At 38.6% G+C, this 115,343-nt stretch carries 109 protein-coding genes, 1 tRNA gene and 1 pseudogene (2 of these 111 cut by a window edge); 40 read left to right on the top strand and 71 right to left on the bottom strand.

Features of this window, described 5'->3' with window-relative positions:
* Positions 1-687, top strand: partial view of a hypothetical protein gene (locus AC1M84_RS01605; RefSeq protein ID WP_481594290.1) — the 3' portion only. It extends 75 nt beyond the left edge of the window; only the last 687 of its 762 coding nucleotides appear in the window; the start codon falls outside the window, past its left edge; the stop codon is at positions 685-687.
* On the opposite strand, the gene AC1M84_RS01600 is transcribed toward AC1M84_RS01605, so the two are convergent.
* Positions 619-1,497, bottom strand: a complete 879-nt coding sequence (locus AC1M84_RS01600; protein WP_481594289.1) for a LysO family transporter — start codon at positions 1,495-1,497, stop codon at positions 619-621. The genes AC1M84_RS01605 and AC1M84_RS01600 overlap by 69 nt on opposite strands.
* A 329-nt stretch (positions 1,498-1,826) precedes the next feature.
* Between AC1M84_RS01600 and AC1M84_RS01595 the strand changes: the two genes are divergently transcribed.
* The 3 genes from AC1M84_RS01595 to AC1M84_RS01585 all read left to right on the top strand — a co-directional run bounded on the left by AC1M84_RS01595 (position 1,827) and on the right by AC1M84_RS01585 (position 4,162).
* Positions 1,827-2,381 (top strand): DUF4385 domain-containing protein, encoded by a 555-nt coding sequence (locus AC1M84_RS01595; protein ID WP_481589804.1) that lies wholly within the window; start codon positions 1,827-1,829, stop codon positions 2,379-2,381.
* 152 nt (positions 2,382-2,533) lie between these two features.
* Positions 2,534-3,061, top strand: coding sequence for an Ail/Lom family outer membrane beta-barrel protein (locus AC1M84_RS01590; protein ID WP_481594288.1), 528 nt, complete (start codon positions 2,534-2,536; stop codon positions 3,059-3,061).
* Positions 3,062-3,214: 153 nt separating this feature from the next.
* Positions 3,215-4,162 carry an aldo/keto reductase gene (locus AC1M84_RS01585; protein ID WP_481594287.1) on the top strand — a complete coding sequence of 316 codons (948 nt, stop codon included), beginning with the start codon at positions 3,215-3,217 and terminating at the stop codon, positions 4,160-4,162.
* Positions 4,163-4,209: 47 nt separating this feature from the next.
* Here AC1M84_RS01585 and tsaD read toward each other — a convergent pair whose 3' ends face one another.
* The gene (gene tsaD, locus AC1M84_RS01580) at positions 4,210-5,226 is read right to left on the bottom strand and encodes a tRNA (adenosine(37)-N6)-threonylcarbamoyltransferase complex transferase subunit TsaD (protein WP_481594286.1); all 1,017 of its coding nucleotides are present in this window, start codon (positions 5,224-5,226) and stop codon (positions 4,210-4,212) included.
* Positions 5,227-5,370: 144 nt separating this feature from the next.
* On the opposite strand from tsaD, the gene rpsU reads away from it, so the two are divergent.
* Together rpsU and AC1M84_RS01570 are read left to right on the top strand one after the other, a co-directional pair.
* The gene (rpsU, locus tag AC1M84_RS01575; RefSeq protein ID WP_001136722.1) at positions 5,371-5,586 is read left to right on the top strand and encodes a 30S ribosomal protein S21; all 216 of its coding nucleotides are present in this window, start codon (positions 5,371-5,373) and stop codon (positions 5,584-5,586) included.
* Positions 5,587-5,619: 33 nt separating this feature from the next.
* Positions 5,620-6,066, top strand: coding sequence for a GatB/YqeY domain-containing protein (locus AC1M84_RS01570; protein WP_481594285.1), 447 nt, complete (start codon positions 5,620-5,622; stop codon positions 6,064-6,066).
* A gap of 113 nt (positions 6,067-6,179) precedes the next feature.
* Here AC1M84_RS01570 and AC1M84_RS01565 read toward each other — a convergent pair whose 3' ends face one another.
* The 14 genes from AC1M84_RS01565 to AC1M84_RS01500 all read right to left on the bottom strand — a co-directional run bounded on the left by AC1M84_RS01565 (position 6,180) and on the right by AC1M84_RS01500 (position 19,459).
* Complete coding sequence (locus tag AC1M84_RS01565; RefSeq protein WP_481592962.1) at positions 6,180-6,542, bottom strand: hypothetical protein; 363 nt, start codon at positions 6,540-6,542, stop codon at positions 6,180-6,182.
* 63 nt (positions 6,543-6,605) lie between these two features.
* The gene (locus tag AC1M84_RS01560) at positions 6,606-6,977 is read right to left on the bottom strand and encodes a GFA family protein (protein WP_481594284.1); all 372 of its coding nucleotides are present in this window, start codon (positions 6,975-6,977) and stop codon (positions 6,606-6,608) included.
* A 9-nt stretch (positions 6,978-6,986) separates the two neighbouring features.
* The gene (locus tag AC1M84_RS01555) at positions 6,987-8,426 is read right to left on the bottom strand and encodes a M48 family metalloprotease (RefSeq protein WP_481594283.1); all 1,440 of its coding nucleotides are present in this window, start codon (positions 8,424-8,426) and stop codon (positions 6,987-6,989) included.
* Positions 8,427-8,522: 96 nt separating this feature from the next.
* Positions 8,523-9,482, bottom strand: a complete 960-nt coding sequence (locus AC1M84_RS01550; RefSeq protein WP_481594282.1) for a 2-hydroxyacid dehydrogenase — start codon at positions 9,480-9,482, stop codon at positions 8,523-8,525.
* Between the two features lie 29 nt (positions 9,483-9,511).
* Complete coding sequence (locus tag AC1M84_RS01545) at positions 9,512-10,240, bottom strand: hypothetical protein (protein ID WP_481594281.1); 729 nt, start codon at positions 10,238-10,240, stop codon at positions 9,512-9,514.
* 106 nt (positions 10,241-10,346) lie between these two features.
* On the bottom strand, positions 10,347-12,236 hold the full coding sequence (locus AC1M84_RS01540; protein ID WP_481592957.1) for a M48 family metalloprotease: 1,890 nt from the start codon (positions 12,234-12,236) through the stop codon (positions 10,347-10,349).
* An 84-nt stretch (positions 12,237-12,320) separates the two neighbouring features.
* A complete protein-coding gene (purF, locus tag AC1M84_RS01535; protein WP_481594280.1) occupies positions 12,321-13,859 on the bottom strand; it encodes an amidophosphoribosyltransferase in 1,539 nt (512 codons plus the stop codon).
* A 24-nt stretch (positions 13,860-13,883) separates the two neighbouring features.
* Positions 13,884-14,468: a CvpA family protein gene (locus tag AC1M84_RS01530; protein WP_179998321.1), complete on the bottom strand. Its 585-nt coding sequence runs from the start codon at positions 14,466-14,468 to the stop codon at positions 13,884-13,886.
* A gap of 3 nt (positions 14,469-14,471) precedes the next feature.
* Positions 14,472-15,476, bottom strand: coding sequence for a quinone-dependent dihydroorotate dehydrogenase (locus AC1M84_RS01525; RefSeq protein WP_092766145.1), 1,005 nt, complete (start codon positions 15,474-15,476; stop codon positions 14,472-14,474).
* Between the two features lie 88 nt (positions 15,477-15,564).
* Complete coding sequence (gene gspM, locus AC1M84_RS01520; protein WP_481592954.1) at positions 15,565-16,044, bottom strand: type II secretion system protein GspM; 480 nt, start codon at positions 16,042-16,044, stop codon at positions 15,565-15,567.
* Positions 16,044-17,186 carry a type II secretion system protein GspL gene (gspL, locus tag AC1M84_RS01515; protein ID WP_481594279.1) on the bottom strand — a complete coding sequence of 381 codons (1,143 nt, stop codon included), beginning with the start codon at positions 17,184-17,186 and terminating at the stop codon, positions 16,044-16,046. The genes gspM and gspL overlap by 1 nt, the downstream gene beginning before the upstream one ends.
* 41 nt (positions 17,187-17,227) lie before the next feature.
* Positions 17,228-17,683 (bottom strand): phosphoglycerate mutase family protein, encoded by a 456-nt coding sequence (locus AC1M84_RS01510; protein ID WP_481594278.1) that lies wholly within the window; start codon positions 17,681-17,683, stop codon positions 17,228-17,230.
* 73 nt (positions 17,684-17,756) lie between these two features.
* Complete coding sequence (locus AC1M84_RS01505; RefSeq protein WP_092766141.1) at positions 17,757-18,830, bottom strand: NAD(P)H-dependent glycerol-3-phosphate dehydrogenase; 1,074 nt, start codon at positions 18,828-18,830, stop codon at positions 17,757-17,759.
* A gap of 53 nt (positions 18,831-18,883) precedes the next feature.
* On the bottom strand, positions 18,884-19,459 hold the full coding sequence (locus AC1M84_RS01500) for a nitroreductase family protein (protein WP_481592950.1): 576 nt from the start codon (positions 19,457-19,459) through the stop codon (positions 18,884-18,886).
* A 231-nt stretch (positions 19,460-19,690) separates the two neighbouring features.
* On the opposite strand from AC1M84_RS01500, the gene AC1M84_RS01495 reads away from it, so the two are divergent.
* Positions 19,691-20,074, top strand: a complete 384-nt coding sequence (locus tag AC1M84_RS01495) for a hypothetical protein (RefSeq protein ID WP_481592949.1) — start codon at positions 19,691-19,693, stop codon at positions 20,072-20,074.
* A 48-nt stretch (positions 20,075-20,122) separates the two neighbouring features.
* Here AC1M84_RS01495 and rhlB read toward each other — a convergent pair whose 3' ends face one another.
* Positions 20,123-21,274, bottom strand: coding sequence for an ATP-dependent RNA helicase RhlB (rhlB, locus tag AC1M84_RS01490; protein ID WP_035265921.1), 1,152 nt, complete (start codon positions 21,272-21,274; stop codon positions 20,123-20,125).
* A gap of 106 nt (positions 21,275-21,380) precedes the next feature.
* Entirely contained in the window at positions 21,381-21,593 is a 213-nt protein-coding gene (locus AC1M84_RS01485; RefSeq protein ID WP_004824348.1) for a cold-shock protein, read from the bottom strand.
* A gap of 387 nt (positions 21,594-21,980) precedes the next feature.
* Between AC1M84_RS01485 and AC1M84_RS01480 the strand changes: the two genes are divergently transcribed.
* The 5 genes from AC1M84_RS01480 (at position 21,981) to AC1M84_RS01460 (ending at position 24,708) form a co-directional block, all read left to right on the top strand.
* Positions 21,981-22,202, top strand: a complete 222-nt coding sequence (locus AC1M84_RS01480; protein ID WP_035265917.1) for a sulfurtransferase TusA family protein — start codon at positions 21,981-21,983, stop codon at positions 22,200-22,202.
* Between the two features lie 141 nt (positions 22,203-22,343).
* Positions 22,344-23,213 (top strand): RNA polymerase sigma factor RpoH, encoded by an 870-nt coding sequence (gene rpoH / locus AC1M84_RS01475; RefSeq protein WP_035265916.1) that lies wholly within the window; start codon positions 22,344-22,346, stop codon positions 23,211-23,213.
* Positions 23,214-23,331: 118 nt separating this feature from the next.
* Positions 23,332-23,697 (top strand): DUF423 domain-containing protein, encoded by a 366-nt coding sequence (locus AC1M84_RS01470; protein WP_481593018.1) that lies wholly within the window; start codon positions 23,332-23,334, stop codon positions 23,695-23,697.
* 15 nt (positions 23,698-23,712) lie between these two features.
* A complete protein-coding gene (gene thiS, locus AC1M84_RS01465) occupies positions 23,713-23,910 on the top strand; it encodes a sulfur carrier protein ThiS (RefSeq protein ID WP_035265912.1) in 198 nt (65 codons plus the stop codon).
* Positions 23,911-23,922: 12 nt separating this feature from the next.
* Positions 23,923-24,708, top strand: coding sequence for a thiazole synthase (locus AC1M84_RS01460; RefSeq protein WP_481594277.1), 786 nt, complete (start codon positions 23,923-23,925; stop codon positions 24,706-24,708).
* A 31-nt stretch (positions 24,709-24,739) separates the two neighbouring features.
* Here the strand turns inward: AC1M84_RS01460 and AC1M84_RS01455 are convergent, their stop codons facing one another.
* The 3 genes from AC1M84_RS01455 to AC1M84_RS01445 form a co-directional block, all read right to left on the bottom strand.
* Positions 24,740-25,084: a glutathione binding-like protein gene (locus AC1M84_RS01455; RefSeq protein ID WP_481592948.1), complete on the bottom strand. Its 345-nt coding sequence runs from the start codon at positions 25,082-25,084 to the stop codon at positions 24,740-24,742.
* 46 nt (positions 25,085-25,130) lie between these two features.
* Positions 25,131-25,397, bottom strand: a complete 267-nt coding sequence (locus tag AC1M84_RS01450) for a glutathione S-transferase family protein (protein WP_481592947.1) — start codon at positions 25,395-25,397, stop codon at positions 25,131-25,133.
* 263 nt (positions 25,398-25,660) lie between these two features.
* The gene (locus AC1M84_RS01445) at positions 25,661-26,272 is read right to left on the bottom strand and encodes a glutathione binding-like protein (RefSeq protein ID WP_481592946.1); all 612 of its coding nucleotides are present in this window, start codon (positions 26,270-26,272) and stop codon (positions 25,661-25,663) included.
* A gap of 209 nt (positions 26,273-26,481) precedes the next feature.
* On the opposite strand from AC1M84_RS01445, the gene AC1M84_RS01440 reads away from it, so the two are divergent.
* The gene (locus AC1M84_RS01440) at positions 26,482-27,927 is read left to right on the top strand and encodes a SulP family inorganic anion transporter (protein WP_481594276.1); all 1,446 of its coding nucleotides are present in this window, start codon (positions 26,482-26,484) and stop codon (positions 27,925-27,927) included.
* Positions 27,928-27,963: 36 nt separating this feature from the next.
* On the opposite strand, the gene AC1M84_RS01435 is transcribed toward AC1M84_RS01440, so the two are convergent.
* Positions 27,964-30,426 (bottom strand): ExeM/NucH family extracellular endonuclease, encoded by a 2,463-nt coding sequence (locus tag AC1M84_RS01435; RefSeq protein ID WP_481594275.1) that lies wholly within the window; start codon positions 30,424-30,426, stop codon positions 27,964-27,966.
* Between the two features lie 210 nt (positions 30,427-30,636).
* On the opposite strand from AC1M84_RS01435, the gene trmB reads away from it, so the two are divergent.
* Positions 30,637-31,353: a tRNA (guanosine(46)-N7)-methyltransferase TrmB gene (trmB, locus tag AC1M84_RS01430; RefSeq protein ID WP_481594274.1), complete on the top strand. Its 717-nt coding sequence runs from the start codon at positions 30,637-30,639 to the stop codon at positions 31,351-31,353.
* 27 nt (positions 31,354-31,380) lie between these two features.
* On the opposite strand, the gene AC1M84_RS01425 is transcribed toward trmB, so the two are convergent.
* From AC1M84_RS01425 to AC1M84_RS01395, 7 genes are all read right to left on the bottom strand, one after another.
* On the bottom strand, positions 31,381-32,157 hold the full coding sequence (locus AC1M84_RS01425; protein ID WP_481594273.1) for a Rossmann-like and DUF2520 domain-containing protein: 777 nt from the start codon (positions 32,155-32,157) through the stop codon (positions 31,381-31,383).
* 85 nt (positions 32,158-32,242) lie between these two features.
* Positions 32,243-33,268 carry a lysozyme inhibitor LprI family protein gene (locus tag AC1M84_RS01420; RefSeq protein WP_481594272.1) on the bottom strand — a complete coding sequence of 342 codons (1,026 nt, stop codon included), beginning with the start codon at positions 33,266-33,268 and terminating at the stop codon, positions 32,243-32,245.
* A gap of 128 nt (positions 33,269-33,396) precedes the next feature.
* Positions 33,397-34,296, bottom strand: coding sequence for a lysozyme inhibitor LprI family protein (locus AC1M84_RS01415; protein ID WP_481594271.1), 900 nt, complete (start codon positions 34,294-34,296; stop codon positions 33,397-33,399).
* Positions 34,297-34,482: 186 nt separating this feature from the next.
* Positions 34,483-35,718 carry a dihydroorotase gene (locus tag AC1M84_RS01410; protein WP_179998336.1) on the bottom strand — a complete coding sequence of 412 codons (1,236 nt, stop codon included), beginning with the start codon at positions 35,716-35,718 and terminating at the stop codon, positions 34,483-34,485.
* A gap of 10 nt (positions 35,719-35,728) precedes the next feature.
* Positions 35,729-36,745, bottom strand: coding sequence for an aspartate carbamoyltransferase catalytic subunit (locus AC1M84_RS01405; protein WP_481594270.1), 1,017 nt, complete (start codon positions 36,743-36,745; stop codon positions 35,729-35,731).
* A gap of 306 nt (positions 36,746-37,051) precedes the next feature.
* Entirely contained in the window at positions 37,052-37,324 is a 273-nt protein-coding gene (locus AC1M84_RS01400; protein WP_481594269.1) for a hypothetical protein, read from the bottom strand.
* A gap of 32 nt (positions 37,325-37,356) precedes the next feature.
* Positions 37,357-37,668, bottom strand: coding sequence for a LysE family translocator (locus tag AC1M84_RS01395; RefSeq protein WP_481592937.1), 312 nt, complete (start codon positions 37,666-37,668; stop codon positions 37,357-37,359).
* 170 nt (positions 37,669-37,838) lie between these two features.
* Here AC1M84_RS01395 and rlmKL point away from each other — a divergent pair, with 170 nt between their 5' ends.
* Positions 37,839-40,043, top strand: coding sequence for a bifunctional 23S rRNA (guanine(2069)-N(7))-methyltransferase RlmK/23S rRNA (guanine(2445)-N(2))-methyltransferase RlmL (gene rlmKL / locus AC1M84_RS01390; protein ID WP_481594268.1), 2,205 nt, complete (start codon positions 37,839-37,841; stop codon positions 40,041-40,043).
* Between the two features lie 48 nt (positions 40,044-40,091).
* Here rlmKL and AC1M84_RS01385 read toward each other — a convergent pair whose 3' ends face one another.
* From AC1M84_RS01385 to clpB, 5 genes are all read right to left on the bottom strand, one after another.
* Positions 40,092-40,526 carry a hypothetical protein gene (locus AC1M84_RS01385; protein WP_481594267.1) on the bottom strand — a complete coding sequence of 145 codons (435 nt, stop codon included), beginning with the start codon at positions 40,524-40,526 and terminating at the stop codon, positions 40,092-40,094.
* A 99-nt stretch (positions 40,527-40,625) separates the two neighbouring features.
* Positions 40,626-41,768 carry a GNAT family N-acetyltransferase gene (locus AC1M84_RS01380; RefSeq protein WP_481594266.1) on the bottom strand — a complete coding sequence of 381 codons (1,143 nt, stop codon included), beginning with the start codon at positions 41,766-41,768 and terminating at the stop codon, positions 40,626-40,628.
* Positions 41,769-41,778: 10 nt separating this feature from the next.
* Positions 41,779-43,302 (bottom strand): GH3 family acyl-acid amido synthetase, encoded by a 1,524-nt coding sequence (locus tag AC1M84_RS01375; RefSeq protein WP_481594265.1) that lies wholly within the window; start codon positions 43,300-43,302, stop codon positions 41,779-41,781.
* Positions 43,302-44,138, bottom strand: a complete 837-nt coding sequence (locus tag AC1M84_RS01370; protein ID WP_481594264.1) for a hypothetical protein — start codon at positions 44,136-44,138, stop codon at positions 43,302-43,304. Before AC1M84_RS01370 ends, AC1M84_RS01375 begins: the two co-directional genes overlap by 1 nt.
* Positions 44,139-44,342: 204 nt before the next feature.
* A complete protein-coding gene (clpB, locus tag AC1M84_RS01365; protein ID WP_481594263.1) occupies positions 44,343-46,919 on the bottom strand; it encodes an ATP-dependent chaperone ClpB in 2,577 nt (858 codons plus the stop codon).
* Between the two features lie 442 nt (positions 46,920-47,361).
* On the opposite strand from clpB, the gene AC1M84_RS01360 reads away from it, so the two are divergent.
* Positions 47,362-47,850, top strand: coding sequence for a rhodanese-like domain-containing protein (locus AC1M84_RS01360; RefSeq protein ID WP_481594262.1), 489 nt, complete (start codon positions 47,362-47,364; stop codon positions 47,848-47,850).
* 64 nt (positions 47,851-47,914) lie between these two features.
* Here AC1M84_RS01360 and AC1M84_RS01355 read toward each other — a convergent pair whose 3' ends face one another.
* On the bottom strand, positions 47,915-48,340 hold the full coding sequence (locus AC1M84_RS01355; protein ID WP_481594261.1) for an OsmC family protein: 426 nt from the start codon (positions 48,338-48,340) through the stop codon (positions 47,915-47,917).
* A 149-nt stretch (positions 48,341-48,489) separates the two neighbouring features.
* Here AC1M84_RS01355 and crp point away from each other — a divergent pair, with 149 nt between their 5' ends.
* Positions 48,490-49,203, top strand: coding sequence for a cAMP-activated global transcriptional regulator CRP (gene crp, locus AC1M84_RS01350; protein ID WP_481594260.1), 714 nt, complete (start codon positions 48,490-48,492; stop codon positions 49,201-49,203).
* A 159-nt stretch (positions 49,204-49,362) separates the two neighbouring features.
* Complete coding sequence (locus tag AC1M84_RS01345) at positions 49,363-50,412, top strand: NADP(H)-dependent aldo-keto reductase (protein ID WP_481594259.1); 1,050 nt, start codon at positions 49,363-49,365, stop codon at positions 50,410-50,412.
* Between the two features lie 116 nt (positions 50,413-50,528).
* Here AC1M84_RS01345 and AC1M84_RS01340 read toward each other — a convergent pair whose 3' ends face one another.
* From AC1M84_RS01340 to gap, 5 genes are all read right to left on the bottom strand, one after another.
* Positions 50,529-51,305: a M48 family metallopeptidase gene (locus AC1M84_RS01340; RefSeq protein WP_035265878.1), complete on the bottom strand. Its 777-nt coding sequence runs from the start codon at positions 51,303-51,305 to the stop codon at positions 50,529-50,531.
* A gap of 102 nt (positions 51,306-51,407) precedes the next feature.
* A complete protein-coding gene (locus AC1M84_RS01335; protein WP_481594258.1) occupies positions 51,408-51,716 on the bottom strand; it encodes a hypothetical protein in 309 nt (102 codons plus the stop codon).
* A 137-nt stretch (positions 51,717-51,853) separates the two neighbouring features.
* Entirely contained in the window at positions 51,854-53,173 is a 1,320-nt protein-coding gene (locus AC1M84_RS01330; RefSeq protein ID WP_035265875.1) for an adenylosuccinate synthase, read from the bottom strand.
* A 70-nt stretch (positions 53,174-53,243) separates the two neighbouring features.
* The gene (locus AC1M84_RS01325; protein WP_481594257.1) at positions 53,244-54,410 is read right to left on the bottom strand and encodes an ATP phosphoribosyltransferase regulatory subunit; all 1,167 of its coding nucleotides are present in this window, start codon (positions 54,408-54,410) and stop codon (positions 53,244-53,246) included.
* Positions 54,411-54,637: 227 nt separating this feature from the next.
* On the bottom strand, positions 54,638-55,669 hold the full coding sequence (gene gap, locus AC1M84_RS01320) for a type I glyceraldehyde-3-phosphate dehydrogenase (RefSeq protein WP_481594256.1): 1,032 nt from the start codon (positions 55,667-55,669) through the stop codon (positions 54,638-54,640).
* Between the two features lie 368 nt (positions 55,670-56,037).
* On the opposite strand from gap, the gene alaS reads away from it, so the two are divergent.
* The 3 genes from alaS (at position 56,038) to csrA (ending at position 60,576) form a co-directional block, all read left to right on the top strand.
* Positions 56,038-58,731, top strand: coding sequence for an alanine--tRNA ligase (gene alaS, locus AC1M84_RS01315; protein WP_481594255.1), 2,694 nt, complete (start codon positions 56,038-56,040; stop codon positions 58,729-58,731).
* A 65-nt stretch (positions 58,732-58,796) separates the two neighbouring features.
* Positions 58,797-60,077 carry an aspartate kinase gene (locus AC1M84_RS01310; RefSeq protein ID WP_481592925.1) on the top strand — a complete coding sequence of 427 codons (1,281 nt, stop codon included), beginning with the start codon at positions 58,797-58,799 and terminating at the stop codon, positions 60,075-60,077.
* Between the two features lie 244 nt (positions 60,078-60,321).
* Complete coding sequence (csrA, locus tag AC1M84_RS01305) at positions 60,322-60,576, top strand: carbon storage regulator CsrA (protein ID WP_481594254.1); 255 nt, start codon at positions 60,322-60,324, stop codon at positions 60,574-60,576.
* Positions 60,577-60,642: 66 nt separating this feature from the next.
* Here csrA and rnhB read toward each other — a convergent pair whose 3' ends face one another.
* Positions 60,643-61,209, bottom strand: coding sequence for a ribonuclease HII (gene rnhB, locus AC1M84_RS01300; protein WP_180027870.1), 567 nt, complete (start codon positions 61,207-61,209; stop codon positions 60,643-60,645).
* A 66-nt stretch (positions 61,210-61,275) separates the two neighbouring features.
* Positions 61,276-61,656, bottom strand: coding sequence for a hypothetical protein (locus AC1M84_RS01295; RefSeq protein ID WP_092766111.1), 381 nt, complete (start codon positions 61,654-61,656; stop codon positions 61,276-61,278).
* 203 nt (positions 61,657-61,859) lie between these two features.
* Between AC1M84_RS01295 and AC1M84_RS01290 the strand changes: the two genes are divergently transcribed.
* Positions 61,860-62,417 carry a cytochrome b gene (locus AC1M84_RS01290; protein ID WP_481594253.1) on the top strand — a complete coding sequence of 186 codons (558 nt, stop codon included), beginning with the start codon at positions 61,860-61,862 and terminating at the stop codon, positions 62,415-62,417.
* A gap of 12 nt (positions 62,418-62,429) precedes the next feature.
* Here the strand turns inward: AC1M84_RS01290 and AC1M84_RS01285 are convergent, their stop codons facing one another.
* The 14 genes from AC1M84_RS01285 to efp all read right to left on the bottom strand — a co-directional run bounded on the left by AC1M84_RS01285 (position 62,430) and on the right by efp (position 79,711).
* A complete protein-coding gene (locus AC1M84_RS01285) occupies positions 62,430-62,753 on the bottom strand; it encodes a hypothetical protein (protein ID WP_481594252.1) in 324 nt (107 codons plus the stop codon).
* Between the two features lie 130 nt (positions 62,754-62,883).
* Positions 62,884-63,882, bottom strand: coding sequence for an adenosine deaminase (locus AC1M84_RS01280; protein ID WP_180027578.1), 999 nt, complete (start codon positions 63,880-63,882; stop codon positions 62,884-62,886).
* A 73-nt stretch (positions 63,883-63,955) separates the two neighbouring features.
* A complete protein-coding gene (locus AC1M84_RS01275) occupies positions 63,956-65,275 on the bottom strand; it encodes an NCS2 family permease (protein ID WP_481594251.1) in 1,320 nt (439 codons plus the stop codon).
* 452 nt (positions 65,276-65,727) lie between these two features.
* Entirely contained in the window at positions 65,728-65,844 is a 117-nt protein-coding gene (locus tag AC1M84_RS01270) for a hypothetical protein (protein WP_092766106.1), read from the bottom strand.
* 235 nt (positions 65,845-66,079) lie between these two features.
* Positions 66,080-68,284, bottom strand: a complete 2,205-nt coding sequence (locus AC1M84_RS01265) for an OsmC domain/YcaO domain-containing protein (RefSeq protein ID WP_481594250.1) — start codon at positions 68,282-68,284, stop codon at positions 66,080-66,082.
* Positions 68,285-68,519: 235 nt separating this feature from the next.
* Positions 68,520-70,751: an NADP-dependent isocitrate dehydrogenase gene (locus AC1M84_RS01260; RefSeq protein ID WP_092766105.1), complete on the bottom strand. Its 2,232-nt coding sequence runs from the start codon at positions 70,749-70,751 to the stop codon at positions 68,520-68,522.
* Positions 70,752-71,317: 566 nt separating this feature from the next.
* Positions 71,318-71,394 (bottom strand) — tRNA-Val (locus tag AC1M84_RS01255).
* Between the two features lie 26 nt (positions 71,395-71,420).
* A complete protein-coding gene (locus tag AC1M84_RS01250) occupies positions 71,421-73,433 on the bottom strand; it encodes a transglutaminase TgpA family protein (protein ID WP_481594249.1) in 2,013 nt (670 codons plus the stop codon).
* 29 nt (positions 73,434-73,462) lie between these two features.
* The gene (locus AC1M84_RS01245; protein WP_481589773.1) at positions 73,463-74,368 is read right to left on the bottom strand and encodes a DUF58 domain-containing protein; all 906 of its coding nucleotides are present in this window, start codon (positions 74,366-74,368) and stop codon (positions 73,463-73,465) included.
* 10 nt (positions 74,369-74,378) lie between these two features.
* Positions 74,379-75,338 (bottom strand): AAA family ATPase, encoded by a 960-nt coding sequence (locus AC1M84_RS01240; protein WP_035265922.1) that lies wholly within the window; start codon positions 75,336-75,338, stop codon positions 74,379-74,381.
* A gap of 98 nt (positions 75,339-75,436) precedes the next feature.
* On the bottom strand, positions 75,437-76,453 hold the full coding sequence (locus AC1M84_RS01235; RefSeq protein WP_481594248.1) for a 2-dehydropantoate 2-reductase: 1,017 nt from the start codon (positions 76,451-76,453) through the stop codon (positions 75,437-75,439).
* 125 nt (positions 76,454-76,578) lie between these two features.
* Positions 76,579-76,881 (bottom strand): YbdD/YjiX family protein, encoded by a 303-nt coding sequence (locus AC1M84_RS01230; protein WP_481588442.1) that lies wholly within the window; start codon positions 76,879-76,881, stop codon positions 76,579-76,581.
* Complete coding sequence (locus tag AC1M84_RS01225) at positions 76,878-78,971, bottom strand: carbon starvation CstA family protein (protein ID WP_092766101.1); 2,094 nt, start codon at positions 78,969-78,971, stop codon at positions 76,878-76,880. Before AC1M84_RS01225 ends, AC1M84_RS01230 begins: the two co-directional genes overlap by 4 nt.
* Positions 78,972-79,141: 170 nt before the next feature.
* Positions 79,142-79,711: an elongation factor P gene (efp, locus tag AC1M84_RS01220; protein ID WP_035265851.1), complete on the bottom strand. Its 570-nt coding sequence runs from the start codon at positions 79,709-79,711 to the stop codon at positions 79,142-79,144.
* 347 nt (positions 79,712-80,058) lie between these two features.
* On the opposite strand from efp, the gene epmB reads away from it, so the two are divergent.
* The 3 genes from epmB to AC1M84_RS01205 are packed head-to-tail and all read left to right on the top strand — an operon-like array spanning position 80,059 to position 85,052.
* The gene (gene epmB, locus AC1M84_RS01215) at positions 80,059-81,075 is read left to right on the top strand and encodes an EF-P beta-lysylation protein EpmB (protein ID WP_481586652.1); all 1,017 of its coding nucleotides are present in this window, start codon (positions 80,059-80,061) and stop codon (positions 81,073-81,075) included.
* Between the two features lie 12 nt (positions 81,076-81,087).
* Positions 81,088-82,845, top strand: a complete 1,758-nt coding sequence (locus AC1M84_RS01210; RefSeq protein WP_481588444.1) for a GTPase — start codon at positions 81,088-81,090, stop codon at positions 82,843-82,845.
* Entirely contained in the window at positions 82,842-85,052 is a 2,211-nt protein-coding gene (locus tag AC1M84_RS01205; RefSeq protein WP_481594247.1) for an EAL domain-containing protein, read from the top strand. The genes AC1M84_RS01210 and AC1M84_RS01205 overlap by 4 nt, the downstream gene beginning before the upstream one ends.
* 57 nt (positions 85,053-85,109) lie before the next feature.
* Here the strand turns inward: AC1M84_RS01205 and rpmE are convergent, their stop codons facing one another.
* The 4 genes from rpmE to AC1M84_RS01185 all read right to left on the bottom strand — a co-directional run bounded on the left by rpmE (position 85,110) and on the right by AC1M84_RS01185 (position 89,211).
* Complete coding sequence (rpmE, locus tag AC1M84_RS01200; protein ID WP_004971624.1) at positions 85,110-85,334, bottom strand: 50S ribosomal protein L31; 225 nt, start codon at positions 85,332-85,334, stop codon at positions 85,110-85,112.
* A 216-nt stretch (positions 85,335-85,550) separates the two neighbouring features.
* Positions 85,551-86,522: a bile acid:sodium symporter family protein gene (locus AC1M84_RS01195; RefSeq protein ID WP_481594246.1), complete on the bottom strand. Its 972-nt coding sequence runs from the start codon at positions 86,520-86,522 to the stop codon at positions 85,551-85,553.
* Positions 86,523-86,622: 100 nt separating this feature from the next.
* The gene (gene gloA / locus AC1M84_RS01190) at positions 86,623-87,024 is read right to left on the bottom strand and encodes a lactoylglutathione lyase (protein ID WP_481588447.1); all 402 of its coding nucleotides are present in this window, start codon (positions 87,022-87,024) and stop codon (positions 86,623-86,625) included.
* A gap of 9 nt (positions 87,025-87,033) precedes the next feature.
* Positions 87,034-89,211, bottom strand: coding sequence for an AmpG family muropeptide MFS transporter (locus AC1M84_RS01185; RefSeq protein WP_481594245.1), 2,178 nt, complete (start codon positions 89,209-89,211; stop codon positions 87,034-87,036).
* A 183-nt stretch (positions 89,212-89,394) separates the two neighbouring features.
* Here AC1M84_RS01185 and AC1M84_RS01180 point away from each other — a divergent pair, with 183 nt between their 5' ends.
* Complete coding sequence (locus tag AC1M84_RS01180; protein ID WP_481594244.1) at positions 89,395-92,013, top strand: Lon protease family protein; 2,619 nt, start codon at positions 89,395-89,397, stop codon at positions 92,011-92,013.
* Between the two features lie 57 nt (positions 92,014-92,070).
* Here AC1M84_RS01180 and grxD read toward each other — a convergent pair whose 3' ends face one another.
* The gene (grxD, locus tag AC1M84_RS01175) at positions 92,071-92,412 is read right to left on the bottom strand and encodes a Grx4 family monothiol glutaredoxin (RefSeq protein WP_092766094.1); all 342 of its coding nucleotides are present in this window, start codon (positions 92,410-92,412) and stop codon (positions 92,071-92,073) included.
* 161 nt (positions 92,413-92,573) lie between these two features.
* On the opposite strand from grxD, the gene AC1M84_RS01170 reads away from it, so the two are divergent.
* Positions 92,574-93,785 (top strand): acetylornithine/succinylornithine family transaminase, encoded by a 1,212-nt coding sequence (locus tag AC1M84_RS01170; protein WP_481594243.1) that lies wholly within the window; start codon positions 92,574-92,576, stop codon positions 93,783-93,785.
* Positions 93,786-93,838: 53 nt separating this feature from the next.
* Here AC1M84_RS01170 and AC1M84_RS01165 read toward each other — a convergent pair whose 3' ends face one another.
* The 3 genes and pseudogenes from AC1M84_RS01165 to surE all read right to left on the bottom strand — a co-directional run bounded on the left by AC1M84_RS01165 (position 93,839) and on the right by surE (position 96,582).
* Positions 93,839-94,771, bottom strand: coding sequence for a LysR family transcriptional regulator (locus AC1M84_RS01165; RefSeq protein WP_179998372.1), 933 nt, complete (start codon positions 94,769-94,771; stop codon positions 93,839-93,841).
* A 103-nt stretch (positions 94,772-94,874) separates the two neighbouring features.
* Positions 94,875-95,714 carry a peptidoglycan DD-metalloendopeptidase family protein gene (locus AC1M84_RS01160; protein ID WP_481594242.1) on the bottom strand — a complete coding sequence of 280 codons (840 nt, stop codon included), beginning with the start codon at positions 95,712-95,714 and terminating at the stop codon, positions 94,875-94,877.
* A 128-nt stretch (positions 95,715-95,842) separates the two neighbouring features.
* A pseudogene (gene surE, locus AC1M84_RS01155) lies at positions 95,843-96,582 on the bottom strand (5'/3'-nucleotidase SurE).
* A gap of 320 nt (positions 96,583-96,902) precedes the next feature.
* On the opposite strand from surE, the gene AC1M84_RS01150 reads away from it, so the two are divergent.
* The 3 genes from AC1M84_RS01150 to AC1M84_RS01140 all read left to right on the top strand — a co-directional run bounded on the left by AC1M84_RS01150 (position 96,903) and on the right by AC1M84_RS01140 (position 99,185).
* A complete protein-coding gene (locus AC1M84_RS01150; RefSeq protein WP_092766090.1) occupies positions 96,903-97,301 on the top strand; it encodes an MCR_0457 family protein in 399 nt (132 codons plus the stop codon).
* Positions 97,302-97,420: 119 nt separating this feature from the next.
* A complete protein-coding gene (gene dacC / locus AC1M84_RS01145; protein ID WP_035270478.1) occupies positions 97,421-98,569 on the top strand; it encodes a D-alanyl-D-alanine carboxypeptidase PBP5/6 in 1,149 nt (382 codons plus the stop codon).
* Between the two features lie 85 nt (positions 98,570-98,654).
* Positions 98,655-99,185 (top strand): gamma carbonic anhydrase family protein, encoded by a 531-nt coding sequence (locus AC1M84_RS01140; RefSeq protein WP_092766088.1) that lies wholly within the window; start codon positions 98,655-98,657, stop codon positions 99,183-99,185.
* Positions 99,186-99,222: 37 nt separating this feature from the next.
* On the opposite strand, the gene AC1M84_RS01135 is transcribed toward AC1M84_RS01140, so the two are convergent.
* A complete protein-coding gene (locus AC1M84_RS01135) occupies positions 99,223-99,603 on the bottom strand; it encodes a hypothetical protein (protein WP_092766086.1) in 381 nt (126 codons plus the stop codon).
* Between the two features lie 280 nt (positions 99,604-99,883).
* Between AC1M84_RS01135 and AC1M84_RS01130 the strand changes: the two genes are divergently transcribed.
* Genes AC1M84_RS01130 through purB form a run of 4 tightly spaced genes read left to right on the top strand, consistent with a single transcriptional unit; the run spans position 99,884 to position 103,697 of the window.
* A complete protein-coding gene (locus tag AC1M84_RS01130) occupies positions 99,884-100,369 on the top strand; it encodes an NUDIX hydrolase (protein WP_481594241.1) in 486 nt (161 codons plus the stop codon).
* Between the two features lie 4 nt (positions 100,370-100,373).
* The gene (mnmA, locus tag AC1M84_RS01125) at positions 100,374-101,507 is read left to right on the top strand and encodes a tRNA 2-thiouridine(34) synthase MnmA (RefSeq protein ID WP_481594240.1); all 1,134 of its coding nucleotides are present in this window, start codon (positions 100,374-100,376) and stop codon (positions 101,505-101,507) included.
* Positions 101,508-101,521: 14 nt separating this feature from the next.
* Entirely contained in the window at positions 101,522-102,253 is a 732-nt protein-coding gene (gene hflD / locus AC1M84_RS01120) for a high frequency lysogenization protein HflD (RefSeq protein ID WP_092766084.1), read from the top strand.
* Between the two features lie 55 nt (positions 102,254-102,308).
* On the top strand, positions 102,309-103,697 hold the full coding sequence (purB, locus tag AC1M84_RS01115) for an adenylosuccinate lyase (RefSeq protein ID WP_481594239.1): 1,389 nt from the start codon (positions 102,309-102,311) through the stop codon (positions 103,695-103,697).
* 76 nt (positions 103,698-103,773) lie between these two features.
* Here the strand turns inward: purB and AC1M84_RS01110 are convergent, their stop codons facing one another.
* Positions 103,774-104,013 carry a hypothetical protein gene (locus tag AC1M84_RS01110; protein ID WP_035265735.1) on the bottom strand — a complete coding sequence of 80 codons (240 nt, stop codon included), beginning with the start codon at positions 104,011-104,013 and terminating at the stop codon, positions 103,774-103,776.
* A gap of 162 nt (positions 104,014-104,175) precedes the next feature.
* Between AC1M84_RS01110 and AC1M84_RS01105 the strand changes: the two genes are divergently transcribed.
* A complete protein-coding gene (locus tag AC1M84_RS01105; RefSeq protein ID WP_481594238.1) occupies positions 104,176-104,817 on the top strand; it encodes a DUF2238 domain-containing protein in 642 nt (213 codons plus the stop codon).
* Positions 104,818-104,869: 52 nt separating this feature from the next.
* Here the strand turns inward: AC1M84_RS01105 and sohB are convergent, their stop codons facing one another.
* Positions 104,870-105,832, bottom strand: coding sequence for a protease SohB (sohB, locus tag AC1M84_RS01100; RefSeq protein WP_481594237.1), 963 nt, complete (start codon positions 105,830-105,832; stop codon positions 104,870-104,872).
* 428 nt (positions 105,833-106,260) lie between these two features.
* On the opposite strand from sohB, the gene AC1M84_RS01095 reads away from it, so the two are divergent.
* The 3 genes from AC1M84_RS01095 (at position 106,261) to ruvB (ending at position 109,343) form a co-directional block, all read left to right on the top strand.
* Positions 106,261-107,601 carry a deoxyguanosinetriphosphate triphosphohydrolase gene (locus AC1M84_RS01095; protein ID WP_481592904.1) on the top strand — a complete coding sequence of 447 codons (1,341 nt, stop codon included), beginning with the start codon at positions 106,261-106,263 and terminating at the stop codon, positions 107,599-107,601.
* Positions 107,602-107,721: 120 nt separating this feature from the next.
* The gene (gene ruvA, locus AC1M84_RS01090) at positions 107,722-108,324 is read left to right on the top strand and encodes a Holliday junction branch migration protein RuvA (RefSeq protein ID WP_481594236.1); all 603 of its coding nucleotides are present in this window, start codon (positions 107,722-107,724) and stop codon (positions 108,322-108,324) included.
* Positions 108,325-108,335: 11 nt separating this feature from the next.
* A complete protein-coding gene (gene ruvB, locus AC1M84_RS01085; protein ID WP_035265728.1) occupies positions 108,336-109,343 on the top strand; it encodes a Holliday junction branch migration DNA helicase RuvB in 1,008 nt (335 codons plus the stop codon).
* A gap of 23 nt (positions 109,344-109,366) precedes the next feature.
* Here ruvB and AC1M84_RS01080 read toward each other — a convergent pair whose 3' ends face one another.
* Positions 109,367-110,239, bottom strand: a complete 873-nt coding sequence (locus tag AC1M84_RS01080) for a hypothetical protein (protein WP_481594235.1) — start codon at positions 110,237-110,239, stop codon at positions 109,367-109,369.
* 206 nt (positions 110,240-110,445) lie between these two features.
* Between AC1M84_RS01080 and AC1M84_RS01075 the strand changes: the two genes are divergently transcribed.
* Complete coding sequence (locus AC1M84_RS01075; RefSeq protein ID WP_481594234.1) at positions 110,446-111,798, top strand: amidohydrolase; 1,353 nt, start codon at positions 110,446-110,448, stop codon at positions 111,796-111,798.
* 267 nt (positions 111,799-112,065) lie between these two features.
* A complete protein-coding gene (locus AC1M84_RS01070; RefSeq protein ID WP_481592901.1) occupies positions 112,066-112,671 on the top strand; it encodes an OmpW/AlkL family protein in 606 nt (201 codons plus the stop codon).
* 56 nt (positions 112,672-112,727) lie between these two features.
* Here the strand turns inward: AC1M84_RS01070 and AC1M84_RS01065 are convergent, their stop codons facing one another.
* The 3 genes from AC1M84_RS01065 to AC1M84_RS01055 all read right to left on the bottom strand — a co-directional run.
* Positions 112,728-113,789: a 2Fe-2S iron-sulfur cluster-binding protein gene (locus AC1M84_RS01065; RefSeq protein WP_481588462.1), complete on the bottom strand. Its 1,062-nt coding sequence runs from the start codon at positions 113,787-113,789 to the stop codon at positions 112,728-112,730.
* Between the two features lie 11 nt (positions 113,790-113,800).
* Positions 113,801-114,163, bottom strand: coding sequence for a phenol hydroxylase subunit P4 (locus tag AC1M84_RS01060; RefSeq protein WP_180027549.1), 363 nt, complete (start codon positions 114,161-114,163; stop codon positions 113,801-113,803).
* A 68-nt stretch (positions 114,164-114,231) separates the two neighbouring features.
* Positions 114,232-115,343 carry the 3' portion of an aromatic/alkene/methane monooxygenase hydroxylase/oxygenase subunit alpha gene (locus tag AC1M84_RS01055; protein ID WP_481594233.1) on the bottom strand. Its footprint extends 412 nt past the window's final position, so only the last 1,112 of its 1,524 coding nucleotides appear in the window; its start codon lies off the right edge, out of view; its stop codon occupies positions 114,232-114,234.

The raw sequence follows: 115,343 nt of genomic DNA, 5'->3' as shown, positions 1-115,343 counted from the left end.
CAAGCGATCTTCATGACACCAGAGGGTTGTGATTTGAATGACATTGCTCAAGCCTATGCCCCCGATGATGCTGCAAGCAAACGGGTTTTGATCTATTTTGATGAAGAAAAACCTGTTGGATTTTTATGTATGCAACGTTATGAAGTCAAAAAGTATGACAAGACAATAAATGTTTTTCGTGGTCAAGCAGGTCTTCTTAGCGCCTATCGAAAATCAAATCTATTAAAATTCCAATATATTTACTTCATCATTTCTCAAATGATCCGCCACCCAGCACCATCATATTTTTTTGCTGTGTGTTTACATCCCTCAAGTTATCGTGCAATTACACGTTATGCTTTCAAAAAAAATACATGGCCGACTCGCCTAAACCTCGATAACAATACAGAAATGCAAGACCTTTGCACCCTATTCTCTCAGCAATTTAATTATCAACTTTCAAAATCTGGTCATGTTTTTATTTATAACGATGGTCTTGGAGGAACACGCGGTTGTAAGCACGAACACGATAATATGAATGAGGATGCTGCTTTTTTTTTGAATCACAATGCAGGATATATCAATGGTGATGGTATGTTAGTGATTGCCAAAATCACTGTCTTTGAGGTGTTTTACCGTTTAACTTGTCATACTTTGGGTAAAATGAATCGCAATAAATATATTCAATGGACAAAACAGCGACAATAATAGTCCCGCTTTAAACGCTTCTAGCACATATTGCTCACCACAATGTTGCTTAATCATCGGTAAGAATGCATCACAGGACAGTACACCTGTGGTGCTAATTGCTGCTTGTGGTTGATGTCTTCCAAAAACTTGTAGAAAAATGATGGAAAACATCCCTCGAATCATATCCACAATTAAAGCTTGAACTGCCAATAAGGGATTTAGTTTCTGTGAAATCATTGCAGCAGACAGACTTGCCCAACCGAATCCAGATAGCAATACAGCACTTTCCTTCCAAATTATCAGCATAAAGCAGGCAAATATTGTATTTGCCAATACCATTATGATTGGGAGTTTTAAATCATGCCATTGCAATGTTTTGATGTTAGAGGCTGATATAAGAACTCCGATCAAAAATAGAATAATGTAGATAAGCACGTTTTGAATACTTAAAGCTATTTGCTCATCTATTAAATCCATTCGATAAGTGAAGATCCCTCCCACAAACACCAAAATAAGTAAAAGATACACTGTCAATATTTTAATGATGTCCTTAATTTGGATTGTGCCTCGTTTACTGTTTTCCTGCTGTTTCTTCTTATAAAATAGAGAACTAAACCAGTAAGTAAATACGCATACCCCGAGTGCGAGAATAACTAACTTGCTCAAAACAGCTTTAGGATTTTCTAATGCGAGTAGGTTTGGAGCTGCGTAAACAGTGCAAAAAAATATAAATAAAATCAGGGCTAAAAAAAATACTTGTTCAATGTACTTTTTGGGATGAAATTTACGACCATATAGATAGCCAAAAATGATGATGATAAGATCCAATCAGACTTCCAAAATTATTTTTATACGTATCGCTTAGATTAATTCATAGATATAAAACTTATATGACAAAATGTTTCTTATTGAGCATAGTCATATCTAATCATTTGTGTCTGCTAGATTTTAAGTTTAAAACTTAATTTCGCCCCGATATCGTCCATAATCTAATTCGTTGTTTTGATTTCTCGTATAGTTCAATTTCAATCTTTCGGCGTGTTTAGCGCATCTCTTTAAAACAACTAATCACATTTTTAAAATATCACTCACAATTCTATAATCGTTTTTCATTTGAGATCACCTAATATATTTTTAAAACTACAAAAGAGAATGTGATGGCTTACAATCATAAAGACCTCGATAACATCCCACGTAGAAGCTCTCGTGTTAACTCTCAAAGTTTTGATTACTCTTTGGACTTTAAAAAAATTAATTTCAGAGAGAGACCGGAACTCTATCGAATTGGTCGTGGTGAACAGGGTGTATTACTCGTCGAACCTTACAAATCTGAAATTCTGCCCTTTTGGAAATTTGCAGATGAAGATAAAGCTAGAGAGAGTTCTAATAAGATTTATCAACTCTTTCTTGAATATTTAGCAGTCGATGATTTTGTCGGTGCAGATATGGCTCGTAAATTTTTACAAATGGGTTATACCCGAGCGAGACGTTATGCCAACCATAAAGGTGGAAAAAAATATAAAGGTCCTGTACCTAATGACAAAAAAGGTTTAAGTGGTGCTCACGGGCGTGAAGAACTACCACGCCAACAAGAAGACGCTATTAAGGCTGCAGCAGCACGAATTTTTAAAGTGAAATGGGATGAAGCTAAACAGCATTCTCACTATATTGCATTAAAAGAACGATTTAAAAACTCAATTGCGAGTCAATAAATACATTCACACACCATGTATAATACAAACAAAACTATTTCTTTAATTTTTATTTACAATAGAAAAATAGAAAGTACAATAGCATTTACCAAAAAATGATCACCATTTTTTGCATTTAAAGATAAATACATCACAAATAATGAGCATGCGCCATGATAACTAAATTTTTAAAATTGGGTTTAATCCTCTCGATAACCACTCTAACAACGACAACTTTTGCCCAACAACATACCGTTTCATTGGGTTATGCTCAGTCTGAAATTAAAAATGCGTTTGATATTCGTGGTATTCACGCTCAATATCGCTATGAACTCGAGACTCCTTTAAGCGTTATGGCAACAATGTCGTATCAAACTGGTGATGAAACTTGGATTGAACCAGGGGAACGCCAAGATACAGATGTAAAGCATTTTTCTCTGCTAGCAGGTCCTGCTTATCGTCTCAACGAGAATTTCAGTGTTTATGGTGTTGTCGGGATCGCGCATTCAAAAGTTGAAAGTTCATATCGCGCCTTGAACATATATGAAAACATGGATCTAAGTGAAACAGCGTTTGCATATGGTGTTGGTATTAATATTAACCCTGCTCCGCAATATGCGATTAATATCGGTTATGAAGGTACTAAAGTTGATGGGGCTAAATTTGATGGGTTCAACATCAGCGCAGGTTATCGTTTCTAATTCAGCTTGAATACATAGAGAATTAAAAAAGAGGCTTTTTGCCTCTTTTTTTGTCAAAATCATTGGATAATGTTTATACATTATTTGGATAGCGAGAAATAGACGAATCCTATATAGCTAGAATAAGTCGTATTATTCTATCTAGGATGTTTCATGCAAAAAAGAAAACTTGGACAAACTGATTTATTCATCTCACCCATCGTATTCGGAGGAAATGTATTCGGTTGGACGGTTGATGAAAAAAAAAGTTTCAAAATTTTAGATGCACTGTATGAGCGTGGATTTAACACCATTGATACAGCAGACTTCTATTCCATTTGGGCACCAGGCAATCATGGTGGCGAGTCAGAAACAATCATTGGTAATTGGTTAAAACAAAATCCAAGTAAACGTGAAGACATCGTGCTATTTACTAAAGTCGGTTTAGATATGGGGATCCCCGGCCATCAAGGTTTATCTGAACGATGGATTATGCAAGCAGTTGAAGACTCACTTAGTCGTTTAAAAACAGATTATCTTGATCTTTATTTTGCACACTGGCCTGATGAAAACACACCTCATGAAGAAACATTATCAGTATTTTCAAAGCTCAAAGATCAAGGAAAAATTCGCGCCTATGGCACTTCTAATTTTTCAGCTGATCAATTAGACGCTTCTATTCAAGCTGCACAAAAGATTGGTGTGCAACATTATCAGGTTCTTCAACCTGAATATAATCTTTACGATCGCGATGTATTCGAACAAACACTGCAACCCATTTGTGAACGCCATCAAATTGGTGTCGTAAGTTTTTATAGTCTGGCTAGTGGATTTCTATCTGGGAAATATTCGTCATTAGAAAATATTCAAGGGCGTCAACGTGCAGATACGCTTGTAAAATATTTTGATGATCGAGGCTTAAACCTTTTAGATAAGCTCAGAGAAGTGGCATCGCGCCACAATGCGGCACCTGCTGAGGTAGCTTTGGCTTGGTTACTTGCGCAAAAGCATATTTCAGCACCAATCGCCAGTGCAACAAACCTTGAACAAATTACCCAATTTTCAAATGCAGTGAATCTTCAACTCTCACCAGAAGACATGCAAATTCTTTCAATAATGTAAATATAAAAAAAGAGGCTATAAGCCTCTTTTTTCTCGTGACCAAACATTTATGCTTCAGTAGGTTTTTTGAGTTCCGTCATCGGCCAACGTGGCGTCGTTGTCACGGCTAAGCCATCATGTTGTCCTGCTTTTAAGCGTTGATATCCAGCAAAAGCAATCATGGCGCCATTATCCGTACATAAAGCTGGTTCAGCATAATATACTTGAGCTTTTATTTTAGCTAATTCTGCTTCAAGACGTTCACGAAGACGCTTATTGGCACTCACACCACCAGCAATGACCAAACGCTTAAGACCAGTTTGTTTTAATGCTTTAACTGATTTTTTGACCAATGTATCAACAATAGCCTCTTGAAAACTCGCAGCAATATCAGCGTCTCGGTTTTCTTCACCTAATTTTTTCATTTGGACAGAAACTGCTGTTTTTAAGCCGCTAAATGAAAATTCCAAACCTTGATGCAACATAGGACGTGGAAATTCAAAAGCAGTGGCATCACCTTGCTCAGCAAGTTTAGAGATATTTGGACCGCCTGGATAAGGCAACCCCATCATCTTAGCAACCTTATCGAATGCTTCACCCGCTGCATCATCGATCGACTCACCTAAGATTTCATAATGACCAATATCATATGCCGCCATTAATTGTGTATGCCCACCCGAGACCAACAAAGCGACAAACGGAAATTCCGGTGGAGTGGCTGATAAAAGAGGCGCCAACATATGCCCTTCCATATGATGCACACCAATCGCTGGTTTATTTAACGCAAATGCAAGCGTACGACCAAATAATGCTCCAGTCATGAGTGCACCCATTAGGCCTGGACCACGTGTATAAGCCACCGCATCAATCTCAGATTTTTTGATTTGACTTTCTTCAAGCAATTGATTGATTAAAGGAATTAATTTACGAACATGATCGCGTGATGCCAATTCGGGTACCACTCCACCATATTCAGCATGCAATTTAATCTGACTATATAACACCTGTCCTCTTAAGCCGACTTCGCTGTCATAGAGTGCGAGACCAGTTTCATCACACGACGTTTCTAAGCCTAAAACGATCATTAAATTGCCTTTAACCCATTTCAAAATATTGCTAAAGCTATTATAGACTTGTGATATGAGATGTAAATGAGTAAAATACTGACCTTCACTTGTGACTCAGCGCAATTCGGCGCTTAGTCTTATCCATAAACTAGAGGATTCTTCATGCCACAAGTTAAATTGAAAGAAGGCGAACCAGTAGACGTAGCTATCCGTCGTTTCAAACGTTCATGCGAAAAAGCGGGTGTTTTAGCTGACGTTCGTAAACGTGAATTCTACGAGAAACCAACTCAAGAACGTAAGCGCAAAAAAGCTGCTGCTGTTAAACGCTACCAAAAGAAATTGGCGCGTGAATCAGTACGTACTACTCGCCTTTACTAAGATTAATTTGTGATTGACTGCTCGGATATATAAATGGCTACTTTAAAAAACCAAATTACTGACGTTTTGAAAGCAACAATGCGTGCTAAAGAAATGGATAAGTTAACGGTGATTCGTAGTCTCCAAGCAGCAATTAAGCAAATCGAAGTCGATGAACGCGTAGAACTAGATGATAGTCGAGTTCTCGCGGTCATTGAAAAACAAATCAAGCAACGTAAAGAATCGATTAAAGCTTTTGAAAGCGCTAATCGACAAGACTTAGCTAGTAAGGAACAAGCCGAGGTTGAGGTTTTATCTCAATTTCTACCAGCAGCTATGACTGAGGAAGAACTTGATTCAATTATTGCGCAAACGATTGCTGCGCAACAAGCTACTAGCATGAAAGATATGGGTAAGGTGATGAATTCTCTACGTCCGATCATAGCCGGACGTGCCGATCCTGCACAAGTTTCGAGTAAAATTAAAGCTCAACTTTCTTAAGTTTTCGTATTATGTTTGATTTGGTCTATTTAATAATGGCATTAAATAGTCCAGTCTAAATCACATATCCCCGATTTTATTACAACAATACTTTTTAGTTTTTCACTTTCTGATTATTTAAGCTCACATTGAATATTATATCTTTGTAAAATCTGCATTTCTTTAGATCGCTTCACTTTCTCAACAACATCCTGTTTACTCATTCTAGAGTAGGAAAGTGGTAAATCCTTTCGATATTTATCCACCACTCGATAAAAGCCATCGACATAAGTTCCAACAATGACACAATATCTTTGAGTCTGATCAACGCTAAAATGTGTTGTATTTGGTGCTAGCATTTTTAGAAAATGCCTCATATCGGCATTATATTTTTGTGATACAACTTCAATTTCTTGTGTAAATTTAACAGGAAGTGTTTCCGCATGAGTGAACACACCTACCCCAAACAACATCATAAAAAATAGTGGCAATTTCATTATTAGATTCAATCACATAATTTAAAATATTTATTCATTCATCATTCTAAAACAATCTAACCATTAAGAATGAATAGTTTCAATAAAGTTAGGTTTGTATTCCTGGAAAAACTCTTCATAAGGTGGCGGTATTTTCCCTTCAACCACAGAACCGAGCCTTAAACGTATAATGCCTGGTAAATCAAGCCGATGTGAATATAAAGGACTTCCACATTCACCACAAAATACTCTTGCCTTTAACTCGGTATGAAAATAAGACTTAAGCACATCTTCACCAGAAATTAACTCGAAGTTTTCAAGCGGGAGCGGGCTATTCCATGCAGCAAAACCGCCTTGAGCCAACTGACAGTGCTTGCAATAGCACAAAATACTTTTCTCAAGAACGCCATGATAAATATATTGTATCTTCCCACATAAGCATCGACCTTTTATCATTTAAACCTCTTATAATTTTTGTTGACGTTCATCCTGCATCATCCGCAGTCTTTGATTGATGATTGCACTCATAGAGTTATTTTCCTTAGCTAAACGCTGAGCATGAATGAGTGAGCGTATCGCATTCTCTTCCGCCCCCTTCCAATATTCAACTTCAGCCCGATATCGCAAAACATTTACAGTACGTAAAGGATTATTAATATCTAAATTTGCCGCTTGTTGTCGGATGAACCATGCTTGCGCATCACGATTATTGATTTGGATAAATTTATTCGCCAACCTTTCAGCAGCAACAAAATTTCCCTGTCGAATATAAATTTCAGCTAATTTATAGCTTAGAGCGCGATTTTCAGGCGTTATTCGTTGACGCACCAATATCGTTTCCTGCGCAGAATCAAATTGATTGGTCGCCAAGTAGATATCTGCTTGAATAAGCGCGATAAGCTGATGATTTGGCTGGACTTTCTTAGCAAGCTCAATTTCTTTTTGTGCTAGATCAAAATCACCACGCTTTAAATAAAAAGCAGACAGTGCAATTCTTCCAGCCAATGCATTTGCTCTCACCACTCCCTTTAACTGTTCCTCGTTGGTTTGATTGGTCACAACTGCGGTATACCACTTGATCTGATCAAACTCAGAGAGTGTGTTGCTATATGGAACTTTAGGAAGTTGATCTGCACGTAATCGAGCCTCGCTCATACGCTGAGTAGTCAAAGGATGTGTTAACCAAAAATCAGGAAGATAACTAATTTTTGGAGTCGCACGATTCATGGTTTCAAAAAACTCAGACATACTGTACGGGTTATATCCAGCACGATACATCAATTGCATTCCAATACGGTCTGCTTCACGCTCTTGATTACGACTATAACTTAGCTGTCGATCCACCAATGCAGCTTGAGTTCCCATCATCAGGGCAGCACCTGCATTACCATCAGCTTGTGATGCAATTGCAGCACCCACAATGATACCTGCGAGTGCAAGCAATCCCTGCCCTTTAAAAGCCTCTTGAGAACGACTATAGTGTCTTTGCGAGACGTGTGCCACCTCATGAGCAACCACACCCGCGACTTCATCCATGTTCTTTGCCGACGTAATTAATCCGCTATTCAATGCAAATAAACCGCCAGGTACAGCAAAGGCATTAATTTGCGGATCGTTTACAATCACCAAAGCAATTGGTTGACCCAACTGTGTTTGCGCAATAATTTTTCGGAATACAGCCATAAATTGATCTTCCAACCAAACATTGTTTAACACTGGAAGTTGTTGCTGTACTTGACGATAGACTTTTTCACCGATCATTTTTTCTTTTTGTTGATCGATAAATCCAATACCACTATTAATATCAGGCACTTCAAATTGAATTTTATTGGCATTGTAGAGTTCATCAGCCGCCGCTGAAAAACTCGAACTCGCTATCAATAAAGCCAAAATGATCTTCTTCAAACCTGTATTCCTAAACGTGTACTTCATCGACTATAACATTGAATAATGTGAAGATTAATGATGAACTGTTACGTTTATTATCATGCTCAACAGACTTTACTTATTCACAATATATTGAGGCTCATCCCCATCTAAGGCTTTTACCAGATTATCATAAGCAAGATTTGCCATTTTCATTCTGGTTTCTGCTGTCGCCGAACCTACATGTGGCAATGTCACGACATTTTCCAATTGGAACAACCGTGATTCTTGGAGCGGCTCTTTCTGATAAACATCTAAACCAGCAGCAAAAATTTTGTGATTTTCAAGCGCCTCAATCAAGGCCGACTCATCAACAACTGATCCTCTGGCAATATTCACAAACACAGTATGTTTTTGCATTTTCTCAAATTGAGCTTGACCGATCAGCGCTTTCGATTGCTCATTTAAATCGACTGCAATGACGATAAAATCAGACGTTGAAAGTAAAGTATCAAGATCACAATATTTCGCCTTTAAAGGCTCAGCTCGCTCTATACATGGCTTCCGATTATGGTATTGAATATTCATATTAAAACCGTAAAAACCACGTCTAGCTATCGCAGCACCGATATGACCTAAGCCAATGATGCCGAGCGTTTTCCCATAAATATCTTGACCAAATTGTGCTACACCGGCGGTACGTGTCCAATTCCCCTGCTTTGTCCAAGAATCTAAATGTGTCACTTTACGAGCCGCTGTCATCAATAAGGTAAAAGCCAAATCAGCGGTCGTCTCTGTTAACACATGAGGCGTATTGGTCAACCAAATACCCTGTTGTCTTAAATATTCAACGTCGTAATTATCATAGCCCACACTGACCGAAGAAATAATTTTAAGTTTTTTTGCGGTCTGTAAGTTGTCTTGATTTAAACGACGCCCAGCGCCTATCATCCCATCTGCATCCGCAACTTCTCTTAAAAGTTGCTCATTAATGTCACCCTGTTTTGGATTAATTTGAACGACCTGATATTTCGATTCTAATTGATTTAATATTTTCGGATCTATCTGACTAAATACCACAACCTTTTTTTTCATAAAACTCCCTCTTTAGATCCAGTATCGATTTAATTTTTAATTAAGTTCCACAAGCGACGCTTTAACAATGGCTGCTCAATCATGTCTTGTAAGCTTGCAATCTGCATATGCTGCGTCGTCGATATATGCGGCAAATACCCTAAGCTCAATATTTTTTTATCAACAGATAATGCATCGATAAAACCCTGTATAAATACTTGAGCACCTCTTCCATCTTGGAATTGAGCGAAATTAAATGGCCATTTTAAATCGTAAAACTGTGAACTCACACTACGCTGGATATTCACCCATAAGTTTTCTTGTTCTGTGGTGAGCGCTGTAGCATCTAGCAGAATAGTATGTGTTTTAGTGATCATCGCTTGAATTTCAAAAGCATCGATTACAAGCGGTTGACGCTCAACAGCCTCATCTTGAGACTGTTTGTCATTTTCCACAGACTCTCGAGGAAGCTGCACACCGTCTGGATTACTTTTTAACTGAAGCGAAGAATCATCTTTATTTAGCTGTTCAACTTGTGAAGCTGGTTTTGTGATGAACTGTTCTGATTGAGCTTGCGCAAATTCAGGAAAAGATACATCTATTGGATGATTTTCTTCAACCTGATCGCGATATAAGGAAGGTTTGTAATGACGTGTTTGTGCCGTATTTTGTGGAATCCATATATCGATTCCCATCACAGCTAAGAGGCTTCTTTGATGCTCTAACATATTCACATTCATTACAGATGGACTGGCATGAGGGCTGGGTATTCTACCCACTTTTTTAATCTTTTACTGAACTTTTAATCCGCAAACAATCATAACTTAATTTCATTTCTGACGCATTAACATCCTTGCAGCTTTTAAATTCAGAATGCATTGATAGCTAAACAATAATGACGCTGTTTTTCTTATGCATTTGATCCACAATTTCATCACTTTCAAATCCAAGTCGCCAATATAATAATTCAAGTACATCCAACTCATCTTGTGTAATAATTCGATCATTCCATAAACATAATTCAGCAACACCCAAAATACTCAACCGATCTCTCAACAACAATCCAGCAATATCATTAAGAATTTCACCTAAGTCGATAGGTTCATCTGAAATTTCTTCATAAAACTCAATTTCATCACGAGTTAAAATTCGTTCTAAGATTTGGGTTCTAACTTCAAGCTGATTAGCAGTATTTAACTGCTGAACATGTAATAACGCATCTATTAGCCTAACAATTTGCGGCTTAGCATCCTCAATTGAGGTTGGACGATGTATTGGCAATAAATCCAGTTGAGACTTCACCTTTTCAATCAGTAAAGCATCCAAAAGCCCAATTTCACCATCTTCTTGAATAATTTTAGCCAATTTAGTAATGAACTGACGTGCACTTGTAGCAGGCATATTTCCCAATTGCCTACATGCCTCATGAAAAATTTGAATATGCACTCGTCCATCTATATTTAACAGTGAGTCGACAATTGCACGACTCACAGGTGCATCAGAAGGAATAAATTCACGGTATTGCCGAATCATTAAAATCGCAACCATCACTTCACGCGCACCAGTCGAAGTTTGCAAAGCCCTTTGAATGAGTTCTGGACGTTTCATCTGCTGTCTAACTTCACTATTTAAGGGTTTGATGGCATCCTTAATTGCAAAGCTGATCGGTGATAATCTTAATAATGGAAGTGGCTGTGGTGACATCCATGGATTATATTCTTCAGCAATAGATTCCTCTAAAGAACGCATTAAACTAAATAGTGGTTGATTGCGTAATTTTTGTAAATTTTCTAATTGAATATCCTCAAGTAAATTCGGATTTAATTCATATATACGATCTTGAATACAAGGTTGGATATTCAACCAACTTTGAGGACTAAGTGAGTTAGCAAAGCACATATGAGAAATAGCTTCAGAATATTCACTATGAATCTGTGATCCTGCGTGATGAACATAGATTCTCAATAAGGTTTGAATATTAGCATTACTACTCAATAATCGTCTTGTCATTGCATCGTTATACAATGTTCGACTACCCAAAGTAATATATTTCATCAGACGCGTAATAAAGACGCCTAAACTACCAATTAACCATATGACTCCACCGATCGCCACAAAAGTTGTTTCCAAACTATCTCTCAATTGACCCCGATTACGTCGAAATCCCTGCTTCGCGATTTTACTGCCCCATTGGCTAAAGGTAATTAACCCACTGTATAAAATTTTAAGACGAGTATTTTCTCGAGTTTCACCCGATAAAATTTTATGGAATTCATGACCCAACAATCCATAAAGCTCTAACTCATCAAGATTTTGTAGCGCCCCCCAAGTCAGAATAATCACAGTATCTTTGGGATGAAAACCCGCAGTCAGTGCATTAACCCCTATTTCATCGGGTAAGACATAGAGTGTAGGTGTATCAATTGAGAATCGATGTGCTAATTTTTCAGCAAGCCTAAGCGCTGTACTTTCTTCTGGAGTACTTTCAATAAAAGTGAGTTGTCGTGCTTTCAATTGTTTTGCGAGCGTATGACCACCAGAGCGGAAGACATAAAACTCATAAACGACAGAACCACCAATAATGCTAATCAATAGCACCATCATATATGGACTGAGAAAATGCCACCAAATGGACTCAGAAGGATCAATATAATGAACCAACAATCCGAGCGTCGTGTTTAAAATGATAATTGCGAGCACAATAACAATTAAACATACGCTTAATGACCACAGCATATTTTTGTTTTTAATTAAGTAACCACTCACATCTTTCAATGTAAAATTTCCTCATTACATTGTCTTGTGATCATAAATTAAAAAAGCGGGAAATACCCGCTTTTTCAAATAGAAAACTATAAATTAATTTTCTTTAATACCACTCAGATCAACTGAGGCTGCATCAATATTTAGATCGATATAACCATCTTTGGTTTTCTTGGCAGAGTCATTACGCTTGCGCTCTAAACCATCGAGATACGACTCATCAATGTTACCCGCAACGTAAATACCGTCAAATACTGAGCAGTCAAAGTCAGTTAACTCAGGTACTTTTTTCGTACGAACAGCTTGCTTTAAATCTTCCAAATCTTGGAAAATCAAACGATCAGCACCAATCATTTCACGAATTTCTTCAACATCACGATTTGAAGCAATTAATTCGTTTTTAACTGGCATATCAATACCGTAGACATTCGGGTATTTCACCATTGGTGCAGCAGATGCAAAGAAAACTTTTTTAGCACCAGCATCACGTGCCATTTGAATAATCTCATTACACGTTGTACCACGCACAATCGAGTCATCTACAAGCAAAACGTTCTTATCTTTAAACTCCAATTCAACTGGATTTAGCTTTTGACGTACAGACTTTTTACGCAGCTGCTGACCCGGCATAATGAAGGTACGACCGATATAACGGTTTTTCATGAAACCTTCACGGAACTTCACACCGAGTGTATTGGCAAGTTCTAAAGCAGATGTACGCGAAGTATCTGGAATAGGTATAACAACATCAATGTCATGCTCCTCACTCCATTCACGCAGGATTTTCTGCGCCAACTTCTCACCCATTTTCAAACGTGCTTTGTATACCGAAATTCCGTCAATGATAGCATCTGGACGAGCAAAATAAACATACTCAAAAATACATGGGCTATGGTGTGGGTTAGCCGCACATTGCTTCGTGAATAGATTACCAGCATCATCAATAAAGATTGCTTCACCTGGCATCACATCACGTTCAACTTTAAAACCAAGCGCTGTTAAAGCAACTGATTCGGAAGCAAGGATATATTCAACACCATCCTCGGTATCACGCGATCCCAAAATTAAAGGTCGAATGCCATTTGGATCACGAAAACCAACTAAACCATGACCAGTGATCATTGCAACAACAGCATAACCACCTTTACAACGCTCATGCACACGAGTGACTACATGGAAAATATCATCCGCAGTCGGTGTAAGTTTGCCGCGTTTTTGTAATTCATGTGCAAAAACGTTTAATAACACTTCTGAATCTGAATCAGTATTCATGTGACGTAAATCTGTTTTAAACAGATCATCATGAATCTCGTCAGCATTGGTTAAATTACCATTGTGCGCTAAAGTAATACCATAAGGAGAGTTTACGTAAAATGGTTGTGCTTCAGCGCTACTCGATGAGCCAGCTGTTGGATATCGGACATGACCAATTCCGTAATTACCTAACAATGCACGCATATGACGTGTATGAAATACATCACGCACCATGCCATTGTCTTTTCTCAAAAAGAGACGACCATTATGGCATGTCACAATCCCTGCAGCATCTTGTCCACGATGTTGTAACATCGTTAATGCATCAAACAACATTTGGTTAACAGGTGATTTACCAGCTATACCAACAACTCCACACATAGCAACCTCGCAGACAAGCTAGGATTAATAAAAAGGATTATTCGTTGAATGAGATGACGAATCATCTTGTTCAGAAGATGATTGACGAGAAGAATCTGATGATTGATTCGACTCTTCTGATTTCATATGACTTAAAGCTTTTGACGCTGTCTCTTTGGTGTACTCAGTCGCTAAAGGCGCGTAAGGCAATAAAGTTTGAATAAACTTAGATTGTTTCCAATGTGGAGAGCTCTCTACAAATGAACCAATCCCTTGCATAGTAATGAGGACGATTAAGAGACCTTTCAAGGTGCCAAATGCACCACCTGCCAATCGATTTAATGGACCAAGCTTTAAGCTTTTCAGCAACCGATTTAATATTGCAGTGACGATCCAAGTCAAAACAACAATAATCAGAACAATAAAAGCAAATGCCGCTATTTTTTGAACCACAGGATCTTGACTGAGTGCGGACATTGAAGGCGCAATTTGACCCGCAAATTTTGCACCCATAATGAGTGCAAAAATCCATCCTACCAAGTTCGCAAAGGCTTTAACGAATCCTTGACGCAAACCGTTAAGCCCTCCAATGAGCAGAATAATCAGTATAAAGATATCGATGGTATTCATAGATTAGGTCATAGCTTGTACGCAATCTTTAATCAGTTTTGGCCCTGTATAAATTAGACCACTATAAATTTGAACCAATTGCGCACCCGATTGCTGTTTAGTCGCGGCTTGATCACCACTAAGAATACCACCAACACCAATCAATGGGATTTGACCTTGAAGTAATTTTGAAAATGCAGATAGACATTGTGTACTTTTTTCAAATACAGGCGCACCAGATAAACCACCTGCTTCATCACCATGCGCTAAATTTTCTACACCCTCACGTGACAAAGTCGTATTGGTCACAATCAGACCATCAATTTTAAATTGAATTAATTGAGATGCAATAAATTCAATATCTGACTCAGTTAAATCTGGGGCAACCTTTAATACCAGTGGAACATAATGTTGATATTGTTCAGCAAGTTCAAGTTGACGATTTTTTAAAGTTTCAAGAAGTTCTGTTAATGCATGTCCACTTTGTAAACTACGTAAGTTCTTGGTATTCGGAGATGAAATATTAACAGTAATATAAGATGCGTAATTATAAACTTTTTCTAAACAAATGAGATAATCAGTTACAGCATCTTCAACTGCTGTATCGGCGTTCTTACCGATATTGATGCCTAATACACCTTTATAATTTGCTGCCTTAACATTCTCAATCAGCTGATCTACACCATCATTATTAAAACCCATACGATTAATAATCGCTTGAGCCTCTGGAAGGCGGAATAAACGCGGTTGAGGATTTCCAGATTGAGGTCGAGGGGTAATGGTTCCAATTTCGATAAAACCAAAACCTAAACTCGCAAGTGCATCAATATATGCACCATTTTTATCTAAACCTGCAGCCAAACCAACTGGGTTTGGAAATTGAATACCCATACAAGTCACTGGCTTTGGGTCTATTTTTTGACGCATTATGCCAAACTTATATGTCGATTTAAGCATTGATAATGTCAAATCATGTGCACGCTCAGGCGCCAATGAAAATAGAAATGGACGAGCAAGCGAATATAACATATCTCAAAAACTGCGGTTTTTTAAGTTGCCACATTATAGGCTGAGTATGCCCAAAACGCTATGCCTGTCATAGGTTTATTTTCACCACTTACTGTACTGATGCTGTTAATTTAATCGCAGCTCCAGACTTAATAAGTTCCAATTTTTCAACACTTAAACCCATTTGAACCAATTGGGTAAGAAAATTTGCGAGGATCGCGTAGTTTTCATGCTCAGCACTGATCATCAATTTATTATCGCTTGGTTGTGTGACCACAGATAATCCTGCTTGTTGTGCCACACGCAGAATTTTATCCGAAGGTGTTAGGCTTAAATCTGTTGAAGATTTCATTGTCACCACATTGGATTGCATCCACACCAATGTGTCTTTCAGTTCATTCAATCTTTTTTGCTGATTATCTGCTGCTTCATGCATTTTCCACAAAGCAGAACCAATCAATGCGACGACAACGATAATCGTTGCAGCGATGACAAGTACACGCTCACGTACACTCAATGACGATAAATAGTCATCAATCTTTTCAAATAATTGATCAAATTGATTTTGAAATTTTTCTAAAGTTTTCATTATTGTACTTTCACCAAACCAACGACCATTTTATCCTGAGTTTGCACATTCCCAAGTTCAGCTTTGAAGCCTTGCTGATTCATTTGCTGAATTAGATTTTGTAATTTTTCGGATGAGTCCGCCACCAAATCCATACTTAAACCAGATGCTTCATAAGAAACACGATTTGCGATAATTTGATGTTGCATTAAAATCGGACCTACACGGCTGATTAACTGTAAGACCTCAGTATTTGCAGGTTTACTCATCCGCAAATTACTTTCAAATTGGCTTCGCAAATTTTGCTCATTGAGACGACTATTGGGTCCAAACCAAGATTGATATTGCTCTACCGCAACCAAAGCCGTTTGATCAGATACTTTTTTTAACTTTACCCAACGCACTAAATCATAACTGAATTGCACTACAAGCAAGCCCACAAGCAGTGCTGCACATGCTTTCCAATAGCCTGAGATTCCACCCTCTGTGTTTTTTGCTTTAGGCAAAACATTGAATGGATGATTCTTTAATTTTTTTTCAGCTTTAAATACATAATTAAAGCTTTCCCGCTCATTTTGTTCCGTTGCATGAATCAAACTCATCATCTGATCATCATTTAACCGATCATGCAAAATATGTATAGGCTTTGGCAATAGATCCAAAAACAATGCTAAATCATCAATCGCAAAACCTTGATTTGATCCTGTTCTCGCCAATAAATGCCCATAAATATTGGCTAAAATAGTTTGCCCCTGTTCTGGCACTGGTAAGACCAAAAAATCGGGTAATAGCGCAACCACTTTCACCGGAATCAAGTTCAGAGCATGTTGCATTGTCTGGACTTGGTATTGACTGATCCCCATTACTGACAATTGATCTGGTGCCTCAAATTGAGTAAGCACTTTCATCTGATCAATGGAGTGAATGGTATATTCTTCAAGTAAATATTTAGCGCCTTCGCTTCCAATTTGCTTGAATTGCGCTTTGGGCATATTCTGTTCAATAATTTGCACATCATGGCTTGAAAAGAATACAACAGCTTCTTGTCCATGATACGGTTGAGTATCTTGAATTAACTCTTCTAGCGTTGTTGATGAATTCCAATTTTCACCATTTGACCAGAGCCAAACCCCATTCGACACTGGCATCCATAAATACAACATTAATTTTATTCTGCCGTTTTATTCATTAAAACTTATGGTTATTAAGCTGACGGTACAAAATGTTTTAATTTTGTGGAAAGTCCCGCAGCAATGACTGTCTGATCATAAATCCTCGCTTCAGCAAGTGCAAAAGGATTAAAAAATTCAGACGTAATAATTTCTTCAATATATGCCACAATATTCATATGACATACAACCACAATATTCTCAAAAGGTAGTTGAGATAACCACTCAACTGCAACTTTAGCATCATCGTCAGGTTTAATTTTATCACATATTAAAACTTCAACATTTGGAAAGAATAGCTGTATATGTTTTAAAGTTTCCTGCGCCCTGAGCAAAGTACTCACTACAAATATATCAGGTGCTACTACGTCTTTTAAAAAGTGCGCAGTTTGTTCAGCTTGAATATGACCCCGCTCAGTCAGTGGTCGTTTCGAGTCATTACCATTAATTGGTGGAGCGGCTTCACCATGACGAACTAAAGTGAGTTGCATTTGTTTTCCTTAAACCATGTGTCATCCATCATATCTAAACATTATGACAATGATGATAAACCATTCATTAATCTTAAACTTTATGATGCGGCAATACGAATTCAACATCACTTCGATGACCATTCTTCATCAAAGATAATGCAATATGTAATGGTGGTGCGCCTTCATAAATCACTTCGTAGAGTGCTGTGGTGATTGGCATATAGACATCAAGCTCTTTGGCTCTTGCATTCACTTGCACAATGGTATTAATCCCTTCAGCTGTTTGACCCAGTTCCGTCGTTGCCTGCTCTAAGGTTTTACCTGAACCTAAAGCAAATCCAACTTGATAATTTCGACTTAAAGGACTATTACACGTTGCGAATAAATCGCCAACACCAGACAAACCTAAGAATGTCAGTGGATTTGCGCCTAGCTGTACAGCAAAGCGACTCATTTCCGCCAACGCACGTGTCAAAATCATACTTTTGGTATTTTCGCCAACGTTGTAGGCTGCAGCCATCCCCATTGCGACAGCATAGATATTTTTAAGTGCGCCTCCAAGCTCCACGCCATGTACATCATCGCTTCCAAATACACGAAATAGTGCACTGTGTAATGCTTGCTGCACTGCATATCTCACCAATTCAGAATGGCTGGCAATCACTGTTCCAGCAGGCATTCCTGACATAATTTCTTTCGCTAAATTTGGGCCCGAAAGAACGCCATAAGGTACTTCTGGAAGCTCTTCACGAATAATATCACTCATGAAACTAAAGGTTTTAGCTTCGATCCCTTTTGTGAGTGATACAACCGCCTGAGCAGTGATAAAGGGCTTGATCTGTTTGAGTACATCTCGGAATGAATGGCTCGGAATAGCGACCAAAATAATGTCTCGATCTCGAACAGCCTTTTCAAGATTGGATTCTGCTTTTAATGCTGGCTCAAGGTTATAATCTGGCAAATATCTTGAATTAACATGTGTTCGATTGATTTCATTCGCAATTTCCTCATCACGAATCCAAATCATGGTGTCACAACCATTTCGCACTGCCGTATTCGCCATGGCTGTACCAAAACTACCACCACCAAGAATCGTAACACGCAAGGCTGTTTTATGATCAATTGCAACTGGCTCGACCAAATCTGAAAACTTTAATTCCGACATTCTTTTAAATCCTAAACATTCTTTTTCTAATCGTTAAATTTGCAAAGTTGCAATTACGGCTGCCAAAAACTGACGAATGCATCTGTTTCAATCTCAGTGCGTGGTGCAATCGCCTTAAAAGCAGTCCCTACATAAATGATACCTGAAATTAAATCATGCGTTTGTAGCCCTAACTTTCTTTTAAATAGATCTGACTCCACAACAGCACCACTGCGCCACATGGTATTGAAACCCTGAGCTTGTAAACTGAGCAAAAGATTTTGTATTGCAGCGCCTGAACTTAAAGTTTGCTCAAAATATGGAACTTTCGCATGATCATGAAATCGTGTTACAGCGATAATCAGCATAGGTGCACGCATAGGATGATGACGTACGCGTTCAATTTGAATTGAATCAGTTTCACCAAGGTCTGCTACTGCTTCACTGAGTAAAACACCAAATGCTTCACGTTGATCTCCTTTCACAACAATAAATTGCGTCGGTTTCAGACGATGATGATCGGGTGCGGTTAAAGCGGCTTTAAAAGCTAATTCTAATTGTTCTGCGTTAGGATGAGGTTCTACCAAATGACCAACGGATTGACGCTGATGAATATTGTCATGCACTACTTGAGAAAATTGATCTGACATTTGAAGACTAATCTTTAAACTAACACTATGTACTTAAGCTTAGCATAAACATTGAAAACTACTCTACAGTTATACTTATACACAATGCATCCAGCATGATTACAATCAAACAGAAATCAGGTATTTCACTTCAAAATCGATACAAAACATGCTTAATTCTTTGGAATTTAAGCCCTAGCATACATGACAGAGCTCTAAACTTTATATTGCAAATGCTAAAGGAAAAATAAAATGAAAAAATTAATGACATTGGCTTCATTAGCGACTACGACAATTCTCCTGAGTGCTTGTGCATCAACACCGACTGAAACACTTGCCATTCAAAAACCAAACAATCAATATGAGGTGTCAGGATTAGGCAAAACCCAAGTTCTTGCAAAAAATAATGCAATTTCTGCCGCGAACAAAACTTGCGGTAAGAATTCTGCACCTGTCCTAATTGACGAAAAAACTGAATATAACGGCGCTCTAAAAGGTGTTGTAGATGAACAGACTGGTAAACTCATAACAGCCGCTTCATCAGTACTTGGCTCTGTAATCGGTACTAAAAATACAATCGAAAAAGATACCGACTACCAAACAACAATCACCTTCAGCTGTAATACAGCCCGCTAAATTTTCCTATAAAAAAAGTCCCTTTGAAGGGACTTTTTTATTGAGCAATTAGCAATAACCATCTAAACGTGTTAATGGAATCTTTTGACCAATCGCTTTTTCGATCTCAGGTAAATAAAAAGCATCATCTTCTGACAAGAAACTGATACTCACCCCTCTTGTGCCTGCTCGACCTGTACGCCCTATACGGTGTACATAATCATCAGACTGCTCAGGTAGAGTAAAATTAATCACGTGTGACACACCATCCACATGAATACCTCGACCAGCCACATCTGTTGCGATCATAATGTTGTGTTTGCCATTTTTAAATTGATCCAACATCTTTAAACGTTTATCTTGCGCGATTTCACCAGATAACATCACTACCTTGTAACCATCATGCTTAAGATGATCATACAGCTTACGGACCTGATCACGGCGATTTGCAAATATCATGACTTTTTCAATGGGCTCATCACGCAATATTTCTTGCAGCAATTTGTATTTATCTGATTTCCCAACCACATAAACACGTTGCTCTACGTCAGCATTGGTTTTTTTCTCAGGCTCAATTTCGACAGTAACAGGTTCAAATAACCATTGTTGAGCAAGATTGAGTACATCATAACTAAACGTAGCAGAGAACATTAAGGTTTGACGTTGTTCTTTGCGTGGAGAGAATCGCACAATGCGTTTAACAGAAGGAATAAATCCCATATCCAGTAAACGATCTGCCTCATCAATGACTAAAAATTCAATTTGATCCAACCAAATTTCTTTTTGTTCAGTAAAATCAATCAAACGACCTGGTGTCGCGACAAGAATATCTACGAAATTTTCATCCAGTTGTTTTTTTTGCTTATCGAAGTCTACGCCACCCACCAAAGTCACAACATTTAAGTCGGTAAACTTAGTCAGATCACGTGCATCGTTTTCAATTTGAATCGCAAGCTCACGCGTTGGTGCCATAATTAGAGCTCGGGGTTCACCACGATAACGCTGTGTTTGTATCGGATTGTTCAATAAATCATTAATAACACTAATTAAGAATGCTGCAGTTTTTCCTGTGCCTGTTTGTGCACGTCCAATTGCATCATGCCCTGCCAACGTATATTTCAATACTTTCTGTTGAATGGGGGTCATTTCATTAAACCCTAAAGCATCAATCGCTTGCTTAAGTTGCGGATGTAAATTAAGGGTTTCGAAACCTGATGACATATAAAGGGCTCTACAATCAATATTTGATAATGGTCTATAGTATAAACAAAAAACGCCCCAATTTATCAAAATTGGAGCGCAACCTAATTTTCAGTGAAAAGTAGGATTAGTCTAAAGGCTGAACTTCTTCAGCTTGAAAACCTTTTTGACCTTGTACAACGCTGAATTCTACGCGTTGACCGTCACGAAGTGAACGGTGGCCTTCACCTTGAATAGCACGGAAATGAACGAATACGTCATCACCGCCTGCGCGTTGAATAAAGCCAAAACCTTTAGTATCGTTAAACCACTTAACAACGCCTTGTTCGCGAGCTGTCATAAGTTAATCCTCAGTTGGTAAGAAAAGGGACCACCCGGTGTTGCAAACAGCAGAGCAAACAAATTTTAAAACATTTTTTATTTCAAAGCTTGTAATCATTCTGTAAAACTATTAACAAAATCCCGGTTATATCCATTATAAATAAGGCTTAGAGAACAAATTTCTCTACGCAATCCTTAAGTACGCATTGAGCTTAACATGGGTACAACACAATTAATAGAAAAATTTTAGCTAATTATCTAACTGAAACTTGTATATTAATCACACAAATTTAGTGCAAAAATTGCACTTTATTTGAACAGTTCATCTAAATCATTTAATTTTATTCTTAAGTCACACTTTTGCTAGAATAATGACCCACTTTATTATTCAATCTCGTGTTTTACTATGTCTCAAGTGTTAATCGATGCGATGGGGAAACCTTGCCCTTTACCTTTACTGCTACTTAAGAAATCGATGAAACAAAATAGTGCACCTCAGCAATTTTTATTAAAAGCTTCAGATCCGAACAGTCAAATCGATATTCAACGTTATTGTCAGCTACATAAATTGACATGCGCATTTAAACAAGTTTCGGATTCTGAATTTCATTACGTGATTGAATCTTAGGTATTTTCATCTAAATTAATCATGGATAAATATTGTATTTAAATTTACATTTCACTACCCAAATTCGCTTAATTCTGTATGCTATAAGGATTAAGATGAATGTAATTGGTTTTTTAAACTATTTTCCTATAAGGAGTACTCATGACTGACAGCAGCAATCAATTGATGCCCCTGTCATTGTCTGCGCCCGGGGTCAATTTAGGTGCTTACATTAGTACTGTAAACCAGATCCCTATTTTGACAGCTGAACAAGAAAAAGAGTTAGCTGAACGTTATTTTTATGACCAAGATCTAGACGCAGCTAAAATGCTGGTGATGTCCCACCTTCGTTTTGTTGTGCATATTGCCCGCAGTTACGCAGGTTACGGCTTACCTCAAGGCGATTTAATCCAAGAAGGTAATTTAGGCTTGATGAAAGCTGTAAAACGCTTCGATCCTAATATGGGAGTACGCTTAGTTTCTTTTGCAGTACATTGGATTAAAGCTGAAATCCACGAATATGTGATTCGTAACTGGCGTATTGTTAAAATTGCGACAACTAAAGCTCAACGTAAACTGTTCTTCAACTTAAGAAGCTTAAAAAAATCGAGCAAGAAATTAACGCTCGAGGAAGCGCAATCTATTGCGGCTGATTTAAATGTAACAGCTGAACAAGTTCTTGAAATGGAAGGCCGTTTAACAGCTTATGACGCAGCCTTCGAAGCTCAATCCGATGAAGATGATGAAAGCTCAGTTCATGTCGCTCCTGCGCTTTACTTAGAGGATAATCGTTATGATCCTGCTCGTTTAGCAGAGGAAGAAGATTATGAATCTCAGAGCACCTCTGCTTTACATGAAGCAATGGATCAGCTGGATGATCGTTCACGCAATATTTTACAGCGCCGCTGGTTAGATGATGATAAGTCTACGTTGCATGAACTAGCAGCCGAATATAATGTTTCCGCTGAACGTATTCGCCAGCTTGAAAAAAATGCCATGGACAAGATCAAGATCGCCATGTCATCAAATTAATACGATTACAAAAAAAGAGCTATAAGCTCTTTTTTTGTATTTCACGATATGCAAATTTAAAAAAATCCTACGTCATGTATGCTATCGTATGACGCAATTTTTGATTGGGAATAACCTGATGTGGATCTCAATATCAGCCATTAATTTAGCGCTTGCCGTAATGCTGGGTGCTTTCGGCGCTCATGGCCTTAAAGCTCGTGCAACCGAAGCCCAACTGACATGGTGGCAGACTTCAACTGATTATTTCTTTTATCATGCAATAGGATTATTAATACTCGCACTCATACCGAAAATAATTCCAAACTTTTCAACTCAATTCAGTTTTATCTTCATCCAGTTCGGTATCATTTTATTTTGTGGATCTCTATATCTCATGGCTTTAGGACTCCCACGCGGGTTGGGTGCAATTACACCTCTTGGTGGAGCATTGATGATTATTGGCTGGCTACTTTTAGCATGGCAATCATTCAAAATTCAGCATTAAATTGAAGGTCATCCAATGAATATATTTTTAAATGGCGAGTCGATTCAAACGCAATGCCAAAACTTATTAGAACTGGTTCAAGAATTATCGCTTGAAGGTAAACGATTTGCTGTTGAAAAAAATGAAATGATCATTTCAAAAAGCAAACTGGCAGATACCCCTATTTCAGATGCTGACCGTATAGAAATAATTCATGCTGTTGGCGGTGGTTAACTCGGAGTAAATATGGAAGATAGTCCGTTGATCATAGGATCACGTTCATTTAGTTCACGACTATTAGTGGGCACTGGAAAATATAAGGATATGCAGGAAACTGACTTAGCCATCCAAGCCAGTGGTGCTGAGATCGTTACTGTTGCAATCCGTCGCGTAAACATTGGTCAAAATCCAGATCAACCTAACCTGCTCTCAGTGATTCCACCGGAAAAATACACCATTCTTCCCAATACAGCTGGTTGCTTTGATGCCAATAGTGCCATTCGCACTTGTATGCTCGCACGTGAACTTTTAGATGGTCACAATTTAGTCAAGCTTGAAGTATTAGGTGATGAAAAAACGCTTTATCCTAATATTACTGAAACCTTAAAAGCTGCAAGAACATTGATCGATGATGGTTTTGAAATCATGGTTTATACCTCTGATGATCCTATCGTCGCGCAAGAACTTGAGAATATGGGCTGTGTCGCTATTATGCCTTTGGGGAGTTTAATTGGTTCTGGTTTAGGTATTCTTAATCCACATACCATTTCTATCATCAAAGAAAATGCCAAAGTCCCTGTCTTGGTGGATGCTGGGGTTGGTACAGCTAGTGATGCTGCTATTGCGATGGAATTAGGTTGTGATGGCGTACTCATGAACACTGCGATTGCTGCTGCACAGAATCCGATTCTAATGGCTTCTGCCATGAAAAAAGCCGTTGAAGCTGGACGCGAGGCTTATCTTGCTGGTCGTATGCCACGCAAACGTATGGCAAATGCAAGCTCTCCAGAAACTGGATACTTTTTTAAATAAAAAAAACCCACTTTTTAAAGTGGGTTTTTTCTTAACTCACTCGACGATACAAAGGATCATCCAATCCGTCAATTTTGATAAAGTTAGGTAAAACTTTTATTCTTTCAATCCAAGCGCGTACATTTGGATAAGGCTCTAGAGAAATATCACCCATCGGTGCTAACGCGACATAGACAAACACTGCGATATCCGCAATAGTTGGTCTATTATTCGCTAACCATTCACGGTCTTTGAGCACACCATCTAAAATAGCCAAAGATTTGTGACCACGTATTTTCGCCTCTTTAAATGTTTGCTCGGTACTTTCTAATCCCAAACCATTGTATGGACCTTTGAAAGACAATATCGCGCGTGCCGTGAAAACCCCTAATTGCACCCAACTGGCAGCAAAGGCAAGCCAATCTACAATTTTAGCTTGTTTACTAAATCTTCAGACCACCATGTGTTTTATCTAAATATTTACCTGCTAAATACACCAAAATTGCGGCAGAATCAGTTAAAACAATATCGCCATCTACTAATGCTGGCACTTCGCCTTTAGGATTAATTTTTAAAAATTTCTCACTATGCTGTTCATCACTGAAATAATCTAGTTCTACAATTTCAAGATCCACTTTCAATAATGCTGCTAACAGACGTACTTTATAACTGTTACCTGATTCGTTGTAAGAATATAATTTCAAACTCATTTTTTAGTCCAACAATTTAAATACAAAATATAAATATCAGATTTAAATCAGCAACTTAAATAATGTTTAGTTCAAAAAATATCATGAATAACGATATCTTATTTAATGAATTACCACTGAATCTGAAACGAATGATGATGAAAAATTTGTCTTTTTAATGCTCTCTATTTCTGAAAAATATTTGTGAAATTTCTTTGAAAATTTTAGAGTAAAAAAGAGCCTTTCGGCTCTTTCTCGAAACAAACGGAACGAAACCTTACCTGTTAAGGAATCAATCCTTCATCTCGCATCGCAATCTGTACAGACTGACGCTCTGCAACTTTATTGCGTATATGAATAATATTTTTATAAGGACTCAAGTCATGTTCAATATGATTAGACCAATTGGTGAGTACAAATAAGTACGCATCTGCAGGTCCAAAATTATCATCTACCAAATAATCATTAGTAGATTCACCAATTGTTTTATCAATGAATGTCAGTAAACGATCAACTTCGGCATACGCTTTTTGTTTAGCATCGTCAGTGAGTGGTGCACCAAAAAACACTGCATAAGCATCGTGTAATTCAGAATTTAGATAACCAAGCCACTCCAGTACTTTTGCTCGACCTAATCCAGAAGGTGGAATTAAATCTTGAGCAGGATCATGCTGTGCCAAAAATGGTAAAATTGCGACATTTTCCGTTAAAATTAAGCCAGGATTAATTTCTAGCGCCGGCACATAGCCTTTAGGATTAATTGCGAAGTAATCTTCGCCTTTTTCAGTGGTATGAGTTTTAAGATCAACACGAACCAAATCAAAATCAACATTAATTTCATTTAAAATAATATGCGCTGCGAGTGAACATGCACCTGGCGAATAATACAACTTCATACTTTTTCCTTGTTATCTAACTACTATCATTTTTAAATTGCTTCACGCTTTTTTTCAATAAGAACTGTTTTTTAAATTGCAAGCAAGCGTAAACATCGATGATCTCCTTATGAATATTGTGCAGATTGAATTAATTTTCAAGCTTTTTTCAGCTTTTATTTGTGTGATGTTTTACCATAGCGCTGCTACATCTTTGTGAAAGGCAAATTGTGATTTATTTAAAGAAAGATCAGTGGTTTTCTAACATTCGAACCGACGTACTTGCAGGCTTGGTCGTAGGTTTAGCTTTGATTCCAGAGTCAATCGCATTTTCGGCAATTGCTGGCGTTGATCCTCAGATAGGTCTGTATGCCTCATTCTGTATAGCTGTTACGATCGCCTTCTTTGGTGGTAGGACTGCTATGATTTCGGCTGCTACAGGTGCGATGGCGCTGCTGATGATCATTCTTGTTAAAGAACACGGATTACAATATTTATTGGCAGCTACGATTCTGACAGGTGTAATTCAAATTATCGCTGGATATCTCAAAGTCGCAAAACTCATGCGTTTTGTTTCCCAGTCAGTGGTCTATGGTTTCTTAAATGCTTTAGCGATTCTCATTTTTATCGCTCAATTTCCAGAAATTGCTCAAATGAATAGCTTAGGCTATATATTTTTAGCGATTGGTTTATTGGTCATTTACGCATTTCCCTATTTACCCAAAATCGGAAAAATCATACCATCGCCATTAGTGTGTATTATTGTACTCAGTGTATTGGCACTTCTACTTGGCGCTGACATGAGAACAGTCAATGATTTGGGTACATTTCCAGATACCTTGCCTGTATTTTTAATTCCTGAAATTCCATTCAATCTCGACACTTTACTTATTATTTTACCGTACTCTCTCACGCTCGCCACAGTTGGTTTGCTTGAGACCATGATGACTACGACTGTGATTGATGAAATGACTGAGTCTGAAGGAGATCGTCATCAAGAATGTCGCGGTCAAGGGATCGCGAACATGGTAAGTGGCTTTATGGGGGGTATGGCTGGATGTGCAATGATCGGTCAATCCATCATCAATGTCAGCTCAGGTGCTAGAACAAGATTATCGACATTAGTGGCTGGTGTTTTTTTGCTATGTCTCGTGGTCTTCTTTAAAGATTGGTTGGCTTATATTCCTATGGCTGCTTTAGTCGCCATTATGATCATGGTCGCGTTCACCACATTTAATTGGGATTCAGTAAAAAATTTCCGCAAACATCCCGTGCAAAGTAATGTTGTCATGCTTACTGTCGTGGTGATTGTTCTTGCAACACATAACCTTGCTCTAGGCGTATTGATTGGTGTAATTCTGTCAGCCCTATTTCTCATTAATAAACTCGAGAGTGAAGTAAAAGTTCAATCTGAATTAGAAAATCACGTGCGCTACTATACGGTAAAAGGTCAAATATTTTTCAGTAGCGCAGAAATTTTTTATGCATTTTTTGATTTCAAAGAAGATATCAAGCAAGTAGAAATAGATCTCAGCTATGCTCATATTTGGGACATCACTTCTGTCAATATGTTAGCGAATATCGTGGCTAAATTTGAAGCTCAAGGGACTCAGGTACGTGTGATTGGTTTAAACCAAGCGAGCGTAACATTGATAGAACGTATCTCAAATACTTAAAAAAAGAGCCAAATGGCTCTTTTTTATTACTAAGTTTTAGGAATGGTTTCTGCGTCTCCAACCAATCAAGGCTAACAGGCTTAATCCTAAAATGGATAACCAGTTCAACGAACCACCACCTGACGTAGTGTCACGCTGTGGCTGCTCAGCATTTGTTGAGCTGTTAAGTTCTAAGTCGACAATCACTGGATCATGATCAGAAGATCTAAATGCATGATTTACATAAAAGAGCGACTTCTGCTCTGTAGTCTTAAATTCTTCGTTATAGTCTAGGTTCGTTGGCTCATCAGCGTTAATGTGCCATACAAATGCACGCTTAACCGCAGGAAAGAGCGAAGCATCAGCTAAAGCATGATCCAAATTACCTGCTCCACCAAATCCAGCTTTGTTACTGTCGACACCAAATACATAGGTATACGCCTGTTCGCCGAGCCCTACAACTTTGTCCGCCAGTACATTCGTATAATTAGCACGCTCTAAAGCCAAAATTGGATCTTCTTTTGCATAACTATTTAAATCACCAATCAAGAGCGTATTCGTATGACCTGTAATTTGCGTTGGATTCTTTGCAATCCACTGCATAAGTTGTTGTACCGCTTTAACTCGTGTCGCATTCCAACACCCCTGACCATCACCTTGATCCGCATCAGCAGATTGATCATTTGAAGGACAACTTCCTTTAGACTTCAAATGATTCGGAATAACCGTAAAGATTTTACCGCCACTCACTGGTTGAAAACTTTGAGCAAGGGTCACTCGATTTCTTTGTGACTGGTCATCAAACACTGCAGCAGCGTTAACAGGTTTTACACGCTTACTGTTGTAAATAATCGCAACAGCAATCGCATCATCACCTAATCGATTTGAATTTGGCGGAGTGATATATTTCCACTCCGATCCAAGTGCTCGTGTTAAATATGCAATGGCACTATTTTCACCATAACCATTATTCGCAATTTCCATTAAACCAAATACATCAGCATCGATTTCTTTCATTGCACTGACTATTTTGGCATGTTGCTTCTCAAACTCAGCTTTGCTGCTAGCACCTCGCTCAGTTGGAAAACCATTTAAGCCATTGTCATAGTTCAAAACATTGAAAGCCACGACACGGGTTTGGTTTGAATTTTTCTGAATCATCGGTGGCCGCGGGTTGTTCGCTTTAATTTGGATTTGAGTACGACCTTGTACAGGTTGAATACGCCAAGAATTAAATCGATATTCTAGAATACCCTCAACAGCATTTAACTGATCACCTGCACGTAGGGTATTTAAAGCACTAAACTGACTTGGCAGTGTAGGCGTTAAATTTTGTGCATTATATCCATCATCAAGTTCAATTTTGGACAAAAGATTTTTTTGCGCCAATGCCGTTGCTTCTGCTGATTTAGCTGGATAAATATTGGTCGGCATAAACAAACGTCCTAGACTTAATGACAGTTGTCCGTAGCGACCATAATTGTAATTTTCACTTACCGTTAATGTTTGAGGTATTTTAACCAACATACCTTGATAACGCTTTGGCGCATGCCCTGAAGCGTTAGTTAAACTCTCAAATGGTAACTCGATTGATAATGGCGTTATCCAAGCACTTGCCGCTTGATTACAAGTTAAAATATTTTCGGATAAATTATCAATCTGTAACTGATTTTGATATTCAGTTAATCGACCTTTAAGAACGACTTCTTCTCCGACTTTTCCTCCTTTTATAGGACTTGAAGCAGGAGCATATACAAAAATCGCGTTAGTTAGATCGGGTTTTGCTTTGGCATCAGGGGTTTGGATATAGAAACCTGAGAATCCATTCGCATAACGATAATCCGCAGTAATCACCCCCTTCACAGTATAGTTTTGATTCTTAGCTGCTTGTGAGAGTTCAGCGATAGGTGTATTCGCAGAGTTACAACTTAGAGTCGTCGGAGATGGCTCTATTGGTTCATTTGTACTAATCGCTAAATACTGGTTAAAAGCATTGCGATCCGACCATTTAGCCCACTCTTTTTGAATTTCAAAGGGTGCAGATGGATCTATCGAAACGACATCATGTGTTTTCTTTGTACGTTCAAAGCTTAAACCGGTTGCCCAGTTTTGCTGTGTTCCAATCGCACCAAAACGGTCGACAGCCACATTGTTTTTATAGAGAACAATTGCATCATCGCCATTAAATGAAAGGTTAGCAGTTTGCTGAACAGCTTCACCCAATTCAGTTTTTAAATTTGAATGTCCAATTAAAAAGTGCTGCTGAGCTGTTAAAGTTCCTTGCAGCTTGACCGTCAAATTCGCAGTGGTTTGACCATTCGGAAATATTTTTAATTGATACGCGGATAAATCAACAACGCCTCCATCTGGATTGTATAGTTCAATACCTTTCTTGTTGTTATTACCATCCACATACTGGCTGATCATGAGTTCAGCATACGACGTTGAACTAAATCCGATCAAACATAAAGATAATGTGAGTTTATTGAACACCCATTTGTTTAGCGTTATTTTATTCATTTTAAGTCTTATTCATTGTTCATATTATTTTCCAAGCCTAGTGTACAGGCATGACAAGTTGATGAACAATTCATGACATTTTGAAAAAGTTCATGAATAGATCGACAAATCATTGATAGCTACGTAGCGCTTTCAGGTAGAAAAAGGTTTGACTTAGGAGTCTCAGGTCTTAAAATACCGCATTCGAATTTTTTCTCATTTGCCAAAGTTATGTCGAACGATCAATTAGACCCGCAAGTTGTAGAATTAGACAACTTGAACGAGCATCGCGAAATTGTCACATTTATGCGCCGTTCATCTCCGTTGAATACTTCTCAACGAACTGCGCTTGAACAATATGGTCACTTAATTTTGGAATATCCTGTTGGTGATTTACGTCAGCAATTTGAGCATCCTGAACGTCCATTGACGGTTGAAATCGGTTTCGGTATGGGGCGCTCTCTTGTACTTATGGCAAAAGCCAATCCTGAACGCAATTATGTCGGCATTGAAGTACATGTTCCCGGCATTGCACAATGTGTATATGAAGCGGGTATGGCTGGTTTGACAAACTTACGTTTACTTGATGCGGATGCAATTCAAGTTTTGCGTGAAATGCCAGATAACAGTATCAATGCAATTCAACTTTATTTCCCCGATCCTTGGCAGAAAAAACGTCACCATAAACGTCGCTTCGTCTCACACGATCGTATGCCTTTAGTTGAAGAAAAACTTGAAATGGGTGGAACATTCCATGCTGCGACCGATTGGGAACCCTATGCAGAATGGATGTTAGATGTATTAGATAACCGTCCTCGTTTAGAAAATATGGCGGGTAAAGGTAACAGTTATCCTCGTCCTGACTGGCGTCCTCAAACTAAGTTTGAACGTCGTGGAATTGATGAAGGCCATAAAATTAACGACTTCTTATTTAAAAAGATTCAATAATAAAAAACAGGACTTAAGTCCTGTTTTTTATTCTGATTGTCTTTTATAAATTTGGTCACTCACCACACTATACACTTGGCTTAAATCCGTACGCCCAGCCTGCGCCAGCATCTCTTGATGCATATGGATAATGTTTTGATCACCACGCATCGCTGGACCAGTTTGCACCTGTTTTGGGGGATTTAAAGTCGCTTTTTTCGCAGTTTCCAAAATCAATGGGTACAATAAATTAAAATCGACTTTTTGTGCATCTACGAGCTGCTTAGCGACGTCATAGCAGTAGTTGGTAAAGTTACACGCGAAGACAGCTGCTAAATGCAAACTCAAGCGCTGTTTTGAGTCATATTGATAAACCTTTTGACTGAACTCTTTTGCCATTTGAGTCAAGGATGCTAAATCTTGGTCGCTCATCGCTTCAACGAATATTGGCGTACTCAACCAATCAATTTGACTTTCAAAGCTAAAGGTTTGCAGGGGGTAAAACACACCCGCACGTTCATGATATTGCGTGATTTTAGAGATATGGGTACTGCCAGACGTATGTACAATTAAAGCCTGAGGAAGCTGTTTTGCAACTTTTTCAGCAACTTCTTCAATTGCTTTATCACTCACCACCAATAATGCAATATCAACGGTGTTTTCGAGATCTTCAATTGCATTGCATGGTCTAGCTCTTACTAAAGCCGCCAACAAATTGGCTTTAGATTGCTCTCGACTAAACACTTGGACAATCTCATGATGTTGACTCAATACCTGAGCCAAATGATGAGCTACGCGCCCTGCTCCAATCACACTAATACGCATATCGCTTCCACATATATTCTGTATACCTAAGCATGCCGATAAAAAAAGGGCGAATCAATTCGCCCTTTTGCTATATTGTAATGAATTAATTAAACACATTGTTTAGGTACACAATTCTCTCATTGGTCTTTTGAATGAAACATTTAGAATATTGCATCTCAACATTTATTTGATTCATTTCATTATCCCAATATTGATAATGTTGCTGATAAGTTTCACGTTCTTTTTCTGGGATACTTTCAATTGACTTTTGAGAGACCACTTTACAGTCCACGTCACGACGTTCGAACCATTCAGTTTGATCGCTCTTTAGCCGCTCTTTTTGTTCGCTGCTCAAATTATCCCAAGTTAAATTAAGTCGCTCGACAGCTCGTGCTTGCTCTTTATCTAAATCAGATTTTCTCAATTGCATGGCTTTAAGTGCCAAGGCCTTTTGTTTTTGTTGTACAGCCTCATATTCTTCGTAAGCTTTTGATTCATTCTGATTTGCTTTACGAAATGCTTCAAATTGAACAGCATATCTCGTCATACTTGCAGCAATATCTAACAATGCATTATCAGGTTGTACACTCAGCATTAAACCTTCTTTATCTGTCTTGGTAATCTCATAATTCAAAGTGCCTGTGAGCTTATCTTGCCCATAACTGATATTGCCATGAACATCATTAATCCAATGTTTGAGCGTATAACTACCTTCGTCATGTTCACATTCATATTCGCAAGGTTTTTCAAGGTATGCATTTTCAGCACGACGTTGAAGCCCCTTCGGCAGGTGGATAACCAACTGGCTTGAACAGGTCAGTTTGTTTATTGCATTTGAAGGATCATTCGTTGTTGTAATCGACTTGAGTTCAAATCTAAGCGATGAGTTGATTTGGGAAAGTAATTTTAAATCTGACTCATACTGATCTGTTGCTTTTAAATGACGATCTAAAATGTTGTTATATTCCTGTTGCGCAAAGCGTTCAATTTCTTTGACATTCGTAGGAGAAGTACAACTCCAATCAGCAATTTCTACATTCTGTGAGGTGTCTTTGCTTTTCTTATTCAGATCACAACCTGCAACGAAGATGGTAGAGATAATCAAAGCCAATTTAATCTTATACGTCATTTTTTATACCGCATATTTATAATTTTGACATATTTAATCAAATTAAAAACAACAACTCCATCACATTTTTATTTTTTTAAAATTTGATGCGTAAAAGCTAACGCTCAACAACCCTGTTTAATCAATGCCTAACTTAGAGTGAAAATTTTTTGCTGTAATTCAGATGTTCGACTAATCGCCATATTTGTTTCGCAATTCAATCGAAAAACTTCAGGATTATCGGCGCCTTCACTATTTAGTTTGCATTCTAAATTACGCTTTTTAGCCCACAGTTCTTGCTCATATTGTATTTTTTGGCGTGCTTGAAGTGAAGCTCTATTCCATACAGAATTTAGATCCTCATTGGCTTGATCTAATTTAAGTTGTGCTTCAGCAATAAGAATAGATTGATAATCGTCTGATGTTTTATTTTGATTATTTAAAAGTGCTTGTTTCTTTTGACGATCTAACGCTAAAGCCGTCAAACGTGAAGGTTTTAAATGTGCATCTATTAGAACTTTTTGCATAAAGCTGGTGAAATGTAGTGCATTCACCAATTGTACAGTTACTTCATGCTCTGAAATTCGTACACTATAATTTAACTCAGTAGAGATCTGATTGTTCTCAAAGTTTAATTGAGAAAGTGCAGCTGATTCTAAAACATTTGACTCTCGATTTAATGCGCGCGATACATCAGCATCCGTCAGATAATTTGATGGTAGTTCAGCAATGATTCTTGCTGTACAGATCGTCTGATCAGAGGATCTCATTTTCTTTATTTTATCAATGTTTTCAATTTTAAATTGAACTGGTTTCAAACTACGCTGTAAGAGTTGACCATCTATAATAACTTGATCATTTTCTATAATGCTTTTGAGTTGAGTCGCTGAGATATTCGCGATGTCTTTATGGATGACTTGTTCGAGTTTTAATTGCACTTCAGGTTGATCACAACGATTAAAAGCATACATGATTGAATACACTTGTTGGCATCCTGACAACACACCAACCATGCACAATGTGGTCAATGTTTTCATCTGAAGTTTCATGCTACTCCCCCCAATCAAACTCAAGCTCTTAATACCAAATCTCATTGGTTTTTTTATTCTTCTTGAAGCTCTCAGTTAAATTTTATTAAAAAAAGATCTACATAAAATATACTGAATCATGAATTATTCAATCATCCAAAATAAAAAAGGCCGATATTAATCGACCTTTAAACGATTGAATTCACATTATTTTATGAAAGTACGAATTACCTTACCTTTGACTTTTAGATTAATCAATGGTGTATTTTTACCTTGAGAAATAATAGAAGATTTATCAAGTGTCCATTCCAAATCTGGATCAACTAGCACCCATCCAGCCTGTGCTTTCCATGTCTCAGTCATTTGTGCGACAGCAGCTGGCGCACTCGTTACTTTTTCAACCCACTCTAATGGACTAAATAAACCTTCTTCAATCAATTTGATTCCAAAAGGAACATACGAGTCAAACGCAGTAAAACCTGGCAAAGTCTCTGCAAAAGGTGCCATTTTTGCAGAACTACTGAGTGGTTCATGATGCGTACAAATCGCGTCAATTACCCCAGATTTTACCCCCTGACGAAGTAACTCTTTATCAGATTCTGAACGCAAAGGTGGACGTACATGTGCCAAGGAATTGAATCCATCAATTAAAGATTCCGTAAGATGTAACTGATGCATTGCAACATCACACGTGACTGGCAATCCTTTTTCCTTCGCGATACGTATTAACTCAACCGAAGCACCACAAGACAGTAATCCGAAATGTGCGCGGACTTTTGTCGCCTCTATCATTAATAGATATTTTGCGATCGCGACCGTTTCTGCCAAAGCAGGAATCATTGGTAAACCTTGGCGTGAAGCAATAAAGCCTTCATGCACACAGCCATCTTTCGCAATTTGAGGCTCTTCAGCATAGAATACGACAGTTAAATTCAAACCTGCAGCATATTCAAGCGTACGAAGCACCACATCGTCATTCGCAAAAGGTGCATTTGCATTTGATACAGCAGTACAACCACCCTTTTTTAAACCCGCCATGTTGGCAGGTTGATTTCCTTGAAGCCCTTGTGTTTGTGCACCTATCACCTCTAGGTAAATTCCGCCATCTAACATTGCCTTTTCAACAAGACCATGAATTAAAGCGCCATTGTCCTGAACGATAGGTTTTGAATCTGGTGGGGTAAATACATGTAAAATGCCATTTTCACGTGCTGCTTTACCTTCAGATTTCAACGTTCCATGTTGTTGTTGACCTGGCTCTCGTAAACGTGCACACAAATCAACCATCGTTGGCATCAGCCATTTGCCTTGCCCATCGATGCTTTCATGAACCTCAGAAGTCGCTTCGATACGTTTTCCATCTTGAATAAAAATAGTTTCTATTTGATCAGTTTGAGCAATTGGATCTAGGACGCGTACATTTTCGACTTTAACAATAGACATGACTGATTCCTTATAACGCAACTGCTTCAATTAAACCTTGTTCTTGTAACTGACCCTGCATCGCCAGCGCGAGAACTGCCATACGCACTGCAATACCATTGGTCACCTGATTCAAAATCACTGATTGAGGACCATCTGCAATACTTGAATCAATCTCAACACCACGATTCATCGGTCCTGGATGCATCACGATACAATCAGGTTTGGCCAAAGCCAAACGCTCTTTGTTCAAACCATACATTTTGTAAAATTCAGCTTGTGAAGATAATGCAGGAGAATCGATACGTTCATTTTGAATACGTAAAGTAATGATGACATCACAATCCTTAATCCCAGCTTCCATATTGTTAAATAGGCGAACACCTTCACCATATTCATTGAAGCCATAAGGAAGTAAAGTATTCGGCGCAATCACACGAATATCTTTACAACCTAATGTTTGCAATGCAGCCACATCAGAACGTGCAACTCGTGAATGTTTAATATCCCCAATGATCGCAATGGAAATATCTTCAAATTTTTTATTGGTTTCACGACGAATCGTAAGCATATCCAACATTGCTTGTGTTGGATGCGCATGACGTCCATCACCCGCGTTGATAATCGCAACAGTTGGACAAACATCCTTCGCAATAAAATGTGCAGCACCTGATGAAGAATGTCGAACAACAAAGATATCGGCCGCCATTGCTTCTAAATTCCACAATGTATCTCTCAGTGTTTCGCCTTTAGAAGTACTTGAGCGGGCAATATCAATATTGAGTACGTTGGCAGAAAGACGTTTTGCCGCTGCTTCAAATGTAGTTCGTGTACGTGTCGAATTTTCAAAAAACAGGTTCATTACAGTTTTGCCTTCAAGCATATTATTGGTAATGAGCTGATTTTGGTCATTAAAAAAGGAATGTGCAGTGTCCAATATTTTTGTAAGAGTTTCTTTTGAAAGGCCTTCGATGGTGAGGAAGTGTTTGAGATTCCCATCTTGGTTGAGTTGAATCTGGCTCGGTGTATGCAATGCAGCGAAGTGCATGAGAGATTCCTTATACGTTAAGTCAACGTATTATACAGATTCTAAAATGATTTGGCAGTGACCCACACGGCAGCTGATCAATAACTAACTTAATCACGACTTATGGTGTTTCATAAAAATTTTCAAAAACTTAATTTAACCAAAAGCATTCCATTGAAATCGTCTAAATCCTTAAAAATAAGGCTCATAACTCCTAGATAAAAGCTTGTTTATCTTTATTTTCATACATATATTCAATCAAATTTCCCTGAAATAGTGAGTTAGATTTTAAAAATAGAAATTTCAACAAATGATCTACTCATGGTTTTATGGATATGTTAAAAAATGAGTGAGACACATCTGTATAGCAATCACGATTAAAAGACTTCCCATCACCCTATTCAAAATTCTTGCTCGATTTGCCACATTAAGAAACTGAGCCAATTTTTCCCCTGCATATCCCCAAAGCCATAAAGAGACATAGCAGACCATAAAATAAATCAAAACAAAAAGCGCTAAATAAACACTATTCTCTGAAGCTGAAAATAGGGCTGTACCTGAAACGGCGGCAATCCAAGCTTTTGGATTCAGCCACTGCATTAACGCACCTTGCGTAAAATTTGGAATCTTCTCTAGATCTTTGTGATCTGTTCGAATTTTTCGCCTTTAGCGCTTAAAATATTCCAGCCAATCCAAACCAATAGAGCCGTTCCTAACAGCGCAATAGCATCCAAAAGAACCGGATACGATAAAATAATCTGATATAGACCAAAGCAAACTGCTGCAAGTAAAGCAGTAAATCCAATGGCTGCACCTGAAATAAAAGCAAAAGTTTTTCGAACACCAAAGTTCATACTGCTACTGAGAATAGTTAAATTAACAGGTCCAGGAGAGATAGACATCGATAATGAAAAAGTAAACATAGAGAAAATTAAAGCCAGCATATTTTTTTATCTTTTAGTGTTTTTTAGTTTTATGGGGCTATATCAACCAGTTTCAATCAATCTTTAAATTTAAATTATTTTTAAAATGGTTGTATCAGCGCATTAAAGCAGTTTTAAAATCAAAAATAAGTTAAAATACGCGATTGCTTTATTTGTCTTTGGGAATGTTCATGAATTCTAAACCTCGTCTTTCTACATATTGGGTTACCTGTGCAGATGGGCTTGAAACCTTACTTCAAGAAGAAATTGAAGGTTTAGGAGTACAAAACGTTGAACGTTTCCCTGGGCGATTGGTTTTCAAAGGTCAATTGGCTGATGCCTACCGCATTTGTATGTGGTCTCGTCTTGCATCACGTGTTTTGACGCCTATCCATACGTTTGAAGTTGAATTTACTCACGATGCACGCGATGTAGCTGAAGAACTCTACGAAGGTGCAAATAGTTTTGACTGGTCGCTTATTTTTGCACCTCAAAGTACATTTGCTGTGCGTTTACATGTCGAACGTGAGATCAAAGTCAACAGCCAATTCGCCACCTTACGTGTGAAAGACGGTATCGTAGATTCCTTCATGGAGGCTGTCGGTAAGCGTCCAAGCATCGATATCAAACAACCAGAAATAACCATTTACGCTTTGGCTGGTAAAAAAGAACATACTTTCTGTTTAGATTTGTCTGGCGATTCATTGCATAAACGTGGCTATCGCCACTATATGACTGATGCACCGATCAAAGAAAACTTGGCTGCAGCCATTCTTCAACATGCAAAATTAATTGAAAATAATCCAGATATTGTTCTTGATCCAATGTGTGGTTCAGGCACATTCATTATTGAAGCTTTAATGATGTTAACTGACCGCGCGCCTGGTTTGGTTCGTCGTTTTGGCTTTAATGGCTGGAATGGTCATGATCATGATCTTTGGATGCAAATTAAAGGTGAAGCTGCGGAACGTCACAAGGTTGCCTTAGAAAAACCGCTTCCAAAATTCTATGCCTTTGACGCAGATTGGGAAGCAGTAAAAGCAACCAAAAATAATATCCGCGCTGCAGGATTTGAGGCATTGCTCGATCAAATTCAAATTGAAGAGCGCACCCTTTCTGATTGGCCAGATTTTAAGGCAGAAGGTAAATCTGTGGTCGTTGTCACTAACCCACCTTATGGTGAGCGTCTTGGTGATAAAGGCTCTAGCCGTTCATTCTATCTTGGTCTATCTGGCTTACTTCAAAAGAACTTTGCCAACCAAACTGCCGCAGTTATTGCAGCTCAAATTGAACAAGCAGACGTGTTGGCATTTAGCGAAACTCAAACGCTTCGCTTAATGAATGGTAAGCTACCTATTTATATTCGCTCAGGTAAGATTAAGCCACCTGTTGTGACACAACCTTTCTTAGCCAATTGGCAACCACTTCAATTCGATAAAATTGAAGGTGCTGAAGATTTTACAAATCGTTTGCAAAAGAATATGCAGAATTTGAAAAAATGGGCAGTGAAAGAAAATATCTATTGTTTGCGAATTTATGATGCTGATCTACCAGACTTCAATGTCGCTGTAGATCTATATGGTGACCGATTGCATGTTCAAGAATATGCCCCACCAAAATCAATCGATCCTGAAAAAGCGAAAAAACGTTTTAATCTTGCTTTGCAAGCAATCCGTGCTGTCACAGGTTTGGGCCGTGATGCCATTTTTATCAAGACTCGTGCTCGTCAGGAAGGTAAAAACCAATACACCAAACAAAGTACTGCCTCTAAACGCTTTATCGTTCAAGAAGGCAAAGCGAAAATTTTGGTTAACCTCACAGATTATTTGGATACTGGCCTTTTCCTCGATCATCGCCAAATTCGCTTACGCATCGCTGCTGAAGCGAAAGGTAAACATTTCCTTAATCTATATAGTTATACCTCAACTGCAAGTTTACATGCTGCGTTAGGTGGTGCTGCGAGCACGACCAGTGTCGACCTTTCAAATACTTATTTGAACTGGTCTAAAGAAAACTTTGTCTTAAATGGTTTAACAGTTGATCATGCTGACCAACAACACCAGTTCTTTGCCAGCGATTGTTTTGAATGGTTAAAAGAAGGTCATGAACAATATGACTTAATCTTTATCGATCCGCCAACGTTCTCGAACTCTAAAAAATTCCATGGTACGTTTGACGTTCAACGTGATCACTTATCCCTGATTAAACGTGCAATGAATCGCTTAACCACTGGTGGTACACTGTATTTCTCAAATAACTATCGTGGTTTTGAATTAGATGACGAAATCAAAGCGTTTTATGACATTGAAGAACTCACCCATGAAACAATTGGTCTAGACTTTAAACGTAATACTAAAATTCACCGTTCATGGAAAATTACACATCTTCAAGCCTAATGATTAGAGAGCTTGACCAATAAAAAAGGGCAATTCGTTTGCCCTTTTTTATTTTCTTAAATTTTTTGAAGGTGAATATTCCTTTGTCACAATAATGGTTGGATCTGTTGAAACATAGACAGTACGTGGTAGCGTATCATAAGGATAATACGTCAGTGGTTTAATGGTTTTGCTAATCTGCTCAGGATCTGCTTTTTTGCTCAATTCAAAATCAGAAACTGCATTTGAAACCAATTGCTTCTGATTAAATTCTTCTGCTTGAGTCTGAGCCAAATGTTGTTGATTTTGTATTTGTACCTCAGCGCTCTGTGATACTTCTTTTTTTAATTCTTGCACTAAATTTTCATTCAAATTCTGATCAATCACTTGCTGTTCGATGAGTTCAGATTCATCTAATTGCTGTGCAGTTGCCCATTGGAAACCACACATCAGCATGCTAGAAATTAAAATTGACCGTCGAAAAGTAACACTTATAAATTCCATTTTTTATCTCGAGAATTATTATTGTAATTTTATTTATATATTTATTAATTACAGCTAATCAAGTGCGTTCACCCGCATTCCGATGAACGCACTATATTCTTAAATACGACTCACTTCAAAGTAAGAGTATTTAGAACGATCAATCACGTCATAGGGTTTACTTTCATAACTATGAAGCGTGTGAACTGCTTTCATTTTATGTGATGAACACTGCTCTAGAACTTGCTTACGTGGATCATTCTCAACAACTGTCACACAAAATGATGTTTTACCCTGAGCCTTCACTAATGTGTTGACATTGGTCAGCATAAACTTTAGTACGTCTAACGCACTTGGATCACAGAGGAAACTATGCGTCATGAGATAATCAAAGGATTGCCCTTCTTCGGGAAGCGTTAACTGTCCAGTAATACGAGCATAAGTGTTATAGACAGGTTTTAACAGTTTTAACGTTGTAGAATAACTCGCCACTTTAGTTTGTTTGAAATCTTTTTGATCCCATAAACCAAATAAACCTACGATTTTATGATCTGAATTGAGCACTAAATGAAAGTCTTCTAACCTCAACCCATACCAAAAAGGATGATTAGCTTCCAATAACACTTTAAAGTCATAATCAGGTAAAAAATTATAATGGGACGCCATTTCTTGTATAAAACCATTGACCGCATCAATCTTATCTATGGTCATTGTTTCAAGCCGAAGTTCAGCAGAATGCTTAAACTTAGGCACCTTAGAAATGGTAAAAGTGGTCATCGAATCAAAGATATAAGGTAAAGCGTATCCTTCTCTTTCACGATGCATCATATTACGAGCTACTTTATTATCTTCTAAAATCACACTTTGAAAGATAATTTCACGAGGGAAACATTCAAAAATGTATTCCATAAATACATTAAACGCTTTTTTACCCCGTGCTGTAAGTTTGATTCTTAAATCTGATACATAGCGTAATTGTTCAGTAACGCCATTGATCCAATACGATTTCCAACCGATGTTCATCATGGCAATAATTTGATCAGGCTGATCTTGATGTACGACAACCAAAATTTCAGGCTTATTATATTGTGCATGTGTAGCCCGAAAATAACTCGGTTTCCGCTCAAATGAAATCACCATACCATTACTCGGCATACTTTCAGAAATCAACTCAATCAATTGAGGATCATCTTGCTCCGCAGCATAACGTAGATAAAATTCAGGCGAGGTTTTTGATCGATATAGTAAATTTTGCTCTGTCATTTTTAAATTCTTAAATAAATTTCATTTTCTTCAATGGTTCTGGCTTGATATTCCCCTCAATCATGCCATTGCGCATTGCGATTGTCTTATATTCATGCCATGCATCTTCCACATGCATCACGCGTGCTTCATCTAATTGCCCTAAATTACGTGCCAATTCATAGTGAAAATTTTGTTTTAGCAATTGATCTAACTGTTGATCGGACGGCTGCCCACTCACACTACCCTCAGAAAGCAAAACATAATAAGGTTTCGATTCAGTCTGTTCTATTCCGAGTAAACTAATGGGTAAAAAACCGTTTTGTTTAAATGTATCGATCACACTCAAAGCAACAGATTGATCAATCTTTTCTCCGACCAAATCAACTGTCATCTTTCGACCAAGAAATTTAAAGCACGGAATGCCCTGATAAAAAGAATCAACCAATAATTCATCATCAATAATGTAGCGTTTTAGGCCAGACCCTGTCGTAATAATCGGACTCACGATTTGACCTGGTTTAAGCTGCCAAGCAGGGTAAATTTGCTGAGTATCTAAATCTTGAAACTCATAAAAATGAGCTTGATACATCAAGGGATAATGATCATCTAAAGGTATAGTCACTACGCCTTCAGTGGCCCAAAGCCCTTTACCTTCAAAACTCACACCCTTAATTGTGGTTTTTAAAATTTGTGCCCAGTGCTGTGCGCTTGCGGTATCCCAAGATGAAATTAAAAATAGCTTTGGCCACAATTTTTTCCAACAAGTCGGATCTTCCAAATCTAATCGTTCTAGAATCTGGCTACGTTTTACTGATTTTTTGATTTTTAAAAAATCTAAACTTTGACGACTCCACTGACCAGTCGATAAAACCTCAACGATTTCACTCTTATTTTCTTGGATAATTTCGATCAGTTGCAGTGCAAAAGTTGGGCTCCACACTGAAATCATGCCGAGATTTTCATCTCTGACTAAATATACAGCCGTAGCGAACATCGCATCTTCAGCAGTTTCTGCCAAAGCAATGTCAGCAGGCACGGCCTGCGTAATTTGAGTTAAAATTCGTTTTGAAAAAGAAAGTAAGGCACTATCATCATTTAAATTATGAGTGGTCGTCAGTTGACGCTGGCTTTCAGGCAACCAAGATACAGACCAATAGTGTGTTGTACGTTTTAGTTCAGGATAACGACGATATAAACTCGTGAGCCATAAACCAATCGCCTGATCTATTTCACCTAAAAATTGTTGGGTATATGGAATAAATTTGAGTGCTTCACTTGAACCACTTGTAGGCTGGAATCGGATAATTTTACTTTTATTAAGTAAATTTACGCCTTGATTACGTGATGCTTCAACTTTCTGCTTCCAATCAGCATAACGTGTTACTGGAAAATGTTGAGCAAACGACTCATATTCCATCTTTGGATCATCACATATAACTTTTAATTTATCACGCTGAACTTTTTCCAATTGATCAGCGTATTGATAAAAGTCTTTAAATGATTTTTTACAGGCCAAATTTAAAACTTGATGAGCTGCAAATATCACAGACATTAGGCCACCTTAGAATCTTGATCTTGATCTTTGGTTTGAGCCGATTTAGATAATTTATCTTTATTCAGATTCGACTTATTTTTTTTGAGCGATGATTTTTTCACAAACCTTACCGCTGTTTGCAAAATATCAACCCAACGCAGCTCACCAATACACGGTAATTCAGTACCTTGAACCCAAGATGGATTGCATTCCTCAAAAAACTCAATTTTACGATTTTTCTGGCGCATTTCTTCTGTTATTGGAGCCACATCAGGTTTCAGACACTGATAGTTTTCTCCAAAATCAATCAGCTTTGATTCATCATCATAGTATTCTGCAAAATACTCACGACAATATGCTTTAACATAATCTTTTAAATATTCATCTTTATTTTCTGGATTTGGATAATAGTGATAATAATTATTTGCAAGAAGTAAGTAGGTCTTAAAGCCCTTTGAGATCAGCATCCAATAGATCGGTACACCCGTATGACGTAATTTGAAGGTCATTACATAACGAAACATCGCACGTTGTAATGCTCGACTACCCCAATACGCCTCCTCAATAATGGTATCACCACTAAAAAAAGCATGGGCAGTTTTACCATTCACGGTAAAATTTCGCTCCATTACAGTTGAGAAACCCACTAAAAAATCTTTTTTGGGTTCTCGAATGATAAACACACCAGTCTTTTCCAGAAGGTCTCTTTCAAAAATTTCAAAGACTGTATTTGAATAATAGTTACTGTAAATATTGAACATCTTTTCAATATCACGGGGTTTTAAATCTTTTACCTTAACAAACTCACTATAAGGTTCTTTTTTTAATTTTCGGAGTCGTTTTAATTCTAGCATATTGATCCCATTAAGCTAAACAATGAATTCCTTTTGTGAGTCAATAAACAAATTAAACATTTATTCACAAAAATATTGAGTGCAATCTTATACTTAATAGATTTGAGTAGCAATTTTATTAAAAAATAAATTTATTATTTTTAAATCACTTAAATGAAAAAAAACCTGAACTAATTCAGGTTTTTTAAGTTTGTTTATTAAATCCTAATTTAATTTAAGTTTACTAAAACTCAAATTTCCATCGGTACTTTGTATAACAATTGTATCTCCTGGCAAAAATTCTCCCGCCAAGATTTTTTGAGCCAATGTATTTTCTACCTTTTGTTGAATAGCACGTTTAAGTGGTCGAGCCCCATAGATTGGGTCATATCCTGCCTCAATTAATTCATCGAAAGCAGTGTCATCTACAGTCAAACTTAAATCACGATCAGCCAAACGAGCACGTAAGCGATCTAACTGAATATCCGCGATACCTCGAATCTGCGATTTTTTCAGTGCATGGAAGATTACAAGCTCATCAATTCGGTTAATAAACTCTGGTCTAAAATGCTCAGAAACAGCAGCCATCACAACACTTCGTACATCTTGTTCCGTCGCCATGTCACCTAATTCGCGCACTTCATTTGAACCTAAGTTTGAAGTCATGACGATTACTGTATTTTTAAAATCCACCACACGCCCTTGCGAATCAGTCAAGCGACCATCGTCAAGTACCTGAAGCAGAATGTTAAATACATCTGGATGAGCCTTCTCTACTTCATCAAATAACACCACGCTATAAGGCTTACGGCGTACTGCTTCAGTTAGCACACCACCCTCTTCATAACCAACATAACCAGGAGGTGCTCCCACCAAACGACTAACAGAATGTTTCTCCATAAATTCAGACATATCGATACGGATCATGGCATCGTCACTGTCAAATAAGAAGTTTGCTAAAGCTTTAGTTAACTCAGTTTTCCCAACGCCAGTTGGACCTAAAAATAAGAATGAACCACTTGGGCGATTCGGATCTGAAAGTCCAGCACGTGAGCGTCGTACAGCATTAGAAACTGCAACTAACGCTTCATCTTGACCTACGACGCGGTTATGTAAAAATGTTTCCATACTGAGTAATTTTTCACGCTCACCCTGTAGCATTTTTGCTACAGGAATTCCTGTTGCTGCACTTACAACTTCGGCAATTTCATTGTCCGTCACTTTATTACGCAATAATTTAGGTTCAACTTTCTCTTCAGATGCTTCTTCACTGAGTCGTTTCTCCAAATCAGGAATAACACCGTATTGAAGCCGAGCCATTTCAGCTAGATCATTTTCACGTTGTGCCTTTTGCATCGCAATACGTGCTTGATCAAGCTCAGCCTGAGTTTGTTGATCGCCTTGGACCAAACGCTTTTCAGAAATCCACACTTCTTCAAGATCGCTGTATTCCTTCTCCACTTCAGCAATTTGTTTTTCTAAGTGTGAAACTTCAGCTTTACTTCCTGCATCTTCATCTTTTTTTACAGCCTCAAGCTGTAATTTCAGTTGAATAAGACGACGTTCTAATTTATCTAGAGACTCAGGTTTTGAATCAAGCTCCATCTTAATTCGAGATGCCGCTTCATCAATCAAATCAATCGCTTTATCTGGTAGTTGACGATCTGTAATGTATCGATGCGACATTTTAGCTGCAGCAATGATGGCAGAATCTAAGATTTTAACACCATGATGTACTTGATAGCGCTCTTTTAATCCACGTAAAATCGCAATCGTGTCTTCAACACTAGGCTCATCAACCAATACTTTTTGGAAACGACGTTCAAGTGCTGCATCTTTTTCAATGAATTGTCGATATTCATCTAATGTTGTAGCACCTACACAACGTAATTCTCCACGTGCTAAAGCAGGCTTCAACATGTTACCTGCATCCATTGCACCGTCGCCTTTACCTGCACCGACTAGAGTATGCAACTCATCAATAAAGAGGATAATTTCACCATCATGTTTAGCAAGATCTTTTAATACAGCTTTTAAGCGCTCTTCAAATTCACCACGATATTTTGCACCAGCTAAAAGCGATCCAAGATCAAGTGATAAGACACGTTTATTTTTTAAACTTTCAGGCACTTCTCCATTAACGATACGCTGTGCTAAACCCTCAACAATGGCAGTTTTACCGACACCCGGCTCACCAATCAAAACAGGATTATTTTTTGTACGGCGTGATAAAACTTGAACTGTTCGACGAATTTCATCATCTCGCCCAATCACTGGATCAAGCTTGCCAGAAAGTGCTCGCTCAGTGAGATCGATGGTGTATTTGTTTAATGAATCACGTTGATCTTCATGATTGTTACTCATGACTTTTTCATCACCTCGAACTTTAGTTATCGCCGCTTTTAAACCTGCGGATTGAACTCCAACCGCATTCAAAATAGTTTTGGTTGCACCCGTTTCCGCTAAACCAAGTAACACCCAATCTGTTGAAAGAAACTCATCACCCGATTTTTGTGCATAACTATCTGCCAAGTTAAGCGCTTTAACCACATCTGGACTGAGATTGATATCCCCAGTTGGATGGGCAAGTGTTGGTGCATCAGCAAGCGCCTGTTGCAACTTTGTGCTCAATTCTCGTAAATTCGCCCCTGCCTGCTGCAACAAACTCATATTTGATGGCTCTTCAATCAGTGTCGATAGTATATGGATGCCTTCAATCGCTGTATGATCCTTGCCCATTGCTAAAGATTGCGCATCAGATAAGGCTTGCTGTAAGCGATTTGTAAATTTTTCAAAACGCATTATTATTTTCCTCACAACAAATTTGGTACTTGCTTAGTTAATGGGTGAGAAGCGTCATATTTCAAGTCGGTTTTTTAATTATTTTCTTAAATTTCAATTATTTAAAAAATAAAGATAGATTATAATTATAATATTTGTGCTGCTCATACATTTTTCAATACCACTTCACAATTTTTTCATGGTGATTATGATATTTATCTACTATTCACTAGATATGACAAAGAAAATATATTCCCCGTAAACGGTCATTATTGTTCTCAAATCATCACATAGGAGTACGCCGAACTTATATCGACCTAATCGGTACATGTTGTGCAAAATCATTCAATATGAATTTATAAGATAAACAATCAATTTTATATTTATTTAAAGAATATAGATAAAACTTATAATAATCACCGTTTTCCATAAACGGATGATTTAATCATTCAGGCATACTTACATGAATCATTTTATAAATCTCTCAGAAAATAAAGTCCATCAAGATAAAATTAAATTTATTTTATCTGAAGCAAAAAAAAATGTAGAAGATCATACACTCCTCTTTGCAGGCTCTTTAAAACCCCAAGATGCGTGGCTTTTGTTCCAATCCCAACAAGCGATCATTATTGATGTTAGAACACATGAAGAGCGAAAATTCGTAGGTTATGTCGAACATTCAGAACATATTCCTTGGCTGACAGGCATCTCACTTGAAAGAAACCCAGAATTTTTAGAAAAGTTACAATCTTTTGTTAATGCTTATGACATCATCTTACTCATGTGCCGTAGTGGTAAGCGCTCTGCAGCAGCGGCGAGTGTGGCGTACAATGCTGGTCTCACAAACGTATATAATATCGATCAAGGTTTTGAAGGTGATTTAGACCCCAACTCCCATCGTGGTACTTATAATGGCTGGCGATTTCACAATCTGCCATGGGTACAAGAGTAAAATTGATTTAATGACTTTACATAAAAAAAGCAACCTTAAGGTTGCTTTTTTCAACTCGATAAAATCAATCTTCAGCTTCAATGATTTCAAAATCATGTGTAATTTCAACACCGCCATCTGAAAGCATTTTACTTGCTGAACAATATTTTTCTGCAGATAATTCAACCGCTTTAGCGACTTGCTTTTCTTTGACTGCTTTTCCTGTAACCACAAAATGCAAATGTATCTTCGTGAAAACCGCAGGAACTGTGTCTGCCCTCTCGGCTTTCAACTGACATTGAACACCCATCACATCTTGTCTAGATTTCTTTAATATAGTCACAATATCAAACGAAGCACACCCACCAAGCCCCATTAATATAAGTTCCATCGGACGTGGACCACGGTTTTCACCACCGTAAGCTTCAGCACCATCCATGATAATTTGGTGACCGCTTTCAGATTTTGCTTCAAAAGCAACATTCTCTAACCAATGTACGCTAGTATGCATTGCAACTACCTAAAAAAAACTATAAATTTACTTAGGACTGTACACTAGCATATATTGAGCTGATAAGGAATTTCACCTCTTATGCTTCACGTGGCAAGTTTATTTAGGTCTAAAGATCTAGTTACTATCCAAATCGGAATTTAAAAAGCATGACTTCTAATTTTTCACAACTTAGTACAGATGCTTTGTCGCCAGGTCAATTACCTGAATCTGTCAAAGCTTTGCTCAAGCGTGCGCACATCAATAGATTTCCAAAACGAACTTCAATTATTGATGCGGGCTCAGAGTCGAAATCTCTGTATCTAATTTTAAAAGGGTCGGTTTCAATTATTTTACGTGAAGATGATGAACGTGAAATTGTTGTAGCCTATTTAAACCCAGGGGACTTTTTTGGAGAGATGGGATTATTTGAAAGTAATCCTCAGCGTACTGCAGAAGTACGTACACGTGATGTATGTGAGATTGCTGAAATTTCATATGCTAACTTCCATGAAGTAAGTAAGCAGTATCCAGATCTTAGCTATGCGGTGTTCGCACAGCTCGTTCGTCGCTTAAAAAATACAACTCGAAAAGTAACTGACCTAGCATTTATTGATGTATCGGGTCGTATTGCACGTTGTTTAATCGACTTGTCAGCTCAACCTGAAGCAATGATTCTTCCAAATGGACGCCAAATTCGTATTACTCGTCAAGAAATTGGTCGTATTGTAGGTTGTTCACGTGAAATGGTTGGTCGTGTTCTTAAAACACTTGAAGAACAAGGCATGATTGAAACTGATGGTAAAGCTATCTTAATTTTTGATTCATCATTAGAAGCAGTAAATTCTGTTGAAGAAGACTTTGACAGCAATGATGATGAATAAATTTTCATCTGATCTACATTCAAAAAAGCAAATCTGACGATTTGCTTTTTTATTGCCTTTTTTCTGAAAACTTTCGAATTTATTTTACATACGTTTTGAATCTTAGATTAGGTATGATTTCAATATATCAGCTTAAAAAATACAGCAAGGATGTTTAGCATGAAATTTAATCGACTTGGGCAAACAGATATACACGTTCCCGAAATTTGTTTAGGAACAATGACCTTTGGTGAGCAAAATAGCCAGTCCGAGGCTTTCCAACAACTGGAATATGCACTCGAGCGGGGGTTAAATTTTTGGGATACTGCAGAGATGTACCCAGTACCACCTAAAGTCAAAACTCAAGGCGCGACGGAAGAAATTATCGGCAATTGGATTCAACAGCGTGGCCAACGTGATCAACTTTTTCTTGCTTCAAAAATTGCAGGTCCAGGTCAAGGTGGTAGCAATATTAGAAGCGGTATAACTCGCTATAATGCCAGCGATATTAGCTCAGCCTTAGACTTAAATCTTAAACGCTTAAAAACTGACTATATTGATCTTTATCAGCTGCATTGGCCTCAACGCCCAACCAATATGTTTGGTCAATTGGGTTATACCAATCACCATGCTCACAGTACACTAGATATCACACCACTCGAGGAAACTTTAACTGCCCTTCAAGCGGAAATTAATAAAGGTAGAATTCGTTATATCGGACTCTCCAATGAGACACCATGGGGAACCATGAAATTTCTACACTTAGCTGAAAAGTTAGGGTTGTCTAAATTTGTTTCTGTACAAAATCCTTATAACTTATTAAATCGCACCTATGAAATCGGCATGTCGGAGATTGCTAAATTTGAAGGCATTGGTTTACTGGCCTATTCACCTCTTGCTTTTGGCTATTTAACAGGAAAATTTAGACATGGTGCGAGACCTGCACATGCCAGAGTCACCTTATACTCTAGATTTGTACGTTATAGTAATCCTGAAAGTGAATGGGCAACTGAACAATACGCCCTTTTAGCAGAAAAACATGGACTGACATTAACGCAATTGGCTTTAGCTTTCATTAAACAGCAGTTCTTCGTCACCAGCACAATCATTGGTGCAACTGATTTAAATCAACTTAAAGAAAATATTGATGCTTTTGATGTGTCATTGTCAGAAGAAATACTTCAGGAAATTGAGCTCATTCATAAACAACAGCCAAATCCAGCACCTTAAATGTCTAAGAAACCTGATTTAAATACATTTGAATCAAAGCCATACTGTGATAACAATTTTACTGAGTGGTGAATATAAAAAAGGATGCAAACGCATCCTTTTTTTGTTTTATTCTTTTAACGGCGACTTTGGTTATAAATCGCTTGAGCAGCAGGTAAATTTTTACGCATCGCTTCGATTCGTTGAGCATTTGAAGGATGTGTTGATAAGAAAGATGCATTACCACCATTACTTGCTTTCGCCATCTTTTCCCATAATGTAATCGCTGCTTGTGGGTTATAGCCAGCTCGAGCCATTAACATTAATCCACCCTGATCAGCACGGCTCTCCAAGTTACGTGAATAAGGCAAGCCTACACCCAATTGAGAACCAATTTGCGCAACTGCAGCGCCACCTTGACCCACACCAGCAGCACTTAAACCGACACCTAAAGCCAAGTCAGTTAAAGCTTGAGCACCCAATTTACTTTTCGCATGCTCTTCCAAAGCATGGATCATTTCATGTCCCATGATGGCCGCAATTTCAGCATCTGTTAAATTTAAACGTTCCACGATACCTGTATAAAAAACAACTTTACCACCTGGCATGACAGAAGCATTTAATTCACTTGATTTAATTACAGACACTTGCCATTGGAATGGCTGACCCGTTTGATTCATTTGATCAGCATATGGACGCAAACGATTGTAGACATTCGTAATACGCTTATAAGTATTTGAGCTTGTATCCAATAAGCCCTTACTGCGAGCTGTATCAATGGCTTGAGAGTAACTTTGTGCAGCAGCTGCATTTAATGTCGCTGAGTCCGCACCCGCCATATCCGCAAATGTTGTACACCCTGAAATCGAGATCACCGCAGACGCAGTAAGACCGAGCAATAATTTGTTCTTCATTATAATGTTCCAATCTACTTGAAAGTACTTGTTCTTAATTATAAACAAACTCAACTACGCTTAATATCTCATTTTTCTTCACTTTTTTATTTGTTATGTAATTTAGTAAACAAATTGATAGCTAATCCAAAAGACCAAACAAAAAATATTAAGCACGAGATAGGTTTGACTCCACGGTTTTAAACGAGTTTCGAGCTTCTTATCTTTACGCTTAAAAAATAAATAGGTGTTTTGAATTAAAATAATAGGGACCAATACGCAAGCGATCATAATCGACAGTCCAATAAAGACTTGGTATACCACATCTTCCGCTACAGTTTGAGATCGTATTATCATCATCGCAATCGTGGGTGCACCCCCCATTGCAAATAACAACGAATAAAACATTGTTCCAGAAATATTCTTATGCATCCTGCACACTCTATTATTTTATATATTCGATTTTAACAATCTCTAAGATTCAGCACAGCCAATTTTTATAAAACTTTGGTCGTTGTTTAGATCAAAAAAAGCCCTGTGATATCACAGGGCTTTTTTAAAACTTTTAATTAAGCTTCAAATGGGTGACGAAGAATAATCGTTTCATCACGGTCTGGACCAGTTGATACGATGTCGATTGGACATTCGATTAACTGTTCAAGTCGCTTAATATAGTTGATTGCTGCTTCTGGCAATTGGTCTAAAGATTTAGCACCAAAAGTAGACTCAGTCCAACCAGGCATTGTTTCGTAAATTGGTTTTAAAGTTTCAAATGCAAGTGCATCAGAAGAACCTACGCAGCCCGAATCTGCAGCTTCATAACCTACACAGATTTTGATTTCTTCTAAACCATCAAGAACGTCAAGTTTAGTCAAGCAAATCCCCGAAAGTGAGTTCACTTCTACTGAACGACGAAGGATTTCAGCATCGAACCAACCACAGCGACGTTGGCGACCAGTAGATGCGCCAAATTCTGAACCTACAGTACCAAGGTGCTTACCAATTGCATCACCAACATCGTTTGCAGCATCATAAACCAACTCAGTTGGGAATGGACCTGCACCTACGCGAGTTGTATAAGCTTTGGTAATACCCAATACATAGTCAAGGTGTAGTGGACCAAGACCAGAACCAGAACTCACACCACCAGCAGTCGTATTTGAAGATGTTACGTATGGATAAGTACCATGGTCAACATCAAGAAGTGAGCCTTGAGCACCTTCAAACATGATATTGTCACCGTTCTTACGATATTTATGCAATTCGCCAGTAACATCAACAACCAGTGGAGCAACAACTTCACGCCATTGATCACATAACGCAAGCACGTCTTCAAGCTTAACCGCTTCTACACCGTAGAACTGTGTTAATTGGAAGTTATGGTATTCAAGTAACTCTTCAAGCAATGCTTTAAGATGATCACCACCACGCACTAAATCAGCGACACGAACCGCACGACGTGCAACTTTATCCTCATACGCTGGACCAATACCACGACCTGTTGTACCAATCTTGGCATTCCCACGTTTTTTCTCACGTGCTTGGTCTAATGCAATATGGTTTGGCAAAATTAATGGACAGTTTGGAGAAATACGTAAACGTTCTTTAACTGGCACACCTTGCTCTTCAAGAATCGTCATCTCTTTGATTAACGCTTCAGGAGAAAGCACTACACCGTTACCAATTAAGCAAAGTACGTTTTCACGTAAAATACCAGATGGAATGAGGTGTAAAACAGTTTTCTTACCACCTACGACGAGAGTATGACCTGCATTGTGTCCACCTTGATAGCGAACAACTGCAGCCGCTTGATCTGTGAGCAGGTCAACGATTTTACCTTTACCTTCGTCGCCCCATTGGGTACCAAGTACCACAACATTCTTGCCCATAATAGCCTCATTGCATCATGCTGTTAAAATTGAAGAACATGATTTGAAATTTAGTATTCAAATCAGGTGATTAAATCTGTTCGAGTTTCCACTCACCCGCTTGATTCACCAACTGGTGAGTCGCGTTAGGTACTGAATTCAACTCATCTTGACCAAGCAACTGCACAACGCTTTTACCTTGATCACGTAATCCTTGAATTGCTTTGACTAGGTCAGCATTATTTCCCTTAGGTGCAACGATCACTTCCAATGCTTTAAATTGACCAGCGCTTAAAGCGTATAAGTCACATGAAAAGCCAGTTGCTGGACGTGCACGACCAAAATGCTCACCAATACCATCATAACGTCCACCTTGAGCTAATGGTGCAGCACGATTTGGTGCATACACTGCATACATTAAGCCAGTGTGATAGTGATATGAACGAAGCTCTACAACATCGATACCAATATGCAGATTTGGCCAACGTTGCTGAATCGCATCTTGTGTGCTTTGAACTGCATTAAATGCTTCTTGGAATGCCGAATCTTCTAAGATTTCTTGGCTTAAATGTGATTTTAAAGCGACTAAATCACTTGCATAACGACCAAGCACATAAAAATCAGAGCCGAATTTAAGTTGTTGCGTATATTCAGCAAGCTCTGGTAATGCTTTACGCTGATATAAATCAGATAGATGCGACTCTGTAGCTTTGTTCAATCCTGCATGTTTGACTAAGCTACGGAATAGACCAACGTGTCCAATATCTAAATGGATCGCCTCAGTTACACCTGTATTTTTTAATAATTCCAACATGACATCGATCATTTCGACGTCAGCATCGATACTGTCTGAACCAAACAACTCAGCACCGAGCTGTAAAGGCGCACGTGTGGTATTGAAACCTTGTGGTTTGGTATGAAGTACCGTTCCAGCGTAGCAATAGCGTGCAACACCTTCAACTGGATACACGTGTGCATCAATACGCGCCACCTGAGGCGTCATATCTGCACGCACACCAAGTAAACGACCAGAAAGTTGATCGATTACTTTAAATGTGGCTAAGTCTAAATCTTGATTCGATTCTGAAAGAGAAGATAGAGATTCGATGTATTCAATAAATGGCGTGTACACCAATTGATAACCTCGAGCTGCGAGGAAATCTAACGCGGTACGACGCAAAGTTTCAATAACTTGCGCTTGCTCTGGTAATACATCAGCTACACCATCAGGTAATAACCATGTCTCTGAAATGGGCATGTTGTAAACCTAAATTCTGTCAGCGCGGAACAAATCCGCATAAAAAAATCGGGAACACACCCGATTTCTCCTAGTCTATCACGATCAACCCCCATGTGCATCAGACTTTTAAATAATTAAATCGGAATTTTAGATTATTCATAAGCTTCTATTGGTAATTCTGAACGCACTAGCAGTTGATCTATGTTATAGACTTAAGCCTTTATAAAAGACACAGCATTTCAGTTTCATGACTGATCTGGAAATGAATGACATAAATCTAGTAAACGATTGGTATATCCCCATTCATTATCATACCAAGCATAGACTTTAGCTTGCTTCCCGACCACCATGGTTTGAGTTAAATCTACAATGAGTGAAAACGGAGAATGATTAAAGTCAGATGATACTAAAGGCTCATCTGTTACCGACATAATTTCCGAAAATCGCTCTCGTGCTGCTGAAATTAACGCTTCATTTAACTGATGGTCTGTAATTGGCTGTTGCGCTATAAATGTTAAATCAATAGCTGCCACATTAATGGTAGGAACACGAATTGAGTAACCGTCTATTCGCCCTTCCATTTTTGGCATGACACGTTTGATTGCACCAAGAGCAGATGAAGTCGTTGGAATAATGTTTTGCCCAGATGCCCTCGCACGACGTAAATCGCGGTGAACATGATCTAAAACGGATTGATCCGCTGTAACAGCATGAATTTCTGTCATTAACGCACTTTCTATACCAAAGGCATCGTCAATAATTTTGACCAGAGGAACCAATGCTTGTGTCGTACATGAAACACTCGAAATAATCTGATCCGTAGTTTTAACCTCTGTATGATTTACCCCGTAGACGATTGCAGCATCAACCGTATCAAAAGGTGCAGCCCCAATTATCACGCGTTGAGCGCCAGCATTGAGATGGCGTGTAGCTTCTGCTCGAGATCTAAATAAACCAGTACACTCTAAAACAACATCAACGTTTAAACGCTTCCATGGTAGTTGATCTGGTTCTGTTTGACAGTGGACTTCAATAGATAATTTTTTTTGATAGGCATAAATATTGAGAAATACCTGCTCTGCAACATAACTCAACTCCACTTCCCCATGAAATCTTCCATGTGTGGTGTCATATTTAAATAAATGAATTAAAGTTTCTACATCAGCCACATCATTAATCGCAACGATTTCAAAATTGAATTGTTTTGGATTTTCAAACCAAGCTCTTAAAACATTTCGCCCGATTCGTCCAAATCCGTTAATTGCGATACGTTGCATATGTAACCTTCAACTCTTTAATACAAGTTCTTGAAAGCTCTATGTTAAAGTATTTCTAAAATATACAGTAATAAATAATGGTCTTATGACTACTCAATATTTTTGATTGATCTTCGGGCGAGATACACAGCTTAAGCATTTAAGAATCGTCTCAACAACGTTAATGCTTAAAATTCCACCTAAAACCAGAATTAAAGAGAATTGTCATTAAAACACTTTAAAATCATTGGTACAGGTGGCAAATTCCGTTATAATTTGGCGTTTTTAAACTTTTAGCCCGGTATGCTGGGGTGAATTTTATTGTGAATTCGCACTTTATTTCCCAGACATATTATTTGCCAATACAGAATTAATGGAGTGACTTGGTTGTGAGTACTCGTTTTATGACATCAGCTGAAATTCGTGAAGCATTTTTGCGTTACTTTGAATCGCAAGGCCACACACGTGTCGCGTCGAGTTCTCTAGTTCCTGCCAACGACCCAACTTTGCTCTTTACAAATGCTGGTATGAACCAGTTCAAAGATTGCTTCTTAGGCCTAGAAAAACGAGATTATGTACGTGCAGTGTCATCACAAAAATGTGTTCGTGCTGGCGGTAAACATAACGACTTAGATAACGTGGGCTACACAGCTCGTCACCATACGTTTTTTGAAATGTTAGGTAACTTCTCTTTCGGAGATTACTTTAAACGTGACGCGATTAAATTCGCCTGGGATTTCTTAACCAATGAAAAATGGTTAGGCCTACCTAAAGACAAATTATATGCAACGGTTTATCACACTGATGATGAAGCATTCGACATCTGGAACAAAGAAATCGGTCTAGATGAGTCTCGCATTATTCGTATCGGCGACAACAAAGGCGGTCAATACGCTTCTGATAACTTCTGGGCAATGGGTGACACAGGTCCTTGTGGTCCATGCTCTGAAATCTTCTTTGACCATGGCGATCACATTTGGGGTGGTTTACCAGGTACACCAGAAGAAGATGGCGACCGTTTCATCGAAATTTGGAACAACGTATTCATGCAGTTTAACCGTACTGCTGATGGCGTACTTCACCCTCTTCCAGCACCTTCCGTTGATACAGGTATGGGCTTAGAGCGTATTTCTGCTGTTTTACAACACGTAAACTCAAACTACGAAATCGACCTATTCCAACATTTGCTTAAAGCTGCAGCTGAAATTATTGGTTTAGATACTGCTGAACTTGAAGCGAAAGCACAAGCTGAAGGCAAACCAGTTGAATACCCTGCGTCTTTAAAAGTAGTTGCAGATCATGCACGTTCATGTTCATTCTTGATTGCTGATGGTGTAAACCCTTCAAACGAAGGCCGTGGTTATGTACTACGTCGTATCATCCGTCGTGCAGTACGTCACGGTAACAAATTGGGTGCGACAGGTTCATTCTTCCACAAAATGTTGAAGCCTTTAATTGAGGTGATGGGCGCTGCCTATCCTGAACTTGAAGCACAACAAGCGCGTATTGAAGCTCAACTTTTAAAAGAAGAAGAGCAATTTGCTAAAACCTTAGAACAAGGTTTGAAATTGCTTGAAGGCGAACTTGCTAACTTAAAAGGTTCTGTAATTCCAGGCGAAGTGGTATTCAAACTTTACGACACGTACGGCTTCCCAACTGACTTAACGGCTGACATCGCACGTGAACGTGATTTAACGATTGACGAAGCTGGTTTTGAAAAAGAAATGGCTGCTCAACGTCAACGTGCACGTGATGCGGGTAAATTCGCAATCGACTACAACAGCGTTGTAAAAGTTGAAGGCGAAACTCAGTTTGACGGCTACGATGCAACTGCTGGTGAGGGTCAAATCATCGCAATCTATAAAGATGGCGAACAAGTTGATGAAGTCGTTGAAGGTGATGAAGCTTTAATCGTTCTAAACCAAACACCTTTCTATGCAGAAAGCGGTGGTCAAATCGGTGATACAGGTATCTTTAAAAACGATACAGGTATTTTCGAAGTTCAAGACACGAAAAAATCTGGTGGTGCGTTCGTTCACCAAGGTATCGTGACCATGGGTAACTTTAAAGTTACTCAAAATGTAGAAGCAACAGTTAAAGCAGACATCCGTGCAGCAACAGCACGTAACCACTCTGCGACTCACCTTCTACATGCTGCACTTCGTCAAATCTTGGGTTCACATGTTCAACAAAAAGGTTCATTGGTTGCTTCTGACGTGTTACGTTTCGACTTTGCCAATGATCAACCCGTGACATTTGAACAGATTCAAGAAATTGAACGTCTGGTAAATGCTGAAGTGATTGCCAATACGCCTGTAACAACCGAACTCCTTGACATCGAATCTGCAAAAGCTAAAGGCGCGATGATGTTGTTTGGTGAGAAATATGGCGAAGAAGTTCGCGTACTTTCTATGGGTTCAATCATTGAAGAGAAAAACTTCTCGATCGAACTTTGTGGTGGTATTCACGTTAAACGTACAGGTGACATTGGTCTGTTCAAAATCACTTCTGAAGGTGGTGTTGCTGCAGGTGTACGTCGTATTGAAGCAGTTACAGGTACGAAAGCAATTGAAGTGGCTCAGAAAGCTGATCGTGACATCAACACGATTAATGGCTTATTGAAAGCACAAAAAGATCAAACGATTGAGAAAGTTGAAGCCTTAGCGGACACAGCATCAAGCTTACAAAAGCAAATCGATCAATTGAATCAAAAACTTGCACATTTACAGGCGGGTGAGCTACTTAGCCAAGTTGAGGAAATTGCAGGTCGCAAAACGTTAATCACGACTGTTCAAGGTATGGATGCGAAATCACTTCGCAATCTACACGACGGCGTGAAATCAAAATTAGAAAATGCTGTGATTGTCCTTGCAGGTGTAGAGGGTGACAAAGTGAGCTTGATCGCATCTGTAGCTAAAGACTTCACAGCTTCTATAAAAGCAGGTGACATCATCAAACACTTAGCAACTGAGCTTGGTGGTAAAGGTGGTGGTAAGCCTGATTTGGCACAAGGTGGCGCGCCACTTAACGAGAAGTTTGCTTCCGTCATGGCAGAATTAACTGCTTGGCTAGCTGCAAAATAAAACTTCACCTTTTGTGTAACTGACCTTGAACAACTCTTCAAGGTCATGGTTTATATGGAACAACTATGGCATTAATCGTTCAAAAATATGGCGGTACTTCAATGGGTACTCCTGAGCGCATTTTAAATGTTGCTCGTCGTGTAAAGCGTTGGCATGATCACGGCCACAAGGTTGTGGTTGTTGTATCAGCAATGAGTGGTGAAACCAATCGCCTACTCGCTTTAGCGAAAGCCATTACCGACACCCCTGACCCACGAGAATTAGACCAAATGGTTTCTACGGGTGAACAGGTAACGATTTCAATGTTAGCAATGGCACTGAATTCTATCGGTGTGGAAGCTAAATCTTTGACTGGACGCCAAGTTGGTATTAAAACTGACAGCTCATTCACAAAAGCACGTATTGAATCAATTGATACAGATGTCATGACTGAACAATTAGATGCTGGTCGTGTCATCGTTGTTGCAGGTTTCCAAGGTTTTGATGCTAACGGCAACACAACAACTTTGGGTCGTGGTGGTTCTGATACCTCTGGCGTTGCATTAGCAGCTGCACTCAAAGCGGATGAATGCCAAATTTATACAGATGTGGATGGTGTATATACAACAGATCCACGTGTTGCACCAAAAGCGAAGAAAGTTGATCGTATTTCTTTTGAAGAAATGCTTGAAATGGCTTCTCTTGGTTCTAAAGTTTTACAGATCCGTTCTGTTGAGTTCGCGGGTAAATATCAAGTCCCTTTACGCGTACTCTCTAGCTTCGACAATGAAAATGATGGCGCATTTGACGAAGAATTTAAAAACAACGTCGGAACACTTATCACTACTGAATTGGAAGACAACATGGAACAGCCAATTATCTCTGGTATCGCATTTAACCGTGACGAAGCTAAATTAACTATCTTAGGTGTGCCTGATCTTCCTGGTATTGCATCTAAAATTTTAAAACCGATTGGTGATGCTAATATCGAAGTGGATATGATCATCCAAAACGTTGAAGAAGATGGTACAACTGACTTCACATTCACAGTCAATCGTGGCGAACTTGCTAAAGCAAAAAAAATTCTTGAAGAAACTGCTCAAGCAATCGGTGCCCGTGAAGTTGCAACACGTGATGATATTGTAAAAGTATCTATCGTAGGTGTTGGTATGCGCTCTCATGCTGGTGTTGCAAGCAAAATGTTTACAGCACTTGCTGATGAAGGCATCAATATCCTGATGATTTCAACTTCTGAAATCAAAATCTCTGTTATTATTGAAGAAAATTATTTAGAGCTTGCTGTTCGCTCACTTCACACTGCGTTTGGTCTTGACCGCGGACATGGCGAGTCTAGCGCACGTGCTTAATTTTCTGTCATGAGTTAGCAGAAACAATGCATACTTGATGAAGAAATATTCAGAGCCACTATAGTTTTTCCTATAGTGGCTCTGTTATATTAGGTCTAGAGGTTTATGGGATAATTTCAATAGTCCTGTGCGAATGGTTAAATTCGTCACATTTATCTATTAAAATATTTCGTGGTGCCGAGGTTGTTATTTTCACTTTTTGAAAAAACTATCGCAGGTTTAGCGTTTAAGCAAGGAGATAAACATGCTGATTCTCACCCGTCGTGTTGGTGAAACATTAATGATTGGGGATCAAGTCAGTGTCACTGTACTTGGTGTAAAAGGTAACCAAGTGCGAATTGGTGTGAATGCGCCTAAAGAAGTATCTGTACATCGTGAAGAAATCTATCAACGAATTCAGCATGAACGTGCGATGCAGGAGCACTTGCAACATCTTGACCAAGATTACCAACCTTCTTACGAAGAAGAGAATTACACTCAAAATGATTTCAATCGTTGATTAGAAATGATTTTGTGACTAAAGCGGCTAAATTTAGCCGCTTTAAATTTTTGGTGTTTAAGCTGTTTAAAGTCCCAATGATTTGCGTACTGGACCAAAACTACGCCTGTGCTCTTCAACCACGCCAAACTGTGCAATAGCTTCAAAATGAGCTTTGGTCGGGTAGCCTTTATGTTTTGCAAAACCAAACTGAGGATATTTAGCATCAAGTTCTAACATTTGATGATCACGTGTCACCTTAGCCAGGATACTGGCAGCAGAAATTTCTGGATGTAATGCATCTCCTCCAACTACAGCATCACAACTCATACTCAATCCTTGGGGAATTTTATTACCATCAACCAATACATGTTGTGGTTGCACAGTCAATTGTTCAACGGCACGACGCATTGCCAACAACGAAGCATTCAATATATTGAGTTCATCAATTTCTTGATGACTCGCTTCAGCGATAGCCCAAGCTAGTGCTTTTTCTTTGATCTCTATAAATAATTTTTCACGTTTCTTTTCACTGAGTTTTTTAGAATCATTTAACCCAAGAATCGGATTGTTAGGATCCAAAATTACAGCAGCCGCAACGACCGATCCCACCAGTGGACCGCGCCCTGCTTCATCAGCACCAGCAATCAACATCATTTTCCTAATTTATCCTTAAAAAAATAGGCCGATCAAAATCAGCCCATTCATATATCTTTGAAATTAACGTACAGCTTCAGCTACACATTCATTGATGGTTTTAGTCACGATATTGCTAACGATTGTTGCTCGTGCAGCTGGATCAATCGCCGCTGTAGCCAAATCAACCGTAGTCACGCTTTGAGGAGCTTTTTCACTTACACATCCGCAGATTTCACCTTGGATATTTTCTTTTTGCTCTGCTGTCATTAATTTTGTAGCAGTTTTCCACGCAGAAATATTATTTAATTCAGTTGTACATTTTGCATTGATCGCAATTTTAAGCGCAGCCGAACCTAACTGTTGAGTTGTATTTGCTGTAGGTGATGATGTCCCTGTTGTACCAGTAGCACAAGCCCCAAGCACTAATGTCATTGGTGCGAGTAAAGCAATTAATTTTTTCACAGTGTTATCCTTATGATCTTACGAATTGAGCTATTTTGCCTAATGTCACCTCACGAAGAAATAGATTTTTTGAATTTCCCGACTATATGTTCAGTTATAAGTCGCATTTCGTTGCATATTTTCAACACTGTGTCTCATTTCAATACTTATAAATAACTTATCCCTAAATTATGATGTGAAAAATTCAATCATAAGTTTATATCATGAATAATAAATCCCAATATTACACACGCACAGCTCAAGTATTGCATTGGGTTATGGCGATTATTTTTATTACGGCGTGGACGATCGGCTTTTATAGTGGCAATTTTTTAAGTTATGAGGTTGATGGTAGCTTCAAAGGTGACGTCATCACGCTTCACAAAAATATTGCAACCACCATTATTTTTCTGGTCGTGGTTCGTATCTTTTGGCGCTACACCCATCCTGCTCCCGAGCTACCAGAGACAATGTCTCCCCTCATGAAAAGACTCGCACATTTAGGTCATCTCGGGCTTTATTTTATGCTTCTGGCCTTACCAATTACGGGTTGCTTATGGAGCTGGAGTCTAGGCTACCCTGCACCAGTATTATTCTTATTTGATCTGCCTGCTTTAATTGGTGAGAATCCTCAAGTGACTGAAATTGTAAAACCACTACATATTTGGATTTCTTGGGCTGCAGGTTTACTTTTACTCGGACATATTGCTGCGGCATTAAAGCATCACTTTATAGATAAAGATCATGTCTTAGACAGCATGACCAAACAACCTAAAGATTGATTGAGTACCGCTCTAAATTTCTGAGTGAGATTTAGAGCTAATCACACATGCTTTTAGGCTATTCATCATGGCTTTTCGAACGACTTCTTGCTTCATATCTTCGTTAATTGTTGCTTTGGCAAGTTCCCGAGCAGGAATATCTTTTAAAGCATGATTTGATACACAATCACAGGTTTCTAATTTTAATTTCTTTTTGTTTTCTTCATTCATTAAATATGTCGTTATTTTCCATATTTTTGAATGATTGACTTCACGCTCACATTGATACTGGATGACAGGCTTTAATATACGCTGTGTCAATGTCGTATTTGCATTCGCGATAACTACGGGCAACATTAGCAGACTCAGGCAAAACAAAGACTTCAATTTCAACATCACATTCGGCTCTATTGTTTAAAGCATATTAAACCAAAGGTGGGATTTTGTCCCCACCTTCCAGTATTTTACATAAATAAGTTTAACTGTTTTAAATTGCGAGAATTTTATCTTTCCACTTTTGTTTTTGCACATCGGAAATAAACGATGCTTCAAATGAATTTATAGCGAGTTGCTTTAATTCATGATTTGTTAAATCTAAGGCCTCAGCAATCGCAATAAAGTTATCATTCATATAACCACCGAAATAAGATGGATCATCTGAATTGACGGTTACATGCACACCCTGCTGTAACAAACGGCGAATATTATGATCTGCCATATCATCTACAACACAAAGCTTTAAATTTGATAATGGACAAACCGTTAAAGGCATTTTTTCAGCAATCAAACGCTCCAACAACTTTGGATCTTCTTCAGAGCGTACGCCGTGATCAATACGATTCACTTTAAGTACATCCAAAGCTTCCCAAACATATTCTGCTGGACCTTCTTCACCTGCATGAGCAACAACCAAAAATCCTTCATCACGTGCTTTTGCAAATACCCTTTCAAATTTAGAAGGTGGATGCCCAACTTCACTTGAATCTAACCCTACCCCAATAATTTGGTCTTTGTAAGGTAACGCTTGTTCAAGTGTTTCAAATGCGGCCTCTTCACTCAAATGGCGTAAGAAACACATAATCAAATGCGTTGTGATGCCTAATTTTTCCTCAGCATCGTGGCAAGCTCGTTTTAAGCCTTTAATTACCGTTTCAAATGACACACCACGATCCGTATGCGTTTGCGGATCAAAAAACATTTCAGTATGAACCACTCGATCTTCTGCACATTTTTCAAAATATGCCCATGCAAGATCATAAAAATCTTGCTCATTAATCAATACATTCGCACCTGCATAGTAAATATCTAGAAATGATTGCAGATTGTGAAAATTATAAGCCTGTTTGACTTCTTCAACTGATTGATATGGGATTGCAATTTCATTGCGCTGAGCAATGGCAAACATCAACTCAGGTTCAAATGTCCCTTCAATATGGACATGAAGCTCAGCTTTAGGTAAAGCTTTAATTAACTCAACACGGTTCATTGCTACTCCTCATGAAACCAAAAAATAAAAAGGGTGCAAACTGAGTTTACACCCTTTTAAAAACTGTTAAAAATTAGCCGCCAAACATTGCAAATTTTAGCGCCCATAATACTGCGATAATCCATACCATATATGGTACTGTAGATGCTTTACCTGTAAGTAACTTCACCAACGCATAACTGATAAAGCCCATGGCAATACCATCAGCGATTGAGTAAGTGAACGGCATAAACACGATCGTTAAGAAAGCAGGAACCGCTTCAGTAATATCATCCCAATCAATATGCGTAATACCCTGAATCATCAATACCCCTACAAAGAGTAAGGCTGGTGCAGTTGCAAACCCAGGAACAGATTGAGCCAACGGTGCTAAGAACAAACAAGCAATAAAAAGTAAACCAACTATTACCGCTGTAAGACCTGTACGCCCCCCTGCTGCTACACCCGCAGAAGACTCAATATATGGTGTCGTTGATGATGTACCTAATGCAGCACCAGCAACAATCGCGGAAGAGTCTGCAAACAGAGCTTTCTTCAAGCGTGGCAATTTACCATCTTTGAGTAAACCAGCACGATGTGAAACACCAACCAGCGTTCCTGTTGAATCAAAAAGATCAACTAAGAAGAACACAAAAATTACACCGATTAAACTTGCGGTAAATAAGCCTTCAAAATCCATTTGCATGAATGTTGGTGCAATTGAAGGAATTTGACCAACCACGCCTTTAAATTCACTTAATCCTAGGAATGTTGAGATTGCAGTCAGCACTAAAATACTAATGATAATCGCACCACGTATTTTGAAGTGATGCATAACAACAACCATCAAGAAACCCAATAAGGCTAAGAGAACGGTTGGTTGTTTTAAATCACCTAAACCCACTAGAGTCGCAGGATTATCCACAATGATGCCAGCATTTTTCAAAGCGATTAATGCTAGGAATAAACCAATACCACCACCAATAGCCAATTTTAAAGACATTGGAATGGCATTCACGATAGCTTCACGAATTTTAAACATACTGATCGCGATGAAGACCAGACCAGACACAAATACCGCAGCTAAAGCGGTTTGCCAAGGCACACCCATTCCTAAACATACCGAATAGGTAAAATATGCATTTAAGCCCATACCCGGAGCCAATGCGATTGGGTAATTGGCAATAATACCCATGACAAAACAACCGATTGCTGCTGCTAAACATGTCGCAACAAATACCGCACCATGATCCATTCCTGTTTCAGACAGAATCATTGGATTGACAATGATGATGTAGCACATTGTCAGGAATGTCGTCATACCTGCAATAATTTCAGTTCGAAAAGTTGTTTTGTTTTCGCTTAGTTTAAATAAGCGTTCAAGCAAACCCGCTGAAGAATTTGGATTTGTCATTGTCGAGCCCCTGCTTAAGATCGAGCGATTCGTAAAAATTATTTAGATCATTTATTCAATGATTCATTGGCAAATGTAGCTCAGATGACGCATTCAATAAACGTACCAAAATGACATTTCCGATAAATTGAAGCACAATTAAAAAAGCTGCAATAAAGCAGCTTTGATATGATGATCTATCAATTGAACAGTCGCTAGACAATTCGATCTATCGGGATATATTTTTAATTATAACATAGACTGAATTTGAAGGGCTGAATAAAACAGTCATAGGTTATAAAACACTAAAATTTAATCTTTATTTAAATCACGTTAAAAAATATAAATTTAAATATACCCCTTAAAAAATCACTGATGATTTTTAGATCATTTAATTTTAAATGGTAGAGTAAATTAAGCTTGCTAACAGTGAATACTTTCTAAATTTGCAATCTTACCTATCAATATGAACATTATTTCATTTGGAGGTATTCCCAGATCAAGTAACCTAATCCAAACCCTAAACAGGAATACGCAGTAATAATAAAGAAAACGAAACTTGCTTTATTCTTTTTTTTCAAGAAATTCATAATGCTCGCCTTAAGTTAACTCGTCATGCACTATGATAATGCATTTAGCAAATAATACCAGTGAAATAGAATTATTTTCCTTAAATATCAACAAATTACTATTTTTAATAAATACAATCAGTACTTTTCATAACCACTTCATTTTATTATAAAAAATTGAGCACCCTAACTAGATGCATCGATTTGCTGATCTTTAAAATAAAAAGGCCACTATTCATAGTGGCCTTTCATTCGATCAGTTTTGTTGAGAAACAAAACGTGCTCTGGCAGCATGAAGCTTCTTATAGCTCTCAATAAGTTTTAAATGACGATCGAGACCTTCAAGTTGCATATTGGTTGGCGTCAATCCATAAAAACGCACATCACCTTCGATTGAGCCTATTGCAGCATCAACTCTCTCATCACCGAACATACGTCTAAAATTCGGTTCATAGTCTTCAATTTCCATTTCTTCATCTAACAACACTTCTAATACAACATCCATGCATTGATAGAATAAGCCTCGTTCTACAGTATTGGTGTTGTATTGTAAGAACTGTTCTACTTGGTCTTTCGCTTCTTCGAAATTTTCCAAAGCTAAGTTAATTAATAGTTTTAATTCAAGAATAGTTAACTGACCCCACACCGTATTATCGTCAAATTCAACACCAATCAAGGTAATAATATCGGTATAGTCATCCACTTCAACTTCTTCAAGTTTCTCTAGCAAAGCTTCGAGCTGTTCATTATCTAAACGATGTAAGTTAAGAATATCTTCTCTAAAGGCTAAAGCTTTATTGGTATTGTCCCAAACCAGATCTTCAACCAAATACACCTCAGAATATCCTGGCACCAGAATTCGGCATGCAGTTGCACCTAAATGTTGGTATACAGCCATGTAAACTTCTTTACCCATCTCTTTTAGGATATTGAACATCTTTTCAGCTTCTTCAGCGTTTGTATTTTCACCTTGACTGGTGAAATCCCACTCTACGAAATCATAATCAGATTTCGAACTGAAGAATCTCCAAGACACAACACCCGATGAATCAATAAAGTGTTCCACAAAGTTATTTGGTTCTGTCAGTGCATGGCTATTGAAAGTAGGACGTGGTAAGTCATTTAAACCTTCAAAACTACGACCTTGTAAAAGCTCTGTTAGGCTGCGTTCTAATGCAACTTCAAAGTTTGGATGAGCCCCGAATGATGCAAAAACGCCACCCGTTCTTGGATTCATTAATGTCACGCACATGACTGGGAATTTCCCACCTAATGAAGCATCTTTGACCAGCACTGGAAAACCTTGCTCCTCAAGCCCCTTAATACCCTCAACTATTTTTGGGTACTTTGCTAGAACATGTTCAGGTACATCTGGCAGGGTAATTTCACCCTCTAAAATTTCGCGCTTAACCGCACGCTCAAATATTTCAGATAAACATTGTACTTGTGCTTCAGCCAAGGTATTTCCTGCGCTCATACCATTTGACAGATACAAATTTTCAATCAAATTTGAAGGGAAATATACAATCTCACCGTCTGACTGGCGCACAAATGGTAACGAACAAATACCTCTCTCAGTATTGCCAGAATTTGTGTCGTACAGATGTGTGCCTAATAACTCATCTTCAGGATCGTAAATTTCAAGTGTATATTCATCTAAAATTTCTGATGGCAATTCACCATTTGGACCTGGTTGGAACCACTTTTCATCTGGGTAATGCACAAATTCAGCATTTGCGATTTCTTCACCCCAAAATTGGTCGTTATAGAAGAAATTACAATTCAAACGTTCAATAAACTCGCCTAATGCAGACGCTAAAGCACTCTCTTTCGTTGAACCTTTACCATTGGTAAAGCACATTGGCGCTTGTGCATCGCGAATATGTAAAGACCATACGTTTGGCACAATATTTCGCCAAGACGCAATTTCAATCTTCATTCCTAAGCCCGCCAAAATTGCAGACATATTGGCAATCGTTTCTTCAAGCGGTAAATCTTTACCCGGAATAACAGTCACATTTTCCTTGGCAATATTTGGCATAAGTAAAGCTTGAGCATCCGCATCAATGCTTTCAACTTCCTCAATAACAAATTCAGGACCTGTTTGAATGACTTTTTTTACAGTGCAACGGTCGATTGAACGTAAAATACCTTGTCGATCCTTCTCAGAGATATCTGAGGGTAATTCGACTTGAATTTTAAAAATTTGTTTATAACGGTTTTCTGGATCAACAATATTATTTTGGGATAATCGAATATTTTCTGTAGGAATATCTCGTGCAGCACAATACACCTTTACAAAATAAGCTGCACATAATGCTGAAGACGCAAGAAAATAGTCAAATGGGCCTGGTGCAGATCCATCACCTTTATAACGAATAGGTTGATCGGCAATAACCGTGAAATCGTCGAACTTTGCTTCCTGTCGAAGATTGTCGAGATAATTGACTTTGATTTCCATGCGGGCACCTACAGAACTTATCCAAACAGCTAGATAAGTTAAAAATAAATTAAAACGCATTGTAATCAGAAATGCATGCAAATTGAATGAAAGTTTTTTAAATCCTCCCCTTAAGCTCTCTCTAATTTGGCGTAATCAGTGTTTTATTTACAAAAATTTTAACAAAAAAAAGCTGGTACCGAAGTACCAGCTTTTTTAATCCGCCAAACTGAAATTCAGTTCAACTTAAGTGTTATTAGATGCTTGCAATAGCAGCATTTAAAGTTGCACTTGGACGCATAACTGCATTTACTTTCTCTTGATCGATTGCGTAGTAACCACCGATATCAACAGATTTACCTTGAACTTCTGCAAGTTCGGCAACGATCTTCTCTTCATTTTCAGCTAAAGTCTTCGCTAAAGTAGAGAATGTCGCTTTTAATTCAGCATCTTCGTCTTGAGCTGCTAATTCTTCAGCCCAGAACTTCGCTAAATAGAAATGGCTACCACGGTTGTCTAACTCACCTGTACGACGTGATGGAGATTTGTCGTTGTCAAGTAATTTACCAGTTGCAGCATCCAATGTTTTCGCAAGAAGTTTAGCTTTAGGGTTGTTTTCTTTAATACCAAGCTCTTCAAGTGAAACAGCGAGTGCAAGGAACTCACCTAAAGAATCCCAACGTAAGTGGTTTTCTTCAACAAGTTGTTGTACGTGTTTAGGTGCTGAACCACCTGCACCAGTTTCGTACATACCACCACCCGCCATTAAAGGCACGATAGACAGCATTTTCGCAGAAGTACCAAGCTCCATAATTGGGAACAAGTCAGTGAGGTAGTCACGTAGAATGTTACCCGTTACAGAGATTGTATCTAGACCACGAGCAACACGTTCAAGTGTGTAACGCATTGCACGTACTTGAGACATGATTTGGATGTCTAGACCATCTGTATCGTGATCTTTTAAGTATTTTTGAACTTTCTTGATCAATTCGTTTTCGTGTGGACGGTATGGGTCTAACCAGAAGATTGCTGGCATACCAGAGTTACGTGCACGTGTTACAGCTAGTTTTACCCAGTCGCGGATCGGTGCATCTTTCACCTGACACATACGCCAGATATCACCTTCTTCCACGTTTTGAGACATTAAAACTTCGCCAGTTTCGATATCTGTGATGTTAGCTACACCAGCTTGCGCGATTTCGAATGTTTTGTCGTGTGAACCGTATTCTTCAGCTTTTTGAGCCATTAGACCAACGTTAGGTACAGTACCCATTGTGCGTGGGTCGAAGTTACCATTCCACTTACAGAAGTTGATCATTTCTTGGTAAATACGCGCAAATGTAGATTCAGGCATTACTGCTTTACAGTCGTAAGGCTTACCGTCAGCACCCCACATTTTACCACCACCACGGATCATTGCAGGCATAGAAGCATCTACGATCACGTCGTTTGGAGAATGGAAATTAGTGATACCTTTTGCTGAATCCACCATTGCTAAAGCAGGACGGTGTTCTTGACATGCGTGTAGATCTTCGATGATCTCTTCACGTAAAGAAGTCGGTAAAGTTTCGATCTTCTCGTAAAGACCAGCCATACCGTTGTTTACGTTAATACCTAGTTCGTCGAACAGTTTACCGTGTTTTTCGAACGCTTCTTTGTAATAAATCTTCACACAGTGACCAAATACGATCGGGTGTGAAACTTTCATCATGGTTGCTTTAACGTGTAAAGAGAACAAGATGCCCGCTTCTTTACAATCATCTAATTCTTTTTCATAGAAGTCACAAAGCGCTTTCTTGCTCATGAACATTGAATCGATGATTTCGCCGTCTTGCAGTGCAACTTTGTCTTTAAGAACGATAGTTTCACCAGAATTCGTGATCAATTCCATTTTCACATTGCGAGGACGATCTAAAGTCATAGACTTTTCGCCGTGATAGAAGTCACCTTCATCCATGTGAGAAACGTGAGTTTGTGACCACTGTTTCCACTCACCCATAGAATGTGGGTGTTTTTTCGCATAGTTTTTAACAGCAGCAGGCGCACGACGGTCAGAGTTCCCTTCACGCAATACAGGGTTTACTGCTGAACCTAAGCATTTACCAAAACGTGCTTTGAGTGCTTTTTCTTCTTCAGTCGTAGGATTCTCAGGATAATCTGGAATTGCATAGCCTTTTGATTGAAGCTCTTTGATACATGCAGTCAACTGAGCTACAGATGCACTGATGTTTGGAAGTTTGATGATGTTTGTGTCTGGATCTTGTGTAAGACGACCTAATTCTGCAAGATTGTCTGATACTTTCTGCTCTTCGCTAAGGTATTCAGAGAATTCAGCGAGCACGCGTGCTGCAACTGAGATGTCAGTTTTTACAATCTCAACACCAGCAGGCTTAGTAAAGGTCTCAATGATCGGCAGTAGTGAGTAAGTCGCCAGTAATGGCGCCTCGTCGGTCAGTGTGTAGATGATAGTTGACTTTCCACCAGCCATATATAGCCCCTTGCTTTGGATTGAGTTACAGAGCACCGAACTTTTGGTCCAGTCTCTTAGAACCGATTTGCTTAAATTAAAACGTTGAGAGTATCGTTCTTCGTCGCATTTCAGTCAATGAAATAAGCTTTTAGTACGCTATTTTGATGAAATAACATACAAAATAGTATCCATCTTTAGTTTGATAATACTGTATGAATTTCATTACTTCTGAATGAAAAGTGAAGAACTGGTAATGAACGTTGATCTCAACTTCCCTGTAATATGAACATTATACGTGTCTCATATTTAAACAGGATGGCAAAAGCGTACATTTCGGGCGTTATTGTAAGTGTTAATGTACGGGTATATTAATAAATTACGGAAATACCCAATATTTAGATTAAAGCATTTTGGGTATTTATACTTAAAATATATAATTTAATATCAAATTTAGAGATTTTTTAAACGCAATTTTTCTTGATAGAGCAAGTGATAACGAATACTTTACTTTTAAAAAAAGAAGTAATGTCTTGATTACGAAAAAAGGGCTTAAGTAAAATACTTAAGCCCTTTTTTTTAAATCTTGGTAGGTATATCCAGACTCGAACTGGAGACCTCTACGATGTCAACGTAGCGCTCTAACCAACTGAGCTATACACCTAGAATGCTTCGCATCTTATGCAAAAATCACTTGGCTGACAAGCCTTTTTCATATTTAACCAAAAGATATGAACAAGTTTTAATCATTGACTTAAAATTTGCGAACTCTTGTTTAGAAATACTCGATTGTGAATAACTTAAGTGCTCGTACAGAATGATAATTTCGAGGAAAACAGCTCTATCATTTTGACTTAAAGGTGATGAAATTCTTTCTAACCATTGTCGAACCGTTTCGTAAGAATAACGGCGATTGTGAAGTCCTAATTTTCTATTAAAAACATGAAGTACCCAATCGATTTGTGAATAGTGTTTTCTTTTTTTCCTCAACATCCATAGTGCATAACATCCTAATATGCTCAGTGAGCCTACAAGGATAATCACAAACACTGAAGCAACTGAATGAATTCCAAATTTAGTCATCCAACTCTGTTGTTGATCAGCGTTATACCCAACAATTTTACTTTGCCATTGATAACTTGCGTAATCACTCCATACGCGAATTTTTGTCAAAAAAGGATATTTTGCAACTGACCAATTTGTATTCTCCGAATAGAGTGTTTGATTATTTTGAATTAAATTTTGCATTCCCTGATCAATACGTTCAGGAGCAATCATTGCAGTGGGATCAATCCTCTGCCATTGACCTCCAAAATATACTTCAGTCCAAGCATGTGCATCTAACTGCCTCACTTCCCAACTTTTTTGGTCTGGCGCAAATTGACCTCCTTGATAACCTGTCACGACTCGGGCAGGAATACCGACATAACGCATCATCATGACAAAACTAGAAGCAAAATGCTCACAAAATCCTTGTCGTGAATTAAACATAAATGCATCTATCCGATCACCACTCAAAACACCGGGAGATAAAGAATACTGAAAGCTATTTTGCTTAAACCAGTCTAAAACTTGCTGGATATAACGCTCTGGCTGCTCTCCACTTTTAATAAATAAGTCCCATGCTAAACTTTGACTTTTGATATCGCGCTGACGGAGATACTGGGTGTAATACTGAATTTGAAACTGACTAAGTTCATGATTTATTTTCGTCCCACGCCCCAACCAAACTAAGTTTATAGGTTGAGCCGTTTGAATAGGTCGTTGAGCTGAAATACCACCGTCATAACGGAGATAATAATTTCGTTGTTGAGGTACAGATTGCTCTAATCCCATGATCCATTCTACAGAAGGATCTTTAGCCAAATACTGATATTCAACTTTTTGATTTAAATTAGAAAGTTGATAAGAGTTTAACTCATTTAGCCCTCTATTAAATCCATGACTCGTCCATTTTTGACCATCATATTGATCTAAGACCAAAGCTCGCCAATACATTTCTGAACGCGTCGGTAATTTTGTGATATCACCAATAATACGAAATGCCAATTCATTTGACTGAGACAGCTCAGCAATGTCACCTGGGGACATAGAGTCACTGATTCCTGTCATCCCCTTATTTTGTTGAATGGGGATATGCCAGAGCGGAGGTAATCGCGGGAAAAAAATAAAGAACAATATAAAAAAAGGAATTGCCAATCCGATGAATTTACCGACATGAATGATATCGTGCTTTAAGCCATTTTTAGTTTCAGGAGTGGACAGAAACTCCGCGGTTTGAATTCTATAAAGTCCTACAAAACAGCTCACTAAGCACAGCACCACTCCCAAAGCAACATACAACGTTTGACTGTATAAAAACGTACTTGCCGCCACGAATAAGGCAAAATTAAAAACGATGATCAAATCACGTTTTTTTTGGGTTTCTAATGCTTTTGCAAATAGAAAAGTTGTCAGCGATGCTACCCCAGCCTCAACACCAACAAAGGTATGGTAATGCAGATAAATCGCGCCAAGTGCAATTGCTGTAAAACTAAATTTTATTGCTTTGGAGACATTTTTTTTACTTTTTTGAATATGCCATAAATATATAAGCTCAATACAGAGCACCAAAAATAAAGCATAAGGTAGATAAATAATCTGGATAAATAAAATGAGTGCCAAACTCACTAGCATGGATTGTGAAACTTTAGGATGTACCATATATCTAAACCTATTTTCTATTTCACACTTTATGCCTGAGCAAGCAGAATTTTAGCCTGCTTGATATGCTCAGCTCCAAATCCTTGATTCAATTCGGCATGAGGTAACACTAGCTTAAAAGAAATTTGTAATTGCTCACACTGCTCCACCACACCCATCATATATTTGAGCTTTTCTTCATGCTCGACTGACGGCATATGATGATAATGAATATCAACACATCGATCCTGTTGATGCTCTTCAAAAACTTTAATATACAAACCTTGGCCACGAGCTGCCTGCTTCCACGATACACTTTGTAATGAGTCGCCGACCTGAAAACTTCTTAATTCTTTAAACTCATCTTTTTCCTGATCCAATACAAATGCATTTGAAAAGCTTGTATTCGGATTTATTTTGGCTTGTGGCGCAATCCATGCATGTCGTCCATGAAAGATATAAGTCCAAGCTCGAACAAGACCAAATGGATACACTGAAGCAATGTGTATATCGGGATAGTTATACTTTCCTCGTTGATCAACATGAATCGGTATAACACATTCAGACTGTTTTTGGTCAATGTGAATGTGCTGTGTCTCAGAATCGATGGAGATCGATAAATAACGTGAATATGAATAAGGTTGATTCAAGTAGATTTTAAATAAAATCGAGTGCCCTACCTGTCCGACTTCATCAGTAATGATGTCTATCTCAAGACCATGCAATTGTTTAAAGGTGATATAAAAACTAATGCATAAGATCGCACTAATTAAAAAGCAGAAACCTAATATCAAATTATTGGCATAGTTAATACCCGCAATAAATGTGATCAAAATCAACACAAGATATAAGAAACCTTGCTGATAAATAAAAATCAAAATATCGCGTTGACCAATTTTTTTACTCTGCTCAAACCGAAATCTTTTTTTTAACCATTGCTTCCAGATACTGGTCACCTGCATACCCTCAAATCAATTTAACCTGATTCATTAGGGAGACCGTCTCATCCTCACTCAAGTTTAATCGATGAGCGCATACTGCTGAAAATACAGCTTTTACATCATCAGGAATGACAAAGGCTCTGGCATGCACGATCGCTCTCGCTTGTGATGCTCGTTTTAAAGCCAATAATCCACGCGTCGATAAACCATGCGCACTTTTTCGTGTTACCGCAGCCAAATCCAATAAATAGTCTTGAATTGCATCACTTAAATGGACTTGATGAGTCAAGGATTGCAATCTTAGTATTTCAGTCTCATTAAATACATGGATCAACTGTGCGATTAATTTGGCACGTGATTCTTGTTGAAGAAGTATTTTTTCTGCATGGCGAGATGGATAGCCAAGAGATAACCGCATGAGGAATCTGTCTAACTGAGACTCTGGTAGTGCATAAGTCCCGCTTTGAAAGAGTGGATTCTGAGTTGCTATCACCCAAAAAGGCTGAGGTAAAGCATAACGCTGTCCATCAATCGTGGCGTAGCCCTCTTCCATCGCTTCTAGCAATGCACTCTGTGTCTTAGGACTACAGCGATTAATTTCATCTGCCAAAAGAACTTGGGTAAAGACAGGTCCGTACTTAAATTCAAACTGATGTTCTTTTTGATTAAAAACATTCACGCCAATTACATCACTGGCGAGCATATCATTGGTAAATTGGATTCTTTGAAATGATAAACCTGATAATGATGCCAAACTACTGGCCAATGTGGTCTTACCCAATCCAGGTAAGTCTTCAAATAAAATATGACCACCTGCAATTAAACTACATAAAGCCAATTCAGTTTGCGTATTTTTATCCAAAACAATTTGATTGATTTGTTCTAGAAATAATGAAATTTTGGGAGTAAATGATTGAATCTGAGATTCTAACTCAGGCTGTATAATATCTTTTGATTGAACACTCTGCTTCATTCCCCAAATCATCATTTACATTTCCAAAACTATATATTTCTACCATACAGGTTTTTTTTATTTTCTCAAATATTTCTAATAATCAGTGTATTAAAGAATCAGTATCAAACTTAATGCTGAATAAGCTTCAACTGTGTGAGCATCTCTTCAGGTCCAATTTGAAGGCTTGAATTATTGTTTTCCGCCAGCTTGATCTGTTCAATAAAATAGCTGTTGATCGGTGCATTCCCCCCGAGTGTATTAGCAAGTCTGACCACTTCACCATTAATCCAATCAACCTCCGTCGTGCGCCCTAAATTCAGATCATCCTGCATAGATGAACGAGCTAGTGGATCAATGGCTAACATTTTGCGACTGATCAACTTAAACAACCAATTAGGAAGTCGAAGAATATGAGGAATGATGTTCGCTGGTACAGGCGTTAATTGTGCGGGTTTAATATTTGCCTGCTTTAAAATTTGAAGCGTCTCTAACTGTGCCTGAGCAAGGCACTTTCTATACATTCGATTAGTAAGTTGATTTCTTAAAGTTAGACCAGATAAAGCGTTAATCGAATTGTTCAAGTTGAATAAGACTTTAGCCCACTGTACCTCTAACATATCATCACGGAATTCAACTTGCAGTTTCGCCGCATCTAACACTATTTTTAGCTGATTACTTTCTACAAATTTTTTTATCATTAATGTTCCATCAGAACCTTGATGGAAATGAGACGGTTTGAGTTCTGCGACATTAAATGGAACCATTCCTTCCATAATCTCCCATTCTGGCAGCATTTTTTTTAACCGTGGAACATTACTCACCCCATTTTGAAAACTGATGAGACTCGGTTTATTGAGAGTGTCACAGCTTCGTATTTCAGATGCCACTTGCTCTGTCGCTGCTGATTTTACACAAATCATGACTAAGTCCGTGTCTAAGACTTCTGCTAGATTTGTTGTAAGTCTTAATTGATCTGGAGTGAGCTTATGATGGTAGCCGTTTAAATCACTGAGCTCCAATCCATTTTGGCTTAATTTTTGATAGCTTCTTTCCCTACAGTAAAATGTCACCTGATGGCCTGCTGCGACCATTCTTCCACCGATATAACACCCAATCGACCCAGCACCATAAATTCCAATTTTCATGTTTTTATCCTTTGTTATTAATCAAGAGTATACGAGTTTCAGAACAATAAATTTGTCAGGTTTTATACAATTAAGACAAATAAAAAACGACACCTCAGTGCCGTTTTTTATGTAAAGCTAAAAAATTAACATGGACATTTCTTCATACCGCCTGCTGCACTTGGATAGCGTGCATCGACACAATAACGATGAAAAGTTTTTTCATCCATCGGCTCTAGGTCAGGGTGATGCTTTTTCATATGTTCTACATAGTTTTGGTAATCTGGGACACCCACCATTAAACGAAAACTTTGTTGTAGCCGCTGCCAAATCAGTTGAACTGTTTTGATTCCATTCAACATTAAAAACTTCTTCGGCTGAGCCAAAATCGTGAATTTAATGATTTTACCCAATGCCAGCTTTTGACGAATTTGTTCTTTCAAACTCATTTGGTCTCTCCTGCAGGGACTTGATCAGTATAAATTGCTTCAGCTTCCTGAGCCGTTGGCTGCGGATTTGCTAAAGCACGACGAATCACTTTAATGGCAGCAAACAACATCACCACAGCAACAATCATAAAGAATGCACATAACGCAGCATTAATCTGATTAGATAAAGCAACAGTTTGCATTTCCGCAATGGATTTCGCAGGCGCTAAAATTTCGTTTCGCTCAATAGCCGCATTGAAACGATCTGCTTGTGCCAAGAATCCAATTTTTGGATTTTCATGGAAGATTTTTTGCCAACCAGCAGTCATCGCTGTAATGAAGAGGAAAATCGTTGGAACAATGGTGACCCACACATATTTTTCTTTCTTCATTTTGAATAAAATGACAGTACCTAGCATCAGCGCCATCGCAGCTAAAATTTGGTTACCAATACCAAATAATGGCCACAAACTATTGATACCGCCCAGTGGATCAACTACACCTTGATATACAAAGAAACCCCAGCCTGCCACTGCAACGGCAGTACCAATCAAGTTGCCCACAAACGACTTAGAGTTTTTAACCGCAGGGACAACAATACCCACAGTATCTTGAACCATAAAACGGCAAGCACGTGTTCCTGCATCAACAGCAGTTAGAATAAATAGCGCTTCAAACAAGATCGCAAAGTGATACCAAAATGCCATCATTTCACGACTATTAAAAATTTCAGTGATGATGTGCGCCATACCAATCGCAAACGTCGGTGCACCACCAGTACGAGAAAGAATTGTGCTTTCACCAACCTCTTGGGCAAGTAGTGTTAAAGCTTCAGGTGTAACCACAAATCCTAAATTACGTACCGCCTCTGCGGCACTTTCTACCGTCGTTCCTATCACCGCAGCTGGTGAGTTAATGGCAAAATAAACGCCTGGATCCAAGATCGTTGCACAGATCATCGCCATGATTGCGACAAATGATTCCATCAACATACCGCCGTATCCGATCATCCGGATATCGCGTTCATTATTTACGAGCTTAGGTGTAGTTCCTGATGAAACCAATGCATGGAAACCTGAAATTGCACCACAGGCAATGGTAATAAATAAGAATGGGAAAAGTGATCCAGAGAATACAGGTCCCGTACCATCTACGAAGTGGGTAATTGCAGGCATTTTTAATTCAGGCATCGCAAATACGATACCCAATGCTAAACCTGCAATCACGCCAATTTTCAAGAAAGTCGATAAATAATCACGTGGCGCCAATAACAACCATACTGGTAATACAGAAGCGATGAAACCGTAGATAATCAATGCCCATGTTAACTCTGTACCAGATAAAGTGAATAATTGCCCCCAATAAGGATGTTGCGCAATGTTTTCACCATAAATGATACCGAGCATCATCAGTACAAAGCCAATGATTGAAACTTCGGCAATCTTTCCTGGACGGATATATCGCATATATACGCCCATAAATAATGCGATTGGAATGGTAGCAGCAATACTAAACACACCCCATGGACTATTGGTTAATGCTTTAACCACGACGAGTGCAAGCACAGCTAGGATAATGATCATTACCCCTAATGCGCCAAGCATCACAATAATTCCTGCAAATGAACCCAGTTCTTGTTTTGCCATTTCACCCAGTGAACGTCCGTCACGGCGTGTAGAAATAAATAAAACTAGAAAATCTTGGACTGCACCTGCCAGTACAACACCGACTAACAGCCAAATCGTTCCTGGTAAATAACCCATTTGCGCAGCAAGAATAGGCCCAACTAACGGACCAGCACCTGCAATCGCAGCAAAGTGATGACCAAACAGAACACTTTTATTTGTAGGCACATAATCTAGACCATCCGCTAGACGGTGCGCAGGTGTTAAACGCCGAGCATTTAACTCGAATACTTTATTAGCAATAAATAAACTATAAAAACGATATGCAATACTGTAAACACAGACTGCAGCGAGTACGAGCCAAACTGCGTTGACATGTTCTCCACGACTAACCGCTAATATTCCAAAGGATACTGCACCGATTATGGCCACAATAATCCAAATCAATTTCGAAGTCATGGATGACTTCGGTTGTATTTGATCCATATCAAACCCTCATTATTTCGTATTTGCAATCAGCTCAATTTTATTATTCGTGTTACTGCTGTTTTCCCTTGCGACTATACTCCTCAATAATTCTTCTTTACCTTAGACCTTGGCATTAAAAAAGGGATGATTGTCATCATCCCTTTCGATAATAGTATAAATTTACACCATTATGCACGTTCTAAGTATTCACCAGTACGAGTATCAACACGAACGCTTTCTTCTTGTTGAACGAATAATGGAACACGTACTACAGCACCTGTTTCAAGTTTCGCTGGTTTACCACCACCGCCAGAAGTATCACCACGTACGCCTGGATCAGTTTCAACAATTTTTAATACCACGAAGTTAGGTGCATTCACTGTTAAAGGAACACCATTCCATAACATGATTGTGCATTTTTCGTTTGAATCGTCTTTCAACCATTTCGCAGCATCACCCATTGCAACTTTGTCAGCCGCAATTTGCTCGAAAGTCACAGGATCCATGAAGTTCCATAGTTCGCCGTCGTTGTATAAGTAGTCCATTTCTACTTCTACGATATCTGCTGCTTCTAAAGAATCACCAGATTTAAATGTTTTTTCTAATACTTTACCTGATTTAAGGTTACGTAATTTAACACGGTTGAACGCTTGGCCTTTACCTGGTTTAACGTATTCGTTTTCCATGATTGAGCATGGGTTACCATCAAGCATTACCTTAAGGCCAGACTTGAAATCGTTCGTAGAATAATAGGCCATGAGAGGCTCACTCCAAACTTACTAACTTTAATCTATTAATGCGATGGGCTGCTACACTGTCATTTAGCAAGGCTGACAGGTGCATGATATGCCACATGCACATGCATTTATGTTGCGTATTCTAAATGACCAACCTACTCTGCCGCAATGATAAATTCCGAAATACAACGTTTAAGCTGTCTAAGTTCCATGCAGAACTACTGTTGTAGACTTAATTTGATCATCTTTAGGCTTGAGTATTTTCATCCCAACATTCAATAAAGAAGGCTTAATCAGGACACAACTGAGTTTTTCAATGGGTTTTGATTTAAAATGAAGCCTTTCATCTCCCTCTAAATTTAAACTGTATGACCCACTATTTGTATCAAGAGCAACATTGGCAAAATCAACTCAGCGATTTAATCACTGACCCACATGAGCTCATTGAACTCTTGGAATTGCAACCTGAAGATTTAATACATGGTGCAATTTTGGCATCAGCCCAATTTAAATTAAGAGTCCCTCGCGCCTTCGTCGCGAAGATGCAAAAATCTAATCCTGATGATCCACTGTTACTTCAAGTACTCCCTCATCATCTGGAGTTAAATGAACATCCTGATTTTGTGACAGACCCCCTTGATGAGGAGGCTGCCAATTTAATTCCAGGTGTATTACATAAATATCAGTCACGTTTTTTACTGACTTTAACAGGTGCATGTGCTGTTCATTGTCGTTATTGTTTTAGACGTCATTTTCCATATCAAGAAAATTTACCTAAAAATGACGACTGGAAAAAAATACAAGACTACTTACTCGCTCATCCAGAAATCAATGAAGTGATCTTAAGCGGAGGGGATCCCCTAACACTTTCAAATCGTAAACTTGCCGTTTGGATCGATAGATTAAGTTCAATTCCACATCTTAAAATTTTGCGTATTCATTCTCGAGTTCCAATCGTTATTCCAAATCGGCTTGATGATGAACTTATTTCTCTGTTAAAAAACAGTAGGCTACGTATTATTCTAGTGGTACACTCAAACCATGCTGCTGAAATTGATGACTTTACCGCTTCGAAATTAATGCAAATTTCACAACAAAATATTTTGGTGTTGAATCAAGCTGTGTTATTAAAAGGTATTAATGATCATCCTGATATTTTGGTTGATCTAAGTCATCGATTATTTGATGCGCGTGTGATGCCTTATTATTTACATGTGTTGGATAAAGTGAAAGGTGCTCAGCATTTTGATTTACCAAGTGAATCTATTGATTCAATCTATAAAGAGGTTTTGGCAAGGTTGCCTGGATACTTGGTTCCAAAGCTGGTTAGAGAAATTGCGGGAGAACAGAATAAAACACCGCTTTATGGAGTTGCCACTTTTTAGAGACTCATTCACATGCTTCAGGCTCAGATTTCAGAAATTTTTCACTATCCTACTGCCTTGACTCGAGATCAACTGAGTTTTGCAAATGCAAATGTTCAGGACTTGGGTTTTTGGGCATCTCAACTTTCAATTATGCAATTAGGTGACACCTCTGAAGCGGTGTTGAAAGCCCTATATGAAATCGCTGAACTCAAATGTTCGGAAACATTGCGCTTTGATCTTATTCAAGCGCTACATCCTTTGATCGAAAATATTTTAGAGAGACTTGAAAAAAACTTTTTAAATCAAGGTCTTTTTCTATCTGACCGTAACAAAGATATTATAGAATTAACCACTCGCTTGAGAACATTATTTGCTGATATCTACATAGATATTGCACAGCGCAGTGAAATGCAGCTAAAACAACAAAAGTTTTCTATTTTGAAGTTTGCTCAAAAGCGTAATGTGAAAACTGCACGACTCCTTTCCAGTTATTACGCTCTTCAACAATTGGGTTTATTGCTAGTACAACAACAGATGCTTTATCGTTCTGCCTTGTCTAAGCAATGGTTAATGACCCATTATCTGTATGATTTGGCATTAAAAAACCAAGAACACACGGTGAATATTAATTTATTGCAAGGCACTCATCACGCTTTAAAAAATATTCAACAATGCTATGCCCAAGTCTTATTATTAGAAATATTTAATACTCACCAAATTCGTCCTTCTGAGATCTACGCGCTCTATCAATGCACAGCGGATTGGGCACAACTAGTGCAAGTTTTACCACGCGAAACCGCTTTATCTCGTTACGTTATTGATACCACTAAAGATCATCCGCCAGTTTACAACCGAAAACACCATGAGAGTTTTAAACCAAACATTTTCGTGGCGACACAATCGTTGCTTGAGCATGTAAACTTAACCATTCAAAAGGACAATGAATATCTATCTAAGAAAGAGAAAGCATATTTAACTGCGCCTCTTAAATTTCATGTACAAAATGTTTTAGGCTCGACCATTGAACGCAGACATGAACGTTATGAACATTCCGCTCAATTACAACTCTGTTTCAGTTTACTTACCGCACATTATTATCTCTCAAAGACCAAAACTTTTAGCGAAACCTTGCGACTAACACCGCCTAAATCAAAATCAGAAGACGAGTTTGCGTTTACATATTTAAATGACTACCCAGATGCCTATACAGACAAATCAAACAAAGTTCTAGATAAACAGGCACGTCAAATCCATGCGGCTCAAGTTTTAGATATCAGTTTAAATGGCTATCGCGTACGTTGGTTAGAAGAAGAAGCACCTCCAAATTTGAGAACTGGTGAATTTATCCTGATCAATGAGGGGGTGAACAGCAAATGGAAAGGTGGTGTAATTCGTTGGATTAAACAATCTGTTAAAAAAAGCTATGAACTTGGGCTTGAAGTGATTGGACCCGACATCCACCCTTGCGCCGCAAAAGTTTATACAGATCGAAGTTCTTTTAATTATCATCCATGTTTATTTGTACAAACCTTGAAGATTGATGCTCCACAGCATTCTCTTATTTTGCCAAATTTACAGTTTTTCAAAGAACAACAATCTATTTATCTACGCTTAACTGATCAAGATATCAAAGTAGAATTGATAAAGACCATGCTCATCACACAAAGTTTTGTTCAATTTGAATTTGAATTATTTAATGATGAGCAGCAATATTTGATTGATGAATTTTTACAACATCAAAACCTTGAATCAAATCGTTTTCAAGACGTATGGGAAGCATTGAAGTGAAAAACCTACTTCTATCAACACAATTAAAGCAATCTGGAATGCGCTTACTCATTGTCGATGATAACCAGATTCGTTATAACCATATTATCTCTTTACTCGAAAAACGCGGGTACAAGGTAGAAGCTGTGCTACTCGATGATCAAGTGAGTCTTGAAAAGCAACTTCATTTAGGTTGGGATTTAATTCTGTTTGGTCGTGCCTATGAACTGACCTTAACTCATTTTCTTCGACTGCTTGCAGATTCTGATAAAGCTTTTACCCCAACACTTTATCTAGCTCCAGAAGCGCTAGAAATGTCTGAAGTAAAACTCATTTCGATGGGCATCTATGATGTTTTAAATATTGATCAACCTGAACAATGTTTACTTAAAATTATTCGAGCATTGGCTTTTAGTCGCTTACAAAAAAATCAGATGCAATTAACGGATGTACTGAAACACAATGTTCAAATTAAACAAAATTGGATCGAAGAGCATAAAAAAGCAGTTGCAATCATAGAAGAAGGGATTGTCGTTGAATGCAACCATGAGTTTACGCATTTATTTGGCTTCAACACGTTTGATGACGTTATTGGATCCCCGCTCATTGATTTAATACAACCTGAGGATATTCAATCTTTTAAAGCACGATTTAAAAAATTAGCTTTCGGTAAATTTGAGTATGGACCTTTTGAACTGATTTCTCTTAATCCACAGTTAACACATCAAAATCCAGTCCAAATTGAATGTAATCCTACAGATCAAAATCAAATCATTGAAATTACGATTTCAACGCATTTTCAACAGGATGATCAACCATTTAGTCCTCAACTTGAGACTGCACCTCACCAAGACAGTAGAATTGCACCACACACAACATTGGCAAAAATTTTACAACATCTTGAAGAACACCCTGCTCAAGAAAATGCTTTGGTCATCTTCAGCCTAGCTAGTTGTCCAGACTATATCTTGAGTTCTGATTGGGATACTTTTAAAGGCTATTTCGGCAAACTTTCAGACTTTATTCTCGAACAGACCAATGGCGCTGTATTTAAAATTGAAACAGCCCTGTATGCCACTATCATTCAAGCTGAAACGATTGAAGTTCTAAAATCAAGACTCTCTGCACTACATGCGCTTGAAAAACCTAGGCTCGTCAATCTGGGAGATCAAACCTATCAACAGCATGTCAAAATTGGTTATAGTCTCTTCAAACTGTCAGATTTAAATGTAGATAATTTTGAACAGCTCATTGCAAATGCTTATAACACACCCCTACCCAATTTATTGAGCAATGATGCTGCTTTAGAGACAACGCTTGAAGAAATTGAAGAGATTCATTTTGAAGTTACTCAAGCAGATGAGCCGACCTCTATTCAGTTGAATACACCTTCTTCTGAAGTAGAGCCTGATCATTCAACAGAATTTGTATCTCAAGCAATTGAAGAACCTGTACAGTCAGACGAAGTTCACGGCGATATCCTAGTACATCTTCGTAAAGTTCTTGAACGCGATCAAATTACGCTAAAGTTCCAACAAATCTATGATAAAGAAGACACTAGTCTTAATACCTATGAAGTAAGCAGTGGGTTTATTTTTGAAAACCAATGGATTCAATTGGACAATATTGAAGAATTGGTGGATGACCCTGAGTTGTCTATTAAAATTGACCGATGGATTTTGGTTGAAGCAGCAAAGCAACTGCACAATTTTTTAACACAATATCCTGAAGCTAAACTGATTATTAATTTACGACACCATGTTCTTTTAAAGCATCATCAATTGGCAGAATTAATTTCAAAACTGCTCATGATTGTAGGAGCAAAAGCACCTCAACCACTGATTTTACAGTTTAAAGAAAAATACATTGCTCAACATTTAAATGAAATTCTGCCTGCGATTGAGGTATTGAGAGCGCAAGGTGCAGATATTGCCGTTTGTGAGTTTGGATTAAGTAAATGTAGCGATCTCATTCTCAAAGTTGCCAACATTCAGAATTTCACGCTGCATGAAGAATTTACAGATAATTTAAATACTGAAGAAGGTATTGAACGTTTTAAACAGGCGATTGAATACTTCAATAGTCATCGATCAGTCAATTTATTACTCAAAAATCTCAATGATATGAATAGCTTTGCCAACGCGTGGAATGTCGACGTGAGATTTTTACAAGGTGATTATTACCAGCGTAAATTGGATCAGCTCATGAATGTTCAAGATCAAAGTTAATTCCAAATTTTGGACATAAAAAAACAGGCTGAACGCCTGTTTTTTTTATTTTGGGTATTAACGTTTGATAGAACGTGACATACCAGCAAAACGTTGTTTGAACTTGTCGATACGACCGCCAGTGTCAACGTTCTTTTGCTTACCAGTATAGAATGGGTGGCAAGCTGAGCATACGTCTAGGTAAAGTGTTTCTTTACCAACAGCTGAACGAGTTTCGATTACGTTACCGCAAGAGCAAGTAGCAACTAATTTTTCGTATTTTGGGTGAATATCGGCGCGCATGGTCGATTCTCCATAGAGTTAAGAAGGCTTTAGCTGTCATCGCAATTGATCACTCTCTTCATCCATTACAACAGACGCAGAGGAAAGGCTGAAATACAGCAGATCAACACCACAACAGACCATTCTTTTGGCCCACCGAGACGGCTTCCGTCAGAGCTAAGCACAACAAGTGGACGACATTATACGCCACTTTATTTCAGATAGCGAATTTTTCCTTTAAGACTTTTCAATTTGCTTGGACCAATGATTTGCAATAATTCCGCAGACCATTAATTGGATTTGATGGAAAATCATAATTGGCAATATGATCATCCCCATAGGTTGTCCAATGAAAAGAATTTGCGCCATAGGCACTCCACTTGCGAGTGTTTTCTTAGAACCACAAAAAAATACAGCGATTTGATCGGCACGATTAAATCCAAACCACTTTGGGGCGTGATAGGCTAAAAGCATAATCAAAGTCAGAAGCACAGAGCATGCAATAATTAACCACATTAAGGTCACCCCACTGACTTCATTCCATAGACCTGCTACGACTGCACTACTGAATGCGCCATACACCACCAAAAGAATTGATCCTTGATCAAAAGTTTTGACAATACTCGGGGCTTTTTGAATCAGAGGAAAAACGATAGGACGCAATAATTGTCCCAGAATAAATGGAACCAATAACAGCAGAATAATTTTGACGATCGCATTGGTTGGATCGAACCCATGATCAGACTGACCTAAAATAAATAAGGTCACTAATATAGGAGTGATAAACATACCAATAATATTAGAGAATGAAGCACTACACACAGCACTTGCGACATTACCACCTGCTACAGAAGTAAATGCAATAGAAGACTGAACTGTTGAGGGTAAAAAGCACATAAACAAGAAGCCCCAATACAGTTCTTGTCCAAGTAGCGGTAGCAATACAGGTTTAGCTATTAATCCTAGAATTGGGAAAACTGCGAACGTCAGTGCAAAGACCAAACTGTGTAATTGCCAATGTTTAATGCCTTGAATCACCGCCTCACGTGATAACTTTGCACCATGTAAAAAAAATAGGATTGCAATTGCAATCGTGGTGAAATAAGAAAAATAGCGAGCAGCAAAACCTGAAATTGGCATCACTGACGCTAAAATCACCATAACAAACAGCAATATCGTGAAACGATCTAACGCTAAGAGCTTTAGCACCCCATATCCCTCTTTTTATTCTATCTGAATTGAAAATAAGCCCAATACACATTGATTGGGCTTATCTTTAAAATTTTACTCACAAATCAGCGAGTGAAATTTAATTATTTCTCGCGTTACTGTCTTGTTGAATAAGTTCAATCTTGTAACCATCTGGATCTTCCACAAAAGCGATTACGGTTACGCCGCCTTTCATTGGTCCAGCTTCGCGGACAACGTTACCACCACGTGCTTTGATTTCTTCACACGCCTTATACGCATCATCCACTGCGATCGCAATATGACCATACGCATTACCCAGCTCATAGCTGTCTGTATCCCAGTTATGCGTTAGCTCAAGAACAGTATTGTTTTCTTCATCACCATAACCCACAAAGGCTAAAGTGAATCGACCTTCTTCATAATCACGTTTACGAAGCAAAGTCATACCGAGTACTTCAGTATAGAACGCCAATGAACGCTCTAAATTGCCTACACGTAACATGGTATGTAACATTCGCATAAAATTTACCTATTGATTGAAAGATGTACTTTTCAACTGATTTAACAATTTCGCCACCCAAATAACAAGTAACAAAATAGGTAAACCCATTAAAAAAGTCATAAAGAAGAATGATGAATAACCGAAGTTTGTCACTATTGTACCTGAATAGCCACCAATCATCTTTGGAAGCAATAACATCAATGAACTAAAAATTGCATATTGCATTGCTGTAAATGAAACGCTAGTCAAACTCGATAGGAATGCAATAAATACTGCACCAGCAAGTCCTGATGCGAGATTGTCAAATACAATGCCCATCACCAGCCACACCTTACTATAAGGGACAACCACTTTACCTTTAAGTTCGACTATTTGATCACTATCAACTTGAACAGCTGGAAGATCAGATAAAGTCATACGTGATTTCGGTTGGATCGCTGAAACTGTTTTATAAATATGATCTTGGGTTAATTCATGCGCCTGACCTGCATGCTGCACGACCGCTTTCACCGTAAATTTAGTGTGGTTTTTTAGACTGTCTCCCGGGACAACCACGCTCCAATTATTTTGATCCAACTTCGCAGGTATCACTTGCTGATTTGAAATATGAATATTCAGTGTTTGTAGTGTGCTGTCAGCTTTTAAGTTCGAGAGTTGACCGCGAATAATGACATCCTTGCTTAACTCATCTTGGTAGAGAATATCGTCCCCTCCAATGGCTTGGATGAAAATCTGAGAATCATCTTGACTCGAATAGCGTTGAAGCGGGATTTCAACATTCAGGGCTTTATCATAACCATCAGGGGTGGATAACACTTGAATACTATGATGTTCAGCAAAATTAGATGCAGGGAGCTTTAAAGACCAGTTCCCCACTTCATCGGGAGTCACTTGATGCTGTTGACCTCCCATTTGTACCAAGACTTGATTCATCGTTGGTCCAGATTTTACGAGCCCCACAAAGATGAGATTGGTCGTGCTGGCAACAATAGCGCCCACCAACATCATTTTCATAATGTTATAACGCTGAGCTAATAAGCCTCCAAGGAAGCCACCTAAAATTACAAAAAAAATGGCGAAAAACTTGTTAAACCAAGCGATTTCTTCTTTATCAAAATTCAAATCAAGATAAAAAAGATTGGCGACCACCCCAGCGACAATATCTGAAATTCGATAAAAACCAATGAGTAATAAAATAGCTAACGCAACTTTCAAACCATAACGTTTAAAGAAATCTAAAATCGGTGACAGCCATGTCTCGACGACTATTTTTTCATCAATGAGTTTTGCTCGGGTTAATCCAAATACGACCAACACAGCCAACGCCACACTCGCGAAGAAACGTAAAACTTGCCCAATAAATGACAGAAAATTACCATCGATATTTAACTGTGAAATCCAAGCACCAAATTGGAGAAACCCACAAACGAAGACTACTGTTGAAATCACAAAGACGATAAATAACTGAAAATAATCCTTTGCTTGATATTGATGAGGTTCTTGATTTACTAGTGGTTCATGAATCACTAAGGTCGTCACAATCCCGACCATCATCAATCCAGCCATGAGCAAATAGGTGGACTGCCACGCCTCATAAATATAGTTACCCATGGCTGTACCAAGTGATGCAGCGAAGAGTAATGCACCGAGCTGAGTTACGATGGTCGCAATTCGATAACCTGCGTTATAAGTCGAAGCCATAACCGTCTGAACACTCGTATCTTGTGTCAACTCAATACGATAAGCATCCACAATAATATCTTGTGTCGCTGATGAGAATCCGAGAAAGATTGCGGATATCGCCATGAACGTTAAACTTGAAAATGGCCCTATACTTCCTCCATGAATACTCGGATCAGTAAATGCCATTGAACAAATAGCAATTGCGACCAAAATCTGTGAAACCAACAACCACCCTCGTCGTTTACCCAATTTCCTTGTTAAATAAGGCAATGGTAATCGGTCAATCAAAGGTGCCCAAATGAACTTGAAGGCATAAGCTAAGGCTGCCCATGAAAACATGGTAATGGTACTACGCTGAATACCGGCTTCACTCAACCAGAAAGATAGAGTTGAAAAAATCAGAAAAATTGGGATACCTGATGAGAAACCCAAAAAAAGCATAATGATCGCGCGTCGATCAAGAAAGGCTTTAAATGCCGAAGTCCATCCAGCTGATTCTGGTGACGAAGATTGTGATGTCATTGCGTTGTTATTTTCAGTGAAAAGTACTCTCGCTATTCAACTCTGTAATGCGCTTGGTTTCAATATAATTTACGCAAACTTCACCGAGTATTTCATCAATTTGATCTATCTCAACTTGATATTTTTGGCTAAACCTGTATACCTTAAACTATCAAATGTAAATTATAGTTTTGGATTTCACCTGTGACCCAGAGACACGATCAAATTAGTTCCACCGCAGTAGCTTTAACCACGACATCCACAAACTTAGAACAAAACTCACAAAACAAGCTCCTATCCGTATTTGAACATGAAGCCACGCAAAACACCTTGAATGCAACAGCACTCAAACCAGAACAACTGACGCATATTCCAAATTATGACAATATTCCTGCGTCTACAAAACGTATCAAGCCTCTTAATAATTTTTTAGGACAAGATCGTGCTAAAGCATCTGTAGAAGCAGGCATTGCCCTTCCATACTCAGGCTATAACATCTTTGCTGTGGGTACTGCAGGGTTGGGTAAACGCACCATGATCAAGCGCTTACTCCAACAACATGCCAAAGATATGCCTACACCGGATGATTGGGTTTATGTATACAACTTCAAAAATGCACGCAACCCAATTGCGCTTAAATTTCCTGCAGGACAAGGCGCAAAGTTTCAAAGTACGCTACATCAAACATGGCAAACCATTTTCAAACAGCTCGAACGTCGTTTTAGTGCTGAAACGTATCACAATCGGATTGAAAAAATTCGTTTAACGACAGGTCATGAACAACAACAAGCTTTGATTGAGCTTACCAAAGAAGGTGAAGAGCTTGATTTAAAGTTGATCAGTCGTAATGAAGAACACTGCTTTATTCCTGTTCATCTTAAAGACAATAAAATTCAAGAGATGTCTCAAGATGACATCAATGCACTGAGTAGCAAAGAACGTTCTGAAATTGCGTCCAATATTCGTTATATGGATAAAAAGCTTGAGCGTTTAGGTTTACAGATTGGTGATCTCGAAGATGAAGCTCGAGATATGGTGTCTGAGTTGAATCGTGACATTGCCAAACAAGTCATTATTCCCCGCATGGAACATATTTTAAATAAATTTCCAGATATCAAACATCTTGAACAATATTTAAAACTATATGCTCAAGATATTATCGACAATGTGGAGACCGTACTAGAACAGGAAGAAATTGATTTTTCACCTGCATTATTTAACCGTGTCCCTGCGCGTTATCAAGCAAATTTAGTCATTAGCAACAAGCCAAATTCTGGGGCACCAGTCATCTTTGAAGATTTCCCCACACATTACAACTTACTTGGCCATGTTGAACAATTAACGCAAAATGGCACTATCAGCACTGATTTCACTTTAATACGACCTGGTGCACTGCATCGTGCCAATGGTGGTTTTTTAATGCTTGAGGCTGAGCAGCTTTTAGAACAACCTTATGCATGGCAAGGACTCAAACGAGCGATTAAGTCTGGTCAAATTAAACTCTCATCTCTAGAGCACATGCTAACGCTGACGGGCAGCATTTCAATTGAGCCCGCATCGATTCCATTACAATTGAAAGTCATTTTAATGGCTGAACCAGAAATCTATTATGAGATTCTGGAGGTGGAGCCTGAGTTAGGAAGTATCTTTAAAATCAGAGCTGATTTTACCGACACATTACAACGTAATGACGAAAATGAACAAGCTTATATGCATTTGATTGCAGACTATGTTCAATCCTCTAAACTACTTCCATTTGATCGTTCTGCCTTGGCTGCTTTACTGACCGACTCAAGTCGTCAAGCAGAGGATCAGAGTTCGTTGTCACTACATGCCTTAACTTTAGGTGATCTGATTCATGAATCTCATCACCATGCATCCAAATCTAATGCAACTATGGTGACAGCAGAACATATCGGCACTGCGCTCAAACACCGCCAATATCGTCTAGGTTATTTACGAGAGTTGTACTGGCAAGATTTATCTCGTGGTACACAGCTTATCGAAACGCGTGGTCATCGACTCGGTCAGATAAATGCTTTGTCCGTGATTCACTACGCCGATGTCGAATTTGGCCTACCATCACGCTTGACTGCTTCAGTGTATCAGGGTGGCGGCGATATTTTAGATATCGAACGTAGCGTGGAGTTAGGTGGTTCACTTCATGCTAAAGGTGTACTATTAATGTCGTCTTTCTTAAAGGCACATTTCGGACGTGAACAAACCTTGCACTTCTCTGCCGCTTTGGCTTTTGAACAAAGTTATGGTCAAGTCGATGGTGATAGTGCAACCGTTGCAGAACTCTCCGCTTTAATTTCTGCGATCAGCCAACTGCCGATTGATCAGTCATGGGCGATTACGGGTTCAATGAATCAACTGGGTCAAGTACAACCGATTGGTGGCGTCAATGCCAAAATCGAAGGTTTCTTTGATGCATGTAAACTTCAAGGTTTAACAGGCAAACAAGGTGTCATTATTCCACGTCAAAACATGCAGCATCTAATGTTACGTCAAGATGTGATTGATGCTGTCGAGGCCGGTCAATTCCATATTCATGCCATCAACACAATTGATCAAGCACTTGAGATTCTCATGGCGCGTCCTGTCGGAGAATTAAATAAAAAAGGTCGCTATACCAAAGGATCAATTTACGCTGCTGTCATGGAGCAGCTAGAATATTGGCAAGCCATTGAAGATGGCGCTGAAATTGAAGAAGAGCCAAAGAAAAAGAAAAAAAAGAAGAAAAAAGACAAAGCTAAAAAAGATAAAGCGATCAATGCTGAAGAACAACCTTCTCAACTCGCTGATGAGACTTCAAACTAATTTGAAGTTTTCAAAATAAAAAAAGCACCCACCGGTGCTTTTTTTATTGCGCTCAAATTAAGCTTCAGGCGCTGGGCTATATTGCTCCACGAGCGTTTTTAATTCGCCTGTTTGGAACATTTCTAGCATAATATCACTACCACCGATCAACTCACCATTGATCCATAATTGTGGGAATGTTGGCCAGTTTGCAATTTGTGGCAAAGTCGCACGAATGTCTTGGTTTTCAAGAATATTTACATAAGCAAATGGGCGACCAATTTGGCTCAATGCTTCAACTGCACGTGCAGAGAAACCACATTGTGGGAACTGTGGTGTGCCTTTCATATAAAGAAGAACTGCATGTTTTGCAATTTGATCACGAATTAACGCTTCTGTATCACGCACTTGTTCAGTCATTGATTAAATCCTCAACTATTCTGCCTGCATTATACCTAAAACCGCCGTAAAGAGTATGGATTGGTAAATTTTTCCAGTTTAATTTGCAATTAGGCTTTTAATCTTAAGCAGATTTTGCTTAGATAAACTTTTATTTTCCACCTAACAAATACGAGTTAGACATGAACAATATCACCCTCGCTCCAGTTCAAACTGATCAACCATCTCATTTGATGCCTGTATTCAGCCGTCAACCGATCAGCTTTGTGCGTGGCCGAGGTTCGTATCTTTATACAGCTGAAGGTACAGAATATTTAGATGCGCTGACTGGCATTGCAGTATGTGGTCTAGGTCATGCACATCCAGTTTTGGCAGAAGCAATTGCAGAACAAGCGGCGACGCTTATTCACACCAGTAATATTTATGAAGTACCTTGGCAGACTGCAGCTGCGCAAAAGTTAGCTGAAGTATCTGGTATGGAAGAAATTTTCTTCTCGAATAGTGGTGCTGAATCAAATGAAGGTGCAATTAAAATTGCGCGTAAATATGGTCATATGCAAGGTATTGCTCTTCCGAAAATCATTGTCGCTGATCATTCTTTCCATGGTCGTACAATGGCAACACTTTCTGCGACAGGCAATAAAAAAGTACAAGAAGGTTTTGGCCCGCTCGTTGAAGGTTTTATCCGAGTACCTTTTGGCGACATTGAGGCAATTGAAGAAGCAGCAATCAACCATCCAGATATCGTCGCGATTCTCGTTGAACCGATTCAAGGCGAAGGTGGTGTAAATACTGCCCCTCAAGGTTTTAGTTATCTTGAAGAAATTCGTCAAATCTGTAATCAACATAATTGGTTGATGATGCTAGATGAAGTTCAAACAGGTAACGGTCGTACAGGAAAATATTTCGCGTATCAACATACCAATATTATTCCTGATGTCATGACGACAGCTAAAGGCTTGGGTAATGGTTTCCCAATTGGTGCAGTGATGACTCAAGGTAAAGGTGTAGGTATTCTTACTGCAGGTAACCACGGATCAACTTATAGTGGTACTGCATTAGGTTCGCGCATTGTCTACACGATTATCGATTTGATGCAAAAAGAAAATATTGTTGAAAATGCAGCAACAATTGGCCAATACTTAGTTGATCAATTCCGTACACAACTTTCAGATCAAAACGTTATTGTTCGCGGCTTTGGTATGATGATTGGTATTGAATTACCAAAACCATGCGCAGAGTTGGTGGATATTGCACGCATAGAGCACAATCTAATTATTAATGTCACCGCAGGTAATGTCGTTCGTTTGTTGCCAGCGTTGAATATGAATCAAGAACAAGCTGATGATTTATTAAAACGCTTAGTTCCAGCGATTAAAAACTTCTTGGCTTAAGCCAAGATCAATAAAAAAGCCGCATATTGCGGCTTTTTTATTAAGAAGAACACTTAAGATGCTTCTTGGAATACTCGACCACCAGGCAACTGGCTGAAATATTGTTTTAAAGCATCTAGGCAGCGATGAATTTTCATTGGTTGTTGTTCACGTTTTAATGTCATTGCATTCAAAGTGTATGCAGGTAACTTCCATTCAGGTAAAACTTCAACCAATGTGCCATTCATTAATTCTTTTTGCACATCCAGATATAATAATCGCGCAATGCCGTGACCATTTTGGCACAGTGATTTAGCGACATAAACATTGTTTGTCTGTAAACGATTTTCCATGGACACATTCACCAATTCACGCGATGTACTGTGTTCAAATGTCATCATTTGCTGATTTTTTACAATATTTACTGGAATCAAATCATGCTGTGCTAAATCTTCAGGTCTTGAAATAACTGCATTTTGATTCAAATAACTTGGTGAAGCCACCAAGACTTGATCCACGCGTGCAAGCGGCAGACAAGATAAGTGATTAGACTCATCCACGCGAGAACACATTCTCACTGCAATATCGATTCTTTCTTGAATCAAATCGACAAATTGATTTTCAACTTCAAAGTGAACGGTTAAACCACGATGTGCCGAAATCCAATGCGACAACGCAGGAACTACATGGGTTGCACCGAGTTCTGGCGTTGTTGCAATACGTAAATCACCAACTAAATCGTCTCGTAACTCATTAATTCGAATTTTACCGCGCTCTGCTGCAGCGAGCATTTCTTGACAGCTATGAAAAAAGGCCTGCCCTGCTTCCGTTAAACTTAGTTTTCTTGTGGAACGGTGCAGAAGTGTTACTTCCATTTCTTGTTCTAGTGAACGAATTTGCTGACTAACTGCACTCGTCGTAATGCCTAAATCTCGAGCAGCACCACTGAAAGAGCTTTTTTCAACAACACATGCAAATACGCCCATCGAGCGAAGTTGATCTAACATAAATTTCCCTCTGAAATTATGAGATGCTTCTCTAATTAACAAAAATTAACAAAAGCAACTCATTGTATTATACGAAGAAATTGTTAAATTGCACTAAATATCTTCAGTTGATTGGCAAAATATTTGCTGGATTGATTGGCTTACCATCTAAACGAACTTGAAACTCAAGCATCGTACGGGTTGCACCACTCGAGCCCATTTCTGCAATTTGTTGCCCCGCACTTACGTTTTGCCCACTCTTCACTAACATCCGGTTATTGTGCGCATACGCAGTGATATAACCATCAATATGTTTAATGAGCACCAAATTACCATATTCTTTTAAACCATCAGCTGCGTAAACCACTTGACCATCAGCTGCTGCAAAAATTGGATCACCAACATTGCCACCAAAACGTAATCCCTTGACATTACTTGCCACATTGAAGTTTTCAATGACTGGACCATTCGATGGTTTCACCCAGCGTAATGAAATTGCTTTAGTCGAAGTCGTCGGTACTGCAGCAGTTACCGCTGGTACTGGTGTGGTTTGTGGTGGTGGCGTAACCACAGCTGGTTTTGTTGGTAACTGAATGGTTTGACGTTGAATCTGAGTTTCAGTCGCTGTCAAAGGACGCGTGGTCGAACGTGTCACTTGTCGATTGCCAGAGGGTTTTAATCTTAAAGATTGATTTACATAGATGCGATAAGGCGGTGCAATATCATTCATCTCCGCAATGCTCAAATAGCTCAATCCATAACGTGCCGCAATTTTACTTAAAGTGTCGCCAGAACGAACTGTATAGAAGTCAGGAGCAACCGCATAACGAGCAGAATTGTGGATTTGGGGTTTCGATGCACAGCCCGACAAACCAAGAAAAGAAGCGACAGCAACCGCGATCAATGCTGAGTGAATAGATGGTTTAGACAACTTCAAAACTGTTTTGGGTCTGGCCAAAAGCATGATTTCCCTCTCTGACAAAAGATTAAAAAGACTGAATTCGGCTTAAGAGTAGCAAAATTAATGCTAAATTCACCGTTTCAAATATATTTTTCACAAAGTTATAACACATCCTACCTGTGGTCGTTCAATTAAAGCCCTAGTTGAGATTCAAGTGAAGCCAACACCTGATAATTGGTAGCATCCATTTGGATCGGTGTCACACTGACATATCCATTTGCAATGGCATAAAAGTCTGACTGATAACCAAGTTGGCTTTTTTCGGGATCTGTTACGGCCTCTCCAGCCAAACCAATCCAAACAACTTGACGGCCTCTCGGGTCAACTTGTGTGGTAATCGGTTTCGTTTGTTTTCTTCTTCCTTGATAAGTCACTAATGTCCCTTTTATTTCAGCCGTATCCGGAATATTAATATTGAAAATATGACGCGGTGGTAACTCAGGCAAACCATTTTTAATAAATTCATATACCCAATTTGCAGCTTGTGCATAATCTTGAGCATCTTGATACGAACGAACATTTGGACCAGCCAATGAAACTGCGATTGCAGGTTGTTTCATGAGTCGGCCTTCAAACGCGGCCCCAACTGTACCTGAATACAACACATCATCGCCTAAATTCGCACCACTGTTGATCCCGCTTACAACTAGATCAAATTCAAAATCAAATAGACCATTCATGGACAGATAAACACAGTCCGCTGGTGTGCCATTAATTGCCCATACATCTTCTGAAATTTGCACGGGTGCAATGGACGATCAAGCGTTAATGCACTTGAAAAACCACTCCGCTCACTTTCTGGAGCAACCACTACGACTCGACCCAAAGGTTTTAATGCTTGTGCTAATGCTTGTATTCCTGGTGCGAACACACCGTCATCGTTGGCAATCAAAATATTCAAAACAATTCACTCAATTCATGTAAACCCATCTGTTCGATAGCCTAATCAAAATCCCCCAACACAACAATGAGCACACGCATAGATGTTGAGGTTTTAAACGCCTTTAATCTTGAAAATCTGCTTACCCTTTAATCTTGAAAACTCAGCATGTAGTCATCCCCCTGTTCATACCTGAACTTTTCTTCTTTACTTTCTGAGTTCCAACAGCATTAATACACTTTCTCTATTTTTTAAACACGAAAAAAGATTATTCTATTCTTATAACTAACTTACTAATTTTTGAGTCATTTATGCAAAACCGTTTTTTACAATTGATTTCAACCGCATTTATCAGCAGCTCAATGTTATTTTCAAGTTTCACTTTCGCCAATGCTCAAGACTTAAAAGAAAATATCGAAGTTACTCAACAAAAAGTGACTAAAGATGAACTCGCTGCAATCTATGTCTTTTCAGAATCATGCCCAAGTTTAGTGGAAGAAGATGCGGCGTTTAAAGCAGGCTATCAAAAGCTATTAAAAGACTATTTACCTAACGAAAATTCACCTCAAACCACGCTGAACAATCTAATTAAACAACAGGATTATCAGCAAGCATTAGCTCAAGCGAGACAAGATGCGAAAAACGCTGGAGATAAAGCAAATCAACAAGTGTGCGAGGATATAAAAAAATATCAGTCTTCAGTTAAATAGAGCACGAAATAGTTACAATTCGATTGAAATAAGCCGACTCCACTGCTAGAAGTCGGCTTTGCTTTGTCCTAGAATGCAAAGCTGATTTTTGCGTTCATACAAGATTGGAACTACATAGAATGACCCGAAAAAGCGCCATTGCTGCATTATTACTATTACCTTCATTTACTTATGCAGCAACTGTTTTATCTTCACCACCAGAACTCAATAACAAGTCTTACGTTTTGATGGATTATGAAACAGGTCAAATTCTCGCAAGTAAAAATGAAAATGAAAAACTTGCGCCTGCTTCAATGACCAAAATGATGACCAGTTTCATTATTGAACAAAAGTTGTTGAACGGTGAACTCACGGAAGATGAAAAAGTTCGTATGAACGAGTCTGCTTGGTGTCGTGGTAGTAGTACAGAATCTTGTATGTATGTACCTCTCAACGGCACAGCAACCGTATTAGAAATGTTACGTGGGATTATCATTCAATCTGGTAATGACGCATCTAAGGCGATGGCTGAGCATATTTCTGGGAATGAAGGTACATTTGTACACAGCATGAACCAAGAAGCAAAGCGTATTGGCATGACCAACACGAACTTTATGAACTCAACAGGTATGCCTGCTGAAGGTCATTATTCTACAGCGAAAGATATGGCTACCCTTGCGAAGCACATCATTCATGACAGTTCAAAGTACTATCCTATTTACTCTGAAAAAGAGTTTACTTTTAATGGGATCAAGCAAGGTAACCGTAACGCGTTGCTATATACAGATCCGAGTGTAGATGGTCTTAAAACAGGTCATACTTCTGAAGCTGGTTATTGTTTAACGACTTCAGCTAAACGTGGCCCGATGCGTTTAATTTCAGTGATTTTTGGTGCTCCATCAATGCAAGCACGTGCAACGCAAACACGTGATTTGTTATCTTGGGGTTATGCAAACTTTGAAACTGTCAGTGTTCAACCCGCTCACAAAGAGTTGACCACTTCTAAAGTTTGGTTTGGTCAATCTAATCAAGTGAGTGTGGGTCTTGCTGAAAACTTCAACGTGACTATGCCAAAAGGTCAAGCAAATGCCATTCAAACTCAAATCGCGGTTCAACCGAACTTAAATGCCCCTCTTCAACAAGGGCAAGTTGTAGGTAAATTAACAGCGACACTTGACGGCAAAGTTATTGCGGAGAAGCCGCTTGTTGCTTTACAAGCGGTTGAAGAAGCTGGTTTCTTCTCACGTATGATTGATCATATCAAACAGTTCTTTAGTAATTTGTTTTAAGTCGCAGCTTGACTAAAGATATAAAGGCACTCAAATTCTTTTGGGTGCTTTTTTGTTTATAATGAGTAAAAACAGGCAATTTTTTATGACTGAAAATATCCGCAAATACTTAGAGACTTACCCACAATTTGATACAACAAATTATATTGATCCAACTGCGTTAGTGATTGGTGATGTTTTCTTGGCTGAGAATGTTTCAGTCTGGCCTTATGCTGTGATCCGCGGTGATGTTAATTTTATTCGGATTGGTAAAAATTCCAATATCCAAGATCATTCCATGTTGCATGTCAGTCATAAGAAAGCTGATAAACCTGAAGGTTCACCGCTCATTATTGGTGAGGACGTTACTGTGGGTCATCATGTGAAATTACATGGTTGTACTATTGGTAATCGTGTTTTAGTCGGTATTGGAACGATTATTTTGGATGATGTTGTTGTTGAAGATGATGTGATGATAGGTGCGGGTTCGCTTGTTCCACCCAACAAAGTATTAGAAAGTGGTTATTTGTATGTGGGTAGCCCAGTGAAAAAAGTGCGTCCACTGACTGATAAAGAAAAAGCGTTTCTGCCGTATTCAGCGCAGAATTATGTAAAGGTTTCGGGGAATTATAAATAATTTTGAATTCGCATAACAGCCATTATGTTAAATGGAATCAATCTCTGTCATCAAAGTCAGCATTAATTCTATCGATAGTCCATTTTACTGTATTGTTATCTAAGTAAAAAAAATCTCTATTTAAAATATCATCTTCAAAAATTAAGCCATTAACATCTATCTTCCCTTCTTTTAAATATCCAATAATTTCATATCTTAGACTATTATCTATTTGCTTAATTTGATGGGGATAATGTATTTTCTCAATAAGGTAATTATCAAAAATAGTAGCTTCTAAATCTATAAGGTAATTTTTTTTGAGATCAATACATGAGGGTATTGAAGAACTAAATACCTCTAGAATTTCATTACGAACCTTAATTTTTAGAATGAATTCGAGATCCTCATTAAATTCTATGATTTGAGCTATATATTTCACTTCGATTAAGTTTTCCTAAAATTAACATAATACACCTTATGCGAAATTATCTTTTTTATTTTATATAAATCATAATCTTAAATTACATTCAAAAGTCCAATTTACTTAAATTGGGCTTTTTTGTTGATTCTTCATGTTCCACGCCCTTTATTAAATTATTGATCCAAAGAACTTCTTAGTTAAACTTAAGATAGAACGCCTTCAAAGAAATCCCCTCCCATCATAGCCACACACCTCAAAATTTTATACAATATGCCTTCCCTTCATCTGGTGCTTTTTTATGACCGCTTGGACTGCTCACGTCACTGTTGCAACAGTGGTTGAAAAAGATGGTAAATATCTGTTTGTAGAAGAACAAACAGAAGGTGTCATGCACACCGTTTTTAATCAACCTGCAGGTCATGTAGAAGCTGGTGAAACCCTTATTCAAGCCGCGGTTCGTGAAACCATGGAAGAAACAGGTCACCAAGTTGAAGTCACAGATTTATTGGGTATATACACCTATACCCCACCTATGTTTCCAGATCGTACCTATTACCGCTTCTGTTTTTTAGCAAAATCAACACAGTATTTTGCCAATGCAACATTAGATACAGGTATCGTAGGTGCTGTTTGGATGAACCTAGATGAGCTGTTAGAAACGGCACGCGCGCGTAGCCCATTGGTCATCAAAGCCATTCAAGATGCCCAATCAGGACAAAAATTTCCTTTATCGCTCGTTTATGAGCACCAAAACTCTCCCTTAATTTCAAATTTGGATGCCTAATCCTATGCAACAACGTGTCATCGTCGGTATGTCAGGTGGTGTAGACTCATCTGTCTCTGCGGCTTTATTACTTCAACAAGGATATCAAGTTGAAGGTCTTTTCATGAAAAACTGGGAAGAAGATGACGGCACAGAATACTGCACGGCTATGGATGATCTTGCAGATGCGCAAGCCGTATGTGATCGTATCGGTATCAAATTACATACAGCCAACTTCGCAATGGAATATTGGGATCGTGTATTTGAGCACTTCTTGGCTGAATATGCTGCGGGGCGCACCCCAAACCCAGATATTTTATGTAATAAAGAAATAAAGTTCCGTGCATTCCTCGATCATGCCATGAAATTAGGTGCTGACTTCATCGCGACAGGACACTATGCTCGTCGCGGTGAAACCATGACCAACTCTAAAGGTGAGCAATATGCGCCTTTACTCCGTGGCGTGGATAACAACAAAGACCAAACTTATTTCCTACATGCCGTTCATGGTCGTGAAATTAACAAAACCTTGTTCCCTGTCGGTGAAATTGAAAAGCCTCAAGTTCGTAAAATTGCTGAAGATTTAGGTCTTGTAACAGCGAAGAAAAAAGACTCTACAGGTATCTGTTTTATTGGTGAACGCCGATTTAATGACTTCTTGAAGCAATATTTACCTGCTCAACCGGGTAAAATTGTCCTTGAAGATGGTAAAGAGGTTGGTGATCATCACGGCTTAATGTACTATACGCTCGGTCAACGTGGTGGTATTGGTATCGGTGGAATGAAAGGCGCTGAAGAAGGTGCTTGGTTCGTATTACACAAAGATATCGAAGGCAATCGTTTAGTTGTTGGCCAAGGTCATGAGCATCCCCTCATGCAAAGTACCATGTTATGGTCTGAAGCGATTGATTGGGTTGCAGGTGAGCAAGAGATTCCAGAAAATGGTTTCCGTTGCACAGCGAAAACTCGCTATCGCCAACCTGATCAAGCATGTGTCTTATTTAAAGACCCAAATGCACCGCAAGGTGTACGTGTAGAATTTGATGAACCTCAACGTGCTGTTACGCCAGGACAAAGCGTTGTGTTTTACGCGGATGAAGTTTGTTTAGGTGGCGGTGTGATTCATCATACTAATGCGCCTAAACCTGATTTTATTTAAAGGAATTTTCAGGCATGACAGAGTTACCGTTCCAGCAGCTTCAGACTCTGAATGATCGTCAAAACAGAGCTTTGGCTTTGGCAGCAGTATTTCAATCGACTCAGCTGACACATATGACAGCCATTGCAGGTCGACAAAATATTGGCGAAAACGGTAACTTCTATTTAGAACAATTAATTAAGGCGAGTTTAAATATTCGCCCTACTTCCAATAAGAATTGTCAAACCTTAGATTTTTTTAACCAGCTTGCAGATATTTCTCTGGGATTAAAAACATTAGAAAGTAGCATCACCCAACCATTCAATACTGCACCAAAATCAAGAATACCTAAATTTGCCAATGCAAAACTTCCAATGTCCTATGCAATGGCATTATTACATTTAGAAAAGAAAGTATATAGCAACCCAAAATTCGTTGAAATTATTGAAAAATCACAAGAAAAAATACTAAAACAACTCTCCTTTTTTGATCATAATTATCTACATCCAAGTATTCTTGCAAACCTTGCTCAAACCTATGTCGAAACTGCAGGACAGATTAATCCTCGCATTATGGTGAAAGGCAATGCAGAAGCTTTTAAGGATTCTTCGCACACCAATCGTATTCGTGCTTCATTGTTTACAGGTTTACAGATGGCGCATTTATGGCGTCAGTCAGGTGGAAGTTCATGGAGCATGATCTTCACCAAACGCAAGTTACTGAAAGATATTCAAGATCTCGCTCGTTTACAGTTTCAGGTGGTTTAACCTGATGTATATCGAGTTCTGTTTTACGTTTCATTCCAAAGTTTAAGGAATTGCTATGAACGCTTTAACCGCACTTTCTCCATTAGATGGTCGCTATGCAAGCAAATGTGATGCTTTGCGCCCTTTCCTCTCTGAGTTTGGTTTAATCCATGCTCGTGTGACTGTTGAAGTGCGCTGGTTACAAGCACTTGCAAATCGCCCAGAAATTACTGAAGTGCCAGCTTTTTCTAACGAAACAAATGCAGCTTTAGATGCAATCGTTGCAAATTTCTCTGAAGACGATGCTAACCGTATCAAAGAAATCGAACGCACAACCAACCACGATGTAAAAGCGGTTGAATATTTCTTAAAAGAGAAAATTGCAAACATTGATGAACTTAAAAATGCGGGTGAATTCATTCACTTTGCTTGTACATCTGAAGACATCAACAACTTGTCTCATGCACTCATGCTAAAAAGCGGTCGTGAAGTACTAGCTACGTCTATGCAACAAATCGTGGACTCAATTGTTGCACTTGCAGAAAAACACGCTGATCAACCAATGTTGTCTCGTACACATGGTCAAACTGCAAGCCCAACAACATTGGGTAAAGAAATGGCGAACGTGGCATACCGTCTTGCACGCCAAATCAAACAATTCAATAATGTTGAGCTTCTAGGTAAAATCAATGGTGCGGTAGGTAACTATAATGCTCACCTGTCTGCTTACCCTGAAATTAACTGGCCTGCTCACTCGCAAGCATTTGTTGAATCTTTAGGTCTCACGTTTAACCCATATACAACTCAAATTGAGCCGCACGACTATATGGCTGAATTGTTTGATGCGCTTCGTCGTTTCAACACAATCCTCATCGATTTCAACCGTGATGTTTGGGGTTATATCTCTCTTGGTTTCTTCAAACAAAAATTAAAAGAAGGCGAAGTTGGTTCTTCAACAATGCCACACAAAGTGAACCCAATCGACTTTGAAAACTCTGAAGGTAACTTGGGTATTGCTAATGCAGTCCTTGCTCACCTTGGTGAAAAGCTTCCAATTTCTCGCTGGCAGCGTGACTTAACTGACTCTACTGTTCTTCGTAACATGGGCGTTGGTTTTGCACAAAGCTTGATCGCATTTGAAGCTTGCTTGAAAGGTGTGGGCAAACTTGAATTGAATGCCGACCGTATTCTTGAAGACTTAGACAACGCTCAAGAAGTTCTTGCTGAACCAATTCAAACAGTAATGCGTCGTTATAACGTTGAAAAACCATACGAAAAACTGAAAGCCCTTACTCGTGGTCAAGCAATGACTCGCGAAATGATGGTGAATTTTGTAAATAGTAACGAATTAGAAGCTGTTCCTGCAGCAGATCGTGCGCGTCTTGCTGAAATGACACCTGCATCTTATACAGGTAATGCTGCTGAGCAAGCGAAACAAATTAAAGATTTGATTGCTAAAATCTAAATAGTATTGAATAAAAAAGCGAAGCTTAGGCTTCGCTTTTTTTTGTATGAGACTCATCAAATGTTTCGATAAAAAATCATGCTTCATCAGGGCAGTAACGTATAAAGTCAGTTCTGAGCTTTTCTAATTCATCACCAGTTAAAACATCGCTATAATAAATATAATGAGTCACTTGAGCATATTGAATGTCATGCCTAAACATCATTCCTCGGAGTGATACTGAGATCTCTTCAGGAAAGTCATTCAGAGTAAGCTCTTCAAACTCATAATGAAAATATGCATTTTGCTGTGCAAGAAAAGCAGCTGAAACCGTCATAATAAAAACTCAAAATAAATCATATTCTAACTGATCATCCATGATTGCAATGAGCTATTGATATAAACAACTATTTATAAAAATAATGCGATCTGCAGCTTATTCTCAGGATTGATCCATTACAATCATATGAAGAAATTAATCAAATCAACATATAACAAAATGCACTACAAAAAATTTACTTCTAAACACCACCTCGTATTCTTCACTTTCATAATGGTGCTGATCTTGGCAAGTATAAAGCCTCTTGAATATGCTTCTTATAGCTTACATCAACTTGGCACAGCTTTAATGCTGGTGTTTTTGATCTATATACAAAAGAAAGTTGGTTTGAGTTTTATCGCATTTTCTCTCTATTTTGGATTTCTGATCATTCATATTCTTGGGGCACACTATTTATATTCTTATGTTCCCTATAATGAATGGTTGATGCACAACTTCGGCATAGATTTAAATGCACAGATGGGTTGGGAGCGAAATATGTATGATCGCTTGGTCCATTTTACCTATGGTCTACTTCTCTATCCTTTTTTCCATAGGATCATTCAATTCTATTTACCACAATTATCTGAACGAGTACTTTTTCTTATTGTGGTTCAGTTTGTCATGGCCACCAGTCTCATTTACGAATGGATTGAATGGTCGATTGCGATTAATCTTTCCCCTGAGGCAGCAGAAAATTATAATGGTCAACAAGGTGATATTTGGGATGCCCATAAAGATATGCTGTTCGCAACACTTGGGTCCATGATCACAGGAATAGTGATGTTATATCGAAAATTAGACTCTCGACCATACAAATGATAAATGATAAAAAAAACCAATCATTAGATTGGCTTTTTTTATTTCATCAAATTTAAAGTTTAGGATCACGTAGTTGCACTAAGTTCGCATTAGTTTTGACTAAAGTGTCCATAACTTTATTCATCACAGCAGGAATCAAACTGTCCGCCATTTGTGCCGCTTGCAGTCCTAATTTCTCACCTAAGGTAGGTTTACGGCGAGTTTGAATTAAGTAAACATCATGCACTGTCAATAAACTTAATAAATACTCATCCGAGGTTTGAAGCTTATCAACCAAATTCAAATCTAATGAATCTTGACCGTACCAATGTTCACCTGTTGCTACTTTTTCAACATTTAACTGTGGACGATATTTTTCAACAAAATGCTTGAACAATGCATGCGTTTGTTGCAACTCTTCTTCAAACTTTGCTTTACCCTCTTCCGTATTTTCGCCAAACATGGTCACGGTACGTTTATATTGACCCGCAGTATAAAGCTCAAAATCAACATTATGTTCTTTGAGTAAACGATTAAAATTAGGCACTTGAGCAACAACGCCAATTGAACCAATCACTGCAAATGGAGCAGAAATAATTTCGTTACCGATACATGCCATCATGTATCCACCACTTGCTGCGACTTTATCAACACAAATGGTTAGATGAAAACCAGCATCGCGCAGACGCACCAGTTGAGCAGCCGCAAGTCCATAACCATGTACCATCCCACCTGGACTTTCCAAACGAACTACGACACGATCACTCCCTGCTTTAGCAGTCGCCAAAATCAAAGTAATTTCTTCACGAAGATTCTCTACAGCTGAAGCTGCCATGTCACCTTTAAAATCAATTACATATACTTTCTGATTATTCTTTTTACGCGTGCGTGCTTCTTTTGAAAACTGCTGAGACAACTGCAGAAGTTCAAGTTTAGATGCTGTACTTTGCGCAATTTTTTTTCGTTGTTCATTAATACGCGCATTTAAGTGAGTGACTCGAATTTCGGCAGGAAGTTTCGGCAAATGAAATAACATATAAATTCACATCTCTATAATTCATCTTTATGAGGATAACATGAGGTCAAAATAGACAAATTTCAATAGCTTTATTGAAATGTTATGCCAATCGTAGGATCAATTTGATCAACAATCGGCATAAAAAGTAGATACATTATGCATACTATCTCGATAAAAAATTATCGAACCGATGAGCATCCACGCATCATCTCATGATTGATATCTATCTTTAAAATCAATTAGAGACTCTTATATGATTTGAGAGTGAAGAAATTGAATTATATTAGGATAATAATTCTTAAAATCAATACCTTAATACTTATTATTTTACTTCTTAAACTTTTCTGAAATGCATTTTCAATGCGCCAAATTATGTCGTGTCAGCATATATTTTTCACTATTTTTTTGGCATGATGGTTCCATACATTAATGATGAATAATGATAAATGACTCAAATGCGTTGGCTGGAACTGTTATCAACAGTTCGATTTGGTAGTTCAAAACAAAATACAGAACAAGCACGTAGCCCCTTCCATAAAGATTACGATCGTATTATTTTTTCTCAGAGTTTTAGGCAACTTAACCGTAAAACTCAAGTTCACCCCCTGACTCAACATGATGGCATTCATACGCGTCTAACACATTCCCTTGAAGTTTCTTGCATCGGACGCTCTTTGGGAATGCTGGCAGCTGAAAAAATTCGTGATGAGTTACCTATGTGGATCTCTCCTGCAGATGTCGGTGCAATTATTCAAGCAGCTTGTCTTGCACACGATATTGGTAATCCTCCTTTTGGTCATGCAGGTGAGTACGCTATTCGTGAATGGTTTGATGATGCATCACACGGCGATTTTTTATCGAGTTTAACCCCTGAACAGCAGGCCGATGTTCGCCAGTTTGAGGGCAATGCTCAAGGTCTTCGTCTACTCACGAAAATTGACTATCACCCTAATGACGGTGGAATGCGCCTCACTTACGCAACCTTAGGAGCTTACTTAAAGTACCCATGGCTTTCTAAACCCATCGACTCTCAGGGAAATACGCCTGCCAGTAAACGAGCTAAGTTTGGTTGCTATCAATCTGAAAAAGAAATTTTGCAACAAATTGGTCACCAATTAGGTCTTATACAATATGGTGAATATCATTTCTGTCGCCATCCACTCACCTATTTACTCGAAGCTGCGGATGATATTTGTTATGCCCTGATCGATTTAGAAGATGGCATTATTCTTAACATGCTCAGCTATGAGCAAGTCGAACCTATTTTTTTAAATCTGCTCGGTGACTATGGCACGCCTGCTGAACTTGCAATGCCATACACCACGTGGCAACAAAAGATTGCAGCATTGCGTGGTCGTGTGATGAAACGCTTGGTTGATGAAGTCACTTCCGCTTTTACTAAACATCATTTTGAAATTTTGTCAGGACAGCTTAAAGGTAGTTTGCTCCAATATTGCTCGCCCGATATCGAAGCAGGAATTGATTGTGCAAAGAATTTAGCGCGGGAGAAAATCTTTGAGCACCCTCAAAAATCTGGTTTAGAAATCATTGCACATCAAAGCTTACAGCACATACTAGATGCATTTATTCCGCTTACGACACCCAATAAAATTCATAACTTTAAGGAAGGACGTTTACTGTCTATTATCTCAGGCTTAGGTGTTCGTTTTAGTGATGATCACTATGACAATATCATGCAAGTCTTAGATGTGATCTCAAAATTTTCAGATCATCAGGCTTATCATTTGGCACAGGAACTTCAAGGGAATAAAGTTGGATTTTTATAAACCTTAAATTAGTGTTCAGGAAAAGAGCATAAAGTGTTTTTTGATTTTGCGTTCTGAAGCAATGAACACTACTATGCTGACATAGTGAATTTAACATCGACAAATAAGTGAAATAATTGAATGATTGGATGTCTTATTGGTGAAGTGCTTGCTTTGGAAGCACCAACAGTTTTATTGAATGTAAATGGTGTTGGCTATGAGGTTGATACACCTCTCTCAACATTTTGCCAATTGCAGAAAGGACAAAAAGTCACATTGTGGACGCACTTGGCTGTACGTGAAGATGCCCAATTACTGTATGGATTTTCCAACGCACAAGAAAAAAGTATTTTCCGCACTTTACTTAAAGTGAACGGCGTTGGTCCAAAAATGGCACTGGGTATTCTCTCAACACTCAGCGTAGACATGCTTATTCATACTGTTGAACATGAAGATGTAAACACTTTAGTCAAAGTTCCGGGTGTAGGCAAAAAGACCGCAGAGCGTTTAATGATTGAACTTCGAGATCGCTTTAAGGCTCTTGCAGCTCATCCATCCACATCCAATTCTACAACAGCGCAAATTCAGTTTACGGGTAACTCTGCTGTCGCTGAGGCTGAAGCTGCTTTACAGTCATTAGGTTACAAGCCACTAGAAGCACAAAAGTTAGTCAATGCCGTCAAAGGTGATTTCACCGAGGCATCCGATATTATCCGTGCTGCTTTAAAATCGATGAATAAATAAGATCTCATATTATGCAAGACCGTATTATCAGTGGTTCTGAAAAACCAGAAGATCATTTTGATCGTGCCATTCGACCAACATCATTAGATGATTATATTGGTCAGCCTGTTGTGCGTGAGCAGATGGAAATTTTCATTGGTGCAGCTCGTGGACGTGGTGAAGCTTTAGACCATACCTTGATTTTTGGTCCTCCGGGTTTAGGTAAAACCACACTTGCCAATATTATCGCGCGTGAAATGGGTGGTAATTTGAAATCAACTTCTGGACCTGTGTTAGAGCGCGCTGGTGATTTGGCAGCAATGCTTACTAACTTAGAAGAAGGTGACGTTTTATTTATTGATGAGATTCACCGTCTTTCTCCAGTGATCGAGGAAATCCTTTATCCCGCGATGGAAGATTACCAACTGGATATTATGATTGGTGAAGGCCCTGCTGCGCGTTCAATTAAGTTGGATTTACCGCCATTCACTTTAGTCGCTGCGACTACTCGTGCCGGTTTACTGACCTCTCCGCTTCGAGATCGTTTTGGTATCGTCCAACGATTAGAGTTCTATTCGGTTGAAGATTTGACCCATATCGTTACTCGTTCTGCAAATCTGATGGATGTTCCAATCACAGAAGCTGGTTCTAAGGAAGTGGCTCGTCGTTCTCGTGGTACGCCTCGTATCGCAAACCGTTTACTGCGTCGTGTACGTGACTATGCGCAAGTGAAAGGTACAGGTGAGGTCACACAAGAAATGGCACAACGTGCGCTTGATATGTTGAATGTGGATAAAGATGGTTTAGATACACTCGACCGTCGTTACCTGTCGATGCTGTTAGAACGTTTTGATGGTGGTCCTGCAGGTGTTGAAGCTTTAGCAGCGGCTATGGCAGAAGATTCAGGCACGCTGGAAGATGTCATTGAGCCTTACTTGATTCAACAAGGTTATGTCATGCGTACTGCTCGTGGTCGTATTGCGACGAATCAGGCGTATTTACAGTTTGGAATGACACCACCTGAACCGAAAGAGAAGTGATTTATAAAAGCAGCTTAGGCTGCTTATTTATTGAGAATTTTTTTAAACTCATCTGCCAACTGATCACCCAAATTTGCAATGTCAGTCAAGGATAATAAATCATTTGATTCATCCCACTTTCTAGCATCTATTAATATCTTATTAACTTTTCTTATTAAACCCTCTTCAATAATAAACTTACTCACATAAATGTCTTTGGTATCGGTCTGTTTTATTAATTGATTGTTAAAATGCATTATTGAGATGATCAAAAGTTTCCCAAGTTGAGAAATTATTTTTTCTTTTTCATGCCCAACACTAAAATATAAATTTAGTTTAGTTAAACAAGCATTAGTATTTTCTGTAACGTCTAAAATTTCTTTTAATTTTGAACCAACTAATGTTGAATAATCACTTTTATCAGCTACAGGAAAATTAACAAAATTATCCTTAAATATCATAACTTTTTGAATATACTTAGCTAAAGAGTTAAGACAATCCGATATAATACTTATGATCTCATCTTCCCATTTAAGTTGCTTAGTGTACTGAAATTCTTGTTTTCCTAACTCTCTTTGTTGCTCAAATAATTTTTGATTTAGATTAAAAGCAATTTGTTGTGAACTTTTTATTTCTAGTACTACTGTATTAAAAGACATTTCAGTTAATTTAAAACTTCTGACACCATACCAAATTGCAATGATTGTCGCTGAAATTCCTAGAATAAAAGCTATCGCCATTGCAATCATAAAAGACCAAATTGCTGTCGTATCAGTTGAATGACTCAAATCCAAAGGTATTTTCTGAGTCTCAGGATCAACTAGGATATTCGCAGTATATAAAGGCTGTTGTGGCACAGTCCACGGAAGTTGAATCATGACATCTTGATTATGCTTAAGTTCTTCTTCAACGCCCATTAGCTCCCCCACAACTATTAAAATAATTATTTAAAATGAATTATTTACAAATAATAACAACTTTAAATCTATGGATAAAGCATTAATAATCAAAGCTTCATAGTTACTATACTTTTCATGTATTTTGATATACCTCTTAAGTTTTGCAACCATCAGAAGTGAATGAGAAGCTCCTAAAACTTTTGGATTTTTAGGACATTGAGTTCATGATCTCACTTAGGCTATTTTCTGTTTGTACTATCTTACCCCTTTGTTCAACCTTGAGTTTTGCAGATTGGGTTGATGACGGTGTAAACGCGGTTGAACAACATACCATCAAATTAAGACAACACATTCACCAACATCCCGAACTCGGCAATATGGAATTTAAAACCTCGGCTCTGGTTCAAAAAGAATTAAAAAAATATGGAATTGAAGTCCGCACAGGCTATGCCAAAACAGGTGTAATCGGAATTCTTAAAGGTGCAAAACCTGGCCCAGTGATGGCATTACGTGCAGATATGGATGCATTACCGATTGAGGAAAAAACAGGACTTTCTTTTGCGAGTAAGGCAAAGGCAATCTATCAAGGTAAAGAAACGCCAGTGATGCATGCCTGTGGACATGATGCTCACACAGCAATGTTACTCGGCGCTGCAAAAGTGCTTTCGGAAAATAAAGATAAAATTGCAGGTACTGTTGTGTTTGTCTTCCAACCAGCTGAAGAAGGTGGAGCAGATATTGATAACTTTAGCCATGGCGATCAAATTGGTTCACGTAAGATGATTGCAGATGGGGCTTTAAAAAATCCTAAGCCTGAAGTGATCTTCGGTATGCATGTTATGGCGGGTATGCCAAGTGGTCATATTTTTTATAAAGATGGCACCATTTTAAACAGTGCAGATCATTTGCGCATTCAGGTCAGTGGAAAACAAGTTCATGGTTCTATGCCATGGCTTGGACGTGATCCCATTTATGCTTCATCTCAAATGATTAGTAATATGCAGAGTTTGATCAGCCGTCGTGCAGATTTAACCAAAGGTATGGGGGCAATCAGTATTGGCAGTATCCAAGGTGGAACGGTAGGAAATGTGATACCAGAGCAAGTCAATATGGTTGGCACGATTCGATCAAATAATGAAGAAGTCCGCCAGAATATTCTCAAGGATTTACCAAAGCTCATCGAACATAATGCTCATGCAAATGACGTAAAAGCCAAAGTAGAAATTGCCGCTTATGCCCCCGTCACTACGAACGATAAAACACTAACTCAACTCATCGCGCCCTCACTTGCGAAAGTTCATGGCGAAGATAAATTACATGTGCTCGAGAACAATGCGAGTGCAAGTGAAGACTTTGCCTATTATGGTCAACTTATGCCTTCATTGTTCATTTTCGTTGGTGCAACACCTCAAGATCAAGAGATGAGTAAGGCTGCACCCAATCATAACCCTCAATTTATTGTAGATGATGCGACATTAAAAACTGGCGTTGAAAGCCACATTCGTTTTGTGATGGACTATCCGAATATTGCACAACAAGTTCAAAAAGACTGGATAAAAACACACAATAAGGTTTAAATCATTTTAATGGTAAGTTGAATTAAGGAGAGTCTAGAACGATAATTCTTGACTCTTCTCAAATACATATTTTATTGAAATGCAAATTTCATTATTTCATTAAATTTCAATCGTACTTTTTATCTAATAAATGAAATGATGAAAACCATAAATCTAAAAAAAACAAGTTATTGATTTTTTTAAAAAAATAAACATGGTACAACTATTGCAATATTCCTAATCAATTTCAAAGTAATGAAATTGACTATATTTAAAGGAATAAATTTGATGAAAAAAACAATACTCTGTACCAGTTTGGCCCTAACGGTAAGCACCGCAATTTCTGCCTCACCTTTACTTTCGCATGGCAAGTATCTGCGCTTTGGTATTACCCAGATTGAAGCAGACACACATCCTGGCCTGTTATTTAACAGTGTTGAAACCTCAATTGGTGAAAGTTATCGACCAACCCTAGCCATGGGGCTATTCCTCAGTGACAACATCAGCCTAGATTTATTAGCTGGTATCCCGCCACAACATAATTTTTATGGTGATGGAGTCAAACTAGGCAGCACCAAATATCTGCCACCCACCTTGAGTCTCCAGTACCATTTCAAACCTAAAGGTAATATCAATCCTTATCTAGGCATCGGTTACAACTATGTCTATTTTTATGATACTGACAGTACAGATGGTTCAGATGTTGATCTGTCCAATTCACATGGCATCGCGTTTAACGCCGGCCTAGAATATTTCATCAATAATAAAATTAGTCTAGGTTTTGATTATCGTTATGTCAAAGTAGACAGCGTTGTGAAAATCAATAGTGCGGATGCAGGTAATCTCAAAATTGATCCAAGTCTCTACAGCCTTACACTGGCTTATCATTTTTAAATCATTCAATAAAAAAACAGCCATTTGGCTGTTTTTTATGTTCACCTATCAGGCACTTAGATATGTTTAAATAGTGCTGAACGTGATTGATCCGATGCGCCATCGGCCGCACTGAGAAAGCGTTCTGTATGAATATCTCGTTCAAACAGACGACTTTGCATTAACGTGGAAATCGCTGCATCAATCATGAGTGGTGGACCGCACAAATAAGCTTTATGACCAGAACATTTATTTTCAAAATAATCTGCTACGGCTTCATGTACAAATCCGGTAAATCCATCCCATTGGTCTTCGGGCTTCGGGGCATTCAAGGCTGGTATATAACGGAAATTCGGATATTGTTTTACCCAACCTTCAAATATTTCACGGTTATACAGTTCTGCAACATCACGTGCACCTTGGAATAAATAAATGGTACGGTTATCACCTTGTTCTAATAAATCTTGAATCATTGATTGAGGGCTAGATAGGCCCGAACCACCTGCAATAAAAATCACATCCTTCGTATCAGACTTGCGTACAAAGAATTGTCCATACGGTCCGGAAATTTCTAGCTGGTCGCCAGTCTTTAATGATTCATGGACATAAGTAGTCGCTGCGCCACGCGGTACTTGGCGGATATGTAATTCAACAATACCTTCCTCACTTGGGGAATTGGCGATTGAAAAGGCGCGTGTACCTTCAATTCCAGGGAATTGTATATTGATATATTGCCCAGCTTGGAATTGCATTGGACGGTCTAAAGCTAGACGTACGCCCTTAATTGTCGGTGAGAGATCTTTGATCTCAATCACTTCAGCCTGAAAATCTTCGACTAGATAACCAAGGAAGTCTTCATCCTCATCAACATCAGCTTCAATGACCATATCTGATTCTGGTTTGCAGCAACATGCGAGAACTTTATTTTCTTCACGCTCAATGTCCATTAATGCAAATGGAGAAGCTTCACCAACATCATAATATCCATCTGTCACCTGCACTTTACAGGTACCGCAGGTGCCATGACCACAGGCAAATGGAAGCCATACACCCTGACGTAATGCTGCATCCAAAATGGTTTGATCTTCTTCGACTTCAATGGTGGTTCCAATCGGTTCAATCGTGACTTGATAACTCATTTCAGCGCTCCTTAAACATGACGATGCTGGTAACCATCCAGCCCAGGTGTAATGAAGCGCAATAGTGATTTATGACCAATATTTTGACTTGCCAAGCTTTGATCCAGTTTCGGTTGGAACGACTGACCATCTAACAAATATTCGACTTTTGACCAATCAATTTCAGTAAATTCAGGATGTTGGTGGAAACCACCTTGTATCTGTTGATCAATTAAATCCTGAAAGCTTTGCTGTGGAGATGCCAACATGGCATGTGCCGCACAGTATAAGGTGTGATGATCCCATCCCACATAAATCAGAATGTTGTCGCCATAATGTTTTTGTAGATCACGCGGTTCAAAATCATATTGGTTGTTAATTGCTTTTACTGGCATATCCCTAAACTCCTAAATTCCATGAGTAAGCTGGATAGCCCATTTTAGGACTATCCCCAGCTCGTGACTTACGCCACACCTTTCCATTTTTTCCAGCGTACCTGATCTGGAGAGCCTTCAATGTCTAAGTTGTCTGCACCGACATTAAAGCGGTAATATTCGCGCAACATCACTTCCAGATCAGGGCCACCACAGTTGCCTTGTAGAATTTGGTTCACTGGCAACCAAGCTTGTACATATTTCTCTGGTTCACGCTCGAAAATGTCATGGCAACCATCTGAACAAGTGTGATAACGCTCACCCTTATAGACACTGCTGCGGTAACTGAACATGGTCTGATCACCATCCATTTCAGTAAAGGTCATCGGTACCTGACAGATTTGGCACAGCTGTGGCAAGCCCGCACTATAGAAACGTTTACCTTCCGCTTCCATCTTGCGTGCTAACTCCCAACGTGGACGGTAATATTTGTCAAACGTGTCTGGATATTTTTCTGATAACCAATCCATTTCTTCATCGGTTGGAATCCAAGTGTGGAAGCCAGCCGCATGACCAAAGTTATAGAAAATCCACCATGCTTGATGCGAGACGTGCTCTTTTTCTTTTTCAATGACTTCAGAATATTTAGGCATACGAATGCCGTAGCGGCTCAGGTCTTTAAAGAGCGCCCCACCCGCTTCTTCAAAATAAGTTTCCCATGCTTCTTTCCATGACATAACTTTGTTTGGCAGCATGTAATCCATCATCATGCCGACAATTGATAGTAATCGAGTGCCACGCCAGAACCATTTATCAATCCACTCCTGTACGATCGGCACGTTGTCTTCATGCTGTTCCAGTAGGAATTTGACAATTTCCAGTCCTAGTGTCATATGACGCGCTTCATCTGACTGCGCGCTAAAGCCGAATGTGACGGTTGCCATATCACCGTTATGGGCAGCACCAGACATGAAGGGTACAAACAGCAAGTTGGTCAACACATATTCAAAGGCAAAACTGATAGCCAGTAAGAATTCAAATGGGCCTGCAGAACGCGCATCTTCAAAGAATGATTTAGGTACAGATAAATACCAAACGCGGTCATGCATGTGTGACCAATCTTGGAAGCCATCAAAGAATTTGTTGTAATGGCTCATCGCATGAATCTGCGTTTGCACATGACGCAGTTCATCAATGGACT

Source organism: Acinetobacter sp. 24-47-66 (genome assembly GCF_056779755.1).
The sequence above is the reverse complement of the archived record's forward strand: the minus strand, read 5'-3'. Positions and strand labels throughout refer to the sequence as shown.

Bases quoted from the DNA above. Each gene is read 5' to 3' on its own strand.
- AC1M84_RS01505 (WP_092766141.1), bottom strand. From the start codon at position 18,830: ATGTCGGAATTAAAGTTTTCAGATTTGGTCGAGCCAGTTGCAATTGAT.
- AC1M84_RS01560 (WP_481594284.1), bottom strand. From the start codon at position 6,977: ATGATAAAAGGTCGATGCTTATGTGGGAAGATACAATATATTTATCAT.
- AC1M84_RS01435 (WP_481594275.1), bottom strand. From the start codon at position 30,426: ATGAATAAAATAACGCTAAACAAATGGGTGTTCAATAAACTCACATTA.
- AC1M84_RS01170 (WP_481594243.1), top strand. From the start codon at position 92,574: ATGAACAATATCACCCTCGCTCCAGTTCAAACTGATCAACCATCTCAT.
- AC1M84_RS01400 (WP_481594269.1), bottom strand. From the start codon at position 37,324: ATGCAGTGGCTGAATCCAAAAGCTTGGATTGCCGCCGTTTCAGGTACA.
- AC1M84_RS01080 (WP_481594235.1), bottom strand. From the start codon at position 110,239: ATGGGCGTTGAAGAAGAACTTAAGCATAATCAAGATGTCATGATTCAA.
- clpB (WP_481594263.1), bottom strand. From the start codon at position 46,919: ATGCGTTTTGAAAAATTTACAAATCGCTTACAGCAAGCCTTATCTGAT.
- gap (WP_481594256.1), bottom strand. From the start codon at position 55,669: ATGCAACGTATCGCAATTAACGGATTTGGACGAATCGGGCGAAATGTT.
- AC1M84_RS01185 (WP_481594245.1), bottom strand. From the start codon at position 89,211: ATGACATCACAATCTTCGTCACCAGAATCAGCTGGATGGACTTCGGCA.
- AC1M84_RS01550 (WP_481594282.1), bottom strand. From the start codon at position 9,482: ATGAAAAAAAAGGTTGTGGTATTTAGTCAGATAGATCCGAAAATATTA.
- AC1M84_RS01340 (WP_035265878.1), bottom strand. From the start codon at position 51,305: ATGAAGAACAAATTATTGCTCGGTCTTACTGCGTCTGCGGTGATCTCG.
- AC1M84_RS01075 (WP_481594234.1), top strand. From the start codon at position 110,446: ATGATCTCACTTAGGCTATTTTCTGTTTGTACTATCTTACCCCTTTGT.
- AC1M84_RS01285 (WP_481594252.1), bottom strand. From the start codon at position 62,753: ATGTTGCCCGTAGTTATCGCGAATGCAAATACGACATTGACACAGCGT.
- rhlB (WP_035265921.1), bottom strand. From the start codon at position 21,274: ATGTCATCAGGTTTCGAAACCCTTAATTTACATCCGCAACTTAAGCAA.
- AC1M84_RS01565 (WP_481592962.1), bottom strand. From the start codon at position 6,542: ATGAAATTGCCACTATTTTTTATGATGTTGTTTGGGGTAGGTGTGTTC.
- sohB (WP_481594237.1), bottom strand. From the start codon at position 105,832: ATGTTATTTCATTTGCCGAAACTTCCTGCCGAAATTCGAGTCACTCAC.
- grxD (WP_092766094.1), bottom strand. From the start codon at position 92,412: ATGACTGAACAAGTGCGTGATACAGAAGCGTTAATTCGTGATCAAATT.
- AC1M84_RS01595 (WP_481589804.1), top strand. From the start codon at position 1,827: ATGGCTTACAATCATAAAGACCTCGATAACATCCCACGTAGAAGCTCT.
- AC1M84_RS01275 (WP_481594251.1), bottom strand. From the start codon at position 65,275: ATGACAAATCCAAATTCTTCAGCGGGTTTGCTTGAACGCTTATTTAAA.
- AC1M84_RS01095 (WP_481592904.1), top strand. From the start codon at position 106,261: ATGACTCAAATGCGTTGGCTGGAACTGTTATCAACAGTTCGATTTGGT.
- AC1M84_RS01405 (WP_481594270.1), bottom strand. From the start codon at position 36,745: ATGCACTTCGCTGCATTGCATACACCGAGCCAGATTCAACTCAACCAA.
- AC1M84_RS01335 (WP_481594258.1), bottom strand. From the start codon at position 51,716: ATGCATAAGAATATTTCTGGAACAATGTTTTATTCGTTGTTATTTGCA.
- purF (WP_481594280.1), bottom strand. From the start codon at position 13,859: ATGTGTGGAGTTGTTGGTATAGCTGGTAAATCACCTGTTAACCAAATG.
- AC1M84_RS01530 (WP_179998321.1), bottom strand. From the start codon at position 14,468: ATGAATACCATCGATATCTTTATACTGATTATTCTGCTCATTGGAGGG.
- AC1M84_RS01250 (WP_481594249.1), bottom strand. From the start codon at position 73,433: ATGGTACATCCTAAAGTTTCACAATCCATGCTAGTGAGTTTGGCACTC.
- AC1M84_RS01310 (WP_481592925.1), top strand. From the start codon at position 58,797: ATGGCATTAATCGTTCAAAAATATGGCGGTACTTCAATGGGTACTCCT.
- AC1M84_RS01270 (WP_092766106.1), bottom strand. From the start codon at position 65,844: ATGAATTTCTTGAAAAAAAAGAATAAAGCAAGTTTCGTTTTCTTTATT.
- AC1M84_RS01460 (WP_481594277.1), top strand. From the start codon at position 23,923: ATGGAAGATAGTCCGTTGATCATAGGATCACGTTCATTTAGTTCACGA.
- AC1M84_RS01260 (WP_092766105.1), bottom strand. From the start codon at position 70,751: ATGGCTGGTGGAAAGTCAACTATCATCTACACACTGACCGACGAGGCG.
- AC1M84_RS01525 (WP_092766145.1), bottom strand. From the start codon at position 15,476: ATGTTATATTCGCTTGCTCGTCCATTTCTATTTTCATTGGCGCCTGAG.
- csrA (WP_481594254.1), top strand. From the start codon at position 60,322: ATGCTGATTCTCACCCGTCGTGTTGGTGAAACATTAATGATTGGGGAT.
- AC1M84_RS01065 (WP_481588462.1), bottom strand. From the start codon at position 113,789: ATGAGTTATCAAGTCACGATTGAACCGATTGGAACCACCATTGAAGTC.
- AC1M84_RS01150 (WP_092766090.1), top strand. From the start codon at position 96,903: ATGCAAAACCGTTTTTTACAATTGATTTCAACCGCATTTATCAGCAGC.
- AC1M84_RS01280 (WP_180027578.1), bottom strand. From the start codon at position 63,882: ATGAACCGTGTTGAGTTAATTAAAGCTTTACCTAAAGCTGAGCTTCAT.
- AC1M84_RS01375 (WP_481594265.1), bottom strand. From the start codon at position 43,302: ATGTCTGTGATATTTGCAGCTCATCAAGTTTTAAATTTGGCCTGTAAA.
- trmB (WP_481594274.1), top strand. From the start codon at position 30,637: ATGTCGAACGATCAATTAGACCCGCAAGTTGTAGAATTAGACAACTTG.
- AC1M84_RS01235 (WP_481594248.1), bottom strand. From the start codon at position 76,453: ATGAAAATTGGAATTTATGGTGCTGGGTCGATTGGGTGTTATATCGGT.
- AC1M84_RS01355 (WP_481594261.1), bottom strand. From the start codon at position 48,340: ATGCATACTAGCGTACATTGGTTAGAGAATGTTGCTTTTGAAGCAAAA.
- rpsU (WP_001136722.1), top strand. From the start codon at position 5,371: ATGCCACAAGTTAAATTGAAAGAAGGCGAACCAGTAGACGTAGCTATC.
- AC1M84_RS01230 (WP_481588442.1), bottom strand. From the start codon at position 76,881: ATGAGTTTGAAAGAACAAATTCGTCAAAAGCTGGCATTGGGTAAAATC.
- AC1M84_RS01590 (WP_481594288.1), top strand. From the start codon at position 2,534: ATGATAACTAAATTTTTAAAATTGGGTTTAATCCTCTCGATAACCACT.
- hflD (WP_092766084.1), top strand. From the start codon at position 101,522: ATGACAGAGTTACCGTTCCAGCAGCTTCAGACTCTGAATGATCGTCAA.
- efp (WP_035265851.1), bottom strand. From the start codon at position 79,711: ATGGCCTATTATTCTACGAACGATTTCAAGTCTGGCCTTAAGGTAATG.
- ruvA (WP_481594236.1), top strand. From the start codon at position 107,722: ATGATTGGATGTCTTATTGGTGAAGTGCTTGCTTTGGAAGCACCAACA.
- ruvB (WP_035265728.1), top strand. From the start codon at position 108,336: ATGCAAGACCGTATTATCAGTGGTTCTGAAAAACCAGAAGATCATTTT.
- AC1M84_RS01165 (WP_179998372.1), bottom strand. From the start codon at position 94,771: ATGTTAGATCAACTTCGCTCGATGGGCGTATTTGCATGTGTTGTTGAA.
- epmB (WP_481586652.1), top strand. From the start codon at position 80,059: ATGACCCACTATTTGTATCAAGAGCAACATTGGCAAAATCAACTCAGC.
- AC1M84_RS01130 (WP_481594241.1), top strand. From the start codon at position 99,884: ATGACCGCTTGGACTGCTCACGTCACTGTTGCAACAGTGGTTGAAAAA.
- AC1M84_RS01470 (WP_481593018.1), top strand. From the start codon at position 23,332: ATGTGGATCTCAATATCAGCCATTAATTTAGCGCTTGCCGTAATGCTG.
- AC1M84_RS01425 (WP_481594273.1), bottom strand. From the start codon at position 32,157: ATGCGTATTAGTGTGATTGGAGCAGGGCGCGTAGCTCATCATTTGGCT.
- AC1M84_RS01415 (WP_481594271.1), bottom strand. From the start codon at position 34,296: ATGAAACTTCAGATGAAAACATTGACCACATTGTGCATGGTTGGTGTG.
- thiS (WP_035265912.1), top strand. From the start codon at position 23,713: ATGAATATATTTTTAAATGGCGAGTCGATTCAAACGCAATGCCAAAAC.
- AC1M84_RS01370 (WP_481594264.1), bottom strand. From the start codon at position 44,138: ATGCTAGAATTAAAACGACTCCGAAAATTAAAAAAAGAACCTTATAGT.
- AC1M84_RS01500 (WP_481592950.1), bottom strand. From the start codon at position 19,459: ATGTCAGATCAATTTTCTCAAGTAGTGCATGACAATATTCATCAGCGT.
- AC1M84_RS01385 (WP_481594267.1), bottom strand. From the start codon at position 40,526: ATGGAATTTATAAGTGTTACTTTTCGACGGTCAATTTTAATTTCTAGC.
- AC1M84_RS01240 (WP_035265922.1), bottom strand. From the start codon at position 75,338: ATGATTTGGGGAATGAAGCAGAGTGTTCAATCAAAAGATATTATACAG.
- AC1M84_RS01585 (WP_481594287.1), top strand. From the start codon at position 3,215: ATGCAAAAAAGAAAACTTGGACAAACTGATTTATTCATCTCACCCATC.
- AC1M84_RS01445 (WP_481592946.1), bottom strand. From the start codon at position 26,272: ATGAAGTTGTATTATTCGCCAGGTGCATGTTCACTCGCAGCGCATATT.
- gspM (WP_481592954.1), bottom strand. From the start codon at position 16,044: ATGAAAACTTTAGAAAAATTTCAAAATCAATTTGATCAATTATTTGAA.
- AC1M84_RS01225 (WP_092766101.1), bottom strand. From the start codon at position 78,971: ATGGATCAAATACAACCGAAGTCATCCATGACTTCGAAATTGATTTGG.
- AC1M84_RS01485 (WP_004824348.1), bottom strand. From the start codon at position 21,593: ATGACAGCTCGCGAACAAGGCGTTGTTAAGTGGTTTAACGATACTAAA.
- AC1M84_RS01395 (WP_481592937.1), bottom strand. From the start codon at position 37,668: ATGCTGGCTTTAATTTTCTCTATGTTTACTTTTTCATTATCGATGTCT.
- rpmE (WP_004971624.1), bottom strand. From the start codon at position 85,334: ATGCGCGCCGATATTCACCCAAAATACGAAAAATTAGTTGCTACTTGC.
- AC1M84_RS01495 (WP_481592949.1), top strand. From the start codon at position 19,691: ATGAAAAAATTAATGACATTGGCTTCATTAGCGACTACGACAATTCTC.
- AC1M84_RS01510 (WP_481594278.1), bottom strand. From the start codon at position 17,683: ATGCAACTCACTTTAGTTCGTCATGGTGAAGCCGCTCCACCAATTAAT.
- rnhB (WP_180027870.1), bottom strand. From the start codon at position 61,209: ATGTTGATTGCTGGTGCTGATGAAGCAGGGCGCGGTCCACTGGTGGGA.
- rlmKL (WP_481594268.1), top strand. From the start codon at position 37,839: ATGAATTCTAAACCTCGTCTTTCTACATATTGGGTTACCTGTGCAGAT.
- AC1M84_RS01140 (WP_092766088.1), top strand. From the start codon at position 98,655: ATGACTGAAAATATCCGCAAATACTTAGAGACTTACCCACAATTTGAT.
- AC1M84_RS01070 (WP_481592901.1), top strand. From the start codon at position 112,066: ATGAAAAAAACAATACTCTGTACCAGTTTGGCCCTAACGGTAAGCACC.
- AC1M84_RS01060 (WP_180027549.1), bottom strand. From the start codon at position 114,163: ATGCCAGTAAAAGCAATTAACAACCAATATGATTTTGAACCGCGTGAT.
- AC1M84_RS01380 (WP_481594266.1), bottom strand. From the start codon at position 41,768: ATGACAGAGCAAAATTTACTATATCGATCAAAAACCTCGCCTGAATTT.
- gloA (WP_481588447.1), bottom strand. From the start codon at position 87,024: ATGCGAATGTTACATACCATGTTACGTGTAGGCAATTTAGAGCGTTCA.
- AC1M84_RS01210 (WP_481588444.1), top strand. From the start codon at position 81,088: ATGCTTCAGGCTCAGATTTCAGAAATTTTTCACTATCCTACTGCCTTG.
- AC1M84_RS01265 (WP_481594250.1), bottom strand. From the start codon at position 68,284: ATGGAAATCAAAGTCAATTATCTCGACAATCTTCGACAGGAAGCAAAG.
- mnmA (WP_481594240.1), top strand. From the start codon at position 100,374: ATGCAACAACGTGTCATCGTCGGTATGTCAGGTGGTGTAGACTCATCT.
- AC1M84_RS01410 (WP_179998336.1), bottom strand. From the start codon at position 35,718: ATGTCTATTGTTAAAGTCGAAAATGTACGCGTCCTAGATCCAATTGCT.
- purB (WP_481594239.1), top strand. From the start codon at position 102,309: ATGAACGCTTTAACCGCACTTTCTCCATTAGATGGTCGCTATGCAAGC.
- AC1M84_RS01570 (WP_481594285.1), top strand. From the start codon at position 5,620: ATGGCTACTTTAAAAAACCAAATTACTGACGTTTTGAAAGCAACAATG.
- AC1M84_RS01290 (WP_481594253.1), top strand. From the start codon at position 61,860: ATGAATAATAAATCCCAATATTACACACGCACAGCTCAAGTATTGCAT.
- crp (WP_481594260.1), top strand. From the start codon at position 48,490: ATGACTTCTAATTTTTCACAACTTAGTACAGATGCTTTGTCGCCAGGT.
- tsaD (WP_481594286.1), bottom strand. From the start codon at position 5,226: ATGATCGTTTTAGGCTTAGAAACGTCGTGTGATGAAACTGGTCTCGCA.
- AC1M84_RS01325 (WP_481594257.1), bottom strand. From the start codon at position 54,410: ATGCCCATTTCAGAGACATGGTTATTACCTGATGGTGTAGCTGATGTA.
- rpoH (WP_035265916.1), top strand. From the start codon at position 22,344: ATGACTGACAGCAGCAATCAATTGATGCCCCTGTCATTGTCTGCGCCC.
- AC1M84_RS01450 (WP_481592947.1), bottom strand. From the start codon at position 25,397: ATGAGTTTGAAATTATATTCTTACAACGAATCAGGTAACAGTTATAAA.
- AC1M84_RS01160 (WP_481594242.1), bottom strand. From the start codon at position 95,714: ATGCTTTTGGCCAGACCCAAAACAGTTTTGAAGTTGTCTAAACCATCT.
- AC1M84_RS01360 (WP_481594262.1), top strand. From the start codon at position 47,362: ATGAATCATTTTATAAATCTCTCAGAAAATAAAGTCCATCAAGATAAA.
- dacC (WP_035270478.1), top strand. From the start codon at position 97,421: ATGACCCGAAAAAGCGCCATTGCTGCATTATTACTATTACCTTCATTT.
- gspL (WP_481594279.1), bottom strand. From the start codon at position 17,186: ATGTTGTATTTATGGATGCCAGTGTCGAATGGGGTTTGGCTCTGGTCA.
- AC1M84_RS01480 (WP_035265917.1), top strand. From the start codon at position 21,981: ATGTCTCAAGTGTTAATCGATGCGATGGGGAAACCTTGCCCTTTACCT.
- AC1M84_RS01105 (WP_481594238.1), top strand. From the start codon at position 104,176: ATGCACTACAAAAAATTTACTTCTAAACACCACCTCGTATTCTTCACT.
- AC1M84_RS01110 (WP_035265735.1), bottom strand. From the start codon at position 104,013: ATGACGGTTTCAGCTGCTTTTCTTGCACAGCAAAATGCATATTTTCAT.
- AC1M84_RS01330 (WP_035265875.1), bottom strand. From the start codon at position 53,173: ATGGGCAAGAATGTTGTGGTACTTGGTACCCAATGGGGCGACGAAGGT.
- AC1M84_RS01345 (WP_481594259.1), top strand. From the start codon at position 49,363: ATGAAATTTAATCGACTTGGGCAAACAGATATACACGTTCCCGAAATT.
- AC1M84_RS01420 (WP_481594272.1), bottom strand. From the start codon at position 33,268: ATGACGTATAAGATTAAATTGGCTTTGATTATCTCTACCATCTTCGTT.